Below are 115,343 nucleotides of genomic sequence, written 5' to 3'. Positions count from 1 at the left end.
CCGGCGGCGCGGCGCCGGCGATCAGGCCGACGACGCGCCGCGCGGCATTGCCCTTCGGTGCATCGGGCGCGTTGATCAGCGTGTTGTACACGATCGGCGCGCCGCACATGTGGGTGACGCCGTGCTGCTTGATCAACTCGAAGATCTTGGTCGGCTCGACCTTGCGCAGGCAGACGTTGATGCCGGCGGCCGCCGCAATGGTCCAGGGGAAGCACCAGCCGTTGCAGTGGAACATCGGCAGTGTCCAGAGATAGACCGGATGCTGGCCGAGTTGGCCCGCGAGGATATTGCTGACGGCATTCAGATAGGCGCCGCGATGATGCGTGACGACGCCCTTGGGATTTCCCGTGGTGCCCGAGGTGTAGCTCAGCGCGATCGCGTCCCATTCGTCGCCCGGCAGGATCGCGGCGAAGTCGGGATCGCCTTGCGCGAGCGCGGCCTCATACTCGATCTCGCCGATGCGCCTTCCGCCCTTGAACGCGGCGTCGTCGACGTCGATCACGAACGGTTTTGGGCCGGTCATCTGCGCGAGCGCGTCGGTGATCACGCTAGAGAATTCCGGATCGACCAGAATGATCTTTGCGCCGCCATGGTCGAGCTGAAATGCGATCGAAGGCGCATCGAGCCGGATGTTCAGCGCGTTGAGCACGGCGCCGGTCATGGGGACGGCGAAATGCACCTCGTTCATCGCCGGAATGTTCGGCAGCATCGCCGCGACGGTGTCGCCGACGCCGATGCCCTTGCCGGCAAGATACGAAGCAAAGCGCTTGCAGCGCTCATGCGTCTCGCGCCAGGTGAAGCTGCGCCCCTCGTAGACCGTGCTGACATGATCGGGATAGACTGCGGCGCTGCGTGCCAGGAAGCTCAACGGGCTCAGCGGCACGTAGTTGGCACGCGTCTTGTCGAGGCCGATATTGTACTGGCTCTGCCGCTCGCTCATCGACACCTCCCTTACGCGCCGGTTTACAGGAATCCGATGGAGATCCACGGAAAGACGGCGACGACGATCAATCCTACCAGCAGCGCCAGCAGATAGCCCCAGATCGGCCTGATGCCTTCGGCCGGATCGACGCGTCCGATGGCGCAGGCGGCATAATAGCCGACGCCGAAGGGCGGCGCGAATAGCCCGATACCCATGGCGAGAATGATCACCATGGCATAATGCACCTCGTGCACGCCGACGGCGCGCGCAATCGGAAACAACAGCGGCCCGAACAGCACGATCGCAGGGATCCCCTCCAGCACGCTGCCGAGGATGGTGAAGGCCAGGATCGAGACGGCGATGAAGGTCGCCGCGCCGCCCGGCAATCCGGTCATGGCGGACGCCAGCGAGCGCGAGAAGCCTGATTGCGTCAGGCCCCAGGCCATGCCGGTCGCCGTGCCGATGATCAGCAGGATCGCGCCCGACAGCGCCGCGGTCTCGACCAGCATCGGGAACAGCCGCCGCCAGTCGAAGCGGCGGTAGACGAGGAGGCCGACCAGTGCGCCATAGACGATGCCGATGGTGGAGACTTCGGTCGCGGTCGCGATGCCTTCGACCACGGCGTAGCGGATCACGAAGGGCAGCGCGAGCGCGGGCAGGGCGATGACGAAGGTCTTGCCGATCTCGCCCCCTGTGGCGCGGCGGACATGGCTCATGTCCTCGTGGCGGTAGCGCCACCACACCAGCATGCACAGCGTGATCGCGAGCACCACGCCGGGCAGGAGACCGCCGGTGAACAGCGCGGCGATCGAGACGCCGGTGACCGATCCGATCGTGATCAGCACGAGGCTCGGCGGAATGGTTTCGGTCTGCGCGCCCGTTGCCGCAAGAAGGGCGACGAGATCGCCAGGCTTGGCGCCGCGCTGTTTCATCTCCGGGAACAGCACGGGCGCGACCGCCGCCATGTCCGCGGCCTTGGCACCTGAGATGCCGGAGACCAGGTACATGGCGCCGACAAGGACGTAATGCAGTCCGCCGCGGACATGGCCGAGCAGGCTCGCCAGGAACGCCACCATGGCCCGTGCCATGCCGGTCATTTCGATCAGCAGCCCCAGGAATACGAACAGTGGCACCGAGAGCAAGACGAGGTGGCTCATGCCCTCGTCCATCCGGCCGACCAGCACCATGACCGGCGTGTGCGTGGTCAGCGCCAGATAGCCGAAGATGGCGAGCCCGAAGCCGAACGCGATGGGAACGCCGGCAAAGACGCAGAAGCCGGCGACGCCGACGAAGAAGATGACGAGGTTGAGGTTGCCGAGCGGCCGCAGATAAGGCTGCGCCAGCCAGAACAAGCCGACGACGACGGCAACGGCGACCACGGCCCTGAGTACCATGCGGTAATCGGCTGCGCGCAGCAGCCGCAACAGCGCGAACGCCGCCATCAGGCAGATGCCGGCCGGAAGCGCCGCGGCGCGCCACATATTGGAGATCTGCAGCGCCGGCGTGGTGATGAAGCTTTCCTCGTACGCGTAGTCCCAGGATGGCCAGACAATCAGCGCCAGGAAGGCCAGCGCCGCGCAGGTCGCCACGAGATCGAGCCAGGCCCGCGTGGCGGGCTTGGCGCTGGCGACGACCGCGGTCATGCGCATGTGCTCGGAGCGGCGGAACGCGACCGCCGCGCCCAGCATGGCGAGCCACAGGAACAGGATCGAGGCGAGCTCGTCCGACCAGATCAGCGGCCGGTGCAGGCCGTAGCGCGCGACCACGCCGGCAAACAGGATCGCGATCTCGGCGACCACCAAAATGGCCGCCGGGATTTCGACGAGGAGGCCGAGCGCGCGCTCCGTCGAGGCCAGCAACGAAGGTCGGCGAGGGGACCGAACAGTCGCCTCGCCCGCCACTCCGCTCACTTCGACCTCGATATGAGCCATGACGGCTCCAACGCGTTACGACAGCTTGCCGACGGCCTTTTCCAGCAGGTCCCAGGCCTGGTCGCCATATTTGCCCTTCCACTCGGCATAGAAGCCGGCGGACCGCAGCTTGTCGCGGAACGGCGCGACCGCGGGCTGGTTGAAGGTCAGGCCCTTGCCCGCGAGCTCCTGCTGGAGATTGGCATTGAGCTTGGCGGTATCCTCGCGCTCCTTGAGCGCTGCGGCATTGATGTTCTTGGCGACGATGGTGCGCACATCCTCGGGCAGGCTGCTCCACGCCTTGCGATTGGCCAGGAACCAAAAGCCGTCCCACATGTGGTTGGTCAGCGAGCAGTATTTCTGCACCTCGTAGAGCTTGGCGGTCGAGATGATCGCCAGCGGGTTTTCCTGGCCCTCGACGATCCTGGTCTGCAGCGCGGAATAGACCTCGGCGAAATTGATCGAGGCGGGCGCCGCATCGAACGCCTTGAACATCGAGGTCCACAGCGGCGACACCGGCACGCGGATCTTGAAGCCCTTGAGATCGTCCGGATGGGTGATCGGCTTGCTCGACGACGTGGTCTGGCGGAAGCCGTTGTCCCAGATCTTGTCCATGACCTCGAGCCCGGCCTTCTTGATCTCGCCGCGGACGAAGGCGCCGAGATCGCCGTCCATGGCCTTCCAGACCGTCCCGTAGTCCGGGAACGCGAAGCCGATCCCGTTGATGGACGCCGCCGGTACCAGGGTCGACAGGATCAGCCCCGACAGCGTGAAGAACTCGACGCCGCCGGAGCGGATCTGGCTCAGCATGTCGGTGTCGGACCCGAGCTGGTTGTTCGGGAATATCTGGAGGTCGAACTTGCCCTTGGTTTCGGCCTTGATCGCCGCCGCCATCTCCTTGGCGCGTACGTTCAGCGGATGGGTGTCCGGCAGGTTGTTGGCGTATTTGTAGGTGAACTCGGCGCTCTGGGCGCGGGCCACATGGGGCGCACTGAGGCCGCCCAGGACCGCGGTCGCGGCGGAGGCCTTGAGAAGCGTGCGGCGGGAAAAGCTCATGGGTCTGCTTCCTCGGAAAGTTTGTTGTTGTTCTGAGATGCAAACCTATACGGACGGAAGGTCAGAAGGTCATCTGCGATCTCGCGAAGCCTCGCTTATTGCAGCCGGACATCGTCACGGCAATATCGGCTTTCGGAGGCATGGGCCGGATTCAAAAAACGCGAAAACAACCCCATGCACAGTAGCCGTCAAAAGCCGGGGCGACGTGCCACGGCTGGGCCGGAAAAGAACTGGCAGCGAAGATGCGGTGAGAGGAATTCCAGTTAAATAATTGATCTGATTGTATATAAATATATTCCATAATATACCTTATGCGAATCATGGATATGGCTGTGCAGGTCAGGCCAGATCATTCCGCAGCTACCCAGAACCCCTCTTTCGGCTCACACTTGGCGCCCACAATCCCCGGGCAAACCGACGCAGCGGTTGAGGCCACGGCAGCATTGGGAGGTTCGTCATGCAGGAGAACGTCGCCCGCGCAGACCGCTCGCGCGCCATTCCATTCGACGCCGCCAAGCTCGACCGCCTGATGGAGGCTGCCGGCCTCGACGTCCTGGTCGTGACCTCCAAGCACAATGTGCAGTACCTGCTGGGTGCCGAGCGCGCGATCTTCTTCGACTACATGGATGCGCTGGGCGTCAGCCGCTATCTGCCGGTCCTGATCTATCCCAAGGGCGCACCGGAGCACGCGGTCTATGTCGGGCACCGGCTGGAGACCCATCAGCGCGCCGTCGCGCCGCCATGGGTGGCACAGGTCCGGACCGAGTCCAACGGCTCGGTCGATGCGATCACGCGGGCCGTCAGCCTGATCCGCAACGCCGGCGTGCCCCTGAAGCGGGTCGGGGTCGAGATGGCGTTCCTGCCGATGGATGCGGGCCGGGCGCTTGCCGACGCCCTGCCCGGCGCCGAGCTCAAGGACGCGCTGTTGGTGCTGGAGCGACTGCGGGCGGTCAAGTCGGCGGACGAGCTCGCAAAACTCAAGACGGCGTCCGAACTGGTGATCGCCTCGATGCTGGAGGTGATCGCCGGGCACGGCCCGGGCACGACCAAGCAGCAATTGTCGTGCCCGGGCACGACCAAGCAGCAATTGTCGGACGCCTTGCGGATCGCCGAAGCCAATCGCGGGCTGACCTTCGAATACTGCCTGCTCGCTTGCGGCAGCAGCCACAACCGGGCGCCGTCGGCGCAGCGCTGGGAGCAAGGCGAGGTGCTGTCGCTCGATTCCGGCGGCAATTATCACGGCTATATCGGCGATCTCGCGCGCATGGCCATGCTCGGTGAGCCCGATAGCGAGCTGAAGGACTGTCTGGCCGAGATCGAGGCGGTCCAGCGCGCGGCCTTCGCCGCGGTCCGGCCCGGCGCCATGGGCGGCGACATCTACGTCGCGGCCGAGCGGCAGCTCGCGAAGATCAGCCAGCGCGACTGCACGGAGTTTTTGGCCCACGGCATGGGCCTCGTCAGCCACGAGGCCCCTCGCCTGACCGCCAAGGGTCCGATCCCCTATGACGACACCGACGCCCGCCTGCCGCTTGAAACAGGCATGGTGGTATCGATCGAGACCACGATGAAGCATCCGAAGCGTGGGTTCATCAAGCTCGAGGACACGGTCGCGGTGACGGCGACGGGGTATGAGATTTTCGGCGAGGGTGGGCGTGGGTGGAATTTGGGTGGCAGTTCGCTGTAGGCTGGGACCGCGCTCACAGCAGACATCTCGCCCTCGGCCAAGCACCACCGGATCGTCAACGCCCTCACCTACACCGCCATGACCTAGACGTCCGCGGAAGCGGTCGCTCGCGGCATTCGCATGACTTGCTCAAGCGCGTGTCGGTGCTTCAGCACGGCAAGGATCTCGCGCGCGCTGAGGCTGCTGACGGCTTCCTCGAAATCGTCGCTCTGCTCAATCTTGGCACGGGCGATCGCGAGATCTATGTCGATCTGGCCCGATTTGCGCGGCGGCGCTTCGAGGGACTGCATGTGCGGTCCCAGCAACGCGGGGTTCTGTCTCAATTCGATCAGAGCCGCGCGTGACTCGATCCGATCCAGGCTGGCAAGCTCTCTCGCCCTCTGCAGCAGTGCCGGCGCGCGATTGTCCTCCGGGGTCGCAAACAGGCGCGCCATTCGCGGTGCCGTCGATGTGATGAGACCGATCGGAATGGCGCAAACCAAGCCGATGATCACCGGCGACATCCAGAGCAGCAGCGGAAGCGACACGGCATAGGCGCTTGCCGCCATGGCCAGCCCGCATAGGGTCGGCACCGTGAATTTGCGATAGACTTCATCGCGTGTGATCCTGCCATCACTTCGCCGTTGCACTTGCCAGCCCGCATCACGCCCCAGCAGGATCTCCGCCACAGCGGTGGATTGAAAGATCATCATGGATGGGGCGATCAAGGCGGCAAGGAGGCTCTCGGCGACCACCGCCAGCAGCACGCGAAATCCGCCGCCGAATGCCTGCCGTTCCGCACGCCTGGTGAGTAAAACGAGGTAGGCCAGCAGTTTGGGCACGATAAGCAGCCCCATCGTCGCGGCAAAGACCCAGGCGGCGAGCACGGGATCCTGTGCGGGCCACGTTGGAAACAACGAGAAGCCCTTGGGAAAGTACTCCGGCTTGACGAAATAGGCCTGCAAGGAGATCAGGATTCCGAGCAATAGAAACAGCAGCCACAGGGGCGCGGTGAGATAGGAGCCGATCCCGGTCAACAGGTGAAGCCTGGAGACCCAGTGCAGGCCTTGAGCCGGCAAAACGGCAAGATGCTGGAGATTGCCCTGACACCAGCGGCGATCCCGCGCCGCGAAATCGAGCAGCGACGGTGGCACCTCCTCGAAACTCCCGCCGAGATCGGGAGCCATGAAAATCCCCCACCCCGCCCGCCGCATCAGCGCGGCTTCGACAAAATCGTGGCTGAGGATGTGGCCGCCGAAAGGTTTCCTCCCGCGCAATTCGGGCAAGCCCGCCTCTTGCGCAAAAGCCTGCACCCGGATGATGGCATTGTGTCCCCAGTAATTGCCCTCTGAGGCGTGCCACCAGGCGTTCCCTGCCGCGATCAGCGGGCCGTACAAACGACCCGAGAACTGCTGAAGCCGGCTAATCAGGGTTCGCGCATTGACGACGATCGGAAGCGTTTGGATCAGCGCGGCCTGCGGGTTTGCTTCCATCGCGCCCGCCAGCCGAACGATGGTCTCTCCGCTCATGAGACTGTCCGCGTCGAGAATGATCATGTAGTCGTAGGCGCCACCGAACCGCCTCACCCATTCGGCGATGTTGCCGGACTTTCGGGCGGTGTTGTCGGATCGGTGACGATAGTACAGGTGGCCCGAACCGCAGTTGCGCTGCAGTTCCAGAAACGCAAGCTCCTCGGCAATCCAGATGTCCGGATCGGTGGTGTCACTGAGCAGAAACCAATCGAACAACGGGGCCTGTCCGGTTTCGCCGACCGACTCGTACATGGCGCGGAGTCGCGCCATGAGATGGTGCTGATCCTCGTTGTAGGTCGGCAACAGCATCGCCGTTCGGCCGGTGATCCCGGGCAGCGGACCGTGGCTGTTAATTGGCAACACATCCGGTCGGCCCCGCAGGAGCACGAAAAAACCGGCGACTGAAGACACGAACGAAAACGCGATCCAGGCGAGCAGCACGAGAAACAGCCCGAACACCATGCCTTCAAGGACCGTGACGCCACCAACCTTGAGAACATCGTACATCTCAACAGCGCCCGCAGCGGTAATCGCGGCCGTTCCGGCGAGAATGAACAGGCGCCGCGCTGCAACGGCAGGGGTGGTCCGCAGTCGCGCCGGATAGGCACGATTTGTCCCGTCCAATCGACAGGGCAGCATCGGGCGAGGCGTTTCGTCGGGAAGATACCGAATGCCAAGCTCAGGCGAAAGCGCAGGTGACGACGTCAAGGCGCCCATCGGTAAACCCAGACTTCGGAGATGGGCGGATCCCCCAGCATCAAGACCGCCCTCAACTCGATAGGCGCGTCCTTCACGGAGCATTGAAAACTCAGGCGCCAGCCGCCGGTTTCCGGGTTTGGCTGCGTGACGACGTTCTTGATCTCGGATTTGTCGGCGCTGACAGCGCCCCTCACCTTCTCAGGATCGACCTCCTTCAGCTTGTCACCAATGAGCTCGAGCACGAATAATTTGCTGTCCTCGCCCCGCGCGCCAACGCCTGTGCGGGTGAACCGGGCTAGTGAATTGGGCTTCAGCGCGTCCGGACCCCAGTGCAGACGATACGTGTAGTTGTTTTCGCTCTTGGCCTGGAGAGCTGTTTTCGGGCGCCAGAAGGCGGCGATGTTGTCGTGAACTTCCTCCTTGGTCGGGATCTCAAAGAGGACCACACTGCCCTCTCCCCAATCTCCGATCGGTTCGACCCAGAGGCTCGGGCGACGCTCAAAGCGCGATTCGAGGTCCTCGTAGGCGAAGAAATTTCTCTCCCGCTGCATCAGGCCGAAGCCGCGAGGATTCAGATCATTGAATGTGCTGGCCTGCAGATCGTGTGGATTGTTGAGAGGACGCCAGAGTTGCTCGCCCTTTCCATTGAACATTGCGAGCCCATCGGAGTCGTGCACGGCAGGGCGGAAATCGTCGACATCGTGTCGGTCGTTCGGACCGAAAAAGAACATGCTCGTCATGGGCGCCAAGCCGGCATGTTGCAGCTCGATCCGCGGATAGAGCGACATCTCCACGTCGAAGACCGTCGAAGCGCCCGGCCTGATCGTGAAGCGATAGCTTGCCGTAGCGCTCTTGCTGTCAAGCAGCGCATGGACCACGACAGATGTGGCCCCCGGCGCGGGCTTCTCCAGCCAGAAGGCCTTGAAGAACGGAAATTCCTCCCCCTTGCTCTCGCCGGTATCGATCGACAGACCGCGCGCGGACAGGCCATAGGTCTCGCCTTTGGCGACCGCACGGAAGTAGCTGGCGCCGAGAAACGCGCAAACCTCGTCGTAATAGTCGGGGCGATTGATCGGGGCGTGAATGCGAAAGCCGGCAAATCCGAGATCGGCGTCCGGTACCTGGCCGATATTGTCGCCGAACGCAAAATCGTCGCGCCGGTACCTGATCGGTACGGCTCGTCCGCCGGAGACCTCGTAGATGTCGACCCTGTTCTTATAGAAAAAGCCGCGGTGGAAAAACTGGACCTCGAAGGGCAGCTTCTCGTTGCGCCAAATTGCGTGCTCCGGCAGAAAGCGAATTGACCGGTACTGATCGTAGGTGAGATCACTAAGCGCATCCGGGACCTTTTCCTCTGGCGGCGCAAAGGGCTTACTCGCCAAATTGCGGGCAAGGTCGCGGACATAAGAGGGACCAAACGGCAACTCCGCCGCTGATCCCGCAGAGACTGCGCCAGGTAGTAATGTCGCCAATGGCGTCAATGCCGAGGCTTCCAGGAATTGGCGGCGATTCAAGATTGCTACCCGTTCGGTTCCAACCGCAGTGCAACCCCCTCGTCGCGAACGAGTTCCACGGACCTCGCCAAATCCGAGGATGATGTTGCCGACGATCTCGTCGATGCGGCTTGGGGCGATTTCGCACTGCTCGGGCCTCGGTTGCATCTGCAGGACGAGCTGCAATTTCCGATTGCGCATTCTCGAGCGATGGCGCCCCGCGCCACGCTGCAGCCCCGAAGGCAACTGGATAATCGTTCTAGCGCAGCGGCAGCAGCTCCAGCTGGCTCTGCGCCTTCTTGACGGCTGCCGCGAACCAACTCTGGCTTGGCGCTTCCTTGGCGAAGCACTTGGTGTAGGCGTCCATCGCGTTGTCTTCGCGCGTGATGTCGCCGCGGGGGTCCTTCTTATCGATGGGTTTGGCCATCATCTGCTTCCAGACCTTCTCGCAAGCCGGGATCTCACCCGTCTTCACCGCATCGCTTGCGGCGAGAAAGAAGACCTTGTCGCCCTGGATCGCGACGACGTCGATTTCATGCGGCGGTCCCTTCAGATCGCCGTTGCCGCGGACGCCCAGTACCGCAACCGCCGCGCTTGTGCCCGCGGGCTTCGTGATCGGCAGCTCGGCATATTTGGCGAAGGCGGAGTCCTGGATCGCCTGATAGTAGAAGCGGTCCGACTTGAACGCCGCACCGATCTCCTGCGGCATCCCGTCCTCGCGATGCTCGCGCAGCCAGTGCTTGAGCAAGCCGGTCGTGGTCGCCACCGCTTGCATCTTGTCGCCTTCGGACGCGAAGCCGAGGCCGTCGAGATGGCCGAAACCGGAATCGCCCTTGAAGAGCGTGTCCGCGTTCGTCTTGCCGTCGGCCGGCAGTCCCTTGATCGCGACGGGGCCCACCAGGCCGCGCAGGACGTCCGTCAACTCCTTGAGCGCCGCATCGTGCTGCTTATAGGTCTCGTCGTTCTCCTTGGCTTTCGAGAGTTTTGCGATGTAGCGATCGCGCAGGTCGAGATAGCGCTGCTCCGGGCCAGCCGCATGCGCGGACGTGGCGAAAACGAGCAGGCAGAGCAAGGCAAGGCACTTCATAGCGATCCCGGGAGGCACGAGCTGTCTTCTGCCTTTGTGCCTCCGTTGCACCGGAAGGTTCATCCATGGTCAACTGGTCTTTGAATAGACCGGTTCGCGATGAACTTCCCGACCGTTCTCGTCGATGACGACGATCCGGAGATCCGGATGTCCTCCTGGCCTTGTCGTGCGAACGTCTTCCGCCAGGTTCTTGCTGTGGGCAATGGCGGCGCCATCGCTTCCAAACTCCAGACCTGACTTGTCCCGAGCCGGAACGCCATCTCTCACATCGAAATAGTACGTGCGCATCAGCATCCTCTCACGTCCACCTGGAGTGATTGGCGATCCTGTCGAAGAGGAAGGGCAAACAGGGGCACAAAGCCCTGGGGGACGTTTACTGCAAATCGGGTTAAACACGCAGCGACGCTAGCGAAGGTTGCTCAAGGGCAGTTTGATTCCGATCAAACTCTTCTGTCATGGCTCAGCCTCTGTCATGGCCCGGCCTCGACACGAAGCGTGCCTCGCAAGGCAATTGAGCTCGGGCAAAGCCGCGCGAGCGTCCCTACTCCGCCGGCGTGAGCTGCCGGTTCAGCCGCATCGCAGCCGTTTCCCGCACCCGGACGCGGGCGCGGCGCTTGCGCCACCAGATCACGATTCCGGTGACCGAGAGTGCCGCCACCACCAGCCCCATGACCGAAATCAGGATGCGGCCGAACAGCCCGACGATGCGGCCCGAATGCAGCGGGAATTGCGCCTGCACGAAGATGTCGGCGGCGGTGCCGATCCAGGGCAGCCGTTCGCCGATCGGACGGCCGTCCTCGCTGTCGTAATAGAGCTGCGCCGGACCGACACCGCCGGCGCCGTGATCGTCGCCGGGATGGAAGAACGCGGCGGCATAGACACCATGGGCCGGGCCGTAATTGACCGAGCCGACCGGAACGGTCCACCCTCGCCCCTTGGCGTCGGCCGCCGCGCGCGCGGCGATGTCGGCGAAGTTCACCTTGGGCTCGATGGGATCGTCGAGATCGCGATATGGCCGCTGCTCATAGGGCGTCGGCGTGTAGTTCGACACCATCTTCATCAGCGGCGAGAACACCTCGAAATAGAGGTTCAGCGAGAACGCCGTGAAGGCGATGATGAACAGCACGCCCCAGGCCCACAGGCTGAAGGCGCGGTGGATGTCGAAATTGATCCGGTAGGCGCTGCCCGAGGTCTTGATGGTCCACGCCGGCGCCCAGCGCGCCCAGAAACCGCGTTCGAGCTGGCGCGCGACTTGCGGCGCCCGCGCCGCCCTGGCGCTCCGGCGCGAGGGCAGCGTCAGGTAGAAGCCGACGAAGCAGTCGATGGTCCAGATGATGGCGATCACGCCGAGCACGCGCATGCCCCAGCGGTCGCTGCCCCAGAATTCCGGGATGTGCATGGTGTAGTGCAGCTTGTAGAGGAACGAGACGAAGTTTTCGCGCGTCACCGGCCACACCGCGCCCCAATAGCGCCGGCCGAGCTCCGCGCCGGTATTGGGATCGAGGAAGATCTGATTGTAGTCGAGCGCGTAGCGCTTGCCGGTCGCGGGATCGATCCGCGGCATGACGAAGAACCACAGCGAGTGGCCCTCCTCCGGCGTCATGAACAGATAGACCACGCGCGCACGGGGGTCGCGCTCCTCGATCATCTTGGCGAGATCGATCGAGGGAATCGCCGGGCCCTTGCTGCTGACGTCGAACAGATGGCTGTTCAGGACCTCGTCGATCTCATGATCCCAGGAGATGATCGCCCCGGTGATACCGGAGAAGAACAGGAAGCCTGCCGTCAGCAGTCCCGCCCAGCGATGCAGCTTGCCGAATATCGCTCTCATCGTTCAGATCTCGCCAAGTAAGACGTGGATGGCCGGGACAAGCCCGGCCGTGACGACCTCTCGTGGGCCCTCACCGTCCTCATTCAACCTCACCACCGATACGTCAGCTTGCCGATCGCCTTGCGACCCTCCGCGTAGAAACAGCCCGACAGGCTGTAGCAGGCGGCGACGTAGCGGGTGTCGGCGAGATTGGTGACGTTCAGCGACAGCCGCCAATTGTCCCTGGTGTAGGCGAGCAGCGCGTCCAGTACGGTCGCGGATCCCACCTTGAACGTGTTGGCATCATCGCCCCAGGTCGCGCCGACATAGCGGAGGCCGCCGCCGAACTGCAGGCCCGCGAGCGGCCCGGTCTGAAGCGTGTAGTCGTTCCACAGCGACGCGCGGTTGAGCGGCACCGTGACCGGTGCCTTGCCGACATTCACCGGATCCTGCGTCACCGTTGCATCGACATAGGCATAGGCCGCCCGCAGGTTCCAGCCGTCGGCGAGCGACATGCTGCCTTCGAGCTCGATACCGCGCGATTTCACCTGACCGGTCTGTTCGGCGAGATAGCTCGGAGGCGCAAAGGTGACGACGTTGTCGCGCGTCAGGTCGAAGGCGGCGAAGGTGAACAGCGCGTTCCAGCCGATCGGCTGGTACTTGACGCCCACCTCGTACTGCACGCCGGTCTCGGGATTGAGCAGCTGTCCGCTCGGGCCGGTCGCGAGCACCGGCAGGAAGGATTCCGAATAGCTGAAATAGGGCGCGATGCCGTTGTCGAAATTGTACATCAATGCGGCGCGGCCGGTGAAGGCCGATGCATCCTTCGCGACTGACGTGTTGAAGATGCCGCTGTCCACCTGCGTCGTCACGAAGTCCTGGCGGCCGCCGAGCTGGAACGAGAGCCGGCCGAGCTTGATCTGGTCCTGCGCGTAGAGGCCGACCTGCGACTGCTTGACGCCGGTGTCGTCGCTCATGGCGCCCATGGTCCAGTCGTAGCTGTAGACCGGATTGAAGACGTTGATCTCGGGCGCGGATGTCGTGACGCCAAAGGCGGTGTCGCGGAATCTGGTGTTGCGATAGTCTATGCCCACCAGCGTGGTGTGGCTGAGGAAGCCCGTGGTGAACTTGCCCTGGAGCTGATTGTCCACCGCGAAGGAGTTGATGTAGGAGTTGCTGTAGCTGCCGAAACGCGCGAGCCGCCCTGCGGCCTCGTCGGTATAGCCTCCGCCGTAAAACACCTTCTCCTCGTTGTGCTGATAGGCGTAGCGCAGATTCTGCCGGAACGTGATGTTGTCGGTAAAATTGTGCGAGAGCTGGTAGCCGGCGGTCGCGATCTCGGTGTTGAACGCGTTGAAGCTTGGCACGCCCGCGAAGAACGAGACCGGGATGGTGCGGCCGTTGTTCGGCCACACCGTGCCCGAGGCCGGCAGGAACTGGAGGCCCCACCCTGCCCGGTCACGCTGGTAGTTGGCGAGGATCGTGATGGTGGTGTCCTCGTTCGGCTTGAACGTGATGGCGGGCGCGATGAAGACGCGGTTGTCCTTGGTGAAGTCGACCTGGGTTTCGCCGTCGCGCACCACGCCGGTCAGGCGCCACAGGACGGTGCCGTCCTTGTTGGCCGGACCGCCCATGTCGAACTGGCCCTGATAGCGGTTGAAGCTGCCGCCGGAGATCGAGACCTCGCCGAACTGCTGCGCCGTCGGCAGCTTGGTGACGTAGTTGAGGATGCCGCCGGTGCCGCTGCCGCCATACATCGCCGAGGACGGACCCTTGAGGACCTCGAGACGCTCGGCGCCGTAGGGATCGAGGCCGTTGAAATGCACGTAGTTGCTGGAGGGTACCCGCAAGCCATCGACGTAGAGGCCCGACATGGTGGTGTCGAAGCCGCGGATCTGGAGGGCGCCGAAGCGGGTGTCGGAGCCGCCGTTGACGTCGCCGCTGACACCCGCGGTGTAGCGCAGCGCCTCGCCGATCGAGACCGCACCCTGATTCCTGACCTGGTCGGTCGTGACGACGGAGACGGACTGCGGGGTTTCGATCAGAGGCGTATCCGTCTTGGTCGCGGTGCCGCTGCGCGTCGCAACGAAACCGCGCACCGGACCATTGGCGCGTTCACCCGTGACGCCGTTTGAGGATGCCGATTGGGTTGGCGCGGCTTGCTGCGGCGGAGCGCGACGATCGGCGCGTGCGGTGCGTGTCGCCCCTGAGCCTCGCCTTGAGGCGACCGCTGCAGGCCGGGCGCGCTGGGCCGGGGCTTCGACGGTGACGGCGGGGATCTGCGTCTGCGCCTCCACGGCACCGAAGGGAACGACGAGAGCAAATGTGCTGGCCGCTCCGAGGAAGAGAATCTGTATCTGTCGACGACGCGTGTCGGCGCGCGAAGAAAGTTGCAAGTCGGTCACGTCGAGGCCCCACGCACTGCCGGCTTTGCCGGTATCGTTTTTGATGCCTCGCCCTAACGCAGGCGATTTCGGAGTGCGATAGGAACTGCGTTAGAATTTCTCCAGACGCGTGCGCAACGCGTGCGACGAATGCGCTCAGTCGTATCTCGAAGTTTGGAATGCTTCCAGACCGACAAGAACCTGCTTGTTCGAAATGTGTAAAACGGCGTCAGCGATGTCGCAGCCGGCGATTGACCCGGCGCGCGAGATAATCGCCGGCGCTCTGGACCAGCTGCACCAGCGCGATCAACACCACGACGACGGCCAGCATCATCTCCGGCATGAAGCGCTGATAGCCGTAGCGGATGCCGAGGTCGCCCAGGCCTCCGCCTCCGACGGCACCGACCATGGCGGAATAGCCGAGCAGGCTGACCACCGCGAGCATCAGCGCGCCCGGCTCAGTGGACCCGCAACCAGGGCCATACGATCAGCAGGAGCCCCGCGAAATACAGCACCCCGAAGATCAGCCCAAAACCCCAGAACTGACCTTTGCCGATATAGCCGCTGCCGAAATACATCGGCGCCGGCCCCGTCGCGTAAGGCGAGATCACCCCCATCAGGCCGAGCGAGTACATGCAGAGCATGGCGAGCGTCGTGACCGGCAGGTCGGGGATGCCGGATCCAACCGCGAGCACCACGGGCAGCACGGCGGCGGCATGCGAGGTGATGCTCGAGAAGAAATAGTGGATCCAGAAGAACAGCGCGACCAGCAGGAGCATCGCGGTCGACGGCGACAGCCCGGCGAGCGGCTTTGCATATTCGGTGGCGAACCATTTGATGAAGCCGATCTCGTTGAGACCAGAGGCCAGCGTCAGCAACGAGGTGAAGTAGAAGAACACCTCCCAGGCGCTCTTCTCGGCGACGATGTCGGCAAACTCGATCACGCCCGTCACCAGCATCAGCGAGATCACGATGAACACGACGGTGGTGGCGTTGACGAAATTCGAGCCCAGGAGCGGCACGCGGATGTCCGGGCTGGAGCCCGCGATCCACAGGAACATCGCGAGCAGGATCAGCGCCAGCATGATCCACTCGTTACGCGACATCGGGCCCATCTCCGCGAGCTCCTTCGATGCCCATTCGGAAATTTCCGGGCTGCTCTTCACCTCGGGGCGGCAGACCGCGTAGCTGAGCAGCGGGACCAGCACCATCAGGAGGAGGCCGAGCGGCGCAAAGCCCATGAACCATTGCGCCCAGCTGACGTCGATTCCGACGGTCTTCTTGGCGATGGCCAGCGCCGCCGCATTGGGCGCGAGCGCGGTGAAAAACAATGAGCTGGTGACGGCGGTCGACGCGAACGCGGTCCACATCACATAGGTGCCGATTTTGCCGGCGGTCGGTCCAGGCTCGGAGCCGTAGATGCGCGGGATGTTGCTGATGATGGGATAGACGATGCCGCCGCTGCGCGCGGTGTTGGACGGCGTCGCCGGCGCCAGCAAGAAGTCCGACATCGCCACCGCATAGCCGAGGCCGAGCGTGTTGCTGCCGAGCTTTTGCACCAGCACGAGCGCAATACGCCGGCCCAACTGGCTCTTGCGATAGCCGATCGAGAACACGAAGGCGCCGACGATCAGCCAGACCGTGCTCTCGGCAAAGCCCGCCAGCATCCATCGCAGCGACTTGGTCGGGTCGGGATCGATATAACCGCCGACGCCGGCAACCGTCAGCCCGATCAGGCCGACCGCGCCGACCGGCATCGATTCCAGGATGAGACCGGTGATGACGGCCGCGAAGACGGCAAAATAGTGCCACTGATTGACGTTGAGCCCTGCCGGCACCGGCAACAGATAGATCACCAGCCACACCGCGAGCGGCGCGATCAGCTTCCAGCGAAACCCTTTCGCCTCAGGCGCCTGCGAGCTAGTGGTCATGGGCCCTCCCCCTCGATCGTCATGGTCGTCGGCCGGCCGTTGATCGGGCCTATTTTGTCCCAGCGCCGCGTATACGGATAGACCGCGGCGCAATCAATGCCTGGCCGGCTTCTACCGCCCTCTGAACTTCGGTTTGCGTCGCGTCAGGAACGCCTCAACGCCCTCCCTGTGGTCCTCGCTGAGGCTTGCCAGGGCGAACTGGTCGACGTCCATGTGGCTGGCGAGATTATCCAGCGCATGCGCCAGACGGTTGACCGTGAGTTTTGTCATGGCAACGGAGAGCGGCGGCTGCGCCGCCACCTTGCGCGCAAGCTCCATGGCGGCATCGAACGCATGGCCGGGATCGACCACCTGCTCGACCAGGCCCCACTCATAGGCTTCATCCGCGCTGATGCGCTGATCGGCCAGGATGACAGCCTGCTTGGTGCGAGCCGGGCCGATCAGGTGCAGCATGCGCGGAATGCTCTGCCAGCTCATGTTCATGCCGAGCCCGATCTCGGGCACGCGCAGATGGGCATCGCGTCCCATGACGCGGAAGTCGAGCGCGACGGCCAGCGCCACGCCGCCGCCGACGCAAAAGCCCTCGATGGCGGCGATCGTGATCTGCTCCATCTCCTGCCAGGCGTGGGTCAGGCGCGGTCCGAGCTTGAGATGCCGCCGCAGCGTGCCGAGGTCCATGTCCTTGCGCGAGCGCCCTTCGGCATCCTTGAGGTCGAAGCCGGCGCTGAACGCAGCCGCGCTGCCTGTCAGCACCACGACAGAGGTTGCGGAATCATCCTCGAAACTGCGCGCGGCCGCGGTGAGCTGGCGCAGCGCCTCCGGCGACAGCGCGTTGATGCCGTCGCCGCGGTCGAACCGCACCACCGCAATCCGCCCCTCCGGCCCGAGGCCCTTCTCGATCTTCACATAGTCAGGCAACGCAATCTCCCCTGGTCTTGGTCTTCCTGGTGCTCACAGATGCCCGGTACGCCGATGTTCGGGTTCACTTCCTTGGACCGGAAACCGGATCGTGGTCCCGATGGTGATCCAGTTGGCATTTTCGCCGGTGATGTTGCGGCCGTAGATCAGATCGACGGAGAAGATCTCGTTCGGTCGGTAACGGACACCGGTCTGGAAACGCGGCTGCACGACGCTTGCGACCTCGGAGGCGCCGGCCTGCCCGTACGCCTCGATCGTCCATTGCAGGGTCTCGGTGAATTTCCAATCGAAGCCGATGCCGTAGGTCAGGTAATGGCGATCCACCGTGCGATCCCAAAGCCAGCCGCCGTTGACGTTGATGCGCATGGTCTCCGACAGGCGGAAGGTCGCGGGGATGACGGCAAAGGCGGATAGCGCCTCGCCGGTCGCCGCGTCGAATGATCCACCGCCATAGGCCGACAATCCCCACCGGCCGATCCCGGTCGGGATCAAGTTCGTCTTGCCTTTCGGAGCAATTGTCGTGCTCCAGTCGCCGTCGCTGCGGGCCCGGATGGTCTGAAGGCTCAGCTCGATCGGCCTGAAGGGATCGACGACACAGGAGGGATTGGCGACCGCCGAAAAATCCGCGTTGGTCGCCGCCGACAGCCAGCTTTCCACCTTGCAGGAGCCGACCTCGGAAATGTCGGCGGCATCGACCGCATAGGCGCCATTCGCGGCGCGCGCATCCTGCCCCGCGAATGCGCCAAGAGCCGCGATTGCGGCGGTTATTCCGGTTGTTGCAGCCCAGCCCATGGTGCGACGTTAGCAGAGTCTTCGCCTCGACAACGCCAGGATTCTGGGACTATCTTCGCCCCCATGAGCGAGCATCATCATCACCACGATCACGACCATTCCGAGCTGTCGGAGACCGAGTTGCGCGTGCGCGCGCTCGAGACGATCCTGACCGAAAAAGGCTATGTCGAGCCGGCCGCGCTCGACGCCATCATCCAGGCCTATGAGACCCGGATCGGCCCTCATAACGGCGCACGCGTCGTCGCCAAGGCCTGGAGCGATCCGGCGTTCAGGACGGCACTGCTGGAGGACGGCTCGAAGGCGATCGGCACGCTCGGCCATGTCAGCCGCGTCGGCGACCACCTCGTCGTGGTCGAGAACACACCGCAGCGTCACAACATGGTCGTGTGCACGCTGTGCTCCTGCTATCCTTGGGAAATGCTGGGGCTCCCGCCGGTCTGGTACAAGGCCGCGCCCTATCGTTCCCGCGCGGTGAAGGACCCGCGCGGCGTGCTCGCCGATTTCGGCGTGCAGGTCGCCAAGGACGTTGAAATCCGGGTCTGGGATTCGACCGCCGAAACGCGCTTTCTTGTGCTGCCGATGCGCCCGGCGGGGACCGAAGGCTGGAACGAGGAGCAGCTCGCCGAGCTGGTCACGCGCGATTCCATGATCGGCACCGGCTTGCCCAAGGTGCCCGGAGCGCTGTCATGAACGGCGTGCACGACATGGGCGGCATGGACGGGTTCGGCAAAGTCGAGCCCGAGCCGAACGAGCCGGTGTTCCACGAGGAATGGGAGTCGCGTGTTCTCGCCATGGTGCGCGCGATGGGCGCGGCCGGCGCCTTCAACATCGACACCTCGCGCTTCTATCGCGAGACGATCCCGCCGCATGTCTATCTCTCGAGTTCCTATTACAAGAAATGGTTTCTCGGGCTCGAGGAGATGCTGATCGAGAAAGGCTATCTCACCCGGGAGGAAGTCGCCGCCGGCCACGCGATGCAGCCGGCCAAGGCGCTCAAGCACGGCAAGTTCGATCTCGGCCAGGTCGAGCGCATCATGGTGCGCGGCAAGTTCGCCCGCCCTGCCCCGGCACCGGCGAAATTCAAGATCGGTGACAAGGTCCGTGCGAAGAACATTCATCCCGCGACCCACACCCGCCTGCCGCGCTACGTGCGCGGTCATGTCGGCGTCGTCGAGCTGAACCATGGCTGCCACGTGTTTCCGGACTCGGCGGCGATGGAGCGCGGCGAGAATCCGCAATGGCTCTACACGGTCGTGTTCGAGGGCCGCGATCTCTGGGGCGCGGATGGCGATCCGACCTCGAAAGTCTCGATCGACGCGTTCGAGCCGTATCTGGACCCGGCGTGATGAGCAGCACGGCTGCGGCTGCCGCGACGGCAGCGATCCCGAGCATTCCGCGCGATGATGACGGCCCGGTGTTCCGCGCGCCCTGGGAGGCGCACGCCTTCGCGATGGCGCTGACGCTGCACGAGCACGGCGTGTTCACCTGGCCCGAATGGGCGGCGGCCTTGGCCTCCGAAATCAAGCGCGCGCAGGCCGCCGGCGATCCCGACACGGGCGAGACCTACTATCTCCATTGGCTCGCCACGCTGGAGGGGCTGGTCGCGCGCAAGGGCGTTGCGTCCGCGGAGACGCTGCATCGCTACCGCGACGCCTGGGACCACGCGGCAGATCGCACCCCGCACGGCAAACCGATCGAGCTGACGCCGGAGGATTTTGCGCCGTAGTCGCTTTGCGCGCCTGGGTACGCTCTCGCCCCAACCAACCCTGTCATTCCCCGCGGAGGCGGGGAATCCAGTACGCCGCGGCCTGTCGATTATCACGACCGTCTCGGAGTACTGGATCACCCGCTTTCGCGGGTGATGACACCGAGTCTGTGGGGTCACCGCCCCGCCACATACTCCCGCCATCCCTTCGCCCGCAGGCTGCACGCCGGGCACTCGCCGCAGCCGTAGCCCCAATCATGCTGCGCACCGCGTTCGCCGAGATAGCAGGTGTGCGATTGCTCGCGGATGAGGTCGACGAATCCGTCGCCTCCGAGGTCATGGGCGAGCTGCCACGTCGCGGCCTTGTCGATCCACATCAGCGGCGTATGCAACTCGAACTTGCGGGCCATGCCGAGCGACAGCGCGGCCTGCATGGCGCGGATCGTGTCGTCGCGGCAATCGGGATAACCGGAATAGTCGGTCTCGCACATGCCGCCGACGATATGACTGATGCCGCGCCGGTAGGCCAGCGCCGCGGCGAAAGTCAAAAACACCAGATTGCGGCCGGGCACGAACGTGTTCGGCAGGCCGTCAGCGCCCATCGCAATCGCAACGTCGCGCGTCAGCGCCGTCTCGGACACCGCCGCCAGCGTCGGGATCGACAGGGTGTGGCTCTCGCCGAGCCTGGAGGCCAAATCCGCGTGCAGATCCTTGATGCCGTCGAACAGTCGGTCGCGGCAGGCAAGCTCGATGGCATGGCGCTGGCCGTAATCGAACCCCAACGTCTCTACGCGGGCAAAGCGGTTCAGCGCCCAGGCGAGGCAGGTGGTGGAATCCTGGCCGCCGGAAAACAGCACCAGCGCGGTTTCGGATGAAGATGCGTCACTCATGGCCCGCGCTTTAGCACTGCGCACGCTGCTCGCCAATCTGGCCCGCCAAGCCGGTGGAAATCACCTTGTTCCGCCGCGCCACACTGGGAACGGGGGCTTGGTTTTGGCATAAGTCTAGAGAGCCAGGAGACTGCCCCGCAATGACCCCTTCCCGCGACATTTCCCGTCTGATCGAGATCATGGCGGCGCTGCGCACGCCGGTGACCGGCTGCCCCTGGGACCTCGAGCAGAATTTTGCGACCATCGCGCCCTATACGATCGAGGAAGCCTATGAGGTGGTCGAGGCCATCAGCCGCGGCGATCTCGACGATCTCTGCGAGGAGCTTGGCGACCTCCTGCTGCAGGTGGTGTTCCACGCTCAGATGGCCGAGGAGCAGAAGGCTTTCGCGTTTGGAGATGTCGTCGAGGCCATCACGCGAAAAATGATCCGGCGCCATCCTCACGTCTTCGCCGACAAGGACGGCAACCTCGCCTCCTCCCACGTCAAGGAAGTCTGGGATCGCATCAAGGCCGAGGAGAAAGCCGAGCGCGCCGCGCGCCGTCCGCCGCAGGAAGCGCCGTCCCACAAATCGCTGCTGTCAGGCGTGAAGGCCGGCCAGCACGCGCTGACGCGCGCCATGGAGCTGCAACGCAAGGCCTCCACTGTCGGCTTCGACTGGAACGACCCGCGCGCGGTGCTGGCTAAAATCCGCGAGGAAGCCGACGAGATCGAGGCCGCCCTCGATCGCAACGACAGCGATGGCTTGGCGGAAGAGACCGGCGACCTGATGTTCGCGCTGGTCAACCTCGCCCGCCATGTCGATGCCGATCCGGAAGCCGCGCTGCGCGCGACCAACGCGAAATTCGAGCGGCGCTTTGCGTTTATCGAGCGGGCGCTGGAAGCGCAGGGGCGCACGCTTGAGCAGGCCTCGCTCGCGGAGATGGACGCGTTGTGGAATGCGGCGAAGGGTGAGGAGAAAAGCGCCGCACCGGCCGGGAAAAGCAACCAGGCCCGGTCCTAGCTCAAGCGTCGTCCTGGCGAAAGCCAGGACCCTTGCCGCGAATGCACATTGTTGAACCACGCTGGAGCTACCAGCGTGCCAATTCCAGCCGCTTGTGGTTATGGGTCCCGGATCTGCGCTTACGCTTGTCCGGGATGACAGCGTTGCTTGAGGCGGCAGTTAGCTCAACTCACTGGCGGGGCGACGGCGTCTACGCGTTCAGCCGCGGCACCGCATCGAACCTGTTCACCACGATATCCCGCTTGGTCTCGTCCACCCGTACCGTCATGTCGAAGCGGCCGTCGTGCAACTCCTTGGCCAGCACTTCGGAATTCCGATGCAGCCAGCTGATCCCGGCGCCATCGGAGGCATCGATGGAGAGGTCGAGCGTGATGCGCTTGGCGGCCAAGCGCTCCTCGATCGCGGCGAGCAGTGCGTCGACCCCCTCGCCCGACACGGCGGACACCAGCATCGCCGGATGATCCTCCGGCCTGCGCGCGGCGATGTTCAAAAGTTCTTCGCGCTGTTCGGGACCATAACGGTCGATCTTGTTCCAGACCTCGATGATGCGGCCTGAGTCGTCGGGATTGATGCCGAGCTGGCGCAGCACGGCGTCGACGTCGCTCTGCTGCGCCTCGGCGTCGTCGTGCGAGATGTCGCGCACATGCAGGATGACGTCGGCCTCCAGCACCTCCTCCAGCGTGGCGCGGAAGGCGGCGACGAGCTGCGTCGGCAAATTGGAGATGAAACCGACGGTGTCCGACAGCATCGCCTTGCCGCCATGCGGCAGGGTGAGCGCACGCAGCGTCGGATCCAGCGTGGCGAACAGCATGTCGGCGGCCTGCACGTCGGCGCGGGTCAGGCGGTTGAACAGCGTCGACTTGCCGGCATTGGTGTAGCCGACCAGCGCCACGACGCGGTACGGCACGCGCTGGCGACCTGCGCGATGCAGTCGCCGCGTCGCCTGCACCTTCTTCAGTTCGCCCTCGAGCTTGGAGATCCGCTCCTGGATCAGACGGCGGTCGGCTTCGATCTGCGTCTCGCCGGGACCGCCCATGAATCCAAAGCCGCCGCGCTGGCGCTCGAGATGGGTCCATGAGCGCACCAGGCGCGAACGTTGATAGTTGAGATGCGCGAGCTCGACCTGGAGCGAGCCTTCCTTGGTCTTGGCGCGGCGGCCGAAAATTTCCAGGATGAGGCCGGTGCGGTCGAGCACCTTTGCCTGCAACTCCTTCTCGAGATTGCGCTGCTGGATCGGCGCCAGCGCGCAATCCATCACCACGAGCTCGACCTCGAGGCTCTTGGCGAGCGCGGCGATCTCCTCGACCTTGCCCTTGCCGATATAGGTCGCTGGGCGGATCTGGTTGATCGGCGCGATGATGGCGTCGGCAACGACGAGATCGATCGCGCGCGCCAGGCCGGCGGCTTCGTCGAGCCGGGCTTCCGCGTCACGCAGGACATGAGCTTCCGATTGCGCGTCGGCACTGCCTGCGCGCACCCGCAAATAGGGACCGATGACAAGCACCCGCCCCGTCTGCGTACCCCCTGCCGACCGCGGACGGTCGGCATCCCCGTCGAAATTCCGGGGTTCCAATCAGATCACTCTCAAGCCGGCTGGTCCTCGCCGCCTTCGAACAGCTGGATCGGAGCGCCCGGCATGATGGTCGAGATCGCATGCTTGTAGACGAGCTGCGAGTGACCGTCGCGCCGAAGCAGCAAACAGAAATTGTCGAACCAGGTCACGATGCCCTGGAGCTTCACTCCGTTGACCAGAAAGATCGTCAGTGGCGTTTTGGTTTTGCGAACGTGATTAAGGAAGGTGTCCTGCAGGTTTTGTGCGCGGTCTGCCGCCATTGTTTTTTTCTCGCTTTGAGTTTCTTTTTATTGCGCCGGTTTCGGCCCTCTTTTGAAATTCGGGGTCCTCGTCCGGTTGCCGTCCCTCATGAGATCCCCCTCGGAGGGACAGCGGTTCAATTAGAGGACAGGTAGGCTTATTAGGCAAGCCGCTTCACGCGGCAGCCCATGCCGTATTGCCCCGAAAAACTACGGAAATCGATGATTTTCCTCGCCTATTCCAACGACGTCGCAGCGTTAGCCGACGCCGAGCGCCTTCAACTTCCGGTGCAGTGCCGAGCGTTCCATGCCAACAAACTCGGCCGTGCGAGAAATATTTCCTGAAAAACGGCTGATCTGTGCAATCAAATAGTCGCGCTCGAACACTTCGCGCGCTTCGCGCAGCGGCAGGCCCATGATGTGCTCGCCATTGTTGCTGGTCGGCATCGCCGGCACCATGGAGCCGACGTCCTGCGGCAGCATGTCGGCAGTGATGATGACCTCCGGCCCGCCCGCGGCCAGAATCATGACTCTCTCAACGTTGTTGCGGAGCTGGCGCACATTGCCCGGCCAGACATGCGACTGCAGCACCGCCATCGCGTCCTGCCCGATCTGCCGCTTGGGCAGGCCGCTGCCCGCGGAGATCTGCTCCATGAAGTAGTCGATCAATTCCGGAATGTCCTCGCGCCGCTCCGACAGCGCCGGCACGCGGATCGGCACCACCGAGAGCCGGTGATAGAGGTCCTCGCGGAAATGACCCGCCGCGATCTCCTCTTCGAGGTTGCGCGCGGTGGAGGAGATGATGCGGACGTCGACCTGCACCTTGCCATTGCCGCCGACGCGCTGGAACGACTGCTCGACCAGCACGCGCAAGATCTTGTTCTGTGTCTCGCGCGGCATGTCCGCGATCTCGTCGATGAAAAGCGTGCCGCCATGGGCCTCTTCGAGCGCGCCGGGCTTGCGCGCGTGCTCGCCGTTGGACTGCTCGATGCCGAACAGCTCGTGCTCCATCCGCTCGGGTGTGATCGCAGCGGCGTTGATGACGACGAAGGGGCCGTCGGCACGGCCCGAGGCGGTGTGCAACGTGCGTGCGGTCAGTTCCTTGCCGGCACCGGCGGGACCGACGATCAGGATGCGGCTGTTGGCCTTGGCCGCACGCTCGATGGTCTGGCGCAGCTGGTTCATGCTGGGCGAGCGGCCGACTAGCGAGCTTGCGCTCGGCGCGAGCTGCTTCAGCTCCTTGACCTCGCGCTTGAGCCGCGAGTTCTCCAGTGCACGGTTCGCGACCAGGATCAGCCGGTCGGTCTTGAACGGCTTCTCGATGAAGTCGTAGGCGCCACGTTTGATCGCGGCGACCGCAGTCTCGATGTTGCCGTGGCCGGAGATCATCACGACCGGCAGATCGGGGTTGTCCTTCTTGACCTGCTCCAGCAGTTGCAAGCCGTCCAACTTGGAGCCCTGCAGCCAGATGTCGAGGAACACCAGATGCGGCCTGCGGTTGGCGATCTCGGCAAGCGCCGTATCGCTGTCGCGCGCGGTCCGGGTCACGAAGCCCTCGTCTTCGAGGATGCCCGCAACGAGATCCCGAATATCGGCCTCATCATCGACAATCAGAATTTCACTTGCCATGGGTCGCCTGTTTTCTCAGCTGCCTGTTGAGGCTTCGATGTTCGTTGAATCATTGGTCTTTTCAGCCGGCTCTTTGGTTTCGGCGGCCGCCTCTTTTGTTTCCGGATCCTTGACGGATTGCGTGGCCGTTTCGCCGATGTCCGGCTTGGCCGTTGCCGCGGCCGGCGGTTCGGCCCCCTCGCTCTTGGCGGGAGCGCCGGAGATCGCAAAACGCATCCGCATCCAGGCGCCACGCTGTCCCTCGCGGAAGTCCGAGGCATCTTTCAGTTCGATGCGCCCACCATGGTCTTCCAGCACGCGACCGACGATCGCGAGCCCGAGGCCGGTGCCCTTGGCGCGTGTCGTCACATAGGGCTCGAGCAGGCGCGAGCGCGCCACCTTGGGCAGGCCGATGCCGTTATCGACGACGTCGATCAGCACGTCCTCGCCCTCGCGCGAGACCACGACGTCGATCCGGCCCTTGCCGAGCTCCTCCAGGGGGACCTGCTCGATCGCCTCGGTGGCGTTCTTGACGATGTTGGTGACAGCCTGCGAGATCAGCCGCCGGTCGAACTGGGCGCGCAGCGGGTCTTCCCTGAACTCGGCCTCGATATCGATTTCGGGGTGGGCGACCTTCATCAGGAACACCGCCTGGCGCACTGCGTCGGCGACGTCCTCACCCTCCATCACCGGCTTCGGCATCCGCGCGAAGCGCGAGAACTCGTCGACCATGCGGCGGATGTCGTCGACCTGGCGCACGATGGTGTCGGTGCACTGTTCGAAGATCTGCTTGTCCTTGCCCTCGGTGATGTCCTTGCCGAATTTGCGGCGAATGCGCTCGGCGGAGAGCTGGATCGGGGTCAGCGGGTTCTTGATCTCATGCGCGATGCGGCGCGCGACGTCGCCCCAGGCCGAGGTGCGTTGCGCCGAGACCAGCTCGGTGATGTCGTCGAGCGTGATGATGTAGCTGTCGTGCGGTTGGCTGGTCTTCTCGGCGCTGACGCGCACCGACAGATTGCGCTCCTGCCCGTCCCGCGTGATCGTGATCTGCCCCTGCACCAGGCGCTGGGTCCCTTCCCGCGCCGTCTTCATCATCTCTTCGAGCTCGGGAAGTACGTCGGAGAGCGGATGGCCGAGCGTCTCGGCTTCCGAGTGCCCGATCAGCTTTTCGGCGGAACGGTTGAGAATGCCGACGCTGCCTGAATTATCCACGCCGATGATGCCGGCGCTCGCGGACGACAGCACCGCCTCGATGAAGCGGCGGCGGCTGTCGATGAGGTCGCTGGCGTTGACGAGCTCGTCGCGCTGGCTGCGCAACTCCTCCGTCATCTTGTTGAAGGTCTCACCCAGCTGGGCGAGGTCGCCTTCGGACTGGTGCACCGGCACTTTCACATGGAGATCGCCGGTCGAGACCGTCTGGGCCGCGTTCATCAGCCGCCGGATCGGCGAGACCAGCGAGTTGGCGAAGTTGAGGCCGATCAGCACCGAGGCCATCAGGATGGTCAGCGCGATCACCGCGAACATCAGCGCGAACGCGACCTGGATGCCGAGCCGGCGCGACTCGATCTGGGCGTATTCGGCGACGCTGACCTCGGTCTGCTTGAGCTGGTTGACGACATTCGGATCGAGCGGCCGCGCGACGTAGAGGAAAGTGTCGCTGAAGGCGCGTAAGCGGACCACTGCGGCGACGTAGCTCGCATCGGGCAGCACAGCGATCTCGGGCTCGGATTCGTTGACGTTGCTGAGGAAGTCCGGTGCCGGCGGCGAATAGGCCAGCCGCATGCCGGTGTCAGCGGATTCGAGAATGTTGGTGTTCTTGTCGATGATCATCGCGCCCGGCAGATTGCGCGAGGCGGCGCTGGACGTCAGCAATTCGCGAAACGAGCGGCGATCCTGGTCGTAGAGCGGGCGCGCGTGGGCGATGTCGTTGGCCATGCCGAGAATGTCGCCCCGGATCAGCTGCGCATGATCCTGCATGTAGGCCCGCGCGATCGTCAGCGAATTCTGGATCACCTCCTTGGTCGGGCCGGAGAACAGGCGATCGAGGCCGCGTTCGATGGTGACGTTGGCGACGACGGCAACCAGCACCGCCGGCAGCACCGCCACGATCGAGAACAGGCTGACGATCTGGACATGGAGGCGTGCCGCCGCCCTGCCCCGCCGTCGCGCCAGGATCAGCTGCCAGAGCTCGCGGATGATGATGCCGACCAGCAGCAGGATGGTGGCTGCGTTGCTCAGGTAGAACGAACGGACAACTTGCGGCGTCAGTTCGATGCTGGTGAGGCCGGTCAGGACCAGGAAGGTGAGCAAGGCCGACAGCAGCGCCAGCGCCACGGCAAAGGGCGCCAGCCAGCGTCGCGCCGACCAACGCCGGGGCTCTTCTGCTGGGGCCGTGTCAAAGGATGCGGCCGAGGTGTCTGCGCTGGTCATTCCGGCAATGGGTGCTGAAAACGGAGGTCCGCGGCGGGCGGATACTGATGTATTCGTACCACATTGTTGCCGAATTGCGACAATTCCGCGGCGCCACCGCCGCGACCGACCCGCGCATCCACAGCGACATGCCGGATGCCGGAACGGATTCCAGCCCTCACGGCTTGACCGGGATGCACAAGTTCTTTCTCGCAATGATGGTGTCGGCCGTGCTGCTGCTGATCGTGGCGGCGGATCTGCTGGTCAATGGTCTCGGGGTGCAGGAGCCCAATGCGAACGTTGCCAGCGCGATACAGGTAGCAGGCCGGTTTGTCAGATAGGTCTGGGGCCGCGTCCCGCGGCTGAAATCACCATATGAATGTTCCGGAGGAACGTTTCGGTCCCATCGGGACTTCTGCTCACCGCGTCAGCCACAACGGCCAACGCGAACCGGACAGGCTCAGCTCCGCTTGATAGGGGAGCTGAGCCACCGTCGGTTGCGGGAAGGCTAGCCCCCGCTCCGATACACCTGGATATCGAGATCCCGGATCTTCTTCCGCAGCGTGTTGCGGTTGAGGCCGAGCAGATCGGCGGCACGGATCTGGTTGCCGCGGGTCGCCGCGAGCGCGGCCGTGAGCAGCGGCACCTCGATCTCCTTCAGGATGCGGTGATAGAGGCCCGGCGGCGGCACGCCGTTTGGGAAGCCCTGGAAGTGCGAGGAGAGATACGCTTCCACGGCGCCGCCGAGATTGTCGACGCCATGTTGGACTGCGGCACCCGGGCTGACCGTGGGTGGCGCCAGCTCGCCGTCGATGACGGAGCCCGTGATCACGTCCTGCGGATAGAGTGCCGCGAGACGGCGGGCGAGGTTCTCGAGCTCGCGCACGTTGCCCGGCCAGCGGTGCTGCTTCATCCGCTCCAGCGCCAGCGTGTCGAGCTTCTTCGGCGGCAGTCCGTCCTTCTCCGCCAGCGCGAAGAAATGACGGATGAGATCGGGCAGATCCTCGATGCGCTCGCGCAAGGGCGGCAGCCGCAACGGCACGACGTTGAGGCGGAAGAACAGATCTTCGCGGAACAGGCCCTGCTGGATCAGGACGCGCAGGTCCTTATTGGAAGCCGCGACGATGCGCACGTCGGTCTTGATCGGGGTGCGGCCGCCGACCGTGGTGTATTCGCCCTGCTGAAGCACGCGCAGCAGGCGGGTCTGCGCCTCCATCGGCATGTCGCCGATCTCGTCCAGGAACAGCGTGCCGCCCTCGGCCTGCTCGAACCGGCCGGAGGCGCGGGTGTTGGCGCCGGTAAAGGCGCCGCGCTCGTGGCCGAACAGTTCCGACTCGATCAGGTCGCGCGGGATCGCCGCCATGTTGACCGCGACAAACGGGCCGTTGCGGCGCTTGCCGTAGTCGTGCAACGCCCGCGCCACCAGCTCCTTGCCGGTACCGGATTCGCCCGTGATCATCACGGTGAGGTCGGTCTGCATCAGGCGCGCCAGCACGCGATAGATTTCCTGCATCGCCGGCGAGCGGCCGACCAGCGGGATCGCCTCCATCTCGGCGTCCTCGTTCGGCGTCGAGACCCGCTCCTTCGGCTCGGCCAGCGCGCGGCCGACGATGGCGATCAGCTCCTTCAGGTCGAAGGGCTTTGGCAGATATTCGTACGCCCCGCGCTCGGAGGCGCGGATCGCCGTCATGAAGGTGTTTTGCGCGCTCATGACGATGACAGGCAAATTCGGCCGCATCTTCTTGATCCGCGGCAACAGGTCGAACGCGTTCTCGTCGGGCATCACCACGTCGGTGATGACGAGATCGCCCTCCCCCTGGCTGACCCATCGCCACAGCGTCGCGGCATTGCCGGTCAGCCGCACTTCGTAGCCGGCGCGCGAAAGTGCCTGATTGAGAACCGTGCGGATGGCGGTGTCGTCATCAGCAACGAGAATGCTACCTGCGGGCATCGTTAATCCTCATTTTGCCCCCTGTGACGCAGACGACGACTTCCCGGCAGAGCCGTCGCGACTGCTTTGATCGGCATGTTTCACCGATGTGGAATACATCGGCATCAGCACGCGGAAGGTGGTCTTCCGCGGCTGAGATTCGCATTCGATGATGCCCCCGTGATCCCCGATGATCTTTGCGACCAGCGCGAGACCCAGACCCGAGCCGGTCTGCTTGGTGGTGACGAAGGGATCGAACAGGTTGGGCAGAAGATCGTCCGGCACGCCTGGTCCATTGTCCTTCACGCAGAATTCGAGCGGCAGGGATACACGGGATTTTTGACCGGGGACTGACAGGCGCACGCCGGGGCGGAATGCTGTGGTGAGCTGGATTTCGCCGTCGGAAACGTCGATCAGCGCTTCGGCGGCGTTCTTCACGAGGTTGAGGAACACCTGGATGAGCTGGTCCTGGTTCGCCAGCACGGGCGGCAGCGAGGGATCGTAGTCCTCGATGAAGCGGATGTTGCGGGCAAAGCCGGACTGCGCCAGCCGTTTGACGTGATCGAGCACCGAATGAATGTTGACGGGGCCGCGCACCACAGGGCGCTCGTCGCCGAACACCTCCATGCGGTCGACCAGCGTCACGATGCGGTCGGCCTCGTCGCAGATCAGCCGCGTCAGCATGCGGTCTTCCGAAGAGGCCTGCTGCTCCAGGAGCTGCGCCGCGCCGCGGATGCCGGAGAGCGGGTTCTTGATTTCATGCGCCAGCATCGCGGCGAGCGCGATCACCGAGCGCGCGGCGCTGCGATGGGTGAGCTGGCGGTCCATCTTGTCGGCGATGGAGCGCTCCTGGAGCATCACCACGATATGGCCGGGCCGTTCCGTCACCGGGGCCACATGCAGATCGACCTGGCGGTCTCCGCCCATGCGCGGCGTGCCCAGATCGACCTTGTACTCGTTGACCGGCGCGTTCGACGAACGCACCTGGTCGATCAGCGCCAGCAACGGGCTGCCGAACGGCACCAGCTCTTTCAGCGACTGCCGCTTCAAGAACTGCGTCGAGATATCGAAGAAGGCTTCGGTCGCGATGTTGGCGGCGACGATCTTGCCGTCCGGCCCGATCATGAGCATGGGATTGGGCAATGCGTCCAGGATGGCATCGCTGTCGGACGCAACGGGCCGACGATGTTCAGCGGCTGAGCTCATGCAGCGGCGCTCCATGCAAAGTCGTCGAAGGCATCTTGCAGTGACCGGTGGACGAGGCGCGGATCCTCCGAGGTGAGGATTTTCTGGCGCCAGGATTTCAGCTTCCCGGCCGGGGCGCGGCTCACATCGGCCGCGACGTCGAGGGCCCAGCCCAGATGTTTCCGCGCGTGCCGCAGTCCGATGCGCAGGCCGTACAGCGCGCAGACGCCTTCATAAAGCGTGCGGACATAATGCAGCTGCGTCTCGAGCGACGGCGTGGCCTCCGCCGCCCCGCCCTTGAGGCGCCGGCCGATCTGGCCGGGCAGCCAGGGCTGGCCCTGCGCGCCTCGGCCGATCATCACAGCATCGGCACCGGAGGCCTCTAACGCCGCAAGCGCCTTCTCGAAAGTGGTGATGTCGCCATTGACGACGAGCGGAATGGAGATGGCCTCGCGTACGGCGCGGATCGCGTCCCAATCGGCCTCGCCCTTGTAGAACTGGCAGCGGGTGCGGCCGTGCACGGTGACGAGCTTGATGCCTGATGCCTGCGCGCGCCGCGCCAGTTCCGGCGCGTTGCGGGTGCGGTCGTCCCAGCCGAGCCGCATCTTCAGCGTCACCGGTACCTTCACCGCCGCGATCGTCGCTTCGATCAGGCTGACGGCGTGGTCGAGGTCGCGCATCAAGGCGGAGCCGGACTGGCCGCCGGTGACGTGGCGGGCCGGACAGCCCATGTTGATGTCGATGATGTCGGCGCCTTCGGCTTCAGCGATCCGGGCGCCCTCCGCCATCCAATGCGTCTCACAGCCGGCGAGCTGGACCACGTGCGGACCGATGCCCGTGGCTTCGCAGCGCAACCGGGACATATGATGGCCATTGGCGAGTTCGTCGCTGGCCGTCATTTCGGACACCACCAGACCGGCGCCCAACTCCGCGGCCAGCCGGCGGACGGGCGAGTCAGTCACCCCCGACATCGGCGCCAGGAAGACCGGGGTGGCGACATCAATATCGCCTATCTTCAATGGCTTAGAGCCAGATACTGCCGAGCCGGTCACAGGGGTCTCGTTGCGTTGGCAGCGCCTCATCGCGCCTGCCATGACCTATCTTGCGCACAATTCTTGTGCAGTCAAGCGTCATGCCTACAGTTTAGACAGTTCTGCCGATCTTTCAAGTGCAGTGCAGCAAAATGCTGTTTCCCACAATCCAGGGAAACCCCCTTTTTTTGCGGGCCTGCCGTGCTAGAGGCATGCGGCAATCACCCCACCCCCCGACTCTCTTCATCATCAAATGAGTATTTGAGTCCTATGGCGAAATCACAGCGCACCGCAGTCGTCCTCGTCGCGGCCGGACGCGGCCTGCGCGCAGGCGCCGGTGGCCCCAAGCAATATCGCGAGATCGGCGGCGTGCCGGTGATCTATCGCGCCATGGAGGCCTTCAGCCGTCATGCGGACGTGTTCGCGGTTCAGCCGGTCGTGAACCCCGACGACAGCGCCATGTTTACCGCGGCAGTCGCAGGGCTCAGCCACGAGGCGCCGGTCCATGGCGGCGCGACCCGGCAGGCCTCGGTCCTCGCCGGCCTCGAAGCGCTCGCCAGGCACAAGCCCGACATCGTGCTGATCCACGACGCCGCGCGCCCCTTCGTTTCGGAAGGCGTGATCACCCGCGCGATCGATGCGGCCAGCCGCACCGGCGCCGCGATCCCCGTCGTTCCCGTCACCGACACCATCAAGGTCACCGGCGAGAACGGCAATGTCGAGGACACGCCGGACCGGGCGCGGTTGCGGATCGCACAGACGCCGCAATCGTTTCGCTTCGACGTCATCCTCGAAGCGCATCGTCGCGCGGCCAAGGACGGGCGCAGCGATTTCACCGACGATGCCGCGATTGCCGAATGGGCGGGATTGACGGTTGCAACCTTTGAAGGCGATGTTGCCAATATGAAGCTCACCACTCCCGAGGATTTCGTGCGCGAGGAAGCGCGGCTGGCCAGCCTGCTCGGCGACATCAGGACCGGCACGGGCTATGACGTCCACGCCTTCGGCGAGGGCGACCATCTCATGATCTGCGGCGTCCGCGTGCCGCACACCAAGGGCTTCCTGGCCCATTCCGACGGCGATGTCGGCCTGCATGCGCTGGTCGACGCCATCCTCGGCGCGCTCGCCGACGGCGACATCGGATCGCACTTTCCGCCCAGCGACGCGAAGTGGAAGGGCGCATCCTCCGACCAGTTTTTGCAATACGCCATCGAGCGCGTCACCCAGCGCGGCGGCCGCATCGCCAATCTCGAGGTGACCATGATCTGCGAGCGGCCGAAGATCGGTCCCTTGCGCGACACCATGCGCGCGCGCATCGCCGAGATTTCCGGCGTCGACATCTCCCGCGTCGCGGTCAAGGCGACCACCAGCGAGCGGCTCGGCTTCACCGGCCGCGAGGAAGGCATCGCGGCCACCGCGAGCGCCACCATCCGCTTGCCGTTTAACGAGAAGATTTGGAGTGTCTAGGCCATGGCCGGCAGCGACGCACGCGCCCTCTCCCGCTCGCTGCTCGATCTGTGCCGGATGCGCAAGCTGACGATCGCGACCGCCGAGTCCTGCACCGGCGGCCTCGTCGCGGGCGCGCTGACCGACATCCCCGGTTCGTCAGATGTCATCGATCGCGGCTTTGTCACCTACTCCAACGATGCCAAGCGCGCGATGCTCGGGGTCGAGGCAAGCACGCTTGCGAATTTTGGCGCCGTCAGCAAGGAGACCGCGACAGCCATGGCAGTCGGTGCGCTGGAGCGTGCCGGCGTCGATCTTGCGGTTGCCATCACCGGCATAGCCGGCCCCGGCGGCGCCACGCCAGGCAAGCCGGTTGGCCTCGTCCACTTCGCAGCCGCCGCGCGTGACGGCCGCATCGTCCACCGCGAGCATCGCTTTGGCGCCATCGGCCGCACCGCCGTGCGACAGCGCTCCGTGGTCGAGGCGCTACGCATGCTGATGGATCTCGCCCGCGGCCCAGCCCAGGCCAAGCCGCGCCGTGAAGCCGCGGTAACCCGCCTGCGCCCCCGCGTGACACGCTCGCCGCGGCGGCATGCAGCGAAGCGCAGGCCGCCTCGGTCGCCGCGGGGGTGATCCCGTAGCCCGGATGGAGCGCAGCGCAATCCGGGATTCGTTCCGCGGATACGGGGCCCCGGATTGCGCTGCTCCATCCGGGCTACAATCCCTTGCGTTGCCCGTCGGGCAAAACACACAAACCTCAGGTCAATCTGACCTCGCAAAAATATTCCACTTTACCGAAATTCGGCTTTGGCGTATTCATCCCGCCACCTCATCCCGGTCAGAGGGGCGTATCGCGATCGTCACGAAACGTGGGATGGGCTGCGGTGGACGCGGGCAGCATCGGCGCGAAGGGCTTCGCAGGGCGGCAAAACCGTGAGCGAAGGCGTCGCGCACACGACCGGTGCTGACAGCGTACGGCAAAACCGTGTCGTCCTGACGCCCGGGGTCTGTGCGTCAAGTCTTGTGGTGATGTGGGCTGCCCGACCGGACATCCGCATCAGCCATCCGCAAGGCAACGGGGGCAATAGTGCATCGCTCCCCGGGGAGAGCTCGGCATAAGCCGTCAAACCACTGCGCAGGGAAGGCCGTGTGTTGGGCTTCACCTGTATGCCGCTGTGCAGCCTCTTGTAGCGCAACCTTCGCACAGTGGACCGTGGGTGCCAGCCGGCACCCGGTCTTCCCTGCGCCCTCTGACGAGGAGGGTGTACGCGACGAAGCAAAGCTCGGGCGAGATTCGTCGCGAGACTGCAATCCTGTGTCTGCTTTTCAAAATGCACGCAAACTTTGTCGAAACCGATCGGGATCGCAAATGTGCAACCGCGAGCAAACGTCATTGGCGCCTTGCCGTCTTGCACACGACTATATTGGCGCAATAATGCCGCTCTACGTTGTGACCGGGAATCAACCCGGCCAGCCCCTGGAGGGCGACGAGAGTGTTCGCTCGCTACACTGCTGCGGCAGTCGCCGTTACTGCCTTGGCCGTCATCGCCGCCCTCGACGGTGCGACCGCGCAAACCGCCAGCCAGCCGCCGGATACGATGGCGGCGCGCGTCGAGGCTTGCACGCCCTGTCACGGCAACAAGGGCGAAGGCACCAGCGACGTCTATTTCCCGCGGCTTGCCGGCAAGCCGGCCGGTTATCTCTACAACCAGCTCCTCGCTTTCCGCAGCGGCCGGCGCAAATACCCGCCGATGAATTATCTGCTGGAATTCCTGCCTGATGCCTACCTGGAGGCGATGGCCGAATATTTTGCCAGCGAGCACCCGCCGCTGCCTCAGCCCGCGCCGAGCGAAGTGAGCAAGGACGTCCTCGCGCACGGTGAGCTGCTCGCCACCAGCGGCGATGCCGGCCGCAACATTCCGGCTTGCGTGAGCTGCCATGGCCCGGGACTGACGGGCATGCAGCCGGGCATCCCCGGCCTGCTGGGCTTGCGCGCCAATTATATCAGCGCCCAGCTCGGCGGCTGGCGTTATGGCACCCGTACCGCGAAATCACCTGATTGCATGCAGCTCGTCGCCGGTCACCTGACCGAGGCGGACGTCACCGCCGTCGCAGCGTGGCTTGCGACGCGGCCTGCCCCAACCAACCCAGCCCCCGTGCCTAAAGGCACCTACGCGCTGCCATTCGGCTGCGGTAGCCAGCCCAACTGACGAGGCGGATGATGGGCTTCAAATTGTCGATCAAGCTCCTTTCCATGAAGTTGCTCGCCCTCGCCGCGTTCACCACGGCAGCAGCAGCGCAGGACAAGGACAAGACTGGTGACGTCATCTCGCGCGGCGAATATCTGGCCCGTGCCGGCGATTGCACCGCCTGCCACACCGCACCGGAAGGCCGTCTGTTTGCCGGCGGCCGTGCCATGCCGACCCCGTTCGGCACACTCTACACCTCCAACATCACGCCCGATCCGGAGACCGGCATCGGCAAATGGAGCGGCGACGACTTCTACAAGACCATGCACAGCGGCCGCTTTCCCGGTGGCGGCTTGATCTACCCGGCGATGCCGTTTGCGTCATACACCAAGGTCACGCGCGCCGACAGCGACGCGATCTTCGCCTATCTGCGCTCGATTGCGCCGGTGAACCAGAAGAACAAGCCGCACGAATTGCGTTTCCCTTACGACAACCGCCAGCTCATCCTCGGCTGGCGCACGCTGTTCTTCAGCGAGGGCGAGTTCAAGCCCGATCCGAAAAAGTCGGCGGAATGGAATCGCGGCGCCTATCTGGTCGAGGGCCTCGGCCATTGCGGCATGTGCCATTCGCCGATCAACGCGCTCGGCGGCACCTCGCAATCCGACGCCTTCAAGGGCGGCCTGATTCCGATGCAGAACTGGTACGCGCCCTCGCTGACGTCAAACCGTGAGGCCGGGCTCGGCGACTGGAGCATCAAGGACATCACGGATCTGCTCCAGACCGGCGTCTCCATGCGCGGCGTGGTCTACGGCCCGATGGCCGAGGTCGTGCACAACAGCCTGCAATATCTCAACGACGAGGACACCCGGGCGATGGCGGTGTACCTCAAGGGTATCGCGGAGCCCTCACCTCCGCCGGCCGCGAGCTCGGCGCTGCCGACCAGCGAGAGCAGCCTTCTGATCAGCCTCGGCAAGACCGTTTACGACAAGAACTGCGCGAGCTGTCATGGTGCGCAGGGCGAGGGCAAGCCACCGCACTGGCCGCCGCTCGCTAACAACCAGTCGATCGAAATGCAGTCGGCGGTCAACCCGATCCGCATGGTGCTCAATGGCGGCTATCCGCCGGGCACCAAGGGCAATCCGATGCCCTACGGCATGCCGCCCTTCGCCGGCCTCCTCTCCGACAACGAGGTCGCCGCCGTCGTCTCCTACATCCGCACCGCCTGGGGCAATCGCGGCACGCCGGTCTCGGCGCGCGAGGCCAACGAGCTGCGCTCGGCATCGCTGAACTGAGGGCCCCATGTTCAACTCCGATCCGCCGACCAGCCCAGCCGCCGCCGACCAGGCCGTCGAGGAAGTCGTGGCGCAGGGACCGTCCGGCGCGATCGTGGTCGCCGGCATCGCCACGGCCTGCGTGGTGGCAATGTGGTTCGCCTTCTATCTGTTCGTGTTCCTGCCGCGCGGCTCGCTGCAATGAGCGCCGAGGGAGCCCACAGCAACGGCAGCGCCAGCGCCGAGGTCGCAGCCCGCGTCGAGCGGCGCTGGGCCACCATCGCCGTGATCATCGTCGTGATGATGGCGCTGCTGGCGGCGTTCGCCGGCATCCATCGCGCGACCATGCCGCAACCTCGCGTCGAGACCACCGATCCCTCGCGGCTGCATTTGACCGGCGAGTTCGTCGAAAGCAATCTCGGCAGCGTGCTGGAAGCCAACGGCAATGTGACCGTGCGCGCGATCGGGCAGCAATATTCCTTCACGCCGGCCTGCATCGTGGTGCCCGTGGACACGCCGATCACGCTGCGCGCCACCAGCGCAGACGTCGTCCACGGCATCCTGATCCAGGGCACCAACGTCAACACCATGCTGGTGCCGGGCTACATCTCCGAGCAGCTCATGCGCTTTACGAAGAGCGGCGACTATCTGATGCCTTGCCAGGAGTTTTGCTCCTTCGGCCACGAGGGCATGTGGGGCAAGGTCAAGGTGATCGACAAGACTGACTTCGCGAACCGCGCGAAGGGCGGCGGGAGGCTGAGCTGTGTTGGTCAATAGAAAGCTCATCCTCGCTCATTTCTGGCTGGCCTTCGTCGTGTTCGGCATCGCGCTCACGCTCGGCGCCTGGCAGATGTTCATCCGCAGCCCGATCGGCACATGGCTGTCCAATCCCGAGCTCTATTACCGCTCGCTGACCGCGCACGGCACGGTGATGGGCTACGTCTTCCCGACCCTGGTCGCGATGGGCTTTGGCTATGCCATCAGCGAATCCGCGCTGGAGCAGCGGCTGGTCGGCGTGCGATTGGCCTGGGCGGGATTCTGGCTGATTGTGGTCGGCGCGATCATGGCGATGGTCCCGGTCGGGCTCGGCCGCGCCTCGGTGCTCTACACCTTCTATCCGCCGCTGATCGGCAACGTCTTCTACTACCTCGGCGTCGTGCTGGTCGTGGTCGGCTCCTGGATCTGGGTCGCGTTGATGTCGCTCAATCTGCGCGTCTGGCGGAAAGCCCATCCCGGCGCGCCGGTGCCGCTCGCAATGTTCGCCAATGTCGCGGGTTCGTATCTGTGGGCCTGGACCGCGGTCGGCGCCGCGCTCGAGCTGCTGCTGCAGATCATTCCGGTCGCCTCCGGACTGAAGGCCACCATCGACGCCGGCCTTGCGCGCGTGTTCTTCTCCTGGACGCTGCATGCCATCGTCTATTTCTGGCTGATGCCGACCTACATCGCCTATTACACCATCGTGCAGCGCGCGATCGGCGGCCGCATCTATTCCGACAGCATGGCGCGGATCTCCTTCATCCTCTTCCTGGTGGTCGCGATGCCGATCGGCATGCACCACACCTTTGCCGATCCGCAGGTCGGCGCCGGCTTCAAGTTCATCCATTCGGCGTTCACCGCGCTGGTCGCGCTGCCGACGCTGTTGACCGTGTTCACGATCTGCGCCTCGGTCGAGATCGCGGCCCGCCTGCGCGGCGGCCGCGGCATGTTCGGCTGGATCAGGGCCCTGCCCTGGGACAATCCGATGATGCTGGCCCTCGCTTTTTCCTTCGTCATGCTCGGCTTCGGCGGCGCTGGCGGCCTCATCAACATGAGCTATCAGCTCGATGCGTCGATCCACAACACGCAGTGGATCACCGGCCATTTCCACCTGATCTTCGGCGGCGCCATCGTGATCATGTATTTTGCGATCGCCTACGATCTGTGGCCGCATCTGACCGGGCGCGAGCTGATCGATGTCCGCCTGATCCGCACCCAGCTCTGGCTGTGGTTCATCGGCATGATCGTCACGACCTTTCCCTGGCACTGGGTCGGCATTCTCGGCATGCCGCGCCGCATGGCCTATTTCGACTTCGGCGATCCCGCCATCGCCCCGCAGGCACTTTCGGTCACCCTCTCGGCAATCGGCGGCTTCATCCTGCTGGCGTCGGGCATCATGTTCATCCTGATCCTGGCCCGCGCCATGCGTGCGCCGCAGGTCGACGCCGGCCCCTATCGCTTCGCGTTGGCCGTGCATCAGCCCACAACGGTCCCGGTCGCGCTCAACACCCATGCGCTGTGGGTGGCGTTGATGATCGCCCTCACTCTCACCAATTACGGCTATCCGATCCTGAATCTGGCCCTGACCGAGGGCACCTCTGTGCCGGCCGTTTATGTGGGAGCGCAGTGATGAGCACGCGCGAGCTCTTCACCCTCACCAATCGTCATTTCAAGACGAGTGTGGTCATCACAGCCGCGATCCTGATCGTCACGGCGATTGCAGGCTTCCTCGTGCTGCCGTTTGCGCAGCCCTGGGTTCAGTTCGCCAACGTCTGGGACGCAATCTGCAGCGCTGCCGGCCTGCCGCAGCGCGCGGCAAACGTGACCGCGCCGGAGCAGACCAAGCGCCTGTCGGGGGTCGTGCTGACGTCGAACACTCTGGCACGCCCGAGCCAGGAGGCGATCGGCCGCGGTGCCACGCTGGCGCAGCGCTGCGCGATCTGCCATGGCCCGACGGGTGTCAGCCGCGCGGACTCGCCCAATCTCGCGGGCCAGTATGCCGCCGTGATCTACAAGGAGCTGCATGATTTCCGCACCGCCGCGCGCGCCAATGCGGTGATGTCGCCATTCGCCGTCAATTTGACGGACCAGGAGATCGCGGATCTCTCGAACTATTACGCCTACCTGCCGCGGCTGCCGGCCTATCACCCGACGCCGCAACTGCCGAAGCCAAACATCGTGATCTACGGCGCACCGATGCGCGGCATCGCGCCCTGCGGCGCCTGCCACGGCAGCCTCGACAACAAGACCGGCAGCCCGTGGCTCGAAGGCCAATCCGAAGCCTACATGAAGGCGCAGCTGCAGGCCTTCGCCTCCGGCGAGCGTCGCAACGACATCAGCCAGCAGATGCGCAACATCGCGCGTGCGATGACCCCGGAGGAAATCGAGCAGGCCGCAGCGTACTATGCCTCGCAGCCGCCGGATGTCGTGAAGGCGGTGGATTGAAGCTAGGAGTTCGTGCCCCGGATGCAGCGCAGCGCCCCTTCAGCGGTGCGCTGCAGAGCCGGGGCCCATGCTTCCGAGCCGTCGGTGCGGCGTGGGTCCCGGCTCTGCGGAGCAGCGCTATGCGCTGCACCGCGTCCGGGACACGAGAGCGTGCCCGTCCGCAACCACTACGACGACGCCAGCTTCCGCCGTCCGTAGATCGCATCCGCCCGCTTCTCGAACGCGATGGAAAATCGCGCGAATGCGGCGTCGAACATCGAACCCATCAGGAGCGCCAGCATGCGGCTCTTGAACTCGTAGGCGAGGAAGAAACCGACATCGCAAACGCTCTCGCCTTTGGGCTCGAACGTCCAGCGGTTTTCCAGATTGCTGAAAGGACCTTGCAGATATTCGACCAGGATCTTCAAGTTGGCGCGGTCGAGCGTCACGCGGCTCGTGAAGGATTCCCTGACCAGCTTGAACGACACCGTCATGTCCGCGACCAGCACCTCGGTGCCGTCGGGTTTCGCCATGCGCTGTCGGACCTTCAGCGCGCTGCACAGCGGCACGAATTCCGGGTAGCGCTCGACGTCGGCGACCAGATCAAACATCTCGGACGCGCTGTGATCGACACGGCGCTTGCTCGAAAAATTGGGCATGGCGATTCAGCGGGCGCTTGCTGCCCGCGCGGCTTTCAGTTTCGCAAAATCCTCGCCGGCATGATGCGACGAACGGGTGAGCGGGCTCGCCGACACCATCAGGAAGCCCTTGGTGTAGGCGACCTTCTCGTAGGACGAAAACTCGTCCGGTGGCACGTAGCGCATCACGGCGTGATGCTTGCGGGTCGGCTGGAGGTATTGCCCGATGGTCAGGAAATCGACATCGGCCGAACGCAGATCGTCCATCACCTGCTGCACCTCGTGGCGCTCCTCGCCGAGGCCGACCATGATGCCGGACTTGGTGAAGATGGTGGGATCGAGCTCCTTGACCCGCTGCAGCAGCCGGATCGAATGGAAATAGCGCGCGCCCGGCCGCACGGTGAGATAGCACGACGGCACGGTCTCGAGATTGTGGTTGAACACGTCGGGCTTCGCCGCGACGACGACCTCCAGCGCTCCCTCCTTGCGCAGGAAATCGGGCGTGAGGATTTCGATCGTGGTCGAGGGGCATGCAGCGCGGATCGCGCGGATGGTCTGGGCGAAATGCTCGGCGCCGCCGTCAGTGAGATCGTCGCGGTCGACGGAGGTGATGACGACATGTGCAAGCCCGAGCTTGGCCACGGCCTCACCGACGTTCTGCGGCTCGGCGGCGTCAAGCGCGTTCGGCATGCCGGTCTTGACGTTGCAGAACGCGCAGGCGCGGGTGCAGGTGTCACCCATGATCATGAAGGTCGCGTGCTTCTTGTCCCAGCACTCGCCGATATTCGGGCAGCCCGCCTCCTCGCACACCGTATGCAGGCCGTTGGCGCGCACGATGTTGCGGGTGTCGGCATAGCCGCGCGTGTTGGGCGCGCGTACGCGGATCCAGTCCGGCTTCGGCGGCGAAGCGGAATCGGGCCGGTTCACCTTTTCGGGGTGACGTGGGCGCAACGGGTTCGAGATGGTATCGACAATAACGACCATGGGGTGTCCGGCCTGACCAAGTCCTACCTAATCGGTCTGGCCGGGCATCGCAACCCGGCTCGCCCCGCTTCAGGGAACATGGCAGATATGGGCAATATCCTGCTCTGTTCTCTGGCGATTCTCACCTCGAATGGCTCCAGTCTCGAAACCTTCCACACCCCGGCTCGGCAAAGCGCTGAGGCGTGCCTTTTTCGCACGCAGCGTCCACGAGGTCGCGCCCGACTTGATCGGTGCGACCATGCTGGTCGACGGCGTCGGTGGGATCATCGTCGAGGTCGAGGCCTATCATCATACCGAGCCGGCGGCGCACTCCTACAATGGCCCCACGCCGCGGAACCAGGTGATGTTCGGCCCGCCCGGCTTTGCCTATGTCTATCGCTCCTACGGCATCCACTGGTGCGTGAACTTCGTCTGCGAGGAAGAGGGCTCGGCCAGTGCCGTGCTGATCCGCGCGCTGGAGCCGACCCATGGCATCGCCGCGATGCGTCGGCGGCGCCATCTCCAGGATTTGCACGCGTTGTGCTCGGGCCCGGGCAAGCTGACCGAAGCGCTCGGCATCACCATCGCACACAATGCCTTGCCGCTGGACCGTTCGCCGATCGCGCTGCATGCGCGGTCGGAGGACGTCGAGGTGGTGGCCGGCATCCGGATCGGCATCACCAAGGCGGTCGAGCTGCCCTGGCGCTATGGCGCCAGGGGCTCGAAATTCCTCAGCAAGCCGTTTCCGAAATAAGCTTACGACGCCTGCTTCAGCCGCTCCAGCGCCTCGAGCAGCTTGGCCTTGCGGGCGAGCGCGGCCTCGCGCTTCTCGCGCTCCTCCTCGACGACTTCCTCGGCCGCGTTGGCCACGAATTTCTCGTTCGCCAGCTTGGACTCGGCGCGCTTGATGTCGGCGTCGGCCTTCCCGATCTCCTTGTCGAGACGCGTGCGCTCGGCGGCGACGTCGATCACGCCCTTCAGGGGCAGCGCAGCCACCTCACCTCGCACCAGGAGCTGAACCGCGCCGTCGGGCGCGCGGTCGGCGAAGGCGATATCCGACAGCCGCGCCATGCGCTTGATGACGTCGCTCCAGCGCGGCACGCGCTCCTTCGTCTCGGCCGAGGCGCCTGCGAGCACCAGCGCCGTAAGGGTCGCCGGCGGGATGTTCATCTCGGCGCGCACCGAACGGATCTGCGTGACAAGGTCGATGACCCAGCCGATCTCGGCCTCGGCTGCGGGATCGGTGAAGTCGGCATGGTCGAAGATCGGCAGCACCCAAACCGGCGAGACGAGCGCGTCGGTCGGCCCCGTCGTCGCCGCGAGCATCGCAAGCTGCTCCGGCGTCGGTTCGGCCGGCTTCAGCGGCCACGGTGCCAGCGCGAGCAGACCGTCGCGCTTGGCCGTCACCTCCCACAGCTCCTCGGTGATGAAGGGCATGAAGGGGTGAAGCAGTTTCAGGATCTCGTCGCGCGCCCATGCCACCATGGCACGGGTCTCGGCCTTGGCAGGGCTATCGGGACCGAGCAGCACGGGTTTTGCGAGCTCGAGATACCAGTCGCAATAGACGTTCCAGACGAAGCGGTAGATGCTGCCGGCGGCGTCATTGAAGCGATAGGCCTCGATCGCCTCGGTCACCTCGCGCGTTGTGTGCGCGCTCTCATGCGCGATCCAGCGGTTCAGCGTCTCCTTGACCTTCGCCGGCTCGAAGCCCTCGGGCACGGCGCAGTGGTTCATCTCCGCGAAGCGCGACGCATTCCAGAGCTTGGTCGCGAAATTGCGATAGCCCTCGACGCGGCTGGTGGCGAGCTTGATGTCGCGTCCCTGCGCGGCCATCGCGGCCAGCGTGAAGCGCAGCGCGTCCGCGCCATATTGGTCGATCAGGCTGAGCGGATCGATGACGTTGCCCTTCGACTTCGACATCTTGGCGCCCTTCTCGTCGCGGACGAGGGCGTGGATGTAGATCGTCGAGAACGGCACCTCCTTCATGAAGTGCAGGCCCATCATCATCATGCGGGCGACCCAGAAGAAGATGATGTCGAAGCCGGTCACCAGCGCGTTGGTCGGGTAGTAGCGCTGCACTTCCGGCGCGTCTGCGGGCCAGCCGAGGGTCGAGAACGGCCACAGCGCCGAGGAGAACCAGGTGTCGAGCACGTCTTCGTCGCGCGTGATGAAGCCGTCACGCTTGTTGCGGTCGAGCGCCATCTCGCGCCCCTGCTCGACCGTGATGACTTCCTGCTCGACGTAATAGCCGAGGGCGTGGCTGACGGCCTCCTCCTCGGTCTCGGCGACGAACACCTTGCCATCAGGACCGTACCAGGCCGGGATCTGGTGGCCCCACCAGAGTTGGCGCGAGATGCACCACGGCTGGATGTTCTCCATCCACTCGAAATAGGTTTTTTCCCAGTTCTTCGGCACGAAAGTGGTTTCGCCCGAACGCACTGCGGCCATCGCGGGCTTCGCCAGCGTCTTGGCGTCGACATACCATTGGTCGGTGAGATAGGGCTCGATCACCGTGCCGGAACGGTCGCCATGCGGCACCATGTGGGTGTGGGGCTCGATCCGCTCGACGAAGCCGAACGATTCCAGCCGCTCGACGATGCGCTTGCGCGCAGCAAAGCGATCGAGCTTGTTGAACTCCTCGGCGAACTGCGAGGCACCTTCCGGCAGGTCGCGCAGATAATCCTCGTTGTCGAGGAGATCGAGGCAACCTTCCTTGTCGATGACGCTGATCCGGGCGAGGCCGTGGCGATTGCCGACCTCGAAATCGTTGAAGTCGTGCGCCGGTGTCACCTTCACCGCGCCCGAGCCCTTCTCCGGATCGGAATATTCGTCGGCGACGATCCGGATCTTGCGGCCGACCAGCGGCAGGATCACGTTCTTGCCGACCAGCTTCTGATAACGCTCGTCGTCGGGATGCACGGCGACGCCGGTATCGCCGAGCATGGTCTCCGGGCGCGTGGTGGCAACGACGATGAAGCTCGAGGGATCGTCGGGGCTGAAAATCTTGCCCTCGATCGGATAGCGCAGGTACCAGAGGCTACCCTTGACCTCGGTCTGCTGCACTTCGAGATCGGAGATCGCGGTGAGCAGCTTGGTGTCCCAGTTCACCAGCCGCTTGTCCTTGTAGATCAGGCCATCGCGGTGCAGCTCGACGAACACCTTGACCACGGCCTTGGACAGGCCCTCGTCCATGGTGAAACGTTCGCGCGACCAGTCGCAGGAGGCGCCGAGCCGCTTGAGTTGGTTGATGATGGTGTCGCCGCTCTCGGCCTTCCACTGCCAGACCCGCTCCAGAAACTTCTCGCGGCCCATCTCGCGACGGCTGGGCTGCTGGCGCTCCATCAGCTGCCGCTCCACCACCATCTGGGTGGCGATGCCGGCATGGTCGGTGCCGGGCTGCCACAGCACGTCGCGGCCGCGCATGCGCTCGAACCGGCACAGGATGTCCTGGAGCGTGTTGTTGAGGGCGTGGCCCATGTGCAGCGAGCCCGTCACGTTCGGCGGCGGGATCACGATGGTAAAGGGCACTGCGTCGCGGCGGTCCGGGCGGCCGGCCTTGAAGGCAAGGCTGTCCTCCCACACGACGGACATGCGGGCTTCGATATCGGCGGGCTGGTAATTTTTCTCGATCATGGCGCTGTTAGAAAGCCGCGCACGGGGTCCAAGTCAACGGACAAGTCAACGGAAAGGTCAAAGGAAAGCCAGGCGGCAACAGGGCTTTCCGGTCCGGTCGGGAGACCGAATATGACGCACAAGCAGGGCTTTATGAGGGCTCTGCGGCCCGATCTACCTGCCGCCGCGCGATACCCGCTCGATTTCGGCCTTCACGATGCGTTCGACGAGGCCCGGCAAATTGTCGTCCAGCCAGGACTTCAGCATCGGACGCAGCATCTCCTTGACCAGATCCTCCAGCGTTCGCGCATTGCTGCTGAGCACCGTGTGGGCCAGGGAATTGAAGGCGGATTCGACCGCGGAGACCGTCGATTGCGCCAGCATCGGCTGTTGGGGCGGCAGTGGCGGCGCATCGAAGTCGACGGGCGCATAGGATGCCGGCGTCGGACGCGGGGGCGGCGATTCGGCGAATTCGAGATCGTCGCGCGGCTCGACCTTGCGGAAGCTCGGCGGCGGCGGAGGCGGCGTCGGCTCCATCGCCAGCGCCATATCGTCGGTCAATTCCAGCACATCGGGCTCGGGGTCGGGCTCCGGTTCGGGAGCACGGATTTCCGGCGCAGCCGTGGCTGTGTCGAGGCCCGCCAGCAAAGCGTCGATATCGTCCTGATTGTTGGATGCATCCGCCTCGGGTGCGGGGGCCGGCGGCGGCGCCGGCTTTGCTGCCGGAGGCGGTGCGGGCTTCTCGGCGGCCGGCTTGGGCGGCGCGACCTTGGATGGCGGAATATCGTTGATCGCCTGCGGCTTCGGTGGCGCGGCGGGGGCGGCAGCTTTCTCGGGCTTGGCGGCATCCGCCGGCGGCGGCTTGGCCTCATCGTCGGCAATGATGCGCCGGATCGAGGCCAGAATCTCCTCCATCGAGGGTTCTGTGACCTTTGCAGGCTGCGTCATCTCCGACTCCACATCATCAACGCCCTCGCATGCGTTGTTTTACACCAAGCACGACAGGATTGGCCGGTTCCGGATGGGTGGCCCGACATTTTCGTCACGGCAGCCCGACTTGTCCCCAGATGACCGCTCAACGTGCAGCGGTGCGGCCCCTGCCCTCGGCACCTCATGCTTTACGCACACGGCATCGGATGCAAAGCGAATCGGCCCGCATCTTCTTGGCAAGGCTATGTCAGGGATTTTGATGATTGCAAGCAAAGCACCGGTCGGCTTCGGCTATTTGCGAGGCCGACCGGGTGATTACGGGACTAGCGTCCGTCTGGCGTGCGTACGCCGGCCCAGCTGTCGCGAACCTGCTGGTAGTGAACGCTGGGATCATAGACCGTGGTGTTGAGGCCGAGGACCTGCGGCGCGAGACGGCCGACCGCGTTGAGCACCGAATAGGACGCCACCACGCGGTCATGCTGGGCAGTGACGAGCGCTACGCGCGCGTTGACCAGCGCCTGCTGCGCGTTGAGCACGTCCAGCGTGGTGCGCTGGCCGGCCTTGGCTTCCTCGCGCACGCCGTTCAGCGCGATCTCGGACGCCGTAACCTGCGCCTGCGCGGACTGCACCTGCGCCTTGCCGGCTTCCAACTGGCCCCAGGCCTGCACGACGTTGGCGCGGGTCTGATCACGTGTGGTTTCGAGATTCAGGCGCTGCTGCGCCAGGTTCTCTTTCGATTGGCGGATGAGCGCATATTCAGCGCCCCCCTGATAGATCGGCACCGAGGCGGTCGCAATGGCGGACGCGGTCGTCGTTCGGAAGACCGTCAGGGTCTGCTGGTACGACTGGGTGATGCCAGCCTGAACCGTGAGGGTCGGCAGCAGCGCGCCTTCGTTGATCTTGACCTGGAGATAATTGACGTCGATGCCGAACATCGAGGCCGTGACGTTGGGGTTCTCCACCAGGCTGAGACCGACGGCGGAGGCGAGCGTCCCGGGCAGGAAACGATCGACCGGCGACCCCGGCGCAAGGTTCGTCGGCTCGTTGCCGATGATCCGGCGGAAATTCGCGCGCGTCGTCGTGAGATTCGATTCGGCAGTCAGGGCCTGGGTCCTGCCGGCCGCGAGCTGCGCTTCGGATTGCGCCACGTCCGTGCGCGTCACCTCGCCGACATTGAAGCGATCGCGGGTTTGCTTGAGCGTCTGTTCGAGCACGCGCACGTTGCTGCGCTGAACTTCGAGGGTGGCGGAGTCACGAAGATAATCCATGTAGCTGGTGGCAGCCTGCAACAGGACCGTCTGCTCGAGCACGCGCAACGCCTCGCGGGACCCCGAGACCTGGCTCTCCGCCGCGCGCGTCCTGTTGGCGGTCTGATTGCCGTTGTAGAGCGTCTGGTTGATAGTCAGGCTGGCGCTGTTGGGCTGAAGGGGCGGATCGCTATGGATTGGCAGACCCTTCTGCTGCTGCTGAATATCTTGATATTGATAGCCAGTGCTGAGGTTGACCCCGACCTTGGGCCGATAGCCCGACAGCGCCTGCGGCACGTTCTCGTCGGTCGAGCGCACCTGGGCGCGTTGCGCGTTGAGCTGCGGATTGTTCTGATAGGCGCGCACCAGCGCAGCCTCGATCGTATCCGCCAAGCCAGGCGTCGGCGCGGCAAGCGCCAGCAGCAGGACCGAAACCGCTGCTCCGGTGAAGAGCTTCACCCCATGCATCCAAAAATTCCGTTCATTCTAACGCCCGGCTCGTGCCCGCGAGCTGGGTTACCGTCTACGAGTGGAGTCGTTGCCCCGTCGCAACATAGGACGTGGTCAAGCGCGACGGAACTACCTGAGGGTGGTTCTCGGTGGAAACTCTTCACGTGCAGCATCCCGGCCACACTTCTGATTCAGAACGGGATTTTAATGGGCTAAAGCCGCTATCGGCCGTCAGAAGACGAAGGCGGCGGCCCGTTCCAGCCCGGGAAGCACCGGGGCCGCGGCATCGAACAGCGCCCGATGGCCGAATTCGCCGTGGGTATGGGTCACGATCATGGCTCGCGGCGGCCTGGATTCGGCCGAGACCCCCACCAGGCGCCCACCCTCCTTGAGCTGCCCGAGCAGCCCTGAAGGCGTCACCTCGGTGGCGCCGTTGAGGACGATCACATCATAGGGGCCAGCAGCGGCATCACCCTCGGTGCAGGCCGCGGCCTTGCAGGCCACGTTGGCAAGCCCGAGGGCGGCGAAGGCGTCGTTGGCCTTTGCCGCCAAGGCCGAATCGCATTCCGTCGCGATGACCTGACGCGCAAGCTTGGCGGTCAGCGCGGCGAGATAGCCCGTGGCGCAGCCGACGACCAGCACGTTGTCATCCTCGCCGATCTCGGCGGCCTGGAGCAGCTTGCCGGTCAGCTGCGGCTTGATCAGGAACCGCTTGGCGCCGTCCTCGCTGACGTCGAGATCGAGGTCGAGATACGCCAATGCCTGCCGGCTAGCCGGCACGAAAGCCTCGCGCGGAACCGTGAGCATGGCGTCGAGAACACGACGGTCGGTGACGTCACTGGTGCGCACCTGGCCATCGACCATTTTTAGGCGCGCCGTCGAGAAAACGGACATTTGCGGACCCTGCAAGGCGGACGATGCCGCGGACGAAAGTTGGCGGCATCTTTGGAACAGGCCCTGCGAAAACGCAACATGGCTTTGGCCCGCGAATCGGGCCGTTCCGCAACTCGCAACATCGAGGGCGAGACCTATTCGATCGTGACCGCGAGGCGGCCGATCAATGCAGCGACTTCGTCCAGCCGTGCCGAATCGTGGGTCTCGACCGCGCGCGCCAGACAGGCGAGGCATTCGTCGTCGCTGAGTTCGAGGACGTCCCCCGGCAGAATGGAGGGAGCCAGCTGGGAACGATCGACCTGGATGTCTCGCATGGGAATCAGCTCCGTAAAGGACCGCCTCTGGAACCTCGATTTCAATTGAGTCGTTTTGGCGTCGCCCCGGTGGATGCCGGCTCGCCACGGTACACATGTAATTGAGAATTTGCCGCAACGAGATCGCACGCCAGATTAGCGTCTGGACGCAAGTCACTGAAAATGAAGCGGAATTTGGCTCCCCGGGCTGGATTCGAACCAGCGACCATCCGATTAACAGTCGGATGCTCTACCGCTGAGCTACCGAGGAAAAGGGCGAACCCGTCGTTCGCGCGCGGCTGCGTATAACAAAGCCGCTTGCGCTTGCAAAGGACGAATTCGCTATCTGGCACATTGCCGCGAGGAAGGGCACGCGGCCTCTCCTCCGCCTGGCCTCAGGTCAAGTTACTCGGCGACGAACGAAGTGGTCTTGGTGCCGGAATCGTAGCGCAGCCGAAGTGCGGTGAACTTGCAGAGGTTGACGTTCTTCCAGAGCACGGTCTCGTCATAGTTCTGCCAGTCGACGCGGACATTCCAGACGCATCCTTCGTCGTCATCGTCGAACTCGACATAGGTGCTCGCCTGGTTCTGCAAAACCTTCTCCAGCTCGTTGTCCCATTCGTCCATGCCATCGTTCGGGGCGTTGAAGCCCAGGAATTTGATGGCATAGCCGGTCTCGTTGACGACGGTGACGTTGCGGGCGTCAGCCGCGAACGACGGCGCGGCGGCAATCGATAGACCGACCGCGATCAGTGCAGACAGAAAATACTTCATATGAAATTCTCCCGATCGAAACGGGCTGTCGGTGCCTGACGTCGATCGGCGCAGGCGCCGCGGCAACCAATGGCGTTGCCTTGAAGGATTCGTCGGAGGCGCAATCGAAAGGTTCAAGACGCGATCGATGCGCCCCCGGTTCGTTGCACGACGCGAGACGCGCAACGAGCGAATTCTTACCGATTCGAATTCTCCGCAGCAATGAACCGGCATTCATAGATCGGCGGGGTTTGTTGTCTCTGGGGCGGGCACCGGCACCGCGGAATGATCCTTGTCGCAGGCACAACTTCGCGTCCTCGCGACGCATCTCGCCCGAGCTTTGCTTCGTCGCGTACACCCTCCTCGTCAGAGGGCGCAGGGAAGACCGGGTGCCGGCTGGCACCCACGGTCCACTGTGCGAAGGTTGCGCTACAAGAGGCTGCACAGCGGCATACAGGTGAAGCCCAACACACGGCCTTCCCTGCGCAGTGGTTTGACGGCTTATGCCGAGCTCTCCCCGGGGAGCGATGCACTATTGCCCCCGTCGCCTTGCGGATGGCTGATGCGGATGCCCGGTCGGGCAGCCCACATCACCACAAGACTTGACGCACAGACCCCGGGCGTCAGGACGACACGGTTTTGCCGTACGCTGTCAGCACCGGTCGTGTGCGCGACGCCTTCGCTCACGGTTTTGCCGCCCTGCGAAGCCCTTCGCGCCGATGCTGCCCGCGTCCACCGCAGCCCATCCCACGTTTCGTGACGATCGCGATACGCCCCTCTGACCGGGATGAGGTGGCGAGATGAATACGCCAAAGCCGAATTTCGGTAAAGTGGAATATTTTCGCGCGAGCGGATTGACCCGCGGTTTGGGTGTTTTGCCCGACAGGCAACGCAAGGGATTGTAGCCCGGATGAGCGAAGCGATATCCGGGACTCGTTCGAGCGGCGGTCCCGGATTTCGCTTCGCTCATCCGGGCTACAAAAAGCCGAACTCACGGCCTCCGGCACACCAGATCGATCTCGATCAGTGCGTCATAGGCAAGCCCCGTTACGCCCACGCAGGTGCGGGCCGGCAGGCGGTGGGGCGGAAAGAACCCGCGATAAGTCTCGTTCATTGCGGTGTAGTCTTCCTTGAAACGCGTGAGATAGATGCGTGTCATCACGACGTGTTCGAGAGCGAGATCGACGCCCGCCAGGACGACCTTCAAATTCTCCATCACCGCCCTCGTCTGCGCGACGATGCCGTCGGGCAACACGCCCGGTGCTTGCGGCGTGTCCGGCATCTGGCCGGTGACGAAGACAAAGCCGTCGGTCTCCACCGCGTGGCTGAAGGGCGCGACCGGCTTCGGTCCGCCGCTGATCATGTGGAATTTCACTGGGGTTCCTTGTTACGGCGCGTCTCTTAAGGGAAGGTTTGAAACAGGCGCTTGCTGATGATCGCGTGCACGCCCCAATTGCCGTCGACCACCTGCGTGACGCCGAAGTCGACGGCGGCCGACATCAGCGCGATCGCCTCGTCCTCGCTCAGCCCCTTCACGTTCATCAGGAAGCGTCGCATCTTGCGAAACGCATCTTTCATGGCGAGATCGAGCGAGGACTTTGCGTAGACCTCGCTCTGGCCCTGGGCGCCGAACTCGGCGAGGTAGTTGGGATGGCTGAATCCGGTCAGGACCCAGTCGGATTCGGTCTCGATCAGGGGATAAGAGAGATCGGCGAAGGGACGACCGGCAAGGTCGGCCTTCTTGTGCAGGATCACCTCGAAGGTTCCCGTCATCGAGCATTCGATCGCGGTGCCGCTCAATTCACCGTCGCCTTGCGTGGCATGGGGATCGCCGACGGACAACAATGCGCCGGGAACGGAGACCGGAAGATAGACGGTCGCTCCCTTCCCCAAGCGCCAATTGTCGAGATTGCCGCCAAAATAGGACGGCGGCACCGAGTCGATGAAATCGACCTCGCGCGGCGCCACCGCGATCACGCCGAAATGCGGGCGCAAGGGAATGCGGATGCCGTCGAGCACGGCGTGGCGGCGCTTCACCGTGCCGGGCAAGACCGGAACGCCGGGATAGTCGTAGGTGGCGTGCACCACGCCAAACGGGTCGGTCTGCGACTCCCAGCGGTAGGAATACAGCGCGCGGGCATACGGCGCGTCGGTGTCGTCGAAGATTTCGTAGATCGTCACGACCTCGCGCGGCTTCGGCCCTGAAAGAAATTCGTCGTAATGATAGCCCCACCAGGCCGCAACCGAGGAGCCGAACACTCGCCCTGAATGTTTCGGATGGCGACTTGTGCGCGGCACGATGTCGAGGATCCGCACCTCCAGCACGTCCCCGGGCTGGGCGTCCTTCACCGACACGGGCCCCGTGCAGATGTGCACGCCAAAGCCTTCGCCGGCGCCGCGCCCGAATATGCTGGCATCCATCGGACCCGCGCCGCGGCGATCCACGTTCTTCCTCGCCCTGGTCCAACCGAATACGCTTTCGGCGGCCGCGTCGCCCGCGATCATCAGCTCAGGATCGTCGGAGGCATGCTGCGTCAGCGTTTCGATCGTGATGGTATCACCCGAATTGATCTCGAGCTGCGGCTTTAACGTGCGACTGAAATATCCCCAATGAACACGGTTAGCTTCGATCGGAAGATGATGATGCTTGCGTTCGGCCGTTCTCGGCTCATCGATGTCGGTGCGGGCGAGATTGCCGCGCGCCTCGGCGCTCGTCGGGTGGGCGCGAAGCTGCGCCAGCGCATCCTGCGGCCAGCCGCGCTGACCGGCTATCCCCTGCTGCGTCGTCGCCCGCTCCGCCTCCTGCTGGCGAAATTCGCGCGGCGGCAGTCCGAAGCGATGGCGGAAGGCGCGGCTGAAATGTGCGGAATCGCCAAAGCCATAGGCGTAGGCGATCTCCGATATCGAGCGATGTGCCTCGGACGGATTGGACAGATGGGCCCAGGCGCGCTGCAGCCGCCGCTCGCGCACGTAGTGAGTAAAGTTGTCGCCGACCGTCTCGAACAGCTTTTGCAGATAGCGCTCGGAGATTCCTTCGGCCTGCGCGACGCGCGCCGGCACCAGTTCGGGATCGTCGAGGCGGCGTTCGATGGTCTGGCAGATCCGGTGCAGGAGTGCCGACTGCGTCGCGCTCGATCCGGCGTCCGACGTCGAAGCCGCCAATTGATGGGCGAGCGTCAGCAGGAGATCGACGAGCGACTGCGTGACCGCATTCCATTCGGCATCGCTCAGCGTGTCGAGCGTGCGCGCAGTCGCGTCCAGCAAGCGCGCAAAGATGTCGGCAAAGCCGCTGGGCGGAACGACCCTGGGTTCGCCCAGCCGCGGCCTGCCCGAGAGGCGGCCGTGCAGCGCCTCCGATGTCACCGACAGCACGACGGCGCGCATGTCGCGCTGGAATACGATGCTCCAGTCCCCGCTCCGCGGCAGCAGCACGAGATGGCCCACCGGAACGATGCGATGGCCGCCGGCGCTCTTGAGCACCATGCCGTCCTCGACCGGCATCAGCGCAATCGGCAGGTCTTCGTTGGCCTGCGAGTGCGGACCGATGGTCTGGGCGCCGGCCGCCATGCGCGTCAGCGCGACGCCCGCGGCGTGGCGATGCGACGCCGTTGCGTGCCCATCCAGGAAGAAATGGCCTGCCGCCGGCTGCAGGCCCACCGCTGCCAGCACGTCCCGCCAGGCTTCGGGGCGGTCGTCTTGCGCGTAGGACTCGCTCGTGAAGGGACGGAAGCTCATCGGATCGACCCAGATTGCAGTGGATCGAAGCAACCTCTGTGCCAGACGCACGTGCTCATCCGTCGCAGCGACGGGCCGCAGATGCGGTTCAATGGTCAGGTGCTCATCCTGGAAACGAGATGTTCTTCAGAGTGTTAGAGCGGGATATCAACGTCGAGCGCGATTCGTAACCTGGATGGAGCGAAGCGTAATCCGGGACCTTCAGAGTCCGCCGTGACAAACCCGGATTGCGCTTCGCTCCATCCGGGCTACGGCCCATCAGTCACACCGGAAGATGTTCTTGCGGATCGTGCCGTGAACGCCCCAATTGGCGTCGACCACCTGGGTGACGCCAAAATCGGCGCCGACCGATAGCAGCGAGATGGCCTCGTCCTCGCTCAAGCCGTGCACGGTCATCAGGAAACGGCGCAGTTTTCTGAATGCGTCGCGCATCGCACGGTCGAGACTCGAATGATTGGCAATCTCGGTTTGTGCGTCAGCGCCGAGCGCGGCGAGGTAGTTCGGATAGGTGAAGCCGTAGAACGACCAGGCCTGATCGGTCTCCAGCATCGGATGGTCGAGACCTTCGAGGCTGGTGCCGGCGAGATCGGCTTTCTTGTGCAGGACGAACTCGAAATCGCCGGTCAGTGAGGTCTCGATCGCGGTACCGCCAAGCTCGCTGTCGCCTTGCGCGGCGTGGGGATCGCCGACCGAGAAATAGCCGCCGGGGACCGCGACCGGATAGAACATCCGCGCGCCCTTGCTGATGCGCCAGTCGTCGATGTTGCCGCCGGTATAGCTCGGCGGGATCGAGCTGACGAAATCGGCCTCCGACGGCGCGAGCCCCATGGTGCCGAAATGCAGCCGTGCCGGCACCTTGACGCTTGCGAGGATGTTCTCGCGCTTCTTGATGGTGGCATGATCGACCCGCACGCCGGGATAATCGATGGTCGGATGCACGATGCCGTCAGGGTCGGTCTGCGGCGTCCAGACGTAGTTGTAGACCGCCTTGGCGCAGGGCTCGCCTGACGTGTCGAGCTCGAAGATGGTGACGACCTCGCGCGGCTTCGGCTCCTCGATCAGATCGTGATAGTGAAAGCCCCAGTTGGCGGCGACGTTGGAGCCGAAGCAGCGCCCGGCGTGGCAAACGCTGCAGCTCGGCCGCGGCCGGATATCGAGGATGCGCACTTCGAGGATATCGCCGGGCTCGGCGCCTTCGATCGCGACGGGACCGGTGAGGAGATGGACGCCGATCCCCTCGCCTGCGCCACGAATGAAGGGGCCTTCGACAGGACCCGAGCCGCGCCGCGCGACTGCCTTGTGCTCGCGCGTCCATTGGAACACGCTCTCGGCGCCGGGATCACCCTGGATCATGCGCTCGTAGTCATCATTGGCGTGATGGGTCAGCGTCTCGATGGTGGCGCGATCGCCCGAGCGCAACGTCAGTGCCGGCGCGACCTTCTTGGAGAAATAGCCCCAGTGAACGGTTTTCGGCGAAACCGGCAGCGTGAGATGCTTCATGAGGTGGCCTCTTCTGGAAACGCGGTCTTGAACGTTGCGGGTGCGGCTCTCATCGCACCGCCTCCGGAGTCTTGTCGGCTTCCATCACGCTGAGGAAACGCGCGGTCAGCGGATTGCGGGGGTTGGAGAGCACCTCGTGCGCAGGCCCCTCCTCGATGATCGTGCCGCCGCTCAGGAACGCAACACGGTCGGCGACCTCGTCGGCGAAGCGGATCTGGTGCGTCGAGATAATCATGGTGAGGCCGTCATCGATGGCGAGCCGCCGGATCACCTCCAGCACCTCACTGACGAGCTCGGGATCGAGCGCCGAGGTCGGCTCGTCCAGGAGCAGCACGCTGGGGTTCGGTGCCAGCGCTCGGGCGATGGCGACGCGCTGCTGCTGGCCACCGGAGAGATGCCGCGGCAGCGCGTCGGCGCGGTGCGACAGCCCGACCCGGTCGAGCAGCTCGGCAGCGCGGCGATCTGCATCGATGCGGGTCATGCCGTGCACCCAGCGCAAGGGCCCCGCGATGTTTTCCTTCGCCGAGAGATGGGCGAACAAATTGAATTGCTGGAACACCATGCCGACGCCCACGCTTGCCCGCTCATTGGCGATCGCGCGGGGCGGCAGCAGCTTGCCGTCGTCGTCGAAGCCGAGGCGGCGGCCGCCGACACGCACGGTGCCTCCGTCCCAGCTTTCGAGATGATTGATGCAGCGGAGCAACGTGCTCTTGCCGGAGCCGCTGGGCCCGAGCAGCGCGACAACCTCGCCGACGCGCACGGTGAGATCGACGCCGCCAAGCACCTTTTGCGCCCCGTAGCTCTTGGTGAGGTCCCTGGTCTCGACCGCGATGTTGTTGCGCGAGATCGTCGCGGCACGCCGGGTGCGCTCCTCACGGGTCAAGGCCAGCGGCGGCGTGTCGGTGAGCTCGGCCTGTGCGGACACCGGGACGTCGACGGTCGCTGCGGCAAGTTCGAGCTTGGTGGCGAGATCGACGCGGCGCCAGGGCAGATAATCGGCGAGCTTGCGCTGGCGTCCCTTCGCGCGGTCGAGGTCGAGCAGCCACTCGACAAAAAGCTGGATGATGCTGATGGCAAAGGTCAGCACGAGGTACAGCAAGCCCGAGGCGAAGAAGATCGAGAAGAAGTCGAAGGTCGAGGACGCAAGCTGGGTCGAGCGCAAGGTCAGCTCCTGGACCGCGACCACCGAGGCCAGCGAGGAATTCTTCAGCGCGCTCACGGCCTCGTTGCCGAAGGCCGGGATCATAGTGCGGATGGCCTGCGGCGCGATCACCCGCCACATCAGGATTCGCGGCGTCATGCCGAGCGCCTGGCCGGCCGTCACCTGCCCGCGATCGACGCCGAGCACGCCGGCACGCAGCATCTCGGCGATGAAGGGCGCCTCGTTGCAGGCCAGCGCAAGGCCGGCGGCCAGCACCGCCGGCAGCTTGATTCCGATATGCGGCAACGCATCGTAGGCGAACACCATTTGCAGGATCAGCGGGGTGCCGCGGAAGATCACGGTGTAGGCCCTGGCGATCGCCGCCAGCAGCCAGAAGCGGGAGAGCTGCATGCCGGCGAGGATCAATCCGAGGATCAATCCGCCGCCGAGCCCGAGGGCAGTCACCTCGAGGGTGAGCTCGATGCCCTCGAGCAGATACGGCATGCTCAGGTAATGGAGGAACAGCGACATCAGTCGGCCGTCAGAATGTCAGGCTCCTTGAAGTTGTTCACGTCGAGCCCATGCTTCTTCAGAAGCTCCATATGCGTGCCGGCCTTCTGCACCTCGATCAGGGCAGCGAGCACGGCGTCGCGGAATTTCGGCTTGTCCTTCGGCACGGCGATGCCGACGGAATACGGGATCGTCACCGCGGTCGCCTTCTCCAGCTTGTCCGGATAAGCCTTCACCGCGCTGTCGACGGTGTTGACGTCGTTGACATAGGTGTCGGCACGACCGGCGAGGATCGCCTGGATGCAGTTGGCGTTGTTGTCGTAGAGCTGGACGGTCGGCTCGGCCTTGCCGGCCTTCTTGCACTCGGGCATCAGCGCCTGGATCAGCGGCACCTCGACATAGCCGGTGTTTTCGGCGGCAGCGGCGCCGCACATCGACATGTTGATGCCGTTGATGCCCTTCGGATTGCCCTTGGCCACCAGCACCCCGTCGAACACTTTCGAGTAGGTGATGAAGTCGGCGGCCTTGGCGCGCTCCTTGGTAGCGTAGATGTCGGAGATGACGATGTCGGCCTGTCCCGCGGCCAGCGTGGTCAGGAGCGCCGCGAACGTCACCGGCTTGTAGGTCAGCTTGAAGCCGAGGCATTCGCCGATGGCTTCGCCCAGATCAATGTCGAAGCCGATATATTTGCTCGGATCCTTCGGATCGATGGTCTCGTAGCCCGGCGTGTGCGGGTTGATGGCGTTGACGAGGGTCTTGCCTTTCCAGTCCGGATATTTGTCCTGGAGCGCGGCGCAGGCCGCAGGCGCCGCAGCCTGCGCGCTCAGGGGCGCAGCCGCCAGCGCGCCGAAAGTGACCGCGGCGCCGAGCGCGGCCTTGCGCCAAGACAGCGATGCACGCGCGTTCCCCCGCGCCTGGGGCAATACCGGTCTCTCCATCTCCAGCTCCTTCGAATTGTCATGGCAATGGCCATGTTCCAGATCTCGGAAGCGAGCCTAGGAGGAGAGCGGACCGGAAAGCTTGTCCGCGGGCGTACAAAAAATTGGACGGAGGGAGCCCGCCATTTGGGCAGGCGGCTGCCCAAAAACTGTTCGCGCGTGAGGGATGCTCGCGGCACCCAATTCCGAATTCGGGGGAACCAAATAGTCTTGCCGCTACGCCGCGATCTGCACGATCAAGAAATCATTCGGTGAGGCCATTTGACGGAGATATGACAATCGAAGGACGCATTTGCGCCCGAGATCCGAAGCACATCACGGCCTTCCACAGCTTGTCCGCAGCATACCCACAGGTCTATCCACAAGCCGACTATGCCGGATTCGCGAGCCCGCGCGAGCCACTTGCTGCGCACAAACCCACAGGCCCGGTATGTCAGCCGCCGGCCTGATCGAACACGGCGCGGCAAGCCTCACTCAAGCTTGACCTGTTACGGCGCAGGCACGCTGTGATGGCGCGAACGTTGGGGATCTCGCCGGCGCAGAGCCGGTAGACGTCGGGGGTACAGGCCCGGCGCTGCTCGGGCGTTCCCTGCTGCGCATGGGCGGCGGAGGCAAACAGCGTCAGGAACAGCCCGACGGTCGAGGCGCGGCGCGCCCGGCTTTTCACACCCGCAAATCGCAAGAACCTCGCCTTCATGACCACTCTCCCGTTCCGCCCTGCCCGCCGGCCTGTGTTGGCCGGTGTGCGAAGGGGTAGGAGAAATAAACAGCCGACGATGTGACCTCCTTCACACTGCGGGCACCCGGCAGGAACCTAACATCCCCAAGGGGATTTTCATGACTCGCTAACCAATCGGGACCCGATTGGCCGATCGCTAAAATGCGAACGATCGGCTCAACCGGGAAACAAACCGGCTTTGCGACATTGCGCCATCCGCGGTCCGGAGGGTGTGATGAGCGAAGCCGAATTCAACTTGCTGCTGGATGCCGTCCAGGACGCCATGGTCCATGACGATCTGGCGTTCGTGCCGGGGGAGGATTTCGTGCCGCGCTCGTGGACCTATTATGCGAAGCCCAACGCCTCCGCGAAGCCCAAAGCTGCCAATGACAATGAGGGCGCCTGGCCCCTGCTGCCGTTTCCCGACGGCTGGTACGCGGCCTGCTAAGGCCAATTTCACCGTGAGCCGATGCGCCCGCGCTCCGCGGGCGTTTTGCCATGGGCGCTACGCCGCGAAATCCGGCGTGCCCGCGATCAGGTCTTGACGCGCTCCCCGCCGTCCTGCGGCGCCTGGTCGGGTGCGGCCGGCGGAAAGATGCTGTCATAGATCGCGCGGGCCTCGCGAATGAGGCGGGCCCGCTCCAGCTCGGATTTCGGGACAAATCGGACGATTTCGCTCACGTGCTCTCCAGCGCTCGATCGTTGGGATGCATCACTTCGCAGATGCGAAGACTATGCCAGCGGGCTGAATGGCGGGTTTCCGCCGGCCTCCGGGCAAACCCGGGGTGCGCGGCCAGCATGCATCGCCCGCGCGGGCCCATAGCAGCCGCGACACGATCGAATGTTGCTGAGATATCAGGAGGTTGTGATGGAGGCCACGTCGGGACTCGAACCCGAGTAAACGGTTTTGCAGACCGGCGCGTAACCACTCCGCCACGTGGCCCCAACGAGGGCGGAGCAATATAGGGGATCACGGGTTTACGCAACCCCGACCGGACCAGCTACGCCTTCCCGCCGCCGAGATATTGGCCGAGAATCTCATCGGTTGTGCCGGCCGCCACGATCCGCCCCTCCTCCAGCAGGATCGCGCGGTTGCAGGTGCTCTTGATCAGCTCGATGTCGTGCGAGGCGAGCACCAGAATGCCGGCGCGCACGACGATCTCGTCGAGCCGCTGCCGCGCCTTCTTGCGGAACTGCTGGTCGCCGGCGCCGATCCATTCGTCGAGCAGCACGATCTCGCCCTCGACGGCGGTTGCGACCGCAAAGATCAGGCGCAGCATCATGCCGCTGGAATAGGTGCGCAGCGGCAGGTCGAGCCGGTCGCCGAGCTCGGTGAATGCGGCGATCTCCGCGCGCTTGGCGTCGATCTCGGAGCGCCGCGCGCCGATCACGAGCCCGCGCCGCATGATGTTCTCGTAGCCGGTCGCTTCCTCGTCGAATCCGGCCGAGAGATCGAACAGCGGCTGGCAGCGGCCCAGCACGTCCACGCTGCCCGACGTCGGATGGTAGATGCCGGCGAGCACCCGCAGCAGCGTGGTCTTGCCGGCGCCATTGGCGCCGATGATGGCGACGCGGTCGCCGGCACGGATGTCGAGGCTGACGTCATTCAACGCGGAGACGATGTGCGGGACCGCTGTGTTCCGCCGCAGTGTCACCGCGCTGACGAACCGGCTGCGTAGCGAGCGGTCTCGGAACGACAGCACCGGAAACCTCACCGAGACGTTGCGAAGCGCGATATGAGCTGCGGGGGTCATATCTCGTGCCTCACAGCCAATACGCCACACGATGGCGATATTTCGCGTAGCAGCCGAGGCCGATGACGGCCACGACGGTCGCATAGATGACCCCGAGCAGCCATTGCTCCGCATCGGTCGGCTGCGAGAGCAGCGGCCTGCGCACCAGATCGAGCAGCGTCGCGAACGGATTGGCGCGGATCAGCCAATAAAACGCGGTGCCGCGCACGCTGTCCTCGGTCCAGATGATCGGCGTCAGGAAGAAGACGAATTGCAGGCCGCTGACGATCGCCGAGCCGATGTCACGAAACCGCGCGCAGAGCATGCCGAGCGCGACCGAGCCGCCCAGCAGCACAGTGACCAGGATCGCGAAGCCCGGTACCGCGAGCAGCATGCTCCCATGCAATGGCCACGGCATCACGACATAGAGCAGGACGACGATCACCAGATGATGCGCGAAGATGAGGACATTGCGCGCGATCATCTGAAGCACATGCACGATCAGCGGCGCCGGCACCGCCTTGATCAAATGGCCTGATGCCACGAAGATGTTGGAACCTTCCTGGAGCGTCGTCGCGATCAGCGTCCAGACGATCAGGCCGACGGCAAACGGCGGCAGAAAGCTCGCGATGTCCTGTCTGAACAGTGCCGCATAGACCGTGCCTACGCTGGCAATGGTCGCCGCGAGCGTCAGCGTGATCCAGAGCGGGCCGATCACGGTGCGCCGGTAGCGCAGCGAAATGTCCATCAGGGCAAGCGTGCCCCAACGATCGAACCGCGCCGCCTGGGCAAGGATCTCCTTGGCTGCAAGCTGAATGCGACGGCCCCTTCCGCTTCCGGCGTTCCGATGGTGCGACAGGATAGCAGACCGCGGCCTGTTGGCCGATGGTCTCTATCCGCCCGCCTCTCGCGGGACAATCGGCCGTACGGATGATCCGGACCGGACTCAGGCTCGCTTGCCCCGCCGGACACCGCGCCGGCGGTCCTTCACCGGCGGCTTCGGCGCCAATTCGGGCATCTCGGTCTGGACCTCGCGATAGCGGGTCAACATCCGTTCAAAACTGGCATTCAGCGTCTCAGCGATGTCCGGACGCTTCTCCAGAGCGGAGAGGATCGTCGCTGCGGCCTCGATGGTCGACAGTCCGTCCTTCCGAGGCTCCTTCCGCAGGCGCCCGTAGCGCGATGGGGCGGCCGGGTTGAGGATGACGCGCTGGCATTTCAGCATCCACGGGTTGCGCCACCACAGGGCCTTGGCCTGGCTCCATGTGCCGTCGAGCAGCACCACACCTTCGAGCTTGCCGAGGCGCGCGCGCTGGTTGTCCGCGACCTCGCCCTTGCGGTTGAGGGCCAGGATTTCGCCCTCGGCCTCGAGATCGGTGGCGTGCGCCGAGCCGAGATAGAGCACGGCCCAGTGCGAGGCGTTCTCGATCGGTTGCCCCAGCGCCTTGGACAGGCTCGGCCAGGACAGGCCGACCCGCAGCGTGGCACCGGCGAAATGCTTCGCAAGCAGCCGGGCGGTGCCGAGCGCCCTGTCCTGCTCCTGCGGATGCTGAAGGATCAGGAGCGAGAGCCGGTTCTTGATGGGCATGACGCTGTCGCAGATGCACAGCGGCATCGGCTTCTGGCAGTGCGGGCATTCGGGGATCGGATCGGCCGGCGCGGCGGCGGTGGGGTTCGACATGGTCGCCGCTATACGCTTTGCAGGGCGGTTCAACAACCCGCCTATTCCGCCGGCGCAGCCAGCGGGCGCGGCTCGCGGCGGCGGCGCAGACGGTCGATCAGCAGGTAGATCACGGGCGTGGTGTAGAGCGTCAGGATCTGCGAGACGAACAGCCCGCCAATGATGGTGATGCCGAGCGGGCGGCGCAGTTCCGTGCCGGGGCCGGTCGCAACAACCAGCGGAATGCCGGCGAACAATGCCGCCATGGTCGTCATCAGGATCGGGCGGAAGCGCGCCTGGCAGGCCTCGAAGATCGCCTCCGCCGACGACAGGCCGCGCTGGCGCTCGGCATCGAGCGCGAAATCCACCATCATGATGCCGTTCTTCTTGACGATGCCGATCAACAGGATAATGCCGACGAAGGCGATCACCGTCAGCGGCGTGTTGGTGAGCTGCAAGGCCAGCAGCGCGCCGAGGCCCGCCGAGGGCAGCGTCGAGATGATCGTGAGCGGATGGGCGAGGCTCTCATAGAGCACGCCGAGCACGATATACATCGCCACCAGCGCGCCGAGGATCAGGAGCGGCTGGCGGCCGCTGGTCTTGGCGAAATCGCCGGCGTTGCCGTCAAAACTGCCGCGGATGCCTTCCGGCATGTGCAATTCCTCGACCGCTCGCTGGATGTTCTGCGTTGCGGCCTGGATCTGCACGTCCGGCAACAGGTTGAACGACACCGTGGTCGATGGGAACGATTGCGAATGATAGACCGCGAGCGCGGCCAGCCCGCGCGTCGCATGCACCACGGCCGACAGCGGTACCTGCGCGTCGCCCGCGCCGGCGACATAGATGCGATCGAGGTTGGACGGGTCGACCTGGAATTTCGGGTCGATCTCCAGCACGGTCATGTACTGGTTGCGCTGGGTGTAGATGATCCCGATCTGCCGCTGCGAGAACGCGTTGTTGAGCGCGTTGTCGATGTCCTGTACTCTGACGCCGAGCGCCGAGGCCTTCTGGCGGTCGATCGACAATGTCAGTTGAAGCCCGCCGGGATCGCGGTCGCTGGAGATGTCGGTGATGCCTTCGACGCTCTCCATGCGCTTGGCCACGATCGGCGCCCACTTCTGCAGCAAACCGAGGTCGGTGCTGGTCAGCGTGTATTGATAGTCGGAATCGCTCTGCCGTCCGCCGGCGCGCACGTCCTGGGCAGCGAACATGAACAGGCGGATGCCGGGCACCGGGTATAACGCCCGCCTGAGACGGTCGATCACCACTTGGGTCGAGACGTGATCGCGCTCCTCCGGCGGCTTCAGGCTGATGAACATGGTGCCGCGATTGGAGGTCGCACCGCCCGGCCCCCCGCCGCCGCCGACGGTGGAGCCAATGCCGGCCACCGCCCGATCCTGCATCACGATATCGGCGAGCCGCTGCTGCAGGCTCAGCATGGACTGGAACGAGATGTCGGCCGAGGCGCGCGTCGCCCCGATGACGAAGCCGGAATCGTCGGTCGGGAAATAGCCCTTGGGGACCTTGATGTAGAGCACCACCGTGAGGCCGATGGTGGCAAAGAACACCAAAAGCGTCAGCAGCGGAAACTCCAGCACCGTGCGCAGGGTGCGGGTGTAGAAGGCGACGATGCGCGTCAGCGAGCCCTCGATGACACGATCGAACAGCGTGGCGGATCCCGACGTGGTCTGCCTGATATAGTGGGCGCAGATCATCGGCGTAACCGTGAGCGACACCAGGGTCGAGACCAGGATCGCGAAGGTCAGCGTCAGCGAGAATTCGCGCAGCAGGCGGCCGACGATGCCGTCCATGAAGATCAGCGGCGTGAAGGCTGCGATCAGCGACAGGCTGATCGATACGACGGTGAAGCCGATCTGCCGGGCACCGTCCAATGCCGCCTGAAGCGGCCGCATGCCGTGCTCGAGATTGCGGTACATGTTCTCGATCATGACGATGGCGTCGTCGACCACGAAGCCGACGGAGATCGCCAGCGCCATCAGCGACAGATTGTCGATCGAGAAGCCCGCGACCCACATGCCGGCGCAGGTCCCGGCCAGCGCCAGCGGCACCGAGATTCCGGCTGCGATCGTCGGCGTGATCCGCCGCAGGAATACGAACACGACGACCATGACCAGTACGGCTGTCGCCAGCAGCGTCCATTGCATGTCAATCACGCTGGCGCGGATCGTGCTGGTTCGGTCGACCAGGGTGGAAACATCCACGCCGGCCGGAATCCACTGCTTCAGCGCCGGGATCAGCGCCTTGACCCTGTCCACGGTGTCGATGACATTGGCGTCGCCCTGCTTGGTGATCTGGATCAGCACCGCCGGCTGCTTGTTGAACCAGGCGATCGAGCGGGCGTTGCGAACGGAGTCCTCGATGTCGGCGACGTCCGACAACCGGACAAAATTGCCGTTCGCGCTCTTGATGACGATATCGCGGAATTCTTTGGCCGTCCGCATCTGCCTGTTGAGCGCCAGTGTCTCGCTCTGGCGCTCGCCATTAAAAATGCCGACCGGGCCAAGCGGGTTGGCGTTGATGATTGCGGTACGGACATCGTCGGTGGCGATGCCCGCGTTCGACAGCGCCACCGGATTGAGCTGAATGCGCACCGCCGGCTGGTCCGCGCCGCTGATCGTCACGTTGCCGACGCCCGGCACCTGCGATATGCGCTGGGCCAGCACGGTGTCGGCCACGTCGTAGATCGCGCTCGCAGCAAGGGTCTTCGAGGTCAGCGCCAGCACGAAGACCGGGGCGCCTGCGGTGTTCGCCTTGCGGAAGCGGGGCAGCGTCGGCAGATCGCTGGGCAGGTCGACCAGCGCGGCGTTGATCGCGGCCTGCACGTCGCGCGCGGCCTTGTCGATGTTGCGGCCGATGTCGAAATGGAGTTGGATGTTGGAGACGCCGAGCGATGACGTCGAGGTGATCTGGTTGATACCCGAAATCTCGCCTAGCCGCCGCTCCAGCGGCGAGGCAACCGTCGCGGCCATCACGGACGGATCGGCGCCGGGACGGCTGGCGGAAACGAAGATGGCGGGGAAATCGATGTTCGGAACCGAGGCGACGGGGAGGAACTCGTAAGCTACGATGCCCAGCAGGAACAACCCGATCGACAGCAGCGTGGTCGCGACCGGGCGGCGGATGAAGGGCTCCGAGATCGATGCCATCACTGCATCCCCTCGGTCGCGCCCGCGACCGGCGGACCGCCGGGTTCGGCCGGCGGCAGCGCCTGCTCGAGGCGGCGGTTGATGCGGTCGAGCGCGAGATAGATCACCGGCGTGGTGTAGAGCGTGAGCAATTGGCTGAGCAGCAGGCCGCCGATGATGGAGATGCCGAGCGGAAAGCGCAGCTCGGCGCCGGTGCCGCTCTCGATCGCCAGCGGCAGCGCGCCGAACAGGGCGGCCAGCGTCGTCATCATGATTGGACGGAAGCGCAGCAGACAAGCCTGCACGATCGCCTCGTTGGGCGACATCCCCTGCCCGCGCTCGGCCTCGAGCGCGAAGTCGATCATCATGATCGCGTTCTTCTTGACGATGCCCATCAACAGGATGATGCCGATCAACCCGATCACCGAGAGGTCCTGCCCGCACAGCATCAGCGCCAGGATCGCGCCGACTCCGGCCGAAGGCAGCGTCGAGAGGATCGTGATCGGATGGATGTAGCTCTCGTAGAGCACGCCGAGCACGATATAGATCGTGATCACCGCGGCCAGCAGCAGCCAGGGCTGGCCGGCGAGTGCCTTGGCGAATTCGGCGGCGTCGCCGGCATAGACGCCGACGATGCTGTTGGGCATCTCGATCCGGGTCTCGATGGTCTTCACGGCCTCGACGGCATCGCCGAGCGCCGCGCCCGGCGCGAGGTTGAAGCTGAGCGAGATCGACGGGAATTGCGCCTGGTGCGAAATCGCGAGCGGCGCGGTGGTGCGCGTCAGCGTCGCCACGGCGGAGAGCGGCACCTGTGCGTTGGGCGCGCCGGCGGTCGCGCTCGCCCCGCCCGGCAGATAAAGCTTCGACAGGATCGAGGGATCGCGCTGGTACATCGGCAGCGCTTCCAGCACCACGCGGTACTGGTTGGCCTGGCCGTAGATGGTCGAGATCTGGCGCTGCGCGAAGGCGTCGTTGAGCGTGTCGGTGATGCCCTGGAGGCTGACGCCGAGCTGGCCGGCGCGGGTGCGGTCGACCGTGAGCTGCGCCCTCAGACCGCCTTCCTGCGCCTCCGAGGAGACGTCGCGGAACAGCGGATCGCGCCGCATCTCGGCAACCAGCTTGCGCGCCCATTCCGATACCAGGACGGCGTCGGTGCCGGTCAGCGTGTACTGGTATTGCGAGCGGCTCGACTGGGTCGAGATCTGCACGTCCTGCACCGGCTGGAAATAGACGGTCATGCCGGGGATGCCTGAGACCCGCTCCTTCAACCGGGTGATGACGACGCTGACATCATCGCGCCGCTCGCCGCGAGGTTTCAGCGTCATAACAAGCCGGCCGACATTGGTGGTCGGATTGACCGAGCCCGCACCGATCACCGAAACCACGCCGGTCACGTCAGGGTCGGCCTTGATGGCATCGGCTGCGTCGGCCTGCCGCTTCTGCATCTCCGCGAACGACACGTCGGGACCGGCTTCCGTCACCGCCGTGATCGAGGCAGTGTCCTGCAGCGGCAGGAAGCCCTTTGGCGCGACGACATAGAGCGCCAGGGTCGCAATCAGCGTGGCGAAGGTCACGACCAGCGTCGCGCGCTGGCGCTCCAGCACCCAGAGCAGCGTGCGGTGATAGAACCCGACGGTGCGGTCGATGAAGCGGCTGACCGCGGCAAGACCCGGCACCGCCAGTTCTTCATGGGCATGCTTCAGCAGGCGCGAGCACATCATCGGCGTCAGCGTCAGCGAGACCACGGCGGAGGTCACGACCGCGATCGTCAGCGTCAGCGCGAATTCGCGGAACATGCGGCCGACGAGGCCCGACATGAACAACAACGGGATGAACACCGCAATCAGCGACACCGTCAGGGAGATCACGGTGAAGCCGATCTCGCTGGCGCCCTTGAGCGACGCCTCCATCGCGCTGTCGCCGTTTTCCATGTGCCGGACGATGTTCTCGATCATCACGATGGCGTCGTCCACGACGAAGCCGGTGCCGATGGTGAGCGCCATCAGCGATAGATTGTCGAGGCTGAAGCCGGCGAAATACATGATGGCGAAGCTGGTGATCAGCGACAGCGGTAGCGCCACCCCGGCAATCAGCGTGGCGCGTAGCGAACGCAGGAACAACAGCACCACCAGCGTCACCAGGACGACGCTGAGGATCAGCGTGAACTGCACGTCGCGCACCGAGGCACGGATGGTGACGGTGCGGTCGGAGACGATGGTGAGGTTCACGCCGGCCGGAATAGCGCGCTGGACCTTTGGGATTTCCGCCCGGATCTGGCTGACGACGTCGATCACATTGGCGCCGGGCTGACGCTGGATGTCGATGATGACCGCGGGCGAGCCCTGGTACCAGCCGCCGGTGCGGTCGTTCTCGAGGCCATCGACGATCTGGGCGACGTCGGCGATCGTGACCGGCGAGCCGTTGCGGTAGGCGATGATGACAGGCTTGTAGGCGTCGGCGGCGGCGATCTGGTCGTTGGCGGCGATGATGTAGGATTGCTGTGCGCCGTCGAGCGAGCCCTTTGGCCCGGAGACGTTCGCACTGGCGATCGCGGTGCGCAGGTCCTCCATCGCGATGCCATAGGCGGCGAGCCGCGCCAGATCCGCCTGGATGCGGACGGCCGGCTTCAACCCGCCGAGCACAGAGACGCGCCCGACGCCGGAAATCTGGCTCAGCCGCTGCGCCAGCAGCGTGTCGGCGATGTCGCTCATCGCCCGCAGCGAGATCGTGTCGGAGCGTAGGGCCAACGTCATCACCGGCGCATCGGCCGGGTTCACCTTGGCGTAGGTCGGCGGATAAGGCAGCGTCTTCGGCAGCACGCCGGCCGCGGCGTTGATCGCGGCCTGGACGTCCTGGGTCGCGCCGTCGATGTCGCGGTTGAGATCGAACTGGAGCGAGATCTGACTGACGCCGAACGAACTCGTCGAATTCATCGCCGATAGCGACGGGATCTGTCCGAGTTGCCGCTCCAGCGGCGCGGTAATCAGCGAGGCGATCACGTCGGGGCTCGCGCCGGGCAATTGCGTCGTCACCTGCACGGTCGGGAAATCGACCTGCGGCAGCGCAGACACCGGCAGCGCGAAGTAGCCGAGCAGTCCGCCGATCAGAAGCGCGATGCCCAGCAATGAGGTCGCGATCGGCCGTCGGATGAAGGGTTCGGAGACGCCCATGGGATGCGCCTGCCGCTCAGGCGGCTGTTGTCGGGATCATGGCTGCTTGGCTCCACTTCCCGATGCTCCCGGCCCTGGTGCCGGTCCGGTCTGGCCCTTCTGGTCGCCTTCGCTGCTCTTGCGTTTGGCGCGGAACTCGCCGTCCTTGCCTTGTCCGTCCTTCTGGCCGTCTTTGGCGCCATCCTTTTTCTGACCATCCGGCCCGCGCGAGCGCTTGCGTGGCGCGAGATCGGCCGACGGCGTCTGGTCGTCGCGGCCGATGACCACCTTGGAGCCATCGGACAGATTGGCAAAGCCCGTCGTGACGACCTTGTCGGTCGCCGACAGGCCGCTGGCGATGACGGCGTCATGCTCGTTCTGCTGCGTCACGGTCACAGGCTTGGCCGCGACCACGTTATCCTCGCCGATGACATAGCTGAAGGTGCCGATCGGTCCGCGCTGCACGGCCGAGGTCGGCACCACCAGTGCCTGCGTCAAGGTCTCGACCTTGAGGCGGACATTGACGAACTGGCCGGGCCAGAGCTGGTAATTGGCGTTGGGGAATTCAGCCTTGAGCCTCAGCGTACCGGTGGTCTGGTCGACCTGGTTGTCGATGCCGGTGAGCTTGCCGGTGTCGATCACGGTGAGGCCGTCATTGCCGAACACGTCGACGGCGAGCGTGCCTTTCGACGCGGCGGCATTGACCCGCATGATCTGCTGCTGCGGCAGGCTGAACCACACCGCGATCGGCTGCAATTGCGTGATCACCACGAGGCCAGTGGTGTCGGAGGCATGAATGATGTTGCCCTGATCGACCTGGCGCAGGCCGGCGCGGCCCGAGATCGGCGCCACGATCTTGGTGTAGCTCAGCGTCGCCGCCGCATTGTCGATCGCGGCCTGGTCGGCCTTCACCAGGGCCTCGGTCTGCGCGACCAGCGCGCGCTGGGTGTCGGCCTGCTGCTTGGATCCGGCATTGGACGCCGCGAGCTGCTCGTAGCGCGTGAGATCGATACGCTGGTTGGCGAGCTGGGCCTGGTCCTGCGCCTTCTTGGCGACGGCCTGATCGTAAGTCGCCTGGTAGAGCGCCGGGTCGATCTCGCCGACCACGTCGCCTTTCTTGACGTCCTGTCCTTCGGTGAAATTGACCGCGATCAGCTTGCCGTCGACCTGCGAGCGGACGGTCACGGTATTGAGTGCGCGGATCGCGCCGACGCCGTCGAGATAAACGGGGACGTCCTGGATGCGGGGCGTCGCCGCCAGCACCGGCACCGGCAGATCGGGCCGCTGGTTGCGGCCGTTCGCCTGCTGCGGCTGCTGGTGCCAGGTGGTCCAGCCGTAGTAGCCAAGCCCGCCGAGGATCGCCAACGTGATCAGGGTCATGACGAAGCCGCGCCCGCGCGACTTCTTCGCCGTCCCCTCATCCGCGCCTTGCTTGGTATCCGGCTTAAAGAGCATTGACCGGCTTCTCCATCCTCGGCTCCCAGCCGCCGCCGAGCGCCTGATACAGGCTGACGATAGCAAGAAGGCGGCCAAGTTGCGCCTGCAACAGCGCGTCTTCCGCCTGGAACAGGGTCAGTTGCGTATTGAGCACGGTGACGATGTCGGCGGTCCCGGCGCGCAATTGCTGCTCGGAGAGATCGAATGCGCGGCGGGAGGCATTGAGAACGTCACGCTGCAATTGCAGCCTGATCGTGGTCTGCTTGATCGAGAACAGCGCATTGTCGACATCGGCAAAAGACTGGATGATGGTCTTGCGGTAGGTCTGCAGCAATTCGTCCTGTCGCGCCTTGGCGAATTCGAAATTGCCGAGGATCCTGCCGCCGTCGAAGATCGGCTGCGTTGCGCTGCCGACGAGCTGGAAGAAGGCCGCGTGCGGCTGGAACAGCGAGACCAGGGCTGAGCTCTGATAGCCGCCATTGCCGGTCAGCTGGATCGTCGGAAAGAACTGTGCGCGGGCATTGCCGACGTTCGCAGTGGCAGAAGCAAGTTGCGCCTCCTGCCGGCGAATGTCGGGCCGCTGCGTCAGGAGCTCCGACGGCAGGCCCGGCGTCACGCGGGGAATCGCGATCCGGTTCAGCGAGCCGCCGAGCACGCGCACGCTCTCCGGCGGCCGCGACACCAGGACTGCAAGCGCATTGACGTTCTGGTCGAGCGTCTGGCGCAGCGGCGGCACAAGGGCCTTCTGGTTTGCGAGCACGCTCTCCTGCTGGGCGACGTCGAGGTCGGTGCCGGTGCCGGCCTTGCGCCGTTCCCTGACGGCATCGAGGATGCGTTGCGCACTCGCGATGTTGCGCTGTGAGGTCCGGATGCGATCCTGTGAGGCCAGTACCTGGAAATACGCGTTAGCGACGCCTGCAAGCGTCGTCAGCGCAACGACGTCGCGATCGAAGCGGTTGGCATTTGCCGTCTCTTCCGCCGTTTGCAAGGCGTCGCGATTTTGGCCCCAGAAATCGAGCTGGTAGCTCGCGCTCAGCGAAGCCTGGTAGTTGACGACCTCACGGCCGCCATTGGTGAGCCCCGAGGCCGAGGAGCCGGAGGTGCGTGAATAGGCCTCCTGCCCGGTACCGGAAAGGCTCGGCAGCAGCGCCGCACCCGCCTGCCGCGCCTGGGCGTCGGCCTGGACGATGCGCGAGACGGCGGCGGCAATGTCGAGGTTGACGGTGTGCGCCTCTTCCACCAGCTGTGTCAGCTCCGCGGAGCGGAAGCTGCGCCACCAGTCCAGCGACGGCGGCGCATCCGCCTTGCCCGCGTACTTGTACTGTGTGGGAACATCGAGAGCTGGATCAGGAAGATCCTGCGTCAACACGCAAGCGCCCGAGCCGGCGGCTAGGCCAGCGACCGCAAGCCAGCGCGCCGCACGTCGCGTCCGGGTCGTGGCGCCTGGAGACCGCCGCACGGCGATCGCAGGAACATCCTGTGTCACACACACCCCCCGCCGGGCAGATCGAGCCGCCATCGTGCAGCCGGAGTAACCGATTCGCGGCGCGGCCGTCGGGAGGCTTTGGACAACTCGTTCACGGAGGTGATGCTTTCTGCGGAACCTGGCGGCCACAATAGCGGGGCGCGGAACTGCGGGACAGTCCCGCAGTTGCGAGATGCCCGCCAAAGCACGACGATCTTAGAACCGAGAAAATACAAAAGGGTGCTGTCCCACAGGCGTTTCTTGAATTTCAGGGCCATTCCAGAGTGCGTTCAAGCTTACCAAGATTTCATGTGATATTGCCGCCACACCGACGCCAGTCCCTTCGACCCGCCTGCACCGCTCGCGATGCGGCTTCAGTCCGGTCTTGAAACCGGGCCGGCCACTCTCGCGAGGTCGTCCATTGTCGGAAACGAATAGGCGGGTCGTGCCGATATGTTGACCGCCTTCCGCGTATCACCCGCACTCTTCGATGGCGACGCCTCACATGGCGAAGGGGTGTGAGCAACGACCCTTATCTTCCATGTTTTGGCGGCGGCCGGCCACATCCTCCTACCGATATCCCGCGGCGTAGCACAGCAGCAGCATCGGCGATCTCTCCTTCCAAATTTTCACTGTTTCCGGGCATTTTTTCACCGGTTTCGCCGCAGCGCAAAAGCCTTCCCCTTTGGCCGCCCAAGCACTAGGTTCTGGCCAACCTGATCAACCCCTTTGCCAGTGATTTCCCCTGACATGACCATCAAAAACGACGTTGTCGAAGCCATCGGCAACACCCCGCTGATCAAGCTCAAGCGCGCTTCCGAACTGACCGGCTGCACCATCCTGGGCAAGGCCGAGTTCATGAATCCCGGCCAGTCGGTGAAGGATCGCGCCGGCAAATGGATGATCCTGGAGGCCGAGAAGCGCGGCGAGCTCAAGCCCGGCGGTCTCGTGGTGGAATCGACCGCCGGCAATACCGGCATCGGTCTTGCTGTCGTGGCCAGCGCGCGCGGCTACCGCACGCTGATCGTCATCCCGGAGACGCAGAGCCAGGAGAAGAAGGATTTTCTGAAACTGTGCGGCGCCGAGCTGCTGGAATCACCGGCCCTGCCCTACTCCAATCCGAACAATTACCAGCATGTCGGCCGTCGTCTTGCCGACGAGCTGCGCAAGACGGAGCCGAACGGCGTGCTGTTCGCCGACCAGTGGAACAACCTCGATAATGCGAAGGCGCATTACGAATCCACAGGTCCCGAGATCTGGGAGCAGACCGGCGGCAAGATCGACGGTTTCGTCTGCTCCGTCGGCAGCGGCGGCACGCTGGCCGGCACCAGCCGCTTCCTGAAAGAGAAGCGCAAGGACATCAGGATCGCCTGCGCCGACCCGCACGGCGCCGGCATGTATGAATATTTCAGAACGGGCGATGCCAAGGCGACGCCGGGCGGCTCGATCACCGAGGGCATCGGCCTCAACCGGGCGACCGCAATCGTCGAGAGCGCGAAGGTCGATGACGCCTATCTCATTCCCGATGCCGAGGCGGTCACGGTGATCTACGAATTACTGCAGCACGAAGGCCTGTGCCTCGGCGGCTCGACCGGCATCAACGTTGCCGGCGCGATGCGTCTCGCAAAACAGCTCGGGCCCGGCAAGACAATCGTCACCGTGCTCTGCGATTCCGGCAGCCGTTACCAGTCGAAGCTGTTCAACGCCGACTTCATGCGCGCCAAGAGCCTTCCCGTGCCGGAATGGCTGGAGAAGCGCAGCAACATCAAGCTGCCGTTCGTCTAGCCCCAGGTCGGCCGCGACGTTCCCTGCGACACCCGCGCGAGGCGCTCGTTCGATAGCGAAGGCTTGTTCGCGCGCGTGCGCGGCGGGAGGGGAGCGCTGTAGGAGCCTTCGCTGTCGCCGCTCGGCCAGAACACGAGCGCGAGCATCAGCGCGAGGTTGACGAGCGCGCCGACCGCCGTTGCCTGGTGCTCCTGCCCGATCGCCCAAGCCGGAAACCGGCCCGCGACGACATGGTCGACGATCATGAGCGCGAACCAGGCAGGCACCACGCAGACCGGATCCCAGCCGATGTCGCGGATGCGCATTGATTGCAGCGTGAAGGTCGCAACTCCAAAGAAGACGATGGCGGCGATCATCGCCCAGCCCTTGGTTAGGTCTTCGGGCCGGATCGCGCCGGGCGAGGTGTTGTTCAGCACGGCCATTGCGATTGCAAAGCAGATCGCCGTCATCACGATCGCAAGCGCGACCGTGGCGAGGACAAAATGCAATCGCCCGAGCCGGGCGTTCAAGCCGAAGACGAAACCGAGCATTGGCGCACCCTTTTTGGTGCATATGCCCAGACATAGCTTTCGGAGCCATGAACCGGCACGGTCGCGCGTCGGCGCATGGTTTCCGGAGAACTAACCTGACCTTCGCAATTTGGGGCCTGCAGGCAGAGTCAGGCGCCCTCGCCGCCTTCCCGGGCCGCAGCACAATAGTCGCGCCAGAACTGGCGGTATGCCGCTTCGACCTCGCGCGTGTAGGTCTCGACATTGCCGGCGGGGGACGTTGCGATCCGGGCCGGCAACTCCGCGCGCAACTTGGCCAGATGCTCCGGCTGCGCGGCATATTTGCAGGCGATCGCGACATAGCCCTCGTCATCCTCGGCGACCCAGTCGTCGAGACCGACAGCAGCCACGATCGAACCGCCGGCACGCGATGAGGCGCCGTTGCCGAGCTTGGCCACGACCGGAACACCCGCATAGAGCGATTCCCAGGTGCTGACGCCGCCGTTTTGCGGGAACGTGTCGAGCGATATGTCGATGTTCGCAAACGCCAGCAGGTGCTCGTGGCGCGGCGTCGAGCCCAGGCAGGTGACATTCTCCTCGGCAACGCCATTTGCCACGAACCGCGCGACCAAATTGTCGCGCAGCATGGGATCGTCAAGCAGGGTATGCTTGATGATGATCTTCGAACCCGCCACCTCGCGCATCACTTTCGACCACACGCGGATGGCCTCGTCCGAGATCTTGTAGATGCGGTTGAACACGCCGAAGGTCACATGGCCGTTGCGGAGCATGGGCGGCTCCGATGCAGGTAGATCCAAAATGGGATCGATCGTGATCAGGCACGGCAGGTCGTAGACCTTTTCAGCCAGCAGATGGCGCGCCGATTGCGGAATGAAGACGGGATCCGCGAGCACGTAGTCCATGGTCTGAAGGCCCGTGCCCGTGGCGTGACCAAACCCGGAGACCTGGATCGGGGCCGGCTTGCGAGCGAAGACATGGAGCCTGTTGCCGGTCGTGTGCCCGGACACGTCGATCAGGATATCGACCTTGTCGGCCTGAATGCGATCGGCCAGCTCGTCATCCGAAAGCTGCCAGGCGTCGACCCAGACGTCCGCCATCGACTTGAACTCGTCCGTCATCTCATCTCTTACCGGCGAACACGAATAGCAGACGATCTCGAACCTGGCGTGATCATGATGGCGCAGCACCGGCAACAGGGCGAACGCTGCCGAGTGGTACCAAAACTCGGCAGCAACATAGCCAACCACGATCCGCCTGTCGGGATCGCGCTGCCGCGGGGCAAGAGTCCTTCGCGGCAGCTTCGAGCCGATCGCGTCCCACCACTGCTTTCGTGCGGCCTGCTGAACCGCGAAATCGGCGTCGGAGAGATAGTCGAGGAAGAAGATCTTCCGCCCGATCAACGCGGCATCCGGCACAATGGCCAGCGCCGCATCGAGAAGCTCGACCGCCGATGCGATCTCTCCCTGGTTTGCAAAACAAGCGCTCAGCAGCGCCATCGCAATCGCGGAGCGTGGATATTCCTCCAGCAACGTGGTGCAGGCCAGAATCGCTTGCGCCGTATTTCCCATGGCGAGCGAGACCTGTGCCTTCCCCTGCAAAGCAACCTCGAGTTTGGGCGCAAGCGCAAGGGCGGCGTCAAAATCCGCCGCCGCCTGTTCCAACCTCGACGTCTCAAGATTGAGCCGTCCACGGTTCGCCAGGATTTTCGCCGAGCCTGGCCTGATCGCGAGCGCCGCTTCCAGCGCGCCTTTGGCCTCGTCGAAGTTCTTGAGCTCGATATTGACCAAACCTTTGCCGACGAGCGCTTCCACGTTTCGCGGCTGAAACAACAGTGCGCGCTCGAAGCTCTGTTTAGCGCGATCAAGCTGGCGCAGCGCAAGCTCTGCCAGGCCGCGATTGCAGAGCGCATCGGCATGATCGGGCTTCAGCCCGATCGCGCGATCGTACATTTCGATAGCCTGCTCGACGCGCTCCAGGTGCAAAAAGGTATTGCCGAGGTTGGCCAAGGCCATCGGGAAGCTCGGCTTCAACGCGATGGCCCGCTCCAGGGACGTACGCGCGTCCTCATATTCCCCAAGTGCGAAATGCGTGGCTCCCAAATCGGAAAATGCCTGTGCCGAGCGTGGGTCGACCGTTACAGCATATTTGAGTGCCTGTTTCGCTACCTCGAACTGTCGGCTCGCGAATGCGCCCAAGCCAAGCAGGTGCAAGGCGCCGAAATGCTCCGGAAGTTCATTCAGGATCTGGCGGCAGAGCGCCTCGGTCTCCGCATACCGGCCCTGGCCATAGGCCGTATTCGCGGTCGAAATGATCGCGTCCGCCTGCTTCTTCAATTTCTTCTGCAATCGCGCGTTCTGGAACGCGCGCGCGCCGGCGCCGCTGCTCTGCAAGGATTCTCTCCGGAGGATGCCCGGGACGATTCTAGCTGATTCGCGGCCAGAGCCGCCGGTTTAGGCGGCCCGGCAATCTCCGGAAGATGCCGGTGCCCAACGCAGGCCTCGCCTACGCAACGTCGACGTCATTCGAGGCCGCGGCGCAATAGTCGCGCCAGAACTTGCGGTAACCCGCCTCGAGCTCACGCGTGTAGGTCTCGACATTGCCGGCGGGCGAAGCAGCGATCCGGGCCGGCAATTCCGCGCGCAATTTCGCCAGATATTCCGGCTGTGACGCAAACCTGCGGGCGATCTCGACATAGCCATCGTCATCCTCGGCCACCCAGTCGCCCAGGCCGACGGCAGTCACGATAGACGCGCCGGCACGCGAGGAGGCCCCGATGCCGAGCTTGGCCACGACGGGAACGCCCTTGTAGAGAGATTCCCAGGTGCTGATGCCGCCGTTTTGCGGGAACGTGTCGAAGGAGATATCGACCTGGGCGAAAGCCGCCAGATGCTCGTCGCGCGAGGTGGTGCCGAGGCAGGTGATGCTCTCTTCGACAACGCCCTGCGCCAGAAAACGCGCGATCAGGCTATCGCGTAGCAGGGGATCATCGAGCAGACCATGCTTGAGGATGATCTTCGATCCCGGCAGCTCCCGCATGATGCGCGACCACACCCGGATCGCATCATCCGATATTTTGTAGATGCGGTTGAACACGCCGAAGGTGACGTAGCCGTTGCGGAGCATCGGCAGCTCGGAAGGCTGCAGATCGGAGACGGGTTCAATCGTGATCAGGCACGGCAGATCGTGGATTTTCTCGGCAAACAGATGCCGAACCGACGGCGGAATGAAAATGGGATCCGCGAGCACGTAGTCCATAAGCGGCATGCCTGTGCCCGTCGCGTGTCCGAAGCCAGTGGCCTGGATCGGGGCCGGCTTACGCGCGAAACACTGCAGCCTGTTGCCGGTCGTGTGGCCCGAAACGTCGATCAGGATGTCGACATTGTCGGCCTGGATACGATCGGCGAGCTCGTCGTCCGAAAGCCCCCAGGCATCTACCCAGACGTCCGCCAATGATTTGAACATGGCGGTGTACTCGTCCGCGCCCGGCCAGGAGTAGTAGCAGATGATTTCAAATTTGGTGTGATCGTGATGGCGCAGCACCGGCAGCAAAGTGAGCCCCGCGGAGTGCTGTCGGAATTCGGCAGCAACGTAGCCGACCACGATCCGCTTTTCCGGATCCAGCGGCCGCTTCGGCAGCTCCCTTCGCGGCTGCTTGGAGCCGATCTGGTCCCACCAGGATTTTCGCACCGCCTGCTGGACCACGAAATCGGCCTCGGCGCGATAGTCCTCCAGGAAGATCTTTCCTCTGATCGCATCCCCATAATCCGGCCGGAGCGCCAGCGCGCGATCAAGATATTCGATCGCGGCGTCCATGTCCCCCTGGTTCGAATACGAGAAGCCCATCAGCGCCAGCCCCATCTCGGAGCGCGGATTTTGCTCGATCAGGGCCGCTGCGGCCGCCATCGCCTGCGCGGTCTTTCCCATGACGAGGCAGGTCTGGGCCTTGCCGCGCAGCGCCAGCTCGAGCTTGGGCGAGATCGCAAGCGCCGCCTCGAAATCCGCAAGCGCGGGCTCCAGGCGCTGCAACTCGAAACTGAGCCGCCCGCGTTGGGCCAGGATCCTCGGCGAGCCGGGCTTGATCGCGAGCGCCATGGCAAGTTTGGCCGCCGCCTCGTCGTGGTGCCGCAGCTCCATGCTGACCATGCCGCTGCCGACGATGGCTTCGGCGTGACGGGGCTGAAACAGCAGGGCGCGGTCGAAGCTTTCCTTGGCGCGCATGATCTGTCCAAGCACAATTTCGACCATGCCGCGATTGCAGAATGCATCGGCATAATCCGGCTTGATCTTGATGGCGCGCTCATGCAGCTCGAGCGCCTGTTCGTACTGCCCCAGATGCATCAGCGTGTTGCCGAGGTTGGTCAGCGCCACCGCAAAATTCGGCTTCAGCGCGATGGCCCTCTCCTGGCACCGCCGCGCCTCCTCGTAATGGCCGAGGTCGAAATGCACGGTCGCAAGGTTGTTATGGGCATCGTGCAGGCGCGGATCGAGCGCAATCACGCGCTCGAGCAGCTGTTGCGCCTCCTCCAGGCGCCGGCCGTCATGCGCGCACATGCCGAGCAGGTGCATCGCGTCGACATGATCCGGCAGCGCTTTCAGGATATCCCGGCAGAGTGCTTCGGTCTCGGCATATCGGCCCCGGCCATAGGCGGTAGCCGCGGCGGAGAGGACGGCGTCCGCCTGTTTCGTCAGTTTCTTCTGCAATCGCGCGTTCTGGAATGCGCGCGCGCCGCCGCCGCTGCTCTGCAAGGTGTCTCTCCGGAGGATGGCCCGGGGCAGAGTCTAACTGATTCGCCAGCCTAACCGTCCGGTCAGCTGGCGCCGTGATATCCCGGGATTTCCCGGGGTTTGGCCGCCCGGCGCTGCAGGTCCCCTACGCAACATCGCTGCCTTCGGCAGCCGCGGCGCAATAGTCTCGCCAGAACTGGCGATAACCCGCCTCCACCTCGCGCGTGTAAGTCTCGACATTGCCGGCGGGGGACGTTGCGATCCGGGCCGGCAACTCCGCGCGCAACTGCGCCAGATGCGCGGGCTGCGCGGCATATTTGCAGGCGATCGCGGCATAGCCCTCGTCGTCCGCAGCGACCCAGTCGTCGAGGCCGACCGCAGCCACGATCGACCCGCCGGCGCGCGATGAGGCGCCGTTGCCGAGCTTGGCCACGACCGGAACGCCGGCATAGAGCGATTCCCAAGTGCTGACGCCGCCGTTTTGCGGGAACGTGTCGAGCGATATGTCGATGTTCGCAAACGCCAGCAGGTGCTCGTGGCGCGGCGTCGAGCCCAGGCAGGTGACATTCTCCTCGGCAACGCCATTTGCCACGAACCGCGCGACCAAATTGTCGCGCAGCATGGGATCGTCAAGCAGGGTATGCTTGATGACGATCTTCGAACCCGTCACCTCCCGCATCACTTTCGACCAGACCCGGATGGCCTCGTCCGAGATTTTGTAGATGCGATTGAACACGCCGAAGGTGACATGGCCGTTGCGGAGCATGGGCGGCTCCGATGCAGGTAGATCCAAAATGGGATCGATCGTGATCAGGCACGGCAGGTCGTAGACCTTTTCAGCCAGCAGATGGCGCGCCGATTGCGGAATGAAGACGGGATCCGCGAGCACGTAGTCCATGGTCTGAAGGCCCGTGCCCGTGGCGTGACCAAACCCGGAGACCTGGATCGGGGCCGGCTTGCGAGCGAAGACATGGAGCCTGTTGCCGGTCGTGTGCCCGGACACGTCGATCAGGATATCGACCTTGTCGGCCTGAATGCGATCGGCCAGCTCGTCATCCGAAAGCTGCCAGGCGTCGACCCAGACGTCCGCCATCGACTTGAACTCGTCCGTCATCTCATCTCTTCCCGGCGAACACGAATAGCAGACGATCTCGAACCTGGCGTGATCATGATGGCGCAGCACCGGCAACAGGGTGAACGCTGCCGAGTGGTTCCTGAATTCGGACGCGACATATCCGATCAAAATCCGCTTGTCCGGATCAAGCTTGTTGGGCGACAACGCCCTTTGCGGCAATTTGGCGCCGATCGCGTCCCACCATTGTTTTCGCGCAGCCTGCTGAACCGCGAAATCGGCCTCCGGGAGATAGTCCAGGAAGAATATCTTGCGCCCGATCAAGTCCGCATAATCAGGCGCAATTGCCAGCCCCGCATCGAGATGTTCGAGCGCCGTCGCAATGTCTCCCTGGCTGGCATAGCAGGAAGCCAGAAGCGCAATTCCGATGTCGGACCGCGGATTTTCCTCGAGCAACGTCTTGACCGCCGCAATCGCCCCGGCCGTGTTGCCCTTGAGAATGTTGACTTGCGCCTTTCCCTGCAAGGCCACTTCGAGCCTCGGTGAAAGCGCCAGCGCCGCATCGAAATCCGCGAGCGCCTGCTCCAGCCGCGACAGATCGAGATTGAGCCGTCCGCGCTGCGCCAGAATCTTCGGCGAATCCGGCTTGATCGCGAGCCCTGCCGCGACGGCTGCGGCCGCCTCTTCGTAGTGCCGGAGCTCGATGCACACCATGCCCCTGCCGGCGATCGCTTCCGCGTGACGCGGCTGAAACGCGAGGGCGCGATCGAAACTCTCCTTGGCGCGCTGGAACTGGCCTTCGATCAGCTCCGCCATGCCACGATTGCAAAATGCATCGGCATAGTCCGGCTTCAGCCTGATAGCGCGTTCGTGCAGCTCGATAGCCTGCTCGGCGAGGCCCATGTGCAGCAGCGTATTGCCGAGATTGGTCAAGGCGATCGGAGAATTCGGCTTCAGCGCAATCGCCTTCTCCTGGCATGCGCGAGCGTCCTGAAACTTCTGGAGATTGAAATACACTGCCCCGAGATTACCATGAGCATCGGGCGAACGCGGATCGAGCGCGGTCGCGCACTCGAGCAATTGTTGCGCCTCCTCGAGCCGCCCGCCATCATACGCGCGCAAGCCGAGCAGGTGCGCGGCGTCGAAATGATCCGGAACCTCCGTCAGAATCCGGCGGCAGAGTGTCTCGACCTCCGCGTATCTGCCCTGGCCGAGTGCCTGAACCGCGGTGGACATGAGCGCGTCCGCCTGCTTCTTCAATTTCTTTTGCAATCGCGCGTTCTGGAATGCGCGCGCGCCGGCGCTGCTCTGCAAAGTCTCTCTCCGGAGTATGGCCCGAAAAGAGACTGGCCGATTCGCATGGTGCCAAGCTGGCGGGTCAATTAGACCAGCAACGCCACAGGATTGCAGGTGCTCAGCGCAGGATCTGGCTCAGGAACAGTTTTGTGCGGGCGTGCTGCGGGGCCGCGAAGAACTCGTTGGGCGTGTTGGCTTCGATGATCTGGCCCGCGTCCATGAACACCACGCGGTTGGCGACCTCGCGGGCAAAGCCCATCTCGTGGGTGACGACCAGCATGGTCATGCCCTCCTCGGCGAGGTCGACCATGGTATCCAGCACCTCCTTGACCATTTCAGGGTCGAGCGCCGAGGTCGGCTCGTCGAACAGCATCACCTTCGGGTTCATCGTCAGCGCGCGGGCGATCGCGACGCGCTGCTGTTGACCGCCGGACATCTGTCCCGGAAACTTGTTGGCCTGGTGCGGAATCTTGACCCGCTCCAGAAACTTCATCGCCGCCGCCTCGGCGTCCTTCTTGGGGATGTTGCGCACCCAGATCGGCGCCAGCGTGCAATTGTCCAGCACCGAAAGATGCGGAAACAGGTTGAAGCTCTGGAACACCATGCCGACTTCGCGCCGAACCGCATCGACCTGCTTCAGGTTCGGCCCGAGCTCGATGCCGTCAACGACGATCTCGCCTTCCTGAAACTCCTCGAGCGCATTGATACAGCGGATCAGCGTCGACTTGCCCGACCCGGAGGGGCCGCAGATCACGATACGCTCGCCCTTCTCGACCGTAAGGTCAATGTCGCGCAGCACATGAAACTCGCCGTACCATTTGTTCAGGCCGGAAATCTTGACGATGGGGTCGGACATGGTGACCTCGATCAGTTGCGGCGGTGAGCGTTGAGGCGGTGTTCGACGAAGAGCGAGTAGCGTGACATTCCAAAGCAGAAGATGAAGTAGATGATCCCGGCGAACGCGAACCCGGTGAACGCGGTCGACGGCGACGACCATTTCGGATCCGAGAACGACGCGCGCAGCGAGCCCAGCAGATCGAACAGCGCCACGATCGAGACCAGCGAAGTGTCCTTGAACAGCGAGATGAAGCTGTTGACGAGGTTCGGAATGACGTGGCGCAGGGCCTGCGGCAGCACGATCAGCGAGGTCGTCTTCCACCAGGACAACCCCAACGCCGCGGCCGCCTCGCCCTGCCCGCGCGGGATCGCAGCCAGCCCGCCGCGGACGTTCTCGGCCTGATAGGCGCCCGTGAACAACGAGATTCCAATCAGCGCACGCACCAACCCGTCGACCGTGAAATTGCCCGGCAGAAACAGCGGCAGCATGTAGGTGGCGAAGAACAGCACGGTGATCAGCGGCACGCCGCGCCAGAACTCGATGAAGGCGATCGAGAAGATCCGGATCAGCGGAATGGTCGAGCGGCGGCCAAGCGCCAGCGCAATGCCGATCGGCAACGAGGTGACGATGCCGGTAACGGAGACCACCAGCGTCACCAGAAGTCCGCCCCAAAGGTTCGTCTGCACGATCGGCAGACCGCCGTGATCGAGCCCCATCAGCTTGATCACGATTGCGATGGCGACGAAGGTGGCGATGCTGGATGTCAGGGCCCGCCCCCCGGTGCGGAGGCCGCCGCCGAGAACGAAGGCGATCAGCGAGACGACCGCGGCGGTGATGGCGAAATCGGCCCAGACCGACTGGCCCGTCCCCTGCAGCTGGTCACGCAGCCAGGTCAGCGGAAAGATCAGCCAGTAAATCGCGGTCCCCACGAGCACGATGACATTGCCGACGGCCCACAACAGCGGTGCGGCAGCGGACGTCTTGCCGAGACTTAGCAGAGCCTGCCCGGCGCCGATGATGCTGTCGTCGAACAATTGCAGCAGGTCAGCGGTCCAGCTCAGGCCAAATCCCTTGATGCCGCCGCCATGCAGCAGAAAGAATGCGACCACCGGAAACGCAAAGAAGAACAGGCCTGCGTTCAAACCTTTCGACGGCAGCCGCGGAATCAGCAACGGCACCAACAGGACCACTGACAGGACGAGCGTGAGGTTGACCCGCCAGCGTTCGGCTTCCGAGTAGAAGCCGTAGATCAGCTGCGGCAGCTTGGCCTGGATGTAAGGCCAGCAGGCGCCGACCGCAAAGCCGGCGTTCTCGGCGAGACAGGCCGTGCGATCCTTGCCGGTCCAGACTGCATCGACCATCAGGAATCTGACGGAAGGAATGATGGTGAACCACAGCAGCAAGGCGCCAACGATCGTGAGCAGGATGTTGGTCGGCGAGTTGAACAGGCGCGTCCGCACCAGGCCGATGAAGCCCGTGGTCTTCACCGGCGCGGGACGCTCATCGAGAAGATCCTGGCGGACGAAGCTGGACGAGGTGATATCGCTCATGCGCCGAGACTCCGGCTGATGCGCCAACCGTAGACGCTCATGACGGCGCTGGTGATCAGCGAGATCAGGAGATAAACGCCCATCGTCATGGCGATGATCTCGATGGCCTGCCCGGTCTGGCTCAGCGACGTGCCGGCGAACACGGATACGAGGTCAGGATAGCCGATCGCCACGGCCAGCGACGAATTCTTGGTGAGATTGAGGTACTGATTGGTCAGTGGCGGAACGATGACGCGCATCGCCTGCGGCACGACCACCAGGCGGAGCGTGGTGCCGCGGCTCAGGCCCAGTGACGCCCCCGCCTCCATCTGCCCGCTATGGACGGAGAGGATGCCCGCGCGCACGATCTCGGCGATGAAGGCAGCCGTATAGGTCGACAAGGCCAACGTGAGCGCCACGAACTCCGGGATTATCCGCGACCCACCGGCGAAATTGAAGCCCTTGAGCTGCGGCAGCTCGAAGCTGAAGGGCAGACCCGCTACCAGCATGGTGATAAGGGGCAGTCCGAACAGCAGGCCCAGCACATAGGGCCAGATCCGGATCATGTGACCCCGCTGGAACAGCGCCCGGCGCGCATGGATGCGCAATGCGACCGAAGCCACGATGCCGAACGCCAGCACCGCAAGGAACGCCTCGAAGCCGCTCTCGCCGATCGGGCGGGGAATGACGAGACCGCGATTGCTGACGAAGGCGATGCCGAGCAGCGAAATGCTCTGTCGTGGATTGGGTAAGGCCGCAAGCACCGCCAAGTACCAGAACAGGATCTGGAACAGCACCGGCAGGTTGCGGATGATCTCGACATAGATTTCGCCAATGCGCGCGAGCAGCCAGTTGGGTGACAGCCGGCACAGCGCGACAATGAAGCCGATCACCGTGGCAAAGACGATGCCCACCACCGAGACCACGAGCGTGTTGAGGAGCCCGACCAGAAACACGCGCAGGAACGTGTCCGAGCCGGTATAAGAGATCAGCGTCTGATTGACGTCAAAACCGGCGTTGTTCGCGAGGAAGCCGAAGCCGGCGGCAATGTGCTGGTTCTCGAGGTTGGCGCGGGCGTTGGAGACGATTTCATAGGCAATCCAGCCCAGGATCGCCGCGAAGGCAAACTGGACGGCGATGCCGTTCCAGCCTGTCTTGCCACCCAGAACGCGCCTGATCTTCAGCGCGATCTGGGGCGGGGGTTTGCGGGCCTCGATGCTCATCGCCGCGAGCGCGGGTCAGGCGGGGTCAGCGGATCGGCGGCGCGTATTGGAGACCGCCCTTGTTCCAGAGATTGTTGAGACCTCGACTGATGCCGAGCGGCGAGCCCGCGCCGACGTTGCGGTCGAACACTTCGCCGTAATTGCCGACGGCCTTCACGATACGCACCACCCAATCCTTGCTCAGGCCGAGCTGTTCACCGAAATTGCCGTCGGTACCCAGGACGCGCTTCAGCTCCGGATTTTCCTGTTTCGTCTTCTCGTCGACGTTCTTCGCGGTCACGCCGAGCTCTTCGGTGGTGATCAGGGCAAACAGCGTCCATTTCACGATGTCGAACCATTGGTCGTCGCCGTGGCGCACCATCGGTCCGAGCGGCTCCTTCGAGATGATTTCCGGGAGCACCATGTGATCGCCGGGATTGGCAAGCTTCAGGCGGTTGGCGTACAGACCCGACTGGTCGGTGGTGAAGACGTCGCAGCGCCCGGCCTCGTAGGCCTTGACCGTTTCGTCGTTGGTGCCGAACGCGATCACCTCGTACTTCATGTTGTTGGCCTTGAAGTAGTCGGCGAGATTCTGCTCGGTGGTGGTGCCGGTCTGGACGCAGACCGAGGCGCTGTTGAGCTCGAGCGCCGAATTCACCTTGAGCGACTTCTTCACCATGAAGCCCTGCCCGTCATAATAGGTCACCCCGGTGAAGTTGGCGCCGAGCGAGGTGTCGCGCGAGATGGTCCAGGTGGTGTTGCGCGACAGCACGTCGACTTCGCCGGATTGCAGCGCCGTGAAGCGGTCCTTGGCGGAGAGCGGCACGAACTTGACCTTGGTCGGATCGTTGAAGATCGCCCCGGCGATCGCGCGGCAGACGTCGACGTCAAGCCCGGTCCAGTTGCCCTTGTCGTCCGGCGAGGAGAAGCCGGGCAGGCCCTGACTGACACCGCAGGACAGCATGCCCCGGTCCTTGACGGTCTTGAGCGTTTGCGCATCGGCGGCTTGGGCAGTCAGGCCGGCGGCGAGAGCGAGAGTGAGAGCCAGGGTTATGCGTTTCATGGGCTTTGGGCCTTTCAAAGTCGTCTCAAGGTCAGGAACGTTGTCTTTGCGATCGTCTCTGCCGGGGCTAGCCGTATCAAGACCAGCCTTGCAAGAGTCATGCTGGAAAACCTTGCCGATCACCCGCCGATCCCGGGAGGCCCTACCTTAATCCCCGCCGAAAGCGCCCGCCGTTACGGCTGTGGCGCATGGTCCGGTCAAGCGATGGATCGAAGGTCGCGGCAGGCCCCTCAACATGCGGCGACTGAATAGCACCTGCGATAACAGAACGACTGGCGTGCCGGGTCAAGGGGTTGACGGGACTCTTCTGTGTTCTGTTATTAACGACAGCGGCCTTTCGGCCAGCCCGCGGGCGCAGCGCGCCTGATGGAAACGCGCTTTTGAAAGCAGACGCATGGATTCCTCAGACCCCTCCGAGCAGCACGCCGAGACCCGGCTGGTCACCTCCGGCCGCGACACCAAGGCGCAGAAGGGGTTCGTCAACCCGCCCGTCTTCCACGGCTCGACCGTGCTCTATCCAACCGCCGAGGCCCTGCACGCCCATCGCGGCGAGTTCACCTATGGCCGCCACGGTTCCCCCACCACCAAGGCCTTCCAGGAGACCCTGATGGCGCTCGAGGGGCCGCAATGCGCCGGCGTCGGCATCGTACCGTCGGGGCTGTCGGCGATCTCCACCACCCTGCTCTCGGTGCTGAAGGCCGGCGACCACATCCTGGTCTGCGACAACGTCTATCGGCCCTCGCGCAATTTCTGCAACGGCATGCTCACCCGCTACGGCGTCGAGACCACCTACTTCGATCCGATGATCGGCGCCGGCATCGACAAGCTGTTCAGGCCCAACACGAGCGCCGTGCTGGTCGAGGCGCCCGGCTCGCAGTCTTTCGAGATGCCCGACATCCGCGCCATCGCCGAGGTCGCGCATGCGCGCGGCGCGCTCGTCATCGACGACAACACCTGGGCGACGCCGCTCTATCACCGCTCGCTCGAACAGGGCGTCGACATCAGCATGCAGGCCGCTACCAAATATATCGGCGGCCATTCCGACATCATGTTCGGCACCATCTCGGCTAATGCCAAGGCCTGGCCGCAGATCGCCGAAGGTATCCGCCTGCTCGGCGTCTGCGCCGGTCCCGATGACGTCTTCCTCGCGCTGCGCGGCCTGCGCACGCTGTCGGTGCGCCTCGCGCAGCATCATCGTTCTGGCCTCGACATGGCGCGCTGGCTCGCCGGCCGGCCCGAGGTCGCGCGCGTGCTGCATCCGGGGCTCGAGACCGATCCGGGTCATGCGATCTGGAAGCGCGACTTCACGGGCGCGTCGGGCCTGTTCAGCATCGTCTTGAAGCCGGCGCCGCAGAAGGCGGTCGACACCATGCTCGACACGCTCAAACTGTTCGGCATGGGCTTCTCCTGGGGTGGCTTCGAGAGCCTTGCGATTCCTTTCGACTGCGACGGCTATCGCACCGCGACCAAGTGGGCGCCGGGCGGCCCGACGCTGCGTCTGCATATCGGGCTCGAAAGCGCCGACGACCTCAAGGCCGACCTCGATCGCGGCTTCGCTGCCCTCAAGGCAGCAATGTGAGCCTACTCGCAAGGCACCGCGCCTGCGGACGCGCCAACGCGCGCCGCAGGAACGCGTGGCCGCTGCAAACGTTGACGCGGCTGCGCCAACAAATGGTTTGAACCTCAAGCATTTGGCGCTAGCCTCACCAATCGACTCCAATCCGGACACGGAGCATGGGAACGTTGGTACTGCTCGATCTGATGGGCGGCGTGGCGCTGTTGCTGTGGGGCCTGCACATGGTCCACAGCGGGATTCTGCGTGCCTTTGGCCCGGACCTGCGACGGCTGCTCGGCAAGGCGCTTGGAAACCGCTTCAACGCGTTCGCCGCCGGTCTCGGGCTGACGGCGCTGCTCCAGAGCAGCACCGCGACCGCGCTGCTCACGAGCTCGTTCGCAGCCGAGGGCCTGCTCAGCCTGGTCACCGCGCTCGCCATCATGCTCGGCGCCAATGTCGGCACGACGTTGATCGTGCAGCTGCTGTCGTTCAACATCGCCGCTGTGGCGCCGGTCCTGTTCGTGCTCGGACTGGTCGCCTTCCGCGCCGGTCCGCGCTCGCGGATCAAGGATGTCGGCCGCGTCTTGATCGGCCTCGGACTGATGCTGCTGTCGCTGCACATCCTGCTCGACACGCTGGCGCCGGCCGAGAACGCACCGGGCGTCCGAGTCATGATGTCCTCCATCACGGGGGATCCCATTCTGTGCATCGTGATCGCAGCGCTCGTCACCTGGGCGGTGCATTCGAGCGTCGCCAGCGTGCTGCTGATCATGTCGCTGGCCTATTCGCAGTTCATCTCGCCTTACGCGGCGCTCGCATTGGTGCTTGGCGCCAATCTCGGCAGCGCCATCAATCCCGTATTCGAAGGCGCCAAGCGTGACGATCCCGCCAGCTATCGCCTGCCGGTGGGCAATCTCGTCAACCGCGTGATCGGGATCGCCCTGGTCCTGCCCTTCCTGGGCTCGATCGCCGAACACATGCACGCCTGGCAGCCTGATCTGGCCAGGATGACGGCGGCGTTTCATATCGCCTTCAACGTCGGCACGGCCATTATCTTCATCGGCCTGCTCGACACCATGTCGCGCCTGTTGACCCGGCTCCTGCCCGATCGTGTTCAGGAGGCCGATCCGGCCCGGCCGCGCTATCTCGACGAGACCGCGCTGGAATCGCCGTCGCTGGCGCTGGCCGATGCCGGCCGCGAAACCCTGCGCATGGGCGACCTCGTCGAAATCATGCTGCGCAAGGTGATGGCGGCGATGATGAGCGGCGACCGTGCGCTGGTCGACCAGGTCTCGAAGATGGACAACATCGTCGACGGCCTCGACGAAGCCATCAAGCTCTACGTGACCAAACTCATGCGGGGCAGCCTCGACGAGAGCGAGGGCCGGCGCGCCATGGAGATCATCTCCTTCGCCATCAATCTGGAACATATCGGCGACATCATCGACAAGAGTCTGAGCGAGCTCGCGACCAAGAAGATCAAGCGCCGCTTCCAGTTCTCGCCCGAGGGCGCCGAGGAGCTCGCCGCCTTCCACAAGCGCACGATGGATTCGCTGCGCATCGCCTTCGGCGTCTTCATGTCGGGCGACGCCAACGAGGCCCGCAAGCTGCTGGTGGAGAAGACGGCGCTACGCAACACCGAGCTTGCCGCCGTCGAGCGCCACCTCGATCGCCTGCGCGAGGGCCGCCCCGAGACCATCGAAACCACGTCGCTGCATCTGGACGTGCTGCGGGACCTGCGCCGCATCCACTCGCATATCTGCTCCGTCGCCTATCCCGTGCTCGACGCGGCCGGCGAGCCCCATCGCAGGCACGAAGCGGAGACCGCCGCCCTGCCCGCAACAGGCGCGGCGTCAGCGCTGCCGCGCTAGTCGCCTTGGATCAGCGCTCCAGCGTCTTTGACGCGCGGCCGCGGTTCTTCACGATCAGCATGATGTTGCGGATATAGATGATGGTCGCGAGCGCCTGGCCGAGGATGATGACAGGCTCGCGCTTGACGACGCCGTAGACCAGCGTCATCAGCCCGCCGCCCATCGAGCAGAACCAGAACGCCATCGGCACCACGCTGTTGCCGGCGCGCTCGCTCGCGATCCACTGCACCAGGAAGCGCGCCGTGAAGAACAGCTGCGCGACGAGGCCGAACGCGAGCCAGAAGTCGAACTTGGCCACGAATACGTCGTAGAAATAATTGCTCAGCGCCTGACCGTATTGGATGATCATGCCGTCACCTCAGTCACATCCGGCGTCGGCTTCTTGCGGCGGATCAGCCACCACACGCCGACGAGATCCATGATGCCGATCCACAGCCGGTCGAAGAAACCGTAGTTTGAGACGCCGGAGCGGCGCGGCCGGTCGATCACGTCGACATAGGCGATCTCGTAGCCCTCGCGGCGCACCAGTGCCGGCAGGAAGCGATGCAGCCCGTCGAAATAGGGCATCATCAGGAATACCTCGCGCCGGAACGCCTTCAGACCGCAGCCGGTGTCGCGCGTACCGTCCTTCAGGATCGCGTTGCGGACGCCGTTGGCCACGCGCGACTGGAATTTCTTGAAGCCGGTATCCTTGCGGCCGACGCGTTGTCCGGCCGCAAGTCCGACCTTGCTTCCGTTCTCGACGGCCGAAATCAAGTCCGGCAGGAAAGCCGGATTGTTCTGGCCGTCGCCGTCGAGCGTCGCCACGATCGCGCCGCGTGCCGCACGCACGCCGCTGCGCACGGCCGCGGATTGGCCGCCTGATTTGGCATGGCGCAGCTGGCGCAGATTGTCCCGCTGCTTCATGACCGCGCCGAGCCGTTCGCCGGTCGCGTCGGTCGAACCGTCATTGACGTAGATGATCTCATAGGCCCAGCGGCCGTCGAGCGCCGCGCCGATCTCCTCGATTAGCGGCACGATGTTGTCGGCTTCGTTGCGCACGGGAACGACGATGGAAACCGAGGGCTGGAAAACCGAAGGCTGGGACGACAAATCGAAGCTCGTGGTTGGAATGGGCTTGGCTCGGGAACCGGCGGTCCCGGCAGGCAGCCGCTTTTATGGGGCGGATGCCCCGTGGGCAACCCTTTTGAGGCGGCCCGAGACCGCCCCCGCAAGAGGCACAATGGTGCCGTCGGCACGGATGGCAAAGCCGAGCTTGCGGGCCGCGAACCAGTACCGCACCGCCATGGCTCCGACCATGCCGACCAGGGCGCCGGCCACCACGTCACTCGGGTGGTGCGCGAGCAGCACCAGGCGCGTCAGCAGGATCACGATCGCGTAAGTGAACATGAACACGCGCAGGCGCGGCCACAGCGCCGAGACCGCAAACGCCAGCGCGAACGCCGTCACCGCATGCCCCGACGGCAGGCTGGCATAGGCCCCGGTCCCCTCGAACGGGATGAAGTTAAAGGGATTGGCCTTGCCGCCGACGAACGGACGTCCGCGACCGATGAGATATTTCAGGATCTCGGCGACGAATACGGGCACGGCAACAGACAGAAACATGAACTGCAGCCGCGTGCCGAGGCCGAGCAACAATGCGCGGCTCGTGCCGTGCAATCCCGCCGCAACCAGCGCCAGCACTACCAGAGCGCCCCCGAGCACCGAGAGCACATACTCGTCCTTGCCGAAATCGGTGAGGATGCGGATCGGCCACAGACCGGGCGTGCCACGCGCCGGCATCAGCTGGATCTCGGTCAGGTCGAACGCGACCATCAGCGCGATGACCAGGGCTGCACCTGCCGCACTGAGCCACAGCGAATGCCGCGCCAGCTTTCGCGCGGCCTCGGCGCGACGCGAATGCGAGGGCGAGCGCACGAGCTGCGCCAGGGCGCGCCCCGACAACGTGAGCAATTGCGCGGGATAGCTCGCGCGCGGCGCGATGTCGGATGGTGCCGACATCCTACTCGGTGCCTTCCGAGCGGAAGATCGAGATCGAGATCGCACGCCCTTGCGAGAAATTGTAGCCGTCGATGCGCGTGCCGACCTTGTAGCGCAGCCCGATCGCCTCGGCGCGCTGCACGAAGCCACGCTCCGAACGCTGCTCGATCAGCGCGAAACGGCAGCTCCCTTGCCGCAGGAAATCCGCGGCACCCGAACCGTCGGTGAGCACTGTCTGCGTACCCGTCAGGAAGACGAGGCTCGGCTCGTGATAGCCGGCCGCGGCCGCCTTCGGGCCGACGCAGGTGACGTTGCGAAGCGCGCGTGCGATCTCGATGCTCGGAAACAGCGGCGTCAGCGACGGCAGCACGATGCCGTAGACCGTCACCGCAAGCATCAGGGCTGCGACCAGCGCGTTGAGCAGCGAGCGCTCGGCGTGATTGTTGTCGTGAAGCCACCAGGCGAACAGGCCGAAAATCAGCGAGGCCGCGATGAACGGCCAGGCCACGAAAGCAGGCTGCCGCGTCAGCATCACCGCGCCGACGACCGCGATGATCGAGCCGCCAACGGGGATCGCGAACCACCAGGCCGAGCCGCGCATCAGCCAAGACCAGGACAGCACCCGCCGCTCGAGCGCGCCCGCGGTGAGGATCGCGATCGCAGGGTACAGCGGCAGCACGTAATGCGGCAGCTTGGTCAGCACCACCTCGAAGACGATCCAGGACGGGACCAGCCAAGCCAACAGGAATTGCGCGCCGGGCTCGCGCCGCGCGCGCCAGACCGCGGGCGCCGCCATCGCCGCGAGCGGCGCGCCGGGCCAGAACGTGATCCAGAACAGCACCAGGTACAGTCCGGGCGGCGCGCCGTGAGATTCCTGAGCGCCCAACTTGCTCAGCATGTCGCCGCCGACGGAATCGGCGAAGAAGGCATCGCCCGCGCGCCAGAAGATCGCGACGAACCAGGGCAGCACCAGCACCAGCATCCACATCAGGCCCCAGAGCGGGCGCAGCTTCCATAGCCAGGAGGCATCGCGGTCCTGGATCGCGAGCGCGACGATGGTCAGGCCCGCGAACATCAGGATCAGCGGGCCCTTGATCAGGATGCCGACGGCGAGAGCCGTCCAGAAGATCGCGGGCCAGCTCCAGGGCGGATGCGTCTCGTCCTCGGCGCGCTGCCACGACAGATACGCCCGTGCCATTGCGCCCATCGCGGCGACCACGCAGAACAGCAGCATGGCGTCGGTCTTGGCAAGCCGCGCCTCGACGCCGAGCAGCACGGAGGCGCACATCAGAAGTGCCGCAAGCACCGCGGCGCGCCGCGTGACGAAGCCGAGCGCCGCCCAATAGGTCATGAGCACTGCGCCGATCGCGCCGATCAGCGACGGGAGCCGGTAGACCCAGATGCGCAGTTCGGCCCGCGGCAGACCGAGCGCCGATGCCGTCTCGACCGCGGCCGATTGCAGCCAGTAGATGCCGACCGGCTTCTTGTAGCGGACGTCTTCCTGGAAGCGGATGTCGACATAATCGCCGCTCTCGACCATCTGCTTGGTCGCCTGCGCAAAGCGCGCCTCGTCGCGATCGACAGGCGGAATTGTGAAGAAGCCCGGCAGGAATAGCAGCAGCGCGCACAGCAGCAGGAAGGCGACCGCGCGGACGTGGCTGGCCGTGGCGATGTCGAACATGGACACGAGCCGGCTGCCCGGATTCACCGGGGATTTCGGCTCGTGGGGAGCTCCAAAACGGGGTGTTGGGTAGGTCTCGGCCATCGGTTCCGCTTACGCTGAAACCGCCATCGCCACAACCGCTTGAGGCAGGGTCATTGAATTCGAATGACAACTGTGTCCGCGGCGCCCGTGGCGTCGATGACGGTCAGCCGCGCAAAGCCGGGACCGGGCGGATCGATCAGCCGCTGGCGTCGTCCGTCGATCTCACCCTGCGCCGTTCCGTTAACCATGACCGTCATGGGCAGGACGCCGCCGGCGACTTTGACCGGCATGGCTGCGCCCCCTTCGCCACCTGAGCGATCGACGTCGATCCGAGAGCCGTTCAGCGGGAACTGAATGTGCAGAGCCTGCTCGCCCCCGGTCCGCACCAGATCCCCGACCGGGCGGAACCGCCTCAAGGGCAATGGCAGCTTGGCGTTGCTGGCAACGAGAGTTCCTTTCGGCGGCTTCGGCAACGGCAGGAGCGTCTTGCCGGTGCGGGCGAAGGCGTCGAACAGGATCGGCGCGGCGGCGACACGCCCGATCAGGCCCGGAACCGGTGCGCCATCGGGCCGGCCGACCCAGACGCCGATGGTCATGCGCCCGTCGAAGCCCATCGACCAGGCGTCGCGGTAGCCATAGGAGGTGCCGGTCTTGAAGGCGATGCGGTTGTGGGCCGCGTTCTCCGGCGGCGGGGTACCGAGCAGCACGTTGCCGACCTGCCAGGCCGCGACCTGATCGAGCAGCCGCAGCGGCTCGCGGTCGTCCCTGTCGCTCATGATCTCGCGCAGCGGCTTGGTGGTGCCGAGCCGGGCGAAGCCCGCATAGAGCTGGGCGAGGTCCTGCAGCGTCACGCCGACGCCGCCAAGGCCCATGGCAAGTCCGGGCGCCTCGTCCTTGGGCAGCACCAGATTGCCACCAGCCTGGCGCAGCCGCGAGGCCAGCCGGCTCGCGCCGACGCGGTCGAGCAGGACGATCGCGGGCACGTTCAGCGACAGCTGCAGCGCCTTCTTCACCGGCACCGTGCCCTGGAACGTCATGTCGAAATTTTCCGGCGTGTAGGAGCCGAAGCGCACGGGCCGATCGTCGATCAGACTGTCGGGGTGAACGAAGCCGTCCTCGAAGGCGAGCCCGTAGATGAACGGTTTCAGCGTCGAGCCCGGCGAGCGGACCGCGCGGGTCATGTCGACCTGCCCTGCCCGGCGCTCGTCGAAATAATCCGCCGAGCCGACCCGCGCGAGCACGTCGCCGCTCTCATTGTCGACGACGATGATGCCGACCGAGATGTTCGGTCCCAGCGCAATGGCACGGTCGCGCGCCAGCGGCTCCAGCACCTTCTGCAGGTTGGCATCGAGCGTCAGCTTGATGACGGGCGCGTCCTTGACCGTCGCAAGCGCCGCATCGGAGGCGTGCGGCGCCAGGATCGGCATCGGCTTGCGCAGTTTCGGCACGGGAACGGCTTTGGCCTGCTTGGCATCATCGAGGCTGATCTGTTGCTCCTCGACCATGCGGTCGAGCACGCGATCACGCGCTTTGCGCGCCGCATCGGGATGGCGATCGAGCCTGCGGGTCTCCGGGGATTGCGGCAGCGCGACCAGCAACGCGGCTTCAGCCAGCGACAACCGCTTCGGCTCCTTGCCGAGATAGGCGATCGAGGCGGCGCGAATGCCTTCGAGGTTGCCTCCGTAAGGCGCGAGCGCCAGATAGAGATCGAGGATCTGCTCCTTGCTCAAGCTGCGCTCGATCTCGATCGCACGCACGATCTGCCGCAACTTTGCATAGAGCGAGCGCTGCCGCCGCGGCTCCATCAGCCGCGCGAGCTGCATCGAGATGGTCGAGCCGCCCGAGACAATGTGGCCGCGCGTCCCAATCTGAAACGCGGCGCGCCCCAGCGCCAGCGGGTCGATGCCGTCGTGTGCGTAAAAGCGCTGGTCCTCATAGGCGAGCAGCAGCTTCAGATAGGTCGGATCGACGTTCGTTTTTGTCTCGACCGGCAGCCGCCAGCGTCCATCCGCCATCGCATAGGCGCGCAGCAGCTTGCCGTTGCGATCGACGACGGTGGTGGAGACCTGGCGGGCTTCGTCGAAAGGCAGCGGACCGAGGGAGTAAACCCAGGCGACGAAGCCGACGATAGCGAGGATGAGCGAGAGTGCGAGCGCGCGGAGGACATGCAGGCCCCCGCCCCTTGCTCCGTCATGGCCCGGCTTGTCCCGGCCATCCACGTTCTTGCCTCTCGCACCAAAGTCCGTGGATGCCCGGGACATCTGAGCGAAGACGCGCTTCGCGCTTTTGCCCGGGCATGACGGCGGAGCATGTGGCTCCTTGTCGCTCATCCCATGACTACTCACTTCGCCGCCCGCACCTCAACCGTGCCCGTCCCGGTGCGGCCGTAGCGCGAGGGATTGTACATGTCCTCGACATAGGCCTGCGGCAGCACGTATTTGCCGGGCGAGACCACACGCACGACATAGGCCACCGTGAAGACCGCCTTGGAATCCGAGGCCCGGTCGACGGCCGCCGTGAAGCGGTCGTCGCGGAACTCGGTATCCTCAGGCTCTTCGCCATCCTCGATCCAGCCCAGCGTGCCGCTGTCGCCCGACGACACCAGTTTTGGATTGTCGATCTCCAGGCCGGCCGGCAGATAGTCGGACACCATGATGTGGCCGTATTCGGGCTTGGCCTCGGTGATCTTCAGCACCACGGCGAACCGGTCGTTCTGCTTGACCTTGCCGATATCGGCGGGCTTGCCGTCGAGCGTGAAGAAACTGCGCTCGATCTTGAAGCCGTTCGATGCCGCGGGCTCCGGCGTCACCGGCGAGCCCGACACCGAGACCACCGCCTGCACCGGCGCATCGCCGGTGTTGGTGATCTTCAACGGCTTGCCCTCCAGGGTCGCGGCCTTGTAGCTGCGGTACAGCGCGGTCTTGACCGGCTGGCCGTCGACCTCCATCGACAGGTTCTCCTTGGCGAGCGCGCGCGCCGCCAGCACCAGCCAGGCATTCTCCTGCGTGGAGGTGTAGGGCGTCAGCCCGCGCGCGGTCTCGACCCGCGACACCGCCTGCGTCAGCGTCGCCTTCGGCGCATTGCCTTCGCTGGCAAGCGACACCAGCGCTGCGGCATCTCGGAGCTGCGAACCGTAGTCGGTGCGGCCGAACTCCAGCACGGGTTTTGGCGCAAGACTGTCGAGCGCTGCGCCGTAGACCCGCTCCGCGCGGTTGCGGTCACCGACCAGCGCGAGCGCGGCCGCGAGCTGCGACTTCGCGATGGGAGTTGCGAGGTTGGAGAGCTTGGTGTCGGCGAGATAGCGGAGGTCGCCGATCGGCGCCGCGCCGTTCCGCGCGAGCACGTAGAGGCCGTAAGCAAGATCGCGGCCGCCGTCCTTCTCCGGCTCGTTGCCGTTGACGACGGAGTTGCGGATACGATCCAGCGCGGTCTTGAACAGCACATCCGGCACCACAAATCCCTTTTCGCGGGCGCGGGTCAGGAAGTCCGTCACATACGCGTCGAGCCAGGCGTCGTCACCGCCTGCCGACCACAGGCCGAACGAGCCGTTCGAGCCTTGGCGCGCCAAGAGCCGCTCGATGGCGTCGCGGATGCGCTGGTCGACCTCGGTGTCCATGGCCAGATGCGCGCCGGCCGCGAGATCGTTGACATAGAGCAGCGGCATGGCGCGGCTGGTGATCTGCTCCGAGCAGCCATAGGGATAGCGGTCGAGCGCTTTGAGGATCGTCGCCGCATCGAGCGCAGTCGACAGGCTGGCCGAGACCGAGACGCTACCGGTGCCCGGCACGAGATCGGCGAACATATCCGAGGTCAACGTCAGGCTCTCACCCTTCGCGAGCGTCCGGATCGAGCGTCGCGCCAGGACTTGCGTCGCCGCCTTGACGTCGAGCGCATAATGGCGCGCCAGCGCCAGGCCGTTCGGCCCCCTGATGTCGACGTCGAGCGTCGCCTGCCCCGCCGCCGTCGCGTCGATGGCGAGCGTGAACGAATTGCGCTGCTTGGCGGCGAGCTTGACCGTGGTCGCGGGATTGCCGGACATCTTCACCGGCCCGCCCGTCTTCACATTGATGACGTAATCGCCGGCCTGGCCCTCGACATTGTCGATCTCGAGATTGACCGTGCCGTGGTCCCCATTGAGCAGGAAGCGCGGCAGGGTTGTGGTCAGGACCACGGGATCGCGGATCACGACGTCGGTGTTGGCGCGGCCGAGCTTGGTCGCGGTCCACGCCACCGCCATGACGCGCGCGGTGCCGGCGAACTCCGGAATGTCGAAGCTCACTTCCGCTGTGCCGTCGGCGGCAACGGTGACGATGCCCGAATAGAGCGCGAGCGGCTTTTGCGCGGGCGGCGAGCCCTGGAGCTCGGCGGCACCGGCGTCGCCGCCGGACTTGATCTGCCCGCGCGTGCCCGACATGCCGTCGATCAGTTGCCCATAGAGATCGCGGATCTCCGCGCTCAGGCGGCGCTGACCGAGATAGTAGTCGTCCGGTGCCGGCGGTTTGTAATTGGTGAGGTTGAGGATGCCGACATCGACCGCGGCGATCACGATCTTGGCGTCCTCGCCCGGATTGAGCCCGTCCAGCTTGACCGGGATCTTCAACATTGCATTCGGCCGGATCAGTGCCGGCGGCGTCAGCTTCACCTGGAGCGTGCGGGTCTGCTTGTCGATACCGAACCATTTGAGTCCGATGGCCCGGCCCGGCATGCGTTGCGCGGTCGCATCGAGCGGCCGGCGCAGCGTCGCCACCACATAGGCGCCGGTGCCCCAGTCCTTGCCGACCGGGAACTTCACCTGCGCGGTGCCTTCCTTGACGTCGATGGTCTGCGTCGTCAGCAGGCGATCGCCGAGCACGTTGACGGTCAGCTTGCCGGCGCTGCGGACGTTGACCGACACGGTCATGGTGTCGCCCGAGGCGTATTGCGGCTTGTCGATCGATGTCTCCAGAAGGTCCGGCGTGTCGGCGCTGCCGTCGGAATACCAGCCGACGTCGAACTGTACCGAGGTCACGGGTCCGTCGGCGTCGTTCGACTTCACGTCCAACCGGTAGCGGCCGGGCTTTGGGGTCAACGAAATCCGCGACGGCTTGTCCGCGGCGACGGTCACGTCGCCGTCAGAGACGCGCGAGGTCGATTTGACCGGCTCGTACTCCCAGTAATTGCTCTGGCGATACCATTGGTAGCGCGACTCCATCTTCAGGAGCTCGTAGCGCAGGCCGTCGCGGCGAAGCCTCTCACCCTCGGGCGAGACGAACACGACATCGAACTCGGCCTTGTCACCCTCGGCGACGTTCTTGTCGCCGAACAGCGGCTTGATACCGATCATGGCGGCAGCAGGCGCGACCGGCAGCACGATCTTACGCTCCACGGCACGGCCGCCAGTCTCGACCATGCGGACGAAGATTTGCGCCTCCTGCGGCCGCGTCGAGGCCGGCTGCTTGTCGAGCGTGACCGGGAAGGTCGCAACGCCATTGGCGTCAGCTTCCGGCAGGTTTTCCAGCGGCGTGCGCTCGTTTGAGGTGGTCTCCTCGTCGGCGACGCCGAACTGGTAACCGGCGAAACCCGGTCGCTCGGACGCGGGCGCGACCAGCATGTCGCCTTCGAGCGCCAGCCCCGAGGCCGGCGCGCCATAGAGGAAATGGCCGTCCGCCTTAAGCTCCACTGGAGCGTTAGCTTTGATCAGCTTGTCCTTGGCGGACAAGTCGAATTCGATCCGATCAGGGACGTAGTCCTCGACCATGAAGGTGGTCTCGCCGACCGAAGAGCCCTTCGGATCGGTGAAGGCGCGCACCCGCCAGGTACCGGTCGGGACGGCCGAGTTGAGCGGCACGGACAAGGTGCGCCCGCCGGCGCCCTGGTCGGCCAGCACGGCGCGGCGGTATTCGACGCCATCGGGGCGCTCGATCACCAGCGTCATCGGCCCGCCGGTGACGGCATTGCCCTGCCCGTCGCGCAACAGCGCGGTCAGATAGACGGTCTCGCTGGAGCGGTAGACGCCGCGCTCGGCATAGACGAAGGCATCGGCGCCCGCAGGCACGGCCCTGCCCGAAACGCCACGATCCGACAGGTCGAAGGCGGAGGATTTGAGGCTGAGGAAGGCATAGTCGGCCTTCTCGCCGGTCACGGTGAGCATCGCCGGCGACAGGCCGCCCTCGCCGCGCGCAAGCCCCGCCTCGAACAGCAAATGGCCGCTCTCATCGGTCTTGCGGGTGGCCAAAATCTCGTTGTTGCGCGCGACCAGCCGCACCTCGGCCTTGCCGACCGGATCGGTCGAGGCCAGCGAATTCACGAAGACATGGATGCCGTCATTGCCGGAATAGGCCGTGACGCCGAGATCGGAGACGATGAACCATTGGGTGGCAAGCTGGTAGTCGTCGTCCGAGCCCGGTCCCTTGGCCGCGGCCGTCATGACATAGACGCCGGGCTGGAGTTCGCCCAGCGCCTGGTCGACCGGGAATGCCGTGGTGACGTCCTGGTTCAACGTCATCGCGGTCGCAAGCTCGCCGGTCCAAACTTTGACGCCGCGCTCGCCGCCGAGATCGCTGAGCTGGTATTTCGACAGCGTCTTCTGAAAATCGCTGTCGACCACCGTGTTGATCAGGTTGCGGTCGCCGATCCGGAACACGTTGATGTTGACGGCTGGCGTGTTGACGCTGACGACGGGAATGCCGCGCTGGCCCGTCCTCGGCAGCACATAGGCGCGACTGGTGAAGCGCACGAATGGCTTGCGGTCGCGCACATAGACGTTGAACTCGGCCGATTTCGGCAGGCCTTCCTTCACGGTGGACGGCAGGCCGGCGCGCAGATTGATGTTGTAGCGCTCGCCGTGCTTCAGCCCATCGACGCAGAGCTGCTTGCCCTCGGCCGACAAAGCCGGCTTGTCCTGGCCCGCCAGCGCGAGGTACGGCGCGAAATCGGTGCGTTTTGCCAGCTCCTCCGAGAACTGGAAGCAGGCGCGTGGACTGGCGGAGTCCGAGTCCACGGTGTAATCGAGCAGTCGAAAACCGTGCTCGTCGCGCATCTTCTCATATTGGCCGCGGACGTCGGCGACCTCGCGCATGTCGAGAGACAGCCGCAGCGCATCCAGCGCCGGCCGCCACAGCTTGCGTTCGGACAGCGACTTGCCGAGCACCGCGAGCGCGTCGGCCTCTTCGCCCGCATTCCCGGCGCGCTGGTAGGCGATGTAGGCGGCAGTCGAGGCGCGCTCCAGCAGGAACGTTTGCTCGCTCGAACTCTTCGGCGATATCTGGAAGATGACTTTCGCCAGCCGCAGCCAGTTGCCGGCGTCCTCCGGCGTGGTCGCCGCGATCTGGCCGAGCACCGACAGGCCGGTGCGGTAGTCGTTGCGCCGGAAGGCAGCATCGGCGTCGGTGCGCAAGCTTGCGCCGGACTTGGCGACCGGCCCCGCCTCGCCCTTGATCTGCGCCTCCAGCTTGATCGCGGAATCGGCGAGATCGTCGCGCTTGAAGGCTTTGTCGGCGGCCTGCGCTACGCTAAGGCCGAACGCCAGCGTGGCGCAGAGTGCGACGGCGCGAACAAGACCGATCATGGATGGACTCCCGGAAATCGCGGACGAACGCCGCTTGTCGCATGAAATGCGCGGAAAGGTGACGGACTCAAGGCGATGGAACCAAAGGTGCAAATCGTCGCATTCGCCATGACAAGGCAGGCCCAGAGGAGACCGATCAAGCTACCGCCGCGCACGCCGTCCTGATGGCGCAGCAATACCCGACCAGTCGTCCGGCGGCCGTGTCCCGGAAGCTTTCCAGCGTTCCCGGCGATGTGATCCATCGTCCAGTCCGCTGCCGCTCAACCCGGCACCCCGACACCCCACCGTTCCGCTTTGTCGCGGCTCCGAGGAAAACGGTTCGGTTCAGGCTTGGCGAAAGACGATATTTTTCATAATGGCATGGTAGATGAACAGCCGGCCCCCAACCAGGGCGGCTCAAGACGGTCCCGTAGCTCAACTGGATAGAGCATCAGATTTCTACTCTGAGGGTTGCAGGTTCGATTCCTGCCGGGATCGCCATTTTCAGTCTAAAGCGTTGATCGTGGGTCCAGTCTACGATGCGCGCCTGCAGAATCCACCGTCCTTCACGAACGCGTGGGTCGCCTCGGTCCGGGCTTTGATCCGGGCAAGCGAGCCCTATCTATCCGCCGAGCGACGTGCGCCCGATAAGGACTTCGATGCCACTATCCGACTTGACGAGAATGGCTATCGCGTCTGCGGTGGCGATTGTGGCAATATCGTTCCTGGCAGTTGACGCGGGAATCGTGAACTCCGGCGTCATCGCTAAGCCCATCGCGACGGCGCGGGCTTCCATCGCGGACGCGGCGGCCAGCCAGCATCAACTCGCCTTCGCCGTTCAGGCATGGACGCGTCGCGGCCACCAGAAGCCGGCCCTGGAAGAATGCCTGGCGATCGATTGAACCAGCGCAGTTTGTCGCCGCTCTCGTCTCGCGGATGTGTGCGCAACGTAGCAATCATGTTTGTTACAGGCCATTATTCCCCCGGATGAAGATCGTCCAAATCCAGCCGAACAGTGCGCTCAATGCGGCGACCGATGCGGCGATTGCCGCGGTCCGAGTCCACCAGATCTGCCGCTCGTGCCGTTCGATATCCGCCTCGGATTTTTGATTATCTTTCCAGTTCAGCCATTCCTGGGCGAACCCGATCGTCATGACGGGCGCGGTTCCGATCGCAATCGCTCCTGCGGATGCCGCGTCGGTCTGGGCTAGGCGCGCTCGGACGTTGGCTGCACCCGTCTTTTCAAGCACCGCAAGCCATTGCTGGGACTGTTCGTCTGACACATGCCACGTGCATTCCCTGTAAGGAAACGCTTTCGGTCGCTCTGTCATGGCCTTGCACCGTACTCACCCTTCAGTGTCGCCCTGATGTCGCGCCCACCACCCGGCAATCGCCGCCGCGAGATCCTTCCACGACTCGGTCGGCAGATCCGGCACCGCCACCCGGACGCTGTACCGATCAGTAGTCGCGTCGTGAAACCACTCGGTCGCCGCGAAATCGAAACCAAAACTGCCGGCGTGGCGAATGGGGAAGCCTTTGGCGTTCAGGTCGCGGCTCATGTCTTCGGCGGCCTGCCGCGCGGTCGCCTCATCGAGGGCGCGCCTGCCGCGAAGCGTGACATAGAGGCCGTGGGTGAAATGCAGCTCGGCCGAGAGCGAAGCGAGTTCGGAGGCAAAATATCGCGCCGTGTGGCGACCGTTGCGCAGGATCGCCGCGACGCGCCTTTTCGTCAGGGCCCAATAGACCTCTGAGCCCACGAATGGCGGGAAGTGCGCCGGCAACGCCGCGCCACCCAGAAGCCGGACGGCATTGCGGGTTTCCCCCGCCAGGCTTTCGGACAGCAACTGGCCTGCCTTGAGATCCTTCCGGCCCCAATGCACGAACACGGCAGAGCCGAGCCGGCCGTATTCCACCCCGAGCGAATCCAGCTTGTTGTGGCTTCGCACCAACACGACGGGAATGTCCCATTGCGCGGCCCATCTCAGGACGCGCCGGATGCGCCCCGATCTGCCGGCGAAACATGTCGTGTCGAAAATCAACAGGTCGAGCCCCGAACCGTCGCAACGCAAAGCCGCCTCGAACGCCCCGGCAGGAGCGCATGAATCCAGCAGGAGAAGCCGTCGCGAGGCTGCCTCAGCAAACGCTTCGTCCAGCGGGATTCTGGCGGTGACAAGCCGCAAATCGGGAACGAGGCTCTCGATCAGCTCCAGTGTCTCGCCGTAGGTGCCCGGCAGCACCACGACGTCTGCCTTGCCGATGATCCGTGCGGACGCGAGCAGCAGCGCGGCGATCGCGGCCATGCCGGACGCGGTATAGATCGCCTCGCTCGCGCAGCACCGCTCGAGGTCATAAAACGAGGGACCGCGCACCTTGAGGTCAGCGCGCTGATAATCGTAGCTGAACGCGAACGGACCGCTGGTGGGAGACGCCGCGTGCGACCAGGCGGTCTCCGTCGCCTTCCAGTCCTGCAGCGCATGCTCCGCGCGTAGCGCGGCGGCGAGCTGAAACTTGGAGTCCACGACCTCGTCGACCGATTGCGGCCGAGCCAAATGCAGCGGGCTCCTCAGGCAATCGTTCAGCAGCCCGATTTCCCTGTGCTTTCGTTCGAGATAGGCCTCGGAGGTCTCCATGCGAATCTTGATGAGGATGGTCTTGGCAATTGCGACTGCCCTTCAACATTCGGCGAACGCATTGGCTCCAAACAATCGGCCGCGCTCATCCTTGCAACGAAGACCGGTCCTCGCCGTTGACACTTCACAGGGAGAACATCATGAGCGAGATCAGAGAGCACATGAAGATCATCGGCAAGGACGGCGCACCTGTCGGCACTGTCGACCGCGTCGAGGGCAATCGCATCAAGCTGACGCGGAAGGACAGCCCGGAAGGTCACAAGGACCATCATCATTACATTGATACGAAATATGTGGGTGCCGTCGAAGGCGACGTCGTGAAGCTTTCGGTCAATGCCGACGCGGTGCCGAGGTCGGAAGCAGCCTGAGCCAGCAAGTCGCCTCGGGGACTTTTTGTTTGTTCACGGTCCTGCTCCGCTTCGTTCCCCGAAACGAATCGCGACCGGAAGATCGTCGTCCGAACGAGTCTTAACGTAGCATTTCGGCGGCTCGCGTCAGGCGTCGAGCGTCACGAGCACGGGCCTCAACCGGAAGGCGTCGATTGCAGCGTTGGACAGCAGCAATCGTCGCCTTTCGCCACCCCGCATCATGCGGTCGATCCTGTTCAGGATGAATCGCGCCGCGTCCCTGCGCTCGCCGGTAAGCTGGCCGGATTGGTCGAGATATTTCCAGGCAATCTCGAAGGACTCTGCGCGCAACTCGGGATCGGTCATAGCAGCTCAACGCCGGCGGGGAACCGACGTTCCATCGGCACGACGGCCCTCGCCTGACCGCCCTTCATTGAGCTTGCGCGAAAAGAATTGAGGAGTGCGGAACGAGCCTGCGATCAGCGCGTTCGCTGTCAAGTGGTGCCGATTTGCCAGCCCCGATCGGCTCTCGAGAACCTCGTGCTCGTCCCCCCGAGCACGGGGTTTTTCTGTGAATACGGGTATTGTCGTAAGACTGAGAGCTCAGTCCGTCCGCTCTTCGCGCCGGTCGCGGGCGAGTTGATGCCAGGCCAGGGCCAGCTCGATGAGACGTTGCCGATCGGGGCCATCGGCCGCCACGGCGCGCTTCATCGCCGCCTCGGCTTCATGCTGTGGATCGTACTTGGTACACATGAAGCCAATTCTAGCCGGACGATCTGGACAAGCGCGTGGCAATTTCGTCCGTATGATTGCGGGGTTAATCCCTCCCGATACGGATTTGCGACGCGATCCAGCTCACGCATGTGGCGAACGACCCGCCCCGATTGTGGGCTTCATACGTAACGATCTGTGAAGTGCGTCACAGCCGGCGCCCGGCGTCTCCGCTAAACAGTCCTCAGCGCTCCCAGAGAGCGAGAAGGCTTGGGAGATATTCCCGTCATGACGCAAGAAGCCGCAGCCGAAATTGCCGTCCCGACGCGACGCGAAAGATCCGACCCGCTCGGCATAGCTTATCTTGCGACCATCGGCATCGTGATGCTGGCCTGGATCGCAGGCCTGGTCTGGGCCGCGATCGCGTTCTTCAGCTGGCTGGTGTCCTGACGCGCGGGGCGATCGCCGTTGAATCAATTCCCGGCCAGCCGAAGGCCAACGCAAAAACGAAAAGAGGCGGACTTTTCGCCCGCCTCTTCGCTTCAGCTCTCGCCTGGAGCGCTCAGTAACACGCCCGGGGATCGGCCTGCACATACTGGCCGCTCGGATAGCGGTAGTAGCAATTGCCCTGGGCCAGATAGTAGCCGGGGCGCGAAGCAGCCGTCGCGCCGGCTATCGCCCCGGTGGCACCGCCGATCACAGCGCCTGCGGCCGCTCCCGAGGCGTTGCCCGATATCAGGCCGCCCAGCAGGCCGCCGACGATAGCGCCGCCGAGCGCGCTCGCACCGGGATCGGCCGGCGGCGGAGGCGGCGGCGGTTCGTAGGCGACGGGCGGGGCATAGGCCACGGGCACGTCGTCGTAATAATCCTCCGAGATGTAGGCCGGGGGTCCCTCCATCCGCTGCGGATAGTAATACCGCGCGCCGCCCACATCCCACCACCAGCCGGAGCGGCCGTTGTGGACTTCGTGGCGCCAGCGTCCGCCATCCCAGGCAAGATGGCCGCGATAGGCGTGTCCGCCCCAATCGCGCGCCGGCGCGGGACCCCTGGCATAATTGCGTCCGGGCGGCGGACCGCCGGCATTGCGCGGCGCAGGACCCGCGAGAGCGGGATTTGGACCTGGACCTGCATGACCAGGACCGCCGGCGTGGGGCTGGCCGCCCGGCTGTGGCGCGGGCCGGGCAGCCTGCTGCGGCGGCGGCCCCTTTCGCATGTTCTGAGGCGGCGCGCCGGCGCCTGGCCCGGCCGATGGCTGGGCGGCGTCTTTCGGTGGTCTGGCGTCCTGAGCCTGCGCCGGGACGGCGAGCAATGACATCGCCGAAACCAAGGGAATGATGATCTTGATGCGACTGGACGCACTCATGCGTGCTTGCCCCTACTTTCTCGATTGCCGTCAATGGCCGTGATGCTTGGCGCCATAGACGATTCGGCTCGCGCTGAGCTGATGCCGGCTGACATGACTGACCTGCTTTGGTCGGCCAAGTCCCGTTACAAATGATTAAGATCACGACATTTTTTCGTCGGCGCGGGCAGCGCACGAGTGCTTCTAGCGGGCCGGCTCGATCACATTGCAGTTGGTTCGCCCTGACATCAGGCAGTCCTGCATCTTGCTCGCGGAGGTGAGATCACGGGCGAGCCACCAGCCGACGCCGAGGATCACGATCGCGATGATCAAGCCGGCGATGGCGCCGCGGCGGTTGTCACCGGATTGAGGTTTTGGAGGGGATTTGGGCTCCGCGCCCGGTTCGGGCTCAGGTTCGGACTCGGCTCGGGACTCAGCTTGGGACTTGGCTTCGGACTTGGACATGGCTGACCGATCACGGGGGCGAGCGGGCTTTATCACCTCTGCGGCGTGGCGTCACATCCCGCCCAGCTTCTCCGGGTTAGCCTCGGGTCGGCCGGATCGCATCCTTGCGCGAGGTCTCGACCGCCGGGATCGCCTGCTGGACCCGCGGTGAGCAGGTCGTGAGCACAAACGCGGTCTGGGTGCATTCCCAATCTGCACCCAGGACGGCACTTTCGATCGGCTGCGGCCCGGCGAGCAGCAGCGTGGCACCGGCCAGGGCTGCCACCGCGACAGCGATTGCGAGCGCCTTCAGGCTCAGTCTTGAGATCGTCATACCCGTGCTCCGCGTCTCATACCGGGGCGGACGCTAGGCACCGCCCTGGTGCCCCCGTATGAGGGACATCACAATTCGGCAGTTTTTCGGGGCTACGAGAGATCGTCGGGGGCGGCGATTTTCGTCTACCTGATCGGCTGCGATTATAGGTGGCATCACGGCGCGCGCCGATGTACACGCATCTGCGTCGCGCGGCGCCCGCTATGCCCAGCCGACGTACCAACAGGCAGTGATGTAGGATCGAAAGCGAGGATGACAAGGTTCGCCGATGAGTGGATTTAGGGAACCAGGCTTCTCCGACCGACAAAAGGCGGCACAGGAAGCACGCAAAAACCTTTTGAACAAATTCAAGTCGCAGCCGGGGCCGGATGATCCCGCGGTTGTGGCGAAGCGTGCGGAGCGCGAGGCCCTTGCGGCCAAGCGCGCCGAGGCAAAGGCTGCGCGCGAGACGGAAAAGGCCGAGCAGAAGCGCCTTCAAGAAGAGGCTGTCGCGCTCGAGGCCGCGCGGATCGCCCGCGAAGCCGAAGAATCTGTCGCGAAGGCGGCCGAAGCCGAAGCCGAGCAAAAGGCCAAGCGAGACGCCCGTTACGCCGCCCGCAAGGCGAAGCGCAAGTAGCGTTCGCAAGTCTAACGCTCGCAAGTCACGTTCAATTGAATTTGGAATGAAACAATATTCTGGGGGCGGTCTACGTGACCGCCCCCGGATTTTTGGCGCGCGCCTGCCTGTCGCAAGCGCTGCCTCGACGATGGAAGATCAGTGCTTCTTCATCATCCCGTCGTCTTTCTTCATCCCGTCCTTCGACATCGTGTCCTTCTTCATGCCGTCGTCCTTGGACATGGTGTCCTTCTTCATGCCGTCCTTGGACATCGTGTCCTTTTTCATCATGCCGTCATCCTTGCCCATCTTGTCCTGGGCAAAGGCAGCCGGCGACAGCGCGAGGCCGAGCGAGAGAATGGCCGCTGAAACGCCGAGCGCGATGCGGGTACGAATGGTCATGACTGGTCTTCCCTTCGAGATGATGTTTGTCAGCGACGGACGCCGCTATCTGATCTCGACGGATTGCCACGGGGCGTTGTTACGCGGCCGCCGATAAATTTCTGCGCGCCGCCGCCGTCCTTTGTTCGGCGGATACAGGAAATCGGCAGTGTGCAACGCAGCATAGCCGACACTTGCCGCGGCATTCGGTCTCGAACTATCAGACTAGAGAACATTGTCTGAAAGACCGGCTAGGATAGGCCTCAGCACGGTCTCGAAGGCCCACCCAAAGTCACAGCAAACAAGAACCGTTCAAAGAAACGTCCAAAGGGATCACACCATGCTTACGCGCCGCCATCTGATTGCGACCGCCGTCGCCGCACCCGCCATTCTCCGTTTCGGTACCGGCACCGCGCATGCCGCGACCACCCTGAAGATCTCGCACCAATTCCCCGGCGGCACCGTCGACAAGGGCGATTTCCGAGACCGGCTCTGCCGCATGTTCGCCGCCGAAGTCGCCAAGCGCAGCAACGGCGACATCGCGGCCGAGATTTATCCGAACTCCTCGCTGATCAAGACCAACGCGCAGTTCTCCGCGATGCGCAAGGGCGCGCTCGACATCAGCCTCTATCCGATGCCCTACGCCGGCGGCGAGTTGCCGGAAACCAATATCGGCCTGATGCCGGGCCTCGTCACCACCTACGACCAGGGCATGCGCTGGAAGAAGGAGCCGGTCGGCAAGGCGCTGACCGACTTCCTCGCCGACAAGGGCATCATCCTGCTCAGCTGGGTGTGGCAGGCCGGCGGCGTCGCCAGCCGCTCCAAGCCGATCGTGGCCCCCGAAGATGCCAAGGGTCTCAAGGTGCGCGGCGGCTCGCGCGAGATGGACATGGTGCTGCAGACCGCCGGCGCCTCGGTGCTGTCGGTGCCCTCGAACGAAATCTATGCAGCGATGCAGACGGGCGCCTGTGATGCCGGCATCACCTCCTCGACCAGCCTGATCTCGTTCCGCCTCGAAGAGGTCGCGAAATCGCTGACCTCGGGCGCAGGCGCGTCCTACTGGTTCATGCTCGAGCCGCTGATGATGTCGAAGGCGATCTTCGACAAGCTGCCGAAGAACCAGCAGGACATCCTGCTCGCGGTCGGCACCGAGCTCGAAGCCTTCGGCCGCAAGGGAGCGCAGGACGACGACGTCGAGGTCGCCAAGGTCTACGAGAAGGCCGGCGCCAAGGTCTCGGCGCTCGATGCCGCGACGGTCGGCAAGTGGCGTGACATCGCCCGCGACACCGCGTGGAAGGACTACGGCGCCAAGACCGCGACCTCGGCCAACCTGCTCAAGCTCGCGACCGACGTCGCGGCATGAGCCACGGTCCGCTTCCGGATCGTGACGCCAAGGCCAACGCTGCCGCAAGGACCGGCCTTGCGGCGGCGATCGATCGCGGTCTCGCCATCCTCAACAACATCATCGTCGTGTTCGCCGCGATCGCGCTGATCGCCGCCTGCGCCATCCTGAGCTACAGCGTGCTCAGCCGCGCCTTGTTCAAGGCCGCCAATTACTGGCAGGACGAGGCGGCGGTGTTCCTGCTGGTCGGCGCCACCTTCATGACCGCCGCCTACGTGCAGCAGAACCGCGGTCACATCGGCATCGAGGCCTTCGTCGGCCTGCTCTCGCCGCTGGCGAACCGGATCAGACTCTGGCTGGTCGATGCCGTGACGTTTCTGTTCTGCGCTTTCTTCGCCTGGAAGTCCTGGACACTGGCGCATGAAGCCTATGTCGACGGCCAGGTCTCGAACTCGATGTGGTCGCCGCCGCTGGCCATCCCCTATTCGCTGATGGCGTTCGGCATGAGTCTGCTCTGCGTCCAGATCCTCGTGCAGCTTGCGCTGCCTTTCGCTGGAGCCAGGCGTTCATGAGCGTTTTCGGTATCGGCCTCGCGTACGGAATCGCGACGCTGGTCGTGATGTTTTCGGGCATGCCGATCGCGTTCGCGCTCGGCGCGGTCGCGGTGGTGTTCATGGGCATCTACATGCCCGCCGCCTCTCTCGATACGGTGACGCAGAACGTCTACGAGGAAATGGCCTCGATCACGCTGCTGTCGATCCCGCTCTTCATCCTGAAGGGCGCCGCGATCGGCAAGTCGCGCGCCGGCCAGGATCTCTACTCGGCCCTGCACGCCTGGCTGCACCGCGTCCCTGGCGGCCTCGGCGTCGCCAACGTATTCGCCTGCGCGCTGTTTGCGGCGATGGCGGGCTCCTCGCCCGCGACCTGCTCGGCAATCGGCTCGGCCGGCATCCCCGAGATGCGTAAACGCGGCTATTCCGGCGGCTTTGCCGCGGGGATCATCGCCGCCGGCGGCACGCTCGGCATCCTGCTGCCGCCGTCGATCACCATGATCCTGTTTGCGGTCGCTGCCGAAAAATCGCTGGGACGGCTGTTCCTCGCCGGCATCGGACCTGGCCTGCTGCTGGTCTCGCTGTTCGGAATCTACGCCGTGATCCGCTTCCGCCAGGAATATGCCGCGGCCGAAGCGATCTACAAGAACGGCGGCCCGGAAGCTGCGATCCTCGCCCGCGACGAGTACACGCTTGCGGAACGCTTCAGCGTGCTGCCGCGCGTGATCCCCTTCGTGCTGCTGCTCACCGGCGTCATGATCGCGCTCTATGGCGGCTACGCCACGCCGTCGGAGACCGCCGGCCTCGGCGGCCTCTTGGCGCTGGCATTGATCGCGGCGATCTACAGCGTGTGGCGGCCAAGGGACCTCGCCCCGATCCTGAAATCGACGATCCGGGAATCGACCATGCTGATGATGATCATCGGCATGTCACTGCTCTACTCCTACGTGATGAGCTACCTGCACATCTCGCAATCGGCTGCCGAATCCGTCGTCGCGATGCATCTGCCGCGCTGGGGCCTCTTGTTCGCGATCCTCGTCATGGTCGTCGTGCTCGGCTTCTTCCTGCCGCCGGTCTCGATTATTCTCATGACCGCGCCAATCATCCTGCCGCCGCTCCGCGCGGCGAACTTCGACATCATCTGGTTCGGCGTCGTCATGACCATCGTGATGGAAATGGGACTGATCCATCCGCCCGTCGGCCTCAACATCTTCGTCATCCGCAACGTCGCGCCCGACATTCCCCTGCGCGAGGTGATCTGGGGCACGCTGCCGTTCGTGCTGCTGATGATGGTCGCGGTGCTGCTGCTGTGCTTCGTGCCGGGGATCTCGACCGCGCTGCCGGACCTGGTGATGGGGCCGGACGGGAGCAGGTAGCGGCTGCGTCCGTCATTGCTTCGCTGCGCTCGCAATGACGGAGAATTAGGAGCCCGCGCGCCTCTTCTTCGCATTCAACGCGGAGGCCACGCGGCTCACGGGCGGCTTGCCGAGCACACCGCTCATCTCGTTGGTCGCCGCCAGCAGTCGGTCCATATCGACGCCGGTCCTGATCCCCATGCCCTCGAGCATATAGACGACGTCCTCGGTCGCGACATTGCCGGTCGCGCCCGGCGCATAGGGACAACCGCCGAGGCCGCCGGCGGCGGCGTCGATGACGCGGACGCCTTCCTCCATCCCCGCATAGAGATTGGCGAGCGCCTGACCGTAGGTGTCGTGGAAATGCATCGCGAGATTGGCGGGAGGGATATTGGCGCTGACCGCGCGCAGCATCTCCTTGGCTTTGGCCGGCGTGCCGACCCCGATGGTGTCGCCGAGCGAGATCTCGTAGCAGCCGAGCTCCCACAGCGTGGTGGCGAGATCGGCGACGGCTTTCGGCTTGATCTCGCCGTCGAAGGGGCAGCCCAGCACGCAGGAGATATAGCCGCGGACCTTGACACCATCGGCCTTGGCGCGCGTCAGCACCGGCTTGAACCGTTCGATGGACTCCGCGACCGTGCAATTGATGTTGGCCCGCGAAAAGCCCTCGGAGGCCGCGGCGAACACCGAGACGATCTTCGCTCCGGCCGCGCGCGCGGCGTCATAGCCCTTCTCGTTCGGCACCAGCACGTGGAATTCGGCACCGGTCAAATGGTTGACGCCGCGCAGCACGGCGTCCGAGCTCGCCATTTGCGGGATCGCCTTGGGCGAGACGAAGGCACCGACTTCGACTGTATTGAGGCCGGCCGCGACCAGCGCCTCGATGAAGGCGATGCGGGCCTCGACGCTGACCGCCGTCTTCTCGTTCTGGAGGCCGTCCCGCGGCCCCATTTCGATGATGCGGACCTGATCGCTCATCTTATTCTCCGGAAGGCTCGACCACGGCGAGCTCGACGCCCTCCTGGACGATGTCGCCGACCTTGCATTTGACCGACTTCAGCACGCCGGCATAGGGCGCGCGCAGCGTCTGCTCCATCTTCATCACTTCCAGGGTGAGGATCGGCGCGCCCTTCTCGAGCTTGGCGCCCTCCTCCGCCAGCACGGCGACGACCGTGCCCGGCAAAGGCGCCGCGATCTTGTCCGCGCCGGCCTGCTCCTCGGTCTCGCCGCCGAACGGATCGATCCAGTGCAGATCGAAGCGGCCGTTGCGCGTACGCAAATACAGCTCATGACCGTCGATCACGGCCGCGACCGACAATTTGACGCCGTCGAGCGTGAGATCGAACCCGCCATCTCTCGGCACAATCGCAAACGCCAGCTCGCGTTCGCCGATCATTAGCGTCGACGGGCCGCTGCCGTAGTTTAGAGCGACCTTCTGCTCGGGTCCGTGGCCAACGCGGAAAGCAAAGCCGCGCTGGCGGCGGCCGACCGGCATCCAGCCAAACGTCTGCCAGGGCGAGCTCGCCTCGCCTTGCGCGGCCTGCCGCTCATCATTGACGATCGCAGCCACCGCGGCGCAGAGCTCGAGCTCGCCCGGCGCCGGCGAGGCCTGCGTCAGAACCGCCAGCTCGCGCTCGATGAAGCCGGTGTCGATTGCATTCGCCCTCACCTTCGGATGCGTCATCAGCGCCGACAGGAACGGGATATTGCTGACGATGCCGCGGACGTCGGACTCTTCCAGCCCGCGGTTCAGCCGCTCGATCGCGACATCACGCGTCGGCGCCCAGGCGATCATCTTAGCTAGCATCGCATCGTAGTACGGCGAGACCGTATCGCCCTCCCGATAGCCGGAGTCGATGCGCAGCCCCCCGGTTTCCACCGGCAGGCGCCAGGTTGTTATCTTCCCCACCGACGGCATGAAGTTCTTGGTCGGGTTTTCCGCGTAGACGCGCGCCTCAACCGCGTGGCCGTGAAGCTTGATCTCGTCCTGCTTCAGCGGCAACGCCTCGCCGAAGGCGACGCGGAGCTGCCACTCGACGAGATCGATCCCGGTGATCAGCTCGGTCACGGGATGCTCGACCTGGAGGCGGGTGTTCATCTCGATGAAAAACACGTCCTTGCCGTCGGAGACGAACTCGATGGTGCCGGCGCCGACATAGTTGACGGCTCCGGCCGCCTTTCGCGCGGCGGCACAGACCGTCTCGCGCTGGGCCGCATTGAGCGTCGGCGACGGCGCCTCCTCGATCACCTTCTGGTGGCGGCGCTGCAGCGTGCATTCGCGCTCGAACAGCGACAGCAGATTGCCGTGGCTGTCGCCGATCACCTGCACCTCGATATGCCTAGGGTTGTCGACATATTTTTCGATCAGCATGCGGTCGTCGCCGAACGCGGCCTTGGCCTCGCGCTTCGCGCTGACGATTGCAGGCGCGAGTTCATCCGCGGAGCGAACGATGCGCATACCACGGCCGCCGCCGCCGGCGGACGCCTTCACCAGAATTGGGAAACCAACCTTCTCTGCCGCCTTCGCCAGCGTCGCATCGTCCTGGGCCTCGCCGTGATAGCCGGGCACCAGCGGTACGCCGGCCTTCTCCATCAAAGCCTTCGAGCCGGACTTCGAGCCCATCGCCGTCATCATCCCGGCCGTCGGGCCGACGAAGACCAGGCCCGCGTCGAAACACGCCTGGGCGAATTCGGCGTTCTCCGACAGGAAGCCGTAGCCGGGATGGATCGCCTCTGCGCCCGTCTTGCGCGCGGCCTCGATCAGCCGCTCGACATTGAGATAGCTGTCGCGGGCGCGAGCGGGCCCGAGCAGCACGGCCTCGTCCGCGAGCGCGACATGCATCGCGTCGCGGTCGGCCTCGGAATAGACGGCCACGGTGCGCAGGCCCATGGCGCGCGCGGTGCGGATCACGCGGCAGGCGATCTCGCCGCGGTTGGCGATCAGCAGGGTGCGAAAACGGCGGTAGAGCTTTGAGCGGTCCATCGCATCACATCCTGAACAGGCCGAATTTCGTCGGCTCGATCGGCGCATTCGACGCCGCCGAGAGGCCAAGGCCGAGCACGAGGCGCGTGTCGGCCGGGTCGATCACGCCGTCGTCCCACAGCCGCGCGGTCGCATAATATGGATGCCCCTGGCTCTCATATTGCGCGCGGATCGGCTCGCGGAATGCATCTTCGTCTTCTTTCGACCAGCTATCGCCCTTCGCCTCGATATTGTCGCGCCGGACCTGGCTCAACACCATCGAGGCCTGCTCGCCGCCCATCACCGAGATGCGGGCGTTTGGCCACATCCACAGGAAGCGCGGTGAGTAGGCGCGGCCGCACATGCCATAATTACCGGCGCCGTAGGAGCCGCCGATCACCACAGAGAATTTCGGCACGGAGGCCGTCGCGACCGCCGTTACCAGCTTGGCGCCGTCGCGGGCGATGCCGCCGGCTTCGTATTTCTTTCCGACCATGAAGCCGGTGATGTTCTGCAGGAACACCAGCGGAATGCCGCGCTGACAGCACAGCTCGATGAAATGCGCCCCCTTCAGCGAACTTTCACTGAAGAGAATGCCGTTGTTGGCGATGATGCCGACCGGAAAACCCCAGATGTGGGCGAAGCCGCACACCAGCGTCGTGCCGTAGAGCTTCTTGAACTCGTCGAACTCGGAACCATCAACGACGCGCGCAATGATGTCGCGTACGTCGAACGGCTTGCGCCCATCGACGGGCACCACGCCGTAGATCTCTTCCGCCGCAAACAAGGGATCACGCGGCGGATGCATGTTGAGGTTTGGCCGTACCGATGGCTTCAGCGTACCGACGATGCGGCGGGCGATGCCGATCGCATGCGCGTCGTTCTGGGCGTAATGATCGGTCACCCCCGATTGCCGCGAATGCACGTCGGCGCCACCGAGCTCCTCGGCGGTCACCACCTCGCCCGTCGCCGCCTTCACCAGCGGCGGCCCGCCGAGGAAGATGGTCCCTTGATTGCGCACGATGATGCTCTCGTCCGACATCGCGGGGACATAGGCGCCGCCGGCCGTGCAGGAACCCATCACGATGGCAATCTGCGGGATACCTTGCGACGACATCTGGGCCTGGTTGTAGAAGATGCGGCCGAAATGCCGCTCGTCCGGAAAGATCTCGTCCTGCAGCGGCAGGAAGGCGCCGCCGGAATCGACCATGTAGACGCAGGGAAGATTGTTCTGCCGCGCCACGTCCTGCGCACGCAGATGCTTCTTCACGGTCATGGGATAATAAGTGCCACCCTTGATGGTGGCGTCGTTGGCGACGATCACGCATTCGCGGCCCGAGATGCGCCCGACCCCGGTGACGACGCTCGCCGAATGCACGTCGCCGCCATAGAGGCCATAGGCCGCGAGCGGCGACAGCTCCATGAACGCGGTGCCGGGATCGACCAGCAGGTCGACGCGCTCGCGCGCCAGCATCTTGCCGCGCGAGGTATGGCGGTTGCGCGAGACCTCGCCGCCGCCGCCGGCGACTTGGCTCAGCTTTTCGCGCAAATCCGCGACGAGAGTGCGCATGGCCTCGGAATTGCGGGCAAAGTCCGATGAAGACGTATCGATGCTGGAATGGAGCGGCATGTTGATTCCAATTGCGTGAAGGTTTTAAGCCGTCTCGGCCATCAATTCGCGCCCGATCAGCATGCGCCGGACCTCCGAGGTGCCGGCGCCGATCTCATAGAGCTTGGCATCGCGCCACAGACGTCCGACCGGAAATTCGGATGTGTAGCCGACCCCGCCCAACGCCTGGATCGCCTCGCCCGCCATCCAGGTCGCCTTCTCCGCTGAATAGAGGATCGCAGCGGCGGCGTCCTTGCGCAAGCTGCGCGCGTGATCGGCGCGGTCGCAGGCACGCCCCACCGCATAGACATAGGCGCGCGTAGCCTGCCAGGTCGCGTACATGTCGGCGAGCTTGCCCTGCATGAGCTGGAAGTCGCCGATCGGCTGCCCAAACTGCTTGCGCTCGTGCATGTAGGGCACCACCGCGTCCATGCAGGCCGCCATGATCCCGAGTGGGCCGCCCGAGAGCACCGTGCGCTCATAGTCAAGCCCGGACATCAGCACCTTGACGCCCTCGCCCACCTTGCCAAGCACGTTCTCCTCCGGCACCTCGCATTCGTCGAAGAACAGCGGATACGTGTTGGAGCCGCGCATGCCGAGCTTGTCGAGATGCTGGCCGTGGCTGAAGCCCTTCGTCCCCTTCTCGACCAGGAAGGCGGTCATGCCGCGTGGACCCGCTTCCGGATCGGTCTTGGCATAGACCACCAGCACGTCGGCATCTCCGCCATTGGTGATCCACATCTTCGAGCCGTTGAGCACATAACGGTCGCCGCGCTTGTCGGCGCGCAGCTTCATCGAGACGACGTCTGAGCCGGCGCCGGGCTCGGACATCGCGAGCGCGCCGACATACTCGCCGGAGATCAGCTTTGGCAGATAGCGCTCGCGCTGCGCATCATTGCCGTTGCGGCGGATCTGGTTGACGCAGAGATTTGAGTGGGCGCCGTAGGAGAGCGCGACCGCGGCCGAGCCGCGCGAAATCTCCTCCATCGCGACGATATGGGCGAGATAACCCATGTTGGAGCCGCCATATTGCTCCGGCGCGGTCATGCCGAGCAGGCCGAGGTCGCCGAGGCGCTTCCACAGGTCCGCCGGGAATAGATTGGCTTTCTCGATATCGGCGGCACGCGGGGCGATCTCCGCCTCCACGAAGGCGCGCAGCGTGTCGCGCAGCATGCTGATGTCTTCGCCCAGATCGAAATCGATGCTCGGGATATTCAAGGCGATTCCTCCGTATTTTGGGGACCGAACCTAGCGGCAACGGGGCCCTTCTGCGGTCGAAAAGGTTGCATTTTCCGCCAAACTTGGCGAGGATTTTCCCA

General features: G+C 64.6%; 93 protein-coding genes, 3 tRNA genes and 2 pseudogenes (1 of these 98 running past the window's edge). 27 read left to right on the top strand and 71 right to left on the bottom strand.

The window, feature by feature from the left end:
- The 3 genes in view from BRA471DRAFT_RS19590 to BRA471DRAFT_RS19580 are tightly spaced (at most 23 nt apart) and all read right to left on the bottom strand, a layout consistent with a single transcriptional unit that may run on beyond the window.
- A protein-coding gene (locus tag BRA471DRAFT_RS19590) for an acyl-CoA synthetase (RefSeq protein ID WP_007610343.1) crosses the window boundary here: on the bottom strand, positions 1-940 show its 5' portion. 710 nt of this gene lie to the left of the window's left edge; the window shows 940 of its 1,650 coding nt (coding positions 1-940); the start codon lies at positions 938-940; its stop codon lies off the left edge, out of view.
- Positions 941-963: 23 nt separating this feature from the next.
- A complete protein-coding gene (locus BRA471DRAFT_RS19585) occupies positions 964-2,853 on the bottom strand; it encodes a TRAP transporter large permease subunit (RefSeq protein WP_007610340.1) in 1,890 nt (629 codons plus the stop codon).
- A 15-nt stretch (positions 2,854-2,868) separates the two neighbouring features.
- Positions 2,869-3,888: a TRAP transporter substrate-binding protein gene (locus BRA471DRAFT_RS19580; protein WP_007610338.1), complete on the bottom strand. Its 1,020-nt coding sequence runs from the start codon at positions 3,886-3,888 to the stop codon at positions 2,869-2,871.
- Between the two features lie 457 nt (positions 3,889-4,345).
- Here BRA471DRAFT_RS19580 and BRA471DRAFT_RS19575 point away from each other — a divergent pair, with 457 nt between their 5' ends.
- Positions 4,346-5,572, top strand: coding sequence for a Xaa-Pro peptidase family protein (locus tag BRA471DRAFT_RS19575; RefSeq protein ID WP_007610334.1), 1,227 nt, complete (start codon positions 4,346-4,348; stop codon positions 5,570-5,572).
- Between the two features lie 83 nt (positions 5,573-5,655).
- On the opposite strand, the gene mdoH is transcribed toward BRA471DRAFT_RS19575, so the two are convergent.
- The 10 genes and pseudogenes from mdoH to BRA471DRAFT_RS19530 form a co-directional block, all read right to left on the bottom strand.
- Positions 5,656-7,800: a glucans biosynthesis glucosyltransferase MdoH gene (mdoH, locus tag BRA471DRAFT_RS19570; protein ID WP_035974109.1), complete on the bottom strand. Its 2,145-nt coding sequence runs from the start codon at positions 7,798-7,800 to the stop codon at positions 5,656-5,658.
- Positions 7,788-9,296 (bottom strand): glucan biosynthesis protein G, encoded by a 1,509-nt coding sequence (locus tag BRA471DRAFT_RS19565; protein ID WP_007610329.1) that lies wholly within the window; start codon positions 9,294-9,296, stop codon positions 7,788-7,790. Before BRA471DRAFT_RS19565 ends, mdoH begins: the two co-directional genes overlap by 13 nt.
- Positions 9,297-9,534: 238 nt before the next feature.
- Complete coding sequence (locus BRA471DRAFT_RS19560; RefSeq protein ID WP_007610328.1) at positions 9,535-10,362, bottom strand: hypothetical protein; 828 nt, start codon at positions 10,360-10,362, stop codon at positions 9,535-9,537.
- Positions 10,363-10,431: 69 nt separating this feature from the next.
- A complete protein-coding gene (locus BRA471DRAFT_RS36975) occupies positions 10,432-10,650 on the bottom strand; it encodes a hypothetical protein (protein WP_007610326.1) in 219 nt (72 codons plus the stop codon).
- Positions 10,651-10,903: 253 nt separating this feature from the next.
- Positions 10,904-12,193, bottom strand: coding sequence for a siderophore utilization protein FsrB (fsrB, locus tag BRA471DRAFT_RS19555; RefSeq protein WP_007610325.1), 1,290 nt, complete (start codon positions 12,191-12,193; stop codon positions 10,904-10,906).
- Between the two features lie 89 nt (positions 12,194-12,282).
- Positions 12,283-14,271: a TonB-dependent siderophore receptor gene (locus tag BRA471DRAFT_RS19550; protein ID WP_035975010.1), complete on the bottom strand. Its 1,989-nt coding sequence runs from the start codon at positions 14,269-14,271 to the stop codon at positions 12,283-12,285.
- Positions 14,272-14,785: 514 nt separating this feature from the next.
- Positions 14,786-15,007: pseudogene (locus BRA471DRAFT_RS19545) on the bottom strand (DL-methionine transporter permease subunit); the annotation flags it as partial.
- A gap of 7 nt (positions 15,008-15,014) precedes the next feature.
- Entirely contained in the window at positions 15,015-16,487 is a 1,473-nt protein-coding gene (locus BRA471DRAFT_RS19540) for a DASS family sodium-coupled anion symporter (protein ID WP_007610318.1), read from the bottom strand.
- A 111-nt stretch (positions 16,488-16,598) separates the two neighbouring features.
- Positions 16,599-17,405, bottom strand: a complete 807-nt coding sequence (locus tag BRA471DRAFT_RS19535) for an enoyl-CoA hydratase/isomerase family protein (protein WP_007610317.1) — start codon at positions 17,403-17,405, stop codon at positions 16,599-16,601.
- A gap of 33 nt (positions 17,406-17,438) precedes the next feature.
- Positions 17,439-18,197 (bottom strand): hypothetical protein, encoded by a 759-nt coding sequence (locus BRA471DRAFT_RS19530; RefSeq protein ID WP_007610316.1) that lies wholly within the window; start codon positions 18,195-18,197, stop codon positions 17,439-17,441.
- 63 nt (positions 18,198-18,260) lie between these two features.
- On the opposite strand from BRA471DRAFT_RS19530, the gene nthA reads away from it, so the two are divergent.
- From nthA to BRA471DRAFT_RS19515, 3 genes are read left to right on the top strand one after another with little or no spacing between them, the layout of a single operon-like run.
- The gene (nthA, locus tag BRA471DRAFT_RS19525) at positions 18,261-18,887 is read left to right on the top strand and encodes a nitrile hydratase subunit alpha (RefSeq protein ID WP_007610315.1); all 627 of its coding nucleotides are present in this window, start codon (positions 18,261-18,263) and stop codon (positions 18,885-18,887) included.
- Positions 18,884-19,543 carry a nitrile hydratase subunit beta gene (gene nthB, locus BRA471DRAFT_RS19520; RefSeq protein WP_007610314.1) on the top strand — a complete coding sequence of 220 codons (660 nt, stop codon included), beginning with the start codon at positions 18,884-18,886 and terminating at the stop codon, positions 19,541-19,543. The genes nthA and nthB overlap by 4 nt, the downstream gene beginning before the upstream one ends.
- A complete protein-coding gene (locus tag BRA471DRAFT_RS19515) occupies positions 19,543-19,923 on the top strand; it encodes a nitrile hydratase accessory protein (protein ID WP_007610313.1) in 381 nt (126 codons plus the stop codon). The genes nthB and BRA471DRAFT_RS19515 overlap by 1 nt, the downstream gene beginning before the upstream one ends.
- Before the next feature lie 155 nt (positions 19,924-20,078).
- Here BRA471DRAFT_RS19515 and queC read toward each other — a convergent pair whose 3' ends face one another.
- Complete coding sequence (gene queC, locus BRA471DRAFT_RS19510; RefSeq protein WP_007610312.1) at positions 20,079-20,792, bottom strand: 7-cyano-7-deazaguanine synthase QueC; 714 nt, start codon at positions 20,790-20,792, stop codon at positions 20,079-20,081.
- 140 nt (positions 20,793-20,932) lie between these two features.
- On the opposite strand from queC, the gene mazG reads away from it, so the two are divergent.
- A complete protein-coding gene (mazG, locus tag BRA471DRAFT_RS19505; protein ID WP_007610311.1) occupies positions 20,933-21,793 on the top strand; it encodes a nucleoside triphosphate pyrophosphohydrolase in 861 nt (286 codons plus the stop codon).
- Between the two features lie 190 nt (positions 21,794-21,983).
- Here mazG and hflX read toward each other — a convergent pair whose 3' ends face one another.
- The 4 genes from hflX to BRA471DRAFT_RS19485 form a co-directional block, all read right to left on the bottom strand.
- Positions 21,984-23,366, bottom strand: coding sequence for a GTPase HflX (gene hflX, locus BRA471DRAFT_RS19500; protein WP_007610304.1), 1,383 nt, complete (start codon positions 23,364-23,366; stop codon positions 21,984-21,986).
- A gap of 11 nt (positions 23,367-23,377) precedes the next feature.
- On the bottom strand, positions 23,378-23,626 hold the full coding sequence (hfq, locus tag BRA471DRAFT_RS19495) for an RNA chaperone Hfq (RefSeq protein ID WP_007591126.1): 249 nt from the start codon (positions 23,624-23,626) through the stop codon (positions 23,378-23,380).
- A 237-nt stretch (positions 23,627-23,863) separates the two neighbouring features.
- Positions 23,864-25,234 carry a sigma-54 dependent transcriptional regulator gene (locus tag BRA471DRAFT_RS19490; protein WP_007591127.1) on the bottom strand — a complete coding sequence of 457 codons (1,371 nt, stop codon included), beginning with the start codon at positions 25,232-25,234 and terminating at the stop codon, positions 23,864-23,866.
- Between the two features lie 15 nt (positions 25,235-25,249).
- The gene (locus BRA471DRAFT_RS19485) at positions 25,250-27,643 is read right to left on the bottom strand and encodes a PAS domain-containing sensor histidine kinase (RefSeq protein ID WP_007610303.1); all 2,394 of its coding nucleotides are present in this window, start codon (positions 27,641-27,643) and stop codon (positions 25,250-25,252) included.
- Positions 27,644-27,654: 11 nt separating this feature from the next.
- Between BRA471DRAFT_RS19485 and BRA471DRAFT_RS19480 the strand changes: the two genes are divergently transcribed.
- On the top strand, positions 27,655-27,963 hold the full coding sequence (locus BRA471DRAFT_RS19480; protein ID WP_083843247.1) for a histidine kinase: 309 nt from the start codon (positions 27,655-27,657) through the stop codon (positions 27,961-27,963).
- Positions 27,964-28,130: 167 nt separating this feature from the next.
- Here BRA471DRAFT_RS19480 and ntrC read toward each other — a convergent pair whose 3' ends face one another.
- Genes ntrC through dusB form a run of 3 tightly spaced genes read right to left on the bottom strand, consistent with a single transcriptional unit; the run spans position 28,131 to position 31,756 of the window.
- On the bottom strand, positions 28,131-29,573 hold the full coding sequence (ntrC, locus tag BRA471DRAFT_RS19475; protein WP_007610301.1) for a nitrogen regulation protein NR(I): 1,443 nt from the start codon (positions 29,571-29,573) through the stop codon (positions 28,131-28,133).
- Between the two features lie 9 nt (positions 29,574-29,582).
- The gene (locus BRA471DRAFT_RS19470) at positions 29,583-30,758 is read right to left on the bottom strand and encodes a nitrogen regulation protein NR(II) (protein WP_007610298.1); all 1,176 of its coding nucleotides are present in this window, start codon (positions 30,756-30,758) and stop codon (positions 29,583-29,585) included.
- The gene (gene dusB / locus BRA471DRAFT_RS19465) at positions 30,755-31,756 is read right to left on the bottom strand and encodes a tRNA dihydrouridine synthase DusB (RefSeq protein ID WP_035974108.1); all 1,002 of its coding nucleotides are present in this window, start codon (positions 31,754-31,756) and stop codon (positions 30,755-30,757) included. The genes BRA471DRAFT_RS19470 and dusB overlap by 4 nt, the downstream gene beginning before the upstream one ends.
- Before the next feature lie 282 nt (positions 31,757-32,038).
- On the opposite strand from dusB, the gene BRA471DRAFT_RS19460 reads away from it, so the two are divergent.
- From BRA471DRAFT_RS19460 to BRA471DRAFT_RS19425, 8 genes are all read left to right on the top strand, one after another.
- Positions 32,039-33,235: a bifunctional 2-C-methyl-D-erythritol 4-phosphate cytidylyltransferase/2-C-methyl-D-erythritol 2,4-cyclodiphosphate synthase gene (locus BRA471DRAFT_RS19460; RefSeq protein ID WP_007610294.1), complete on the top strand. Its 1,197-nt coding sequence runs from the start codon at positions 32,039-32,041 to the stop codon at positions 33,233-33,235.
- Positions 33,236-33,238: 3 nt separating this feature from the next.
- A complete protein-coding gene (locus BRA471DRAFT_RS19455) occupies positions 33,239-33,847 on the top strand; it encodes a CinA family protein (protein ID WP_007610292.1) in 609 nt (202 codons plus the stop codon).
- A 902-nt stretch (positions 33,848-34,749) separates the two neighbouring features.
- Positions 34,750-35,424 (top strand): c-type cytochrome, encoded by a 675-nt coding sequence (locus tag BRA471DRAFT_RS19450; protein ID WP_167552324.1) that lies wholly within the window; start codon positions 34,750-34,752, stop codon positions 35,422-35,424.
- Positions 35,425-35,435: 11 nt separating this feature from the next.
- Complete coding sequence (locus BRA471DRAFT_RS19445) at positions 35,436-36,695, top strand: cytochrome c (protein WP_007610288.1); 1,260 nt, start codon at positions 35,436-35,438, stop codon at positions 36,693-36,695.
- Between the two features lie 7 nt (positions 36,696-36,702).
- Complete coding sequence (locus tag BRA471DRAFT_RS38970) at positions 36,703-36,879, top strand: hypothetical protein (RefSeq protein WP_007610286.1); 177 nt, start codon at positions 36,703-36,705, stop codon at positions 36,877-36,879.
- A complete protein-coding gene (locus tag BRA471DRAFT_RS19435) occupies positions 36,876-37,451 on the top strand; it encodes a cytochrome c oxidase subunit II (RefSeq protein ID WP_007610282.1) in 576 nt (191 codons plus the stop codon). The genes BRA471DRAFT_RS38970 and BRA471DRAFT_RS19435 overlap by 4 nt, the downstream gene beginning before the upstream one ends.
- Complete coding sequence (locus BRA471DRAFT_RS19430; RefSeq protein ID WP_007610280.1) at positions 37,438-39,060, top strand: b(o/a)3-type cytochrome-c oxidase subunit 1; 1,623 nt, start codon at positions 37,438-37,440, stop codon at positions 39,058-39,060. Before BRA471DRAFT_RS19435 ends, BRA471DRAFT_RS19430 begins: the two co-directional genes overlap by 14 nt.
- Positions 39,060-39,875, top strand: a complete 816-nt coding sequence (locus BRA471DRAFT_RS19425) for a c-type cytochrome (protein WP_007610279.1) — start codon at positions 39,060-39,062, stop codon at positions 39,873-39,875. The genes BRA471DRAFT_RS19430 and BRA471DRAFT_RS19425 overlap by 1 nt, the downstream gene beginning before the upstream one ends.
- A 167-nt stretch (positions 39,876-40,042) precedes the next feature.
- Here the strand turns inward: BRA471DRAFT_RS19425 and BRA471DRAFT_RS19420 are convergent, their stop codons facing one another.
- Positions 40,043-40,513 carry a type II toxin-antitoxin system RatA family toxin gene (locus BRA471DRAFT_RS19420; RefSeq protein WP_007591145.1) on the bottom strand — a complete coding sequence of 157 codons (471 nt, stop codon included), beginning with the start codon at positions 40,511-40,513 and terminating at the stop codon, positions 40,043-40,045.
- A gap of 6 nt (positions 40,514-40,519) precedes the next feature.
- Positions 40,520-41,476: a lipoyl synthase gene (gene lipA / locus BRA471DRAFT_RS19415; RefSeq protein WP_007591147.1), complete on the bottom strand. Its 957-nt coding sequence runs from the start codon at positions 41,474-41,476 to the stop codon at positions 40,520-40,522.
- Positions 41,477-41,606: 130 nt separating this feature from the next.
- Between lipA and BRA471DRAFT_RS19410 the strand changes: the two genes are divergently transcribed.
- A complete protein-coding gene (locus BRA471DRAFT_RS19410; protein WP_007610272.1) occupies positions 41,607-42,209 on the top strand; it encodes a DNA-3-methyladenine glycosylase in 603 nt (200 codons plus the stop codon).
- A 2-nt stretch (positions 42,210-42,211) separates the two neighbouring features.
- On the opposite strand, the gene BRA471DRAFT_RS19405 is transcribed toward BRA471DRAFT_RS19410, so the two are convergent.
- From BRA471DRAFT_RS19405 to BRA471DRAFT_RS19345, 13 genes are all read right to left on the bottom strand, one after another.
- Positions 42,212-45,088: a valine--tRNA ligase gene (locus BRA471DRAFT_RS19405; RefSeq protein WP_007610269.1), complete on the bottom strand. Its 2,877-nt coding sequence runs from the start codon at positions 45,086-45,088 to the stop codon at positions 42,212-42,214.
- Positions 45,089-45,241: 153 nt separating this feature from the next.
- The gene (locus BRA471DRAFT_RS19400) at positions 45,242-46,015 is read right to left on the bottom strand and encodes a PopZ family protein (RefSeq protein WP_007610266.1); all 774 of its coding nucleotides are present in this window, start codon (positions 46,013-46,015) and stop codon (positions 45,242-45,244) included.
- Positions 46,016-46,320: 305 nt separating this feature from the next.
- Positions 46,321-47,712, bottom strand: a complete 1,392-nt coding sequence (locus tag BRA471DRAFT_RS19395) for a TolC family outer membrane protein (RefSeq protein WP_007610265.1) — start codon at positions 47,710-47,712, stop codon at positions 46,321-46,323.
- Between the two features lie 213 nt (positions 47,713-47,925).
- Entirely contained in the window at positions 47,926-48,588 is a 663-nt protein-coding gene (locus tag BRA471DRAFT_RS19390) for a protein-L-isoaspartate O-methyltransferase (RefSeq protein ID WP_007610260.1), read from the bottom strand.
- Between the two features lie 134 nt (positions 48,589-48,722).
- The gene (locus BRA471DRAFT_RS19385) at positions 48,723-48,902 is read right to left on the bottom strand and encodes a hypothetical protein (protein ID WP_007610252.1); all 180 of its coding nucleotides are present in this window, start codon (positions 48,900-48,902) and stop codon (positions 48,723-48,725) included.
- 175 nt (positions 48,903-49,077) lie between these two features.
- A tRNA-Asn gene (locus BRA471DRAFT_RS19380) sits at positions 49,078-49,152 on the bottom strand.
- Between the two features lie 134 nt (positions 49,153-49,286).
- The gene (locus BRA471DRAFT_RS19375) at positions 49,287-49,655 is read right to left on the bottom strand and encodes a hypothetical protein (protein WP_007610247.1); all 369 of its coding nucleotides are present in this window, start codon (positions 49,653-49,655) and stop codon (positions 49,287-49,289) included.
- Positions 49,656-50,625: 970 nt separating this feature from the next.
- On the bottom strand, positions 50,626-51,009 hold the full coding sequence (locus BRA471DRAFT_RS19370; protein WP_007610241.1) for a RidA family protein: 384 nt from the start codon (positions 51,007-51,009) through the stop codon (positions 50,626-50,628).
- A gap of 26 nt (positions 51,010-51,035) precedes the next feature.
- Positions 51,036-53,369, bottom strand: coding sequence for an acetamidase/formamidase family protein (locus BRA471DRAFT_RS19365; protein WP_007610239.1), 2,334 nt, complete (start codon positions 53,367-53,369; stop codon positions 51,036-51,038).
- A 258-nt stretch (positions 53,370-53,627) separates the two neighbouring features.
- Entirely contained in the window at positions 53,628-54,869 is a 1,242-nt protein-coding gene (locus BRA471DRAFT_RS19360) for an acetamidase/formamidase family protein (protein WP_007610237.1), read from the bottom strand.
- A gap of 49 nt (positions 54,870-54,918) precedes the next feature.
- Positions 54,919-56,541: an amino acid ABC transporter permease/ATP-binding protein gene (locus BRA471DRAFT_RS19355; protein ID WP_007610236.1), complete on the bottom strand. Its 1,623-nt coding sequence runs from the start codon at positions 56,539-56,541 to the stop codon at positions 54,919-54,921.
- Complete coding sequence (locus tag BRA471DRAFT_RS19350) at positions 56,541-57,458, bottom strand: ABC transporter substrate-binding protein (RefSeq protein ID WP_007610235.1); 918 nt, start codon at positions 57,456-57,458, stop codon at positions 56,541-56,543. The genes BRA471DRAFT_RS19355 and BRA471DRAFT_RS19350 overlap by 1 nt, the downstream gene beginning before the upstream one ends.
- Positions 57,459-57,891: 433 nt before the next feature.
- A complete protein-coding gene (locus tag BRA471DRAFT_RS19345; RefSeq protein WP_007610234.1) occupies positions 57,892-58,155 on the bottom strand; it encodes a hypothetical protein in 264 nt (87 codons plus the stop codon).
- Positions 58,156-58,411: 256 nt separating this feature from the next.
- Here BRA471DRAFT_RS19345 and BRA471DRAFT_RS19340 point away from each other — a divergent pair, with 256 nt between their 5' ends.
- Entirely contained in the window at positions 58,412-58,624 is a 213-nt protein-coding gene (locus BRA471DRAFT_RS19340) for a hypothetical protein (protein WP_007610233.1), read from the top strand.
- 86 nt (positions 58,625-58,710) lie between these two features.
- Here the strand turns inward: BRA471DRAFT_RS19340 and BRA471DRAFT_RS38965 are convergent, their stop codons facing one another.
- From BRA471DRAFT_RS38965 to BRA471DRAFT_RS19300, 9 genes and pseudogenes are all read right to left on the bottom strand, one after another.
- A complete protein-coding gene (locus BRA471DRAFT_RS38965; RefSeq protein WP_007610232.1) occupies positions 58,711-58,857 on the bottom strand; it encodes a hypothetical protein in 147 nt (48 codons plus the stop codon).
- Positions 58,858-59,045: 188 nt separating this feature from the next.
- Positions 59,046-59,119 (bottom strand) — tRNA-Cys (locus tag BRA471DRAFT_RS19335).
- A 58-nt stretch (positions 59,120-59,177) separates the two neighbouring features.
- Positions 59,178-59,774, bottom strand: a pseudogene (locus tag BRA471DRAFT_RS19330) (ABC transporter ATP-binding protein); the annotation flags it as partial.
- A 166-nt stretch (positions 59,775-59,940) separates the two neighbouring features.
- Entirely contained in the window at positions 59,941-60,657 is a 717-nt protein-coding gene (locus BRA471DRAFT_RS19325; protein WP_035974106.1) for an ABC transporter permease, read from the bottom strand.
- Positions 60,658-60,855: 198 nt separating this feature from the next.
- A complete protein-coding gene (locus BRA471DRAFT_RS19320) occupies positions 60,856-61,590 on the bottom strand; it encodes a tRNA-uridine aminocarboxypropyltransferase (RefSeq protein ID WP_007610227.1) in 735 nt (244 codons plus the stop codon).
- A 41-nt stretch (positions 61,591-61,631) separates the two neighbouring features.
- Entirely contained in the window at positions 61,632-64,736 is a 3,105-nt protein-coding gene (locus BRA471DRAFT_RS19315; RefSeq protein ID WP_007610226.1) for an efflux RND transporter permease subunit, read from the bottom strand.
- Positions 64,736-67,885 carry an efflux RND transporter permease subunit gene (locus tag BRA471DRAFT_RS19310; RefSeq protein WP_007610225.1) on the bottom strand — a complete coding sequence of 1,050 codons (3,150 nt, stop codon included), beginning with the start codon at positions 67,883-67,885 and terminating at the stop codon, positions 64,736-64,738. The genes BRA471DRAFT_RS19315 and BRA471DRAFT_RS19310 overlap by 1 nt, the downstream gene beginning before the upstream one ends.
- A gap of 36 nt (positions 67,886-67,921) precedes the next feature.
- Positions 67,922-69,319 carry an efflux RND transporter periplasmic adaptor subunit gene (locus BRA471DRAFT_RS19305; protein WP_007610224.1) on the bottom strand — a complete coding sequence of 466 codons (1,398 nt, stop codon included), beginning with the start codon at positions 69,317-69,319 and terminating at the stop codon, positions 67,922-67,924.
- Positions 69,309-70,793: an efflux transporter outer membrane subunit gene (locus tag BRA471DRAFT_RS19300; RefSeq protein ID WP_007610223.1), complete on the bottom strand. Its 1,485-nt coding sequence runs from the start codon at positions 70,791-70,793 to the stop codon at positions 69,309-69,311. Before BRA471DRAFT_RS19300 ends, BRA471DRAFT_RS19305 begins: the two co-directional genes overlap by 11 nt.
- Positions 70,794-71,516: 723 nt before the next feature.
- Between BRA471DRAFT_RS19300 and BRA471DRAFT_RS19295 the strand changes: the two genes are divergently transcribed.
- Complete coding sequence (locus tag BRA471DRAFT_RS19295; protein WP_007610222.1) at positions 71,517-72,551, top strand: cysteine synthase A; 1,035 nt, start codon at positions 71,517-71,519, stop codon at positions 72,549-72,551.
- On the opposite strand, the gene BRA471DRAFT_RS19290 is transcribed toward BRA471DRAFT_RS19295, so the two are convergent.
- The 8 genes from BRA471DRAFT_RS19290 to BRA471DRAFT_RS19255 form a co-directional block, all read right to left on the bottom strand.
- Complete coding sequence (locus BRA471DRAFT_RS19290; protein WP_007610221.1) at positions 72,548-73,081, bottom strand: DUF805 domain-containing protein; 534 nt, start codon at positions 73,079-73,081, stop codon at positions 72,548-72,550. The genes BRA471DRAFT_RS19295 and BRA471DRAFT_RS19290 overlap by 4 nt on opposite strands.
- Positions 73,082-73,209: 128 nt before the next feature.
- Positions 73,210-75,450, bottom strand: coding sequence for a tetratricopeptide repeat protein (locus tag BRA471DRAFT_RS19285; protein WP_007610220.1), 2,241 nt, complete (start codon positions 75,448-75,450; stop codon positions 73,210-73,212).
- 112 nt (positions 75,451-75,562) lie between these two features.
- Positions 75,563-77,806 (bottom strand): tetratricopeptide repeat protein, encoded by a 2,244-nt coding sequence (locus BRA471DRAFT_RS19280; protein WP_007610219.1) that lies wholly within the window; start codon positions 77,804-77,806, stop codon positions 75,563-75,565.
- Positions 77,807-77,930: 124 nt separating this feature from the next.
- A complete protein-coding gene (locus tag BRA471DRAFT_RS19275; RefSeq protein ID WP_007610217.1) occupies positions 77,931-80,171 on the bottom strand; it encodes a tetratricopeptide repeat protein in 2,241 nt (746 codons plus the stop codon).
- Between the two features lie 100 nt (positions 80,172-80,271).
- Positions 80,272-81,009: an amino acid ABC transporter ATP-binding protein gene (locus BRA471DRAFT_RS19270; RefSeq protein WP_007610215.1), complete on the bottom strand. Its 738-nt coding sequence runs from the start codon at positions 81,007-81,009 to the stop codon at positions 80,272-80,274.
- Positions 81,010-81,020: 11 nt separating this feature from the next.
- Positions 81,021-82,541, bottom strand: a complete 1,521-nt coding sequence (locus tag BRA471DRAFT_RS19265) for an amino acid ABC transporter permease (protein WP_007610214.1) — start codon at positions 82,539-82,541, stop codon at positions 81,021-81,023.
- Positions 82,538-83,743 (bottom strand): amino acid ABC transporter permease, encoded by a 1,206-nt coding sequence (locus tag BRA471DRAFT_RS19260; RefSeq protein ID WP_007610213.1) that lies wholly within the window; start codon positions 83,741-83,743, stop codon positions 82,538-82,540. The genes BRA471DRAFT_RS19265 and BRA471DRAFT_RS19260 overlap by 4 nt, the downstream gene beginning before the upstream one ends.
- Before the next feature lie 25 nt (positions 83,744-83,768).
- The gene (locus tag BRA471DRAFT_RS19255; protein WP_007610210.1) at positions 83,769-84,785 is read right to left on the bottom strand and encodes an amino acid ABC transporter substrate-binding protein; all 1,017 of its coding nucleotides are present in this window, start codon (positions 84,783-84,785) and stop codon (positions 83,769-83,771) included.
- A 394-nt stretch (positions 84,786-85,179) separates the two neighbouring features.
- Here BRA471DRAFT_RS19255 and metC point away from each other — a divergent pair, with 394 nt between their 5' ends.
- Positions 85,180-86,364 carry a cystathionine beta-lyase gene (gene metC, locus BRA471DRAFT_RS19250; RefSeq protein ID WP_007610208.1) on the top strand — a complete coding sequence of 395 codons (1,185 nt, stop codon included), beginning with the start codon at positions 85,180-85,182 and terminating at the stop codon, positions 86,362-86,364.
- Positions 86,365-86,519: 155 nt separating this feature from the next.
- Positions 86,520-88,211, top strand: a complete 1,692-nt coding sequence (locus BRA471DRAFT_RS19245) for a Na/Pi cotransporter family protein (protein WP_007610207.1) — start codon at positions 86,520-86,522, stop codon at positions 88,209-88,211.
- Between the two features lie 10 nt (positions 88,212-88,221).
- Here the strand turns inward: BRA471DRAFT_RS19245 and BRA471DRAFT_RS19240 are convergent, their stop codons facing one another.
- The 6 genes from BRA471DRAFT_RS19240 to BRA471DRAFT_RS19215 form a co-directional block, all read right to left on the bottom strand.
- Complete coding sequence (locus BRA471DRAFT_RS19240; protein WP_007591223.1) at positions 88,222-88,560, bottom strand: lipid-A-disaccharide synthase N-terminal domain-containing protein; 339 nt, start codon at positions 88,558-88,560, stop codon at positions 88,222-88,224.
- Positions 88,557-89,303: a glycosyltransferase family 2 protein gene (locus tag BRA471DRAFT_RS19235; protein WP_007610202.1), complete on the bottom strand. Its 747-nt coding sequence runs from the start codon at positions 89,301-89,303 to the stop codon at positions 88,557-88,559. Before BRA471DRAFT_RS19235 ends, BRA471DRAFT_RS19240 begins: the two co-directional genes overlap by 4 nt.
- Before the next feature lie 63 nt (positions 89,304-89,366).
- Positions 89,367-90,212, bottom strand: a complete 846-nt coding sequence (locus BRA471DRAFT_RS19230; RefSeq protein WP_007610200.1) for a phosphatase PAP2 family protein — start codon at positions 90,210-90,212, stop codon at positions 89,367-89,369.
- Position 90,213: 1 nt separating this feature from the next.
- A complete protein-coding gene (locus tag BRA471DRAFT_RS19225; protein WP_007610199.1) occupies positions 90,214-91,956 on the bottom strand; it encodes a glycosyltransferase family 39 protein in 1,743 nt (580 codons plus the stop codon).
- 50 nt (positions 91,957-92,006) lie between these two features.
- The gene (pbpC, locus tag BRA471DRAFT_RS19220) at positions 92,007-94,115 is read right to left on the bottom strand and encodes a penicillin-binding protein 1C (RefSeq protein ID WP_035974102.1); all 2,109 of its coding nucleotides are present in this window, start codon (positions 94,113-94,115) and stop codon (positions 92,007-92,009) included.
- A gap of 122 nt (positions 94,116-94,237) precedes the next feature.
- Positions 94,238-99,442: an alpha-2-macroglobulin gene (locus tag BRA471DRAFT_RS19215; RefSeq protein WP_007610196.1), complete on the bottom strand. Its 5,205-nt coding sequence runs from the start codon at positions 99,440-99,442 to the stop codon at positions 94,238-94,240.
- Positions 99,443-99,845: 403 nt separating this feature from the next.
- Between BRA471DRAFT_RS19215 and BRA471DRAFT_RS19210 the strand changes: the two genes are divergently transcribed.
- Both BRA471DRAFT_RS19210 and BRA471DRAFT_RS19205 read left to right on the top strand, forming a co-directional pair.
- Positions 99,846-99,922 (top strand) — tRNA-Arg (locus tag BRA471DRAFT_RS19210).
- Positions 99,923-100,080: 158 nt separating this feature from the next.
- Entirely contained in the window at positions 100,081-100,323 is a 243-nt protein-coding gene (locus BRA471DRAFT_RS19205) for a hypothetical protein (RefSeq protein ID WP_007610195.1), read from the top strand.
- 63 nt (positions 100,324-100,386) lie between these two features.
- On the opposite strand, the gene BRA471DRAFT_RS19200 is transcribed toward BRA471DRAFT_RS19205, so the two are convergent.
- Positions 100,387-100,704, bottom strand: coding sequence for a hypothetical protein (locus tag BRA471DRAFT_RS19200; protein ID WP_231170941.1), 318 nt, complete (start codon positions 100,702-100,704; stop codon positions 100,387-100,389).
- A 63-nt stretch (positions 100,705-100,767) separates the two neighbouring features.
- The gene (locus BRA471DRAFT_RS19195; protein ID WP_007610191.1) at positions 100,768-102,051 is read right to left on the bottom strand and encodes a hypothetical protein; all 1,284 of its coding nucleotides are present in this window, start codon (positions 102,049-102,051) and stop codon (positions 100,768-100,770) included.
- Between the two features lie 140 nt (positions 102,052-102,191).
- Here BRA471DRAFT_RS19195 and BRA471DRAFT_RS19190 point away from each other — a divergent pair, with 140 nt between their 5' ends.
- Positions 102,192-102,419, top strand: coding sequence for a DUF2171 domain-containing protein (locus BRA471DRAFT_RS19190; RefSeq protein WP_007610189.1), 228 nt, complete (start codon positions 102,192-102,194; stop codon positions 102,417-102,419).
- 126 nt (positions 102,420-102,545) lie between these two features.
- On the opposite strand, the gene BRA471DRAFT_RS19185 is transcribed toward BRA471DRAFT_RS19190, so the two are convergent.
- Positions 102,546-102,764: a hypothetical protein gene (locus BRA471DRAFT_RS19185; RefSeq protein ID WP_007610187.1), complete on the bottom strand. Its 219-nt coding sequence runs from the start codon at positions 102,762-102,764 to the stop codon at positions 102,546-102,548.
- A gap of 237 nt (positions 102,765-103,001) precedes the next feature.
- Positions 103,002-103,151 carry a hypothetical protein gene (locus BRA471DRAFT_RS38960; RefSeq protein WP_167552267.1) on the bottom strand — a complete coding sequence of 50 codons (150 nt, stop codon included), beginning with the start codon at positions 103,149-103,151 and terminating at the stop codon, positions 103,002-103,004.
- Between the two features lie 246 nt (positions 103,152-103,397).
- Here BRA471DRAFT_RS38960 and BRA471DRAFT_RS38955 point away from each other — a divergent pair, with 246 nt between their 5' ends.
- Positions 103,398-103,559 carry a hypothetical protein gene (locus tag BRA471DRAFT_RS38955; RefSeq protein WP_007610185.1) on the top strand — a complete coding sequence of 54 codons (162 nt, stop codon included), beginning with the start codon at positions 103,398-103,400 and terminating at the stop codon, positions 103,557-103,559.
- A gap of 112 nt (positions 103,560-103,671) precedes the next feature.
- Here the strand turns inward: BRA471DRAFT_RS38955 and BRA471DRAFT_RS19175 are convergent, their stop codons facing one another.
- From BRA471DRAFT_RS19175 to BRA471DRAFT_RS19165, 3 genes are all read right to left on the bottom strand, one after another.
- On the bottom strand, positions 103,672-104,472 hold the full coding sequence (locus tag BRA471DRAFT_RS19175; RefSeq protein WP_007610184.1) for a hypothetical protein: 801 nt from the start codon (positions 104,470-104,472) through the stop codon (positions 103,672-103,674).
- Positions 104,473-104,655: 183 nt separating this feature from the next.
- A complete protein-coding gene (locus BRA471DRAFT_RS19170) occupies positions 104,656-104,916 on the bottom strand; it encodes a DUF2273 domain-containing protein (protein WP_007610182.1) in 261 nt (86 codons plus the stop codon).
- Positions 104,917-104,992: 76 nt separating this feature from the next.
- Positions 104,993-105,229: a hypothetical protein gene (locus BRA471DRAFT_RS19165; protein WP_007610180.1), complete on the bottom strand. Its 237-nt coding sequence runs from the start codon at positions 105,227-105,229 to the stop codon at positions 104,993-104,995.
- A gap of 268 nt (positions 105,230-105,497) precedes the next feature.
- Between BRA471DRAFT_RS19165 and BRA471DRAFT_RS19160 the strand changes: the two genes are divergently transcribed.
- Positions 105,498-105,845 carry a DUF6481 family protein gene (locus BRA471DRAFT_RS19160; RefSeq protein ID WP_007610179.1) on the top strand — a complete coding sequence of 116 codons (348 nt, stop codon included), beginning with the start codon at positions 105,498-105,500 and terminating at the stop codon, positions 105,843-105,845.
- 138 nt (positions 105,846-105,983) lie between these two features.
- On the opposite strand, the gene BRA471DRAFT_RS19155 is transcribed toward BRA471DRAFT_RS19160, so the two are convergent.
- Positions 105,984-106,226, bottom strand: a complete 243-nt coding sequence (locus tag BRA471DRAFT_RS19155) for a pentapeptide MXKDX repeat protein (RefSeq protein WP_007610178.1) — start codon at positions 106,224-106,226, stop codon at positions 105,984-105,986.
- Between the two features lie 319 nt (positions 106,227-106,545).
- On the opposite strand from BRA471DRAFT_RS19155, the gene dctP reads away from it, so the two are divergent.
- The 3 genes from dctP to BRA471DRAFT_RS19140 are packed head-to-tail and all read left to right on the top strand — an operon-like array spanning position 106,546 to position 109,474.
- Complete coding sequence (gene dctP, locus BRA471DRAFT_RS19150; RefSeq protein ID WP_007610177.1) at positions 106,546-107,568, top strand: TRAP transporter substrate-binding protein DctP; 1,023 nt, start codon at positions 106,546-106,548, stop codon at positions 107,566-107,568.
- Positions 107,565-108,119 carry a TRAP transporter small permease gene (locus BRA471DRAFT_RS19145; RefSeq protein WP_007610176.1) on the top strand — a complete coding sequence of 185 codons (555 nt, stop codon included), beginning with the start codon at positions 107,565-107,567 and terminating at the stop codon, positions 108,117-108,119. Before dctP ends, BRA471DRAFT_RS19145 begins: the two co-directional genes overlap by 4 nt.
- On the top strand, positions 108,116-109,474 hold the full coding sequence (locus tag BRA471DRAFT_RS19140) for a TRAP transporter large permease (RefSeq protein WP_007610175.1): 1,359 nt from the start codon (positions 108,116-108,118) through the stop codon (positions 109,472-109,474). The genes BRA471DRAFT_RS19145 and BRA471DRAFT_RS19140 overlap by 4 nt, the downstream gene beginning before the upstream one ends.
- 45 nt (positions 109,475-109,519) lie before the next feature.
- Here the strand turns inward: BRA471DRAFT_RS19140 and BRA471DRAFT_RS19135 are convergent, their stop codons facing one another.
- The 4 genes from BRA471DRAFT_RS19135 to BRA471DRAFT_RS19120 are packed head-to-tail and all read right to left on the bottom strand — an operon-like array spanning position 109,520 to position 115,242.
- A complete protein-coding gene (locus tag BRA471DRAFT_RS19135) occupies positions 109,520-110,431 on the bottom strand; it encodes a hydroxymethylglutaryl-CoA lyase (RefSeq protein ID WP_007610173.1) in 912 nt (303 codons plus the stop codon).
- A 1-nt stretch (position 110,432) separates the two neighbouring features.
- Entirely contained in the window at positions 110,433-112,436 is a 2,004-nt protein-coding gene (locus BRA471DRAFT_RS19130; protein ID WP_007610171.1) for an acetyl/propionyl/methylcrotonyl-CoA carboxylase subunit alpha, read from the bottom strand.
- Between the two features lie 4 nt (positions 112,437-112,440).
- Positions 112,441-114,045, bottom strand: a complete 1,605-nt coding sequence (locus tag BRA471DRAFT_RS19125) for a carboxyl transferase domain-containing protein (protein ID WP_007610170.1) — start codon at positions 114,043-114,045, stop codon at positions 112,441-112,443.
- 24 nt (positions 114,046-114,069) lie between these two features.
- Positions 114,070-115,242: an isovaleryl-CoA dehydrogenase gene (locus BRA471DRAFT_RS19120; protein WP_007610169.1), complete on the bottom strand. Its 1,173-nt coding sequence runs from the start codon at positions 115,240-115,242 to the stop codon at positions 114,070-114,072.
- Positions 115,243-115,343 lie beyond the last annotated feature (101 nt).

Origin of the sequence: Bradyrhizobium sp. WSM471 (assembly GCF_000244915.1) — a bacterium.
GTDB lineage: Bacteria > Pseudomonadota > Alphaproteobacteria > Rhizobiales > Xanthobacteraceae > Bradyrhizobium.
Note: the sequence above shows the minus strand (reverse complement) of the source record. Positions and strands in the feature narration are given on the sequence as shown.

What these genes read in the sequence shown, in the direction of transcription:
- BRA471DRAFT_RS19135 (WP_007610173.1), bottom strand. Translation starts at nt 110,431, where the DNA reads ATGAGCGATCAGGTCCGCATCATCGAAATGGGGCCGCGGGACGGCCTC.
- BRA471DRAFT_RS19485 (WP_007610303.1), bottom strand. Translation starts at nt 27,643, where the DNA reads ATGACCAGCGCAGACACCTCGGCCGCATCCTTTGACACGGCCCCAGCA.
- BRA471DRAFT_RS38955 (WP_007610185.1), top strand. Translation starts at nt 103,398, where the DNA reads ATGACGCAAGAAGCCGCAGCCGAAATTGCCGTCCCGACGCGACGCGAA.
- BRA471DRAFT_RS19345 (WP_007610234.1), bottom strand. Translation starts at nt 58,155, where the DNA reads ATGAAGGCGAGGTTCTTGCGATTTGCGGGTGTGAAAAGCCGGGCGCGC.
- dctP (WP_007610177.1), top strand. Translation starts at nt 106,546, where the DNA reads ATGCTTACGCGCCGCCATCTGATTGCGACCGCCGTCGCCGCACCCGCC.
- BRA471DRAFT_RS19185 (WP_007610187.1), bottom strand. Translation starts at nt 102,764, where the DNA reads ATGACCGATCCCGAGTTGCGCGCAGAGTCCTTCGAGATTGCCTGGAAA.
- BRA471DRAFT_RS19215 (WP_007610196.1), bottom strand. Translation starts at nt 99,442, where the DNA reads ATGATCGGTCTTGTTCGCGCCGTCGCACTCTGCGCCACGCTGGCGTTC.
- nthB (WP_007610314.1), top strand. Translation starts at nt 18,884, where the DNA reads ATGAACGGCGTGCACGACATGGGCGGCATGGACGGGTTCGGCAAAGTC.
- BRA471DRAFT_RS19205 (WP_007610195.1), top strand. Translation starts at nt 100,081, where the DNA reads ATGCCACTATCCGACTTGACGAGAATGGCTATCGCGTCTGCGGTGGCG.
- BRA471DRAFT_RS19400 (WP_007610266.1), bottom strand. Translation starts at nt 46,015, where the DNA reads ATGACGCAGCCTGCAAAGGTCACAGAACCCTCGATGGAGGAGATTCTG.
- BRA471DRAFT_RS19365 (WP_007610239.1), bottom strand. Translation starts at nt 53,369, where the DNA reads ATGAGCTTCCGTCCCTTCACGAGCGAGTCCTACGCGCAAGACGACCGC.
- BRA471DRAFT_RS19155 (WP_007610178.1), bottom strand. Translation starts at nt 106,226, where the DNA reads ATGACCATTCGTACCCGCATCGCGCTCGGCGTTTCAGCGGCCATTCTC.
- BRA471DRAFT_RS19310 (WP_007610225.1), bottom strand. Translation starts at nt 67,885, where the DNA reads ATGGGCGTCTCCGAACCCTTCATCCGACGGCCGATCGCGACCTCATTG.
- BRA471DRAFT_RS19260 (WP_007610213.1), bottom strand. Translation starts at nt 83,743, where the DNA reads ATGAGCATCGAGGCCCGCAAACCCCCGCCCCAGATCGCGCTGAAGATC.
- BRA471DRAFT_RS19350 (WP_007610235.1), bottom strand. Translation starts at nt 57,458, where the DNA reads ATGGAGAGACCGGTATTGCCCCAGGCGCGGGGGAACGCGCGTGCATCG.
- BRA471DRAFT_RS38960 (WP_167552267.1), bottom strand. Translation starts at nt 103,151, where the DNA reads ATGTGTACCAAGTACGATCCACAGCATGAAGCCGAGGCGGCGATGAAG.
- BRA471DRAFT_RS19445 (WP_007610288.1), top strand. Translation starts at nt 35,436, where the DNA reads ATGGGCTTCAAATTGTCGATCAAGCTCCTTTCCATGAAGTTGCTCGCC.
- BRA471DRAFT_RS19560 (WP_007610328.1), bottom strand. Translation starts at nt 10,362, where the DNA reads ATGAAGTGCCTTGCCTTGCTCTGCCTGCTCGTTTTCGCCACGTCCGCG.
- ntrC (WP_007610301.1), bottom strand. Translation starts at nt 29,573, where the DNA reads ATGCCCGCAGGTAGCATTCTCGTTGCTGATGACGACACCGCCATCCGC.
- BRA471DRAFT_RS19175 (WP_007610184.1), bottom strand. Translation starts at nt 104,472, where the DNA reads ATGAGTGCGTCCAGTCGCATCAAGATCATCATTCCCTTGGTTTCGGCG.
- BRA471DRAFT_RS19240 (WP_007591223.1), bottom strand. Translation starts at nt 88,560, where the DNA reads ATGATCATCCAATACGGTCAGGCGCTGAGCAATTATTTCTACGACGTA.
- BRA471DRAFT_RS19460 (WP_007610294.1), top strand. Translation starts at nt 32,039, where the DNA reads ATGGCGAAATCACAGCGCACCGCAGTCGTCCTCGTCGCGGCCGGACGC.
- BRA471DRAFT_RS38970 (WP_007610286.1), top strand. Translation starts at nt 36,703, where the DNA reads ATGTTCAACTCCGATCCGCCGACCAGCCCAGCCGCCGCCGACCAGGCC.
- BRA471DRAFT_RS19315 (WP_007610226.1), bottom strand. Translation starts at nt 64,736, where the DNA reads ATGGCATCGATCTCGGAGCCCTTCATCCGCCGCCCGGTCGCGACCACG.
- BRA471DRAFT_RS19130 (WP_007610171.1), bottom strand. Translation starts at nt 112,436, where the DNA reads ATGGACCGCTCAAAGCTCTACCGCCGTTTTCGCACCCTGCTGATCGCC.
- nthA (WP_007610315.1), top strand. Translation starts at nt 18,261, where the DNA reads ATGAGCGAGCATCATCATCACCACGATCACGACCATTCCGAGCTGTCG.
- mdoH (WP_035974109.1), bottom strand. Translation starts at nt 7,800, where the DNA reads ATGGGCGCCTTGACGTCGTCACCTGCGCTTTCGCCTGAGCTTGGCATT.
- BRA471DRAFT_RS19580 (WP_007610338.1), bottom strand. Translation starts at nt 3,888, where the DNA reads ATGAGCTTTTCCCGCCGCACGCTTCTCAAGGCCTCCGCCGCGACCGCG.
- BRA471DRAFT_RS19425 (WP_007610279.1), top strand. Translation starts at nt 39,060, where the DNA reads ATGAGCACGCGCGAGCTCTTCACCCTCACCAATCGTCATTTCAAGACG.
- BRA471DRAFT_RS19585 (WP_007610340.1), bottom strand. Translation starts at nt 2,853, where the DNA reads ATGGCTCATATCGAGGTCGAAGTGAGCGGAGTGGCGGGCGAGGCGACT.
- BRA471DRAFT_RS19125 (WP_007610170.1), bottom strand. Translation starts at nt 114,045, where the DNA reads ATGCCGCTCCATTCCAGCATCGATACGTCTTCATCGGACTTTGCCCGC.
- BRA471DRAFT_RS19195 (WP_007610191.1), bottom strand. Translation starts at nt 102,051, where the DNA reads ATGGAGACCTCCGAGGCCTATCTCGAACGAAAGCACAGGGAAATCGGG.
- BRA471DRAFT_RS19255 (WP_007610210.1), bottom strand. Translation starts at nt 84,785, where the DNA reads ATGAAACGCATAACCCTGGCTCTCACTCTCGCTCTCGCCGCCGGCCTG.
- BRA471DRAFT_RS19435 (WP_007610282.1), top strand. Translation starts at nt 36,876, where the DNA reads ATGAGCGCCGAGGGAGCCCACAGCAACGGCAGCGCCAGCGCCGAGGTC.
- BRA471DRAFT_RS19295 (WP_007610222.1), top strand. Translation starts at nt 71,517, where the DNA reads ATGACCATCAAAAACGACGTTGTCGAAGCCATCGGCAACACCCCGCTG.
- BRA471DRAFT_RS19305 (WP_007610224.1), bottom strand. Translation starts at nt 69,319, where the DNA reads ATGCTCTTTAAGCCGGATACCAAGCAAGGCGCGGATGAGGGGACGGCG.
- BRA471DRAFT_RS19355 (WP_007610236.1), bottom strand. Translation starts at nt 56,541, where the DNA reads ATGTCGCTGTTCCTCCATTACCTGAGCATGCCGTATCTGCTCGAGGGC.
- BRA471DRAFT_RS19225 (WP_007610199.1), bottom strand. Translation starts at nt 91,956, where the DNA reads ATGGCCGAGACCTACCCAACACCCCGTTTTGGAGCTCCCCACGAGCCG.
- hfq (WP_007591126.1), bottom strand. Translation starts at nt 23,626, where the DNA reads ATGGCGGCAGACCGCGCACAAAACCTGCAGGACACCTTCCTTAATCAC.
- BRA471DRAFT_RS19245 (WP_007610207.1), top strand. Translation starts at nt 86,520, where the DNA reads ATGGGAACGTTGGTACTGCTCGATCTGATGGGCGGCGTGGCGCTGTTG.
- metC (WP_007610208.1), top strand. Translation starts at nt 85,180, where the DNA reads ATGGATTCCTCAGACCCCTCCGAGCAGCACGCCGAGACCCGGCTGGTC.
- BRA471DRAFT_RS19160 (WP_007610179.1), top strand. Translation starts at nt 105,498, where the DNA reads ATGAGTGGATTTAGGGAACCAGGCTTCTCCGACCGACAAAAGGCGGCA.
- BRA471DRAFT_RS19140 (WP_007610175.1), top strand. Translation starts at nt 108,116, where the DNA reads ATGAGCGTTTTCGGTATCGGCCTCGCGTACGGAATCGCGACGCTGGTC.
- BRA471DRAFT_RS19385 (WP_007610252.1), bottom strand. Translation starts at nt 48,902, where the DNA reads ATGCGAGACATCCAGGTCGATCGTTCCCAGCTGGCTCCCTCCATTCTG.
- BRA471DRAFT_RS19190 (WP_007610189.1), top strand. Translation starts at nt 102,192, where the DNA reads ATGAGCGAGATCAGAGAGCACATGAAGATCATCGGCAAGGACGGCGCA.
- queC (WP_007610312.1), bottom strand. Translation starts at nt 20,792, where the DNA reads ATGAGTGACGCATCTTCATCCGAAACCGCGCTGGTGCTGTTTTCCGGC.
- BRA471DRAFT_RS19530 (WP_007610316.1), bottom strand. Translation starts at nt 18,197, where the DNA reads ATGGGCTGGGCTGCAACAACCGGAATAACCGCCGCAATCGCGGCTCTT.
- BRA471DRAFT_RS19270 (WP_007610215.1), bottom strand. Translation starts at nt 81,009, where the DNA reads ATGTCCGACCCCATCGTCAAGATTTCCGGCCTGAACAAATGGTACGGC.
- BRA471DRAFT_RS19290 (WP_007610221.1), bottom strand. Translation starts at nt 73,081, where the DNA reads ATGCTCGGTTTCGTCTTCGGCTTGAACGCCCGGCTCGGGCGATTGCAT.
- BRA471DRAFT_RS19320 (WP_007610227.1), bottom strand. Translation starts at nt 61,590, where the DNA reads ATGTCGAACCCCACCGCCGCCGCGCCGGCCGATCCGATCCCCGAATGC.
- mazG (WP_007610311.1), top strand. Translation starts at nt 20,933, where the DNA reads ATGACCCCTTCCCGCGACATTTCCCGTCTGATCGAGATCATGGCGGCG.
- BRA471DRAFT_RS19405 (WP_007610269.1), bottom strand. Translation starts at nt 45,088, where the DNA reads ATGATCGAGAAAAATTACCAGCCCGCCGATATCGAAGCCCGCATGTCC.
- BRA471DRAFT_RS19375 (WP_007610247.1), bottom strand. Translation starts at nt 49,655, where the DNA reads ATGAAGTATTTTCTGTCTGCACTGATCGCGGTCGGTCTATCGATTGCC.
- BRA471DRAFT_RS19540 (WP_007610318.1), bottom strand. Translation starts at nt 16,487, where the DNA reads ATGACCACTAGCTCGCAGGCGCCTGAGGCGAAAGGGTTTCGCTGGAAG.
- BRA471DRAFT_RS19455 (WP_007610292.1), top strand. Translation starts at nt 33,239, where the DNA reads ATGGCCGGCAGCGACGCACGCGCCCTCTCCCGCTCGCTGCTCGATCTG.
- BRA471DRAFT_RS19395 (WP_007610265.1), bottom strand. Translation starts at nt 47,712, where the DNA reads ATGCATGGGGTGAAGCTCTTCACCGGAGCAGCGGTTTCGGTCCTGCTG.
- BRA471DRAFT_RS19470 (WP_007610298.1), bottom strand. Translation starts at nt 30,758, where the DNA reads ATGAGCTCAGCCGCTGAACATCGTCGGCCCGTTGCGTCCGACAGCGAT.
- BRA471DRAFT_RS19265 (WP_007610214.1), bottom strand. Translation starts at nt 82,541, where the DNA reads ATGAGCGATATCACCTCGTCCAGCTTCGTCCGCCAGGATCTTCTCGAT.
- BRA471DRAFT_RS19490 (WP_007591127.1), bottom strand. Translation starts at nt 25,234, where the DNA reads ATGGCAAGTGAAATTCTGATTGTCGATGATGAGGCCGATATTCGGGAT.
- BRA471DRAFT_RS19325 (WP_035974106.1), bottom strand. Translation starts at nt 60,657, where the DNA reads ATGGACATTTCGCTGCGCTACCGGCGCACCGTGATCGGCCCGCTCTGG.
- BRA471DRAFT_RS19515 (WP_007610313.1), top strand. Translation starts at nt 19,543, where the DNA reads ATGAGCAGCACGGCTGCGGCTGCCGCGACGGCAGCGATCCCGAGCATT.
- BRA471DRAFT_RS19230 (WP_007610200.1), bottom strand. Translation starts at nt 90,212, where the DNA reads ATGTCGGCACCATCCGACATCGCGCCGCGCGCGAGCTATCCCGCGCAA.
- BRA471DRAFT_RS19340 (WP_007610233.1), top strand. Translation starts at nt 58,412, where the DNA reads ATGAGCGAAGCCGAATTCAACTTGCTGCTGGATGCCGTCCAGGACGCC.
- BRA471DRAFT_RS19390 (WP_007610260.1), bottom strand. Translation starts at nt 48,588, where the DNA reads ATGTCCGTTTTCTCGACGGCGCGCCTAAAAATGGTCGATGGCCAGGTG.
- BRA471DRAFT_RS19360 (WP_007610237.1), bottom strand. Translation starts at nt 54,869, where the DNA reads ATGAAGCATCTCACGCTGCCGGTTTCGCCGAAAACCGTTCACTGGGGC.
- BRA471DRAFT_RS19165 (WP_007610180.1), bottom strand. Translation starts at nt 105,229, where the DNA reads ATGACGATCTCAAGACTGAGCCTGAAGGCGCTCGCAATCGCTGTCGCG.
- BRA471DRAFT_RS19575 (WP_007610334.1), top strand. Translation starts at nt 4,346, where the DNA reads ATGCAGGAGAACGTCGCCCGCGCAGACCGCTCGCGCGCCATTCCATTC.
- BRA471DRAFT_RS19145 (WP_007610176.1), top strand. Translation starts at nt 107,565, where the DNA reads ATGAGCCACGGTCCGCTTCCGGATCGTGACGCCAAGGCCAACGCTGCC.
- BRA471DRAFT_RS19410 (WP_007610272.1), top strand. Translation starts at nt 41,607, where the DNA reads ATGGCTCCAGTCTCGAAACCTTCCACACCCCGGCTCGGCAAAGCGCTG.
- fsrB (WP_007610325.1), bottom strand. Translation starts at nt 12,193, where the DNA reads ATGAGAGCGATATTCGGCAAGCTGCATCGCTGGGCGGGACTGCTGACG.
- BRA471DRAFT_RS19170 (WP_007610182.1), bottom strand. Translation starts at nt 104,916, where the DNA reads ATGTCCAAGTCCGAAGCCAAGTCCCAAGCTGAGTCCCGAGCCGAGTCC.
- lipA (WP_007591147.1), bottom strand. Translation starts at nt 41,476, where the DNA reads ATGGTCGTTATTGTCGATACCATCTCGAACCCGTTGCGCCCACGTCAC.
- BRA471DRAFT_RS19420 (WP_007591145.1), bottom strand. Translation starts at nt 40,513, where the DNA reads ATGCCCAATTTTTCGAGCAAGCGCCGTGTCGATCACAGCGCGTCCGAG.
- BRA471DRAFT_RS36975 (WP_007610326.1), bottom strand. Translation starts at nt 10,650, where the DNA reads ATGCGCACGTACTATTTCGATGTGAGAGATGGCGTTCCGGCTCGGGAC.